This window comes from Celeribacter litoreus (assembly GCF_020165855.1).
Lineage (GTDB): Bacteria > Pseudomonadota > Alphaproteobacteria > Rhodobacterales > Rhodobacteraceae > Celeribacter > Celeribacter litoreus.
The window spans coordinates 170,619-282,432 of record NZ_JAIUFY010000008.1; the positions used below are offsets into that span (position 1 = coordinate 170,619).

At 58.7% G+C, this 111,814-nt stretch carries 111 protein-coding genes, 3 tRNA genes and 1 other RNA gene (1 of these 115 running past the window's edge); 59 read left to right on the top strand and 56 right to left on the bottom strand.

Annotated elements, in window-relative coordinates; translation table 11 throughout:
- The first annotated feature begins 264 nt into the window (after positions 1 to 264).
- The 5 genes from speB to LA304_RS09350 all read left to right on the top strand — a co-directional run bounded on the left by speB (position 265) and on the right by LA304_RS09350 (position 4,603).
- Positions 265 to 1,227 (top strand): agmatinase, encoded by a 963-nt coding sequence (gene speB, locus LA304_RS09330; protein WP_224503088.1) that lies wholly within the window; start codon positions 265 to 267, stop codon positions 1,225 to 1,227.
- Positions 1,224 to 1,652 carry a DUF1499 domain-containing protein gene (locus LA304_RS09335; protein ID WP_224502873.1) on the top strand — a complete coding sequence of 143 codons (429 nt, stop codon included), beginning with the start codon at positions 1,224 to 1,226 and terminating at the stop codon, positions 1,650 to 1,652. Before speB ends, LA304_RS09335 begins: the two co-directional genes overlap by 4 nt.
- A gap of 45 nt (positions 1,653 to 1,697) precedes the next feature.
- Positions 1,698 to 2,747, top strand: coding sequence for a peptide chain release factor 1 (gene prfA, locus LA304_RS09340; RefSeq protein WP_224502874.1), 1,050 nt, complete (start codon positions 1,698 to 1,700; stop codon positions 2,745 to 2,747).
- On the top strand, positions 2,744 to 3,598 hold the full coding sequence (gene prmC / locus LA304_RS09345; RefSeq protein ID WP_224502875.1) for a peptide chain release factor N(5)-glutamine methyltransferase: 855 nt from the start codon (positions 2,744 to 2,746) through the stop codon (positions 3,596 to 3,598). The genes prfA and prmC overlap by 4 nt, the downstream gene beginning before the upstream one ends.
- 330 nt (positions 3,599 to 3,928) lie before the next feature.
- Positions 3,929 to 4,603 carry a DUF4167 domain-containing protein gene (locus LA304_RS09350; protein ID WP_224502876.1) on the top strand — a complete coding sequence of 225 codons (675 nt, stop codon included), beginning with the start codon at positions 3,929 to 3,931 and terminating at the stop codon, positions 4,601 to 4,603.
- Positions 4,604 to 4,729: 126 nt separating this feature from the next.
- On the opposite strand, the gene LA304_RS09355 is transcribed toward LA304_RS09350, so the two are convergent.
- The 7 genes from LA304_RS09355 to LA304_RS09385 form a co-directional block, all read right to left on the bottom strand.
- Positions 4,730 to 5,152 (bottom strand): VOC family protein, encoded by a 423-nt coding sequence (locus LA304_RS09355; RefSeq protein WP_224502877.1) that lies wholly within the window; start codon positions 5,150 to 5,152, stop codon positions 4,730 to 4,732.
- A 2-nt stretch (positions 5,153 to 5,154) separates the two neighbouring features.
- Entirely contained in the window at positions 5,155 to 5,997 is an 843-nt protein-coding gene (rsmA, locus tag LA304_RS09360) for a 16S rRNA (adenine(1518)-N(6)/adenine(1519)-N(6))-dimethyltransferase RsmA (RefSeq protein ID WP_224502878.1), read from the bottom strand.
- On the bottom strand, positions 5,997 to 7,001 hold the full coding sequence (gene pdxA / locus LA304_RS09365) for a 4-hydroxythreonine-4-phosphate dehydrogenase PdxA (protein ID WP_224502879.1): 1,005 nt from the start codon (positions 6,999 to 7,001) through the stop codon (positions 5,997 to 5,999). The genes rsmA and pdxA overlap by 1 nt, the downstream gene beginning before the upstream one ends.
- Positions 7,002 to 7,005: 4 nt before the next feature.
- Positions 7,006 to 8,247, bottom strand: coding sequence for a peptidylprolyl isomerase (locus LA304_RS09370; RefSeq protein ID WP_224502880.1), 1,242 nt, complete (start codon positions 8,245 to 8,247; stop codon positions 7,006 to 7,008).
- 151 nt (positions 8,248 to 8,398) lie between these two features.
- Positions 8,399 to 10,570 carry an LPS-assembly protein LptD gene (locus LA304_RS09375; RefSeq protein WP_224502881.1) on the bottom strand — a complete coding sequence of 724 codons (2,172 nt, stop codon included), beginning with the start codon at positions 10,568 to 10,570 and terminating at the stop codon, positions 8,399 to 8,401.
- A 4-nt stretch (positions 10,571 to 10,574) separates the two neighbouring features.
- On the bottom strand, positions 10,575 to 11,672 hold the full coding sequence (gene lptG, locus LA304_RS09380; protein ID WP_224502882.1) for an LPS export ABC transporter permease LptG: 1,098 nt from the start codon (positions 11,670 to 11,672) through the stop codon (positions 10,575 to 10,577).
- Positions 11,662 to 12,786 carry an LptF/LptG family permease gene (locus LA304_RS09385; RefSeq protein ID WP_224502883.1) on the bottom strand — a complete coding sequence of 375 codons (1,125 nt, stop codon included), beginning with the start codon at positions 12,784 to 12,786 and terminating at the stop codon, positions 11,662 to 11,664. Before LA304_RS09385 ends, lptG begins: the two co-directional genes overlap by 11 nt.
- Positions 12,787 to 12,982: 196 nt before the next feature.
- On the opposite strand from LA304_RS09385, the gene LA304_RS09390 reads away from it, so the two are divergent.
- Together LA304_RS09390 and LA304_RS09395 are read left to right on the top strand one after the other, a co-directional pair.
- The gene (locus LA304_RS09390; RefSeq protein WP_224502884.1) at positions 12,983 to 14,455 is read left to right on the top strand and encodes a leucyl aminopeptidase; all 1,473 of its coding nucleotides are present in this window, start codon (positions 12,983 to 12,985) and stop codon (positions 14,453 to 14,455) included.
- Positions 14,456 to 14,457: 2 nt separating this feature from the next.
- Positions 14,458 to 14,922: a DNA polymerase III subunit chi gene (locus LA304_RS09395; protein WP_224502885.1), complete on the top strand. Its 465-nt coding sequence runs from the start codon at positions 14,458 to 14,460 to the stop codon at positions 14,920 to 14,922.
- 7 nt (positions 14,923 to 14,929) lie between these two features.
- Here the strand turns inward: LA304_RS09395 and LA304_RS09400 are convergent, their stop codons facing one another.
- The 3 genes from LA304_RS09400 to LA304_RS09410 all read right to left on the bottom strand — a co-directional run bounded on the left by LA304_RS09400 (position 14,930) and on the right by LA304_RS09410 (position 18,060).
- Entirely contained in the window at positions 14,930 to 15,505 is a 576-nt protein-coding gene (locus LA304_RS09400) for a retropepsin-like aspartic protease family protein (protein ID WP_224502886.1), read from the bottom strand.
- Between the two features lie 72 nt (positions 15,506 to 15,577).
- Positions 15,578 to 16,204 carry a MarC family protein gene (locus LA304_RS09405; RefSeq protein WP_224502887.1) on the bottom strand — a complete coding sequence of 209 codons (627 nt, stop codon included), beginning with the start codon at positions 16,202 to 16,204 and terminating at the stop codon, positions 15,578 to 15,580.
- Positions 16,204 to 18,060, bottom strand: coding sequence for an ABC-F family ATP-binding cassette domain-containing protein (locus LA304_RS09410; RefSeq protein ID WP_224503089.1), 1,857 nt, complete (start codon positions 18,058 to 18,060; stop codon positions 16,204 to 16,206). Before LA304_RS09410 ends, LA304_RS09405 begins: the two co-directional genes overlap by 1 nt.
- 144 nt (positions 18,061 to 18,204) lie before the next feature.
- Between LA304_RS09410 and ndk the strand changes: the two genes are divergently transcribed.
- Entirely contained in the window at positions 18,205 to 18,627 is a 423-nt protein-coding gene (gene ndk / locus LA304_RS09415) for a nucleoside-diphosphate kinase (protein ID WP_224502888.1), read from the top strand.
- Between the two features lie 84 nt (positions 18,628 to 18,711).
- On the opposite strand, the gene LA304_RS09420 is transcribed toward ndk, so the two are convergent.
- The 3 genes from LA304_RS09420 to kdsA form a co-directional block, all read right to left on the bottom strand.
- Positions 18,712 to 18,885, bottom strand: coding sequence for a YqaE/Pmp3 family membrane protein (locus LA304_RS09420; protein WP_224502889.1), 174 nt, complete (start codon positions 18,883 to 18,885; stop codon positions 18,712 to 18,714).
- Positions 18,886 to 18,950: 65 nt separating this feature from the next.
- Positions 18,951 to 19,292 carry a TfoX/Sxy family DNA transformation protein gene (locus LA304_RS09425; RefSeq protein WP_224502890.1) on the bottom strand — a complete coding sequence of 114 codons (342 nt, stop codon included), beginning with the start codon at positions 19,290 to 19,292 and terminating at the stop codon, positions 18,951 to 18,953.
- Positions 19,293 to 19,442: 150 nt separating this feature from the next.
- Positions 19,443 to 20,264, bottom strand: a complete 822-nt coding sequence (gene kdsA, locus LA304_RS09430) for a 3-deoxy-8-phosphooctulonate synthase (RefSeq protein ID WP_224503090.1) — start codon at positions 20,262 to 20,264, stop codon at positions 19,443 to 19,445.
- A 321-nt stretch (positions 20,265 to 20,585) separates the two neighbouring features.
- On the opposite strand from kdsA, the gene LA304_RS09435 reads away from it, so the two are divergent.
- Positions 20,586 to 20,801 carry a DUF1127 domain-containing protein gene (locus LA304_RS09435; RefSeq protein ID WP_224502891.1) on the top strand — a complete coding sequence of 72 codons (216 nt, stop codon included), beginning with the start codon at positions 20,586 to 20,588 and terminating at the stop codon, positions 20,799 to 20,801.
- A gap of 179 nt (positions 20,802 to 20,980) precedes the next feature.
- Here the strand turns inward: LA304_RS09435 and LA304_RS09440 are convergent, their stop codons facing one another.
- On the bottom strand, positions 20,981 to 22,039 hold the full coding sequence (locus tag LA304_RS09440; RefSeq protein WP_224502892.1) for an AraC family transcriptional regulator: 1,059 nt from the start codon (positions 22,037 to 22,039) through the stop codon (positions 20,981 to 20,983).
- 176 nt (positions 22,040 to 22,215) lie between these two features.
- Here LA304_RS09440 and LA304_RS09445 point away from each other — a divergent pair, with 176 nt between their 5' ends.
- From LA304_RS09445 to LA304_RS09465, 5 genes are all read left to right on the top strand, one after another.
- Complete coding sequence (locus tag LA304_RS09445) at positions 22,216 to 24,576, top strand: beta-glucosidase (protein ID WP_224502893.1); 2,361 nt, start codon at positions 22,216 to 22,218, stop codon at positions 24,574 to 24,576.
- 41 nt (positions 24,577 to 24,617) lie between these two features.
- Entirely contained in the window at positions 24,618 to 25,841 is a 1,224-nt protein-coding gene (locus tag LA304_RS09450) for an ABC transporter substrate-binding protein (protein ID WP_224502894.1), read from the top strand.
- A gap of 72 nt (positions 25,842 to 25,913) precedes the next feature.
- Positions 25,914 to 26,789: a carbohydrate ABC transporter permease gene (locus LA304_RS09455; protein ID WP_224502895.1), complete on the top strand. Its 876-nt coding sequence runs from the start codon at positions 25,914 to 25,916 to the stop codon at positions 26,787 to 26,789.
- On the top strand, positions 26,789 to 27,664 hold the full coding sequence (locus tag LA304_RS09460; RefSeq protein WP_224502896.1) for a carbohydrate ABC transporter permease: 876 nt from the start codon (positions 26,789 to 26,791) through the stop codon (positions 27,662 to 27,664). The genes LA304_RS09455 and LA304_RS09460 overlap by 1 nt, the downstream gene beginning before the upstream one ends.
- A 4-nt stretch (positions 27,665 to 27,668) precedes the next feature.
- Entirely contained in the window at positions 27,669 to 28,739 is a 1,071-nt protein-coding gene (locus LA304_RS09465; RefSeq protein WP_224502897.1) for an ABC transporter ATP-binding protein, read from the top strand.
- 514 nt (positions 28,740 to 29,253) lie between these two features.
- Here LA304_RS09465 and LA304_RS09470 read toward each other — a convergent pair.
- Together LA304_RS09470 and LA304_RS09475 are read right to left on the bottom strand one after the other, a co-directional pair.
- Positions 29,254 to 29,328, bottom strand: a tRNA-Asn gene (locus LA304_RS09470).
- An 82-nt stretch (positions 29,329 to 29,410) separates the two neighbouring features.
- The gene (locus LA304_RS09475) at positions 29,411 to 30,307 is read right to left on the bottom strand and encodes an MBL fold metallo-hydrolase (protein ID WP_224502898.1); all 897 of its coding nucleotides are present in this window, start codon (positions 30,305 to 30,307) and stop codon (positions 29,411 to 29,413) included.
- A 45-nt stretch (positions 30,308 to 30,352) separates the two neighbouring features.
- Here LA304_RS09475 and LA304_RS09480 point away from each other — a divergent pair, with 45 nt between their 5' ends.
- A complete protein-coding gene (locus tag LA304_RS09480; RefSeq protein WP_224502899.1) occupies positions 30,353 to 31,684 on the top strand; it encodes an ATP-binding protein in 1,332 nt (443 codons plus the stop codon).
- A gap of 44 nt (positions 31,685 to 31,728) precedes the next feature.
- Here the strand turns inward: LA304_RS09480 and LA304_RS09485 are convergent.
- A tRNA-Ile gene (locus LA304_RS09485) sits at positions 31,729 to 31,805 on the bottom strand.
- 118 nt (positions 31,806 to 31,923) lie between these two features.
- Here LA304_RS09485 and purM point away from each other — a divergent pair.
- From purM to rnd, 3 genes are all read left to right on the top strand, one after another.
- On the top strand, positions 31,924 to 32,970 hold the full coding sequence (gene purM / locus LA304_RS09490) for a phosphoribosylformylglycinamidine cyclo-ligase (RefSeq protein WP_224502900.1): 1,047 nt from the start codon (positions 31,924 to 31,926) through the stop codon (positions 32,968 to 32,970).
- Positions 32,967 to 33,554 (top strand): phosphoribosylglycinamide formyltransferase, encoded by a 588-nt coding sequence (gene purN / locus LA304_RS09495; RefSeq protein WP_224502901.1) that lies wholly within the window; start codon positions 32,967 to 32,969, stop codon positions 33,552 to 33,554. The genes purM and purN overlap by 4 nt, the downstream gene beginning before the upstream one ends.
- Before the next feature lie 90 nt (positions 33,555 to 33,644).
- Positions 33,645 to 34,802 (top strand): ribonuclease D, encoded by a 1,158-nt coding sequence (gene rnd / locus LA304_RS09500; protein WP_224502902.1) that lies wholly within the window; start codon positions 33,645 to 33,647, stop codon positions 34,800 to 34,802.
- A gap of 29 nt (positions 34,803 to 34,831) precedes the next feature.
- Here the strand turns inward: rnd and LA304_RS09505 are convergent, their stop codons facing one another.
- From LA304_RS09505 to mazG, 4 genes are all read right to left on the bottom strand, one after another.
- Positions 34,832 to 35,335, bottom strand: a complete 504-nt coding sequence (locus LA304_RS09505) for a GNAT family N-acetyltransferase (protein WP_224502903.1) — start codon at positions 35,333 to 35,335, stop codon at positions 34,832 to 34,834.
- A 226-nt stretch (positions 35,336 to 35,561) separates the two neighbouring features.
- A complete protein-coding gene (locus LA304_RS09510; RefSeq protein ID WP_224502904.1) occupies positions 35,562 to 36,035 on the bottom strand; it encodes a GNAT family N-acetyltransferase in 474 nt (157 codons plus the stop codon).
- A gap of 182 nt (positions 36,036 to 36,217) precedes the next feature.
- On the bottom strand, positions 36,218 to 37,216 hold the full coding sequence (locus LA304_RS09515; RefSeq protein WP_224502905.1) for a Fe(3+) ABC transporter substrate-binding protein: 999 nt from the start codon (positions 37,214 to 37,216) through the stop codon (positions 36,218 to 36,220).
- 65 nt (positions 37,217 to 37,281) lie between these two features.
- Entirely contained in the window at positions 37,282 to 38,103 is an 822-nt protein-coding gene (mazG, locus tag LA304_RS09520; protein WP_224502906.1) for a nucleoside triphosphate pyrophosphohydrolase, read from the bottom strand.
- Positions 38,104 to 38,291: 188 nt separating this feature from the next.
- Here mazG and cysS point away from each other — a divergent pair, with 188 nt between their 5' ends.
- Genes cysS through LA304_RS09535 form a run of 3 tightly spaced genes read left to right on the top strand, consistent with a single transcriptional unit; the run spans position 38,292 to position 42,199 of the window.
- Positions 38,292 to 39,776, top strand: a complete 1,485-nt coding sequence (cysS, locus tag LA304_RS09525; protein ID WP_224502907.1) for a cysteine--tRNA ligase — start codon at positions 38,292 to 38,294, stop codon at positions 39,774 to 39,776.
- Positions 39,776 to 41,416 (top strand): citramalate synthase, encoded by a 1,641-nt coding sequence (cimA, locus tag LA304_RS09530; protein WP_224502908.1) that lies wholly within the window; start codon positions 39,776 to 39,778, stop codon positions 41,414 to 41,416. Before cysS ends, cimA begins: the two co-directional genes overlap by 1 nt.
- Positions 41,417 to 41,419: 3 nt before the next feature.
- Positions 41,420 to 42,199 carry a squalene/phytoene synthase family protein gene (locus tag LA304_RS09535; protein WP_224502909.1) on the top strand — a complete coding sequence of 260 codons (780 nt, stop codon included), beginning with the start codon at positions 41,420 to 41,422 and terminating at the stop codon, positions 42,197 to 42,199.
- A 4-nt stretch (positions 42,200 to 42,203) separates the two neighbouring features.
- Here the strand turns inward: LA304_RS09535 and LA304_RS09540 are convergent, their stop codons facing one another.
- The 4 genes from LA304_RS09540 to LA304_RS09555 form a co-directional block, all read right to left on the bottom strand.
- Entirely contained in the window at positions 42,204 to 42,428 is a 225-nt protein-coding gene (locus LA304_RS09540; RefSeq protein ID WP_224502910.1) for a ribbon-helix-helix domain-containing protein, read from the bottom strand.
- Positions 42,425 to 42,604, bottom strand: a complete 180-nt coding sequence (locus LA304_RS09545) for a DUF4169 family protein (protein WP_224502911.1) — start codon at positions 42,602 to 42,604, stop codon at positions 42,425 to 42,427. The genes LA304_RS09540 and LA304_RS09545 overlap by 4 nt, the downstream gene beginning before the upstream one ends.
- A gap of 29 nt (positions 42,605 to 42,633) precedes the next feature.
- Entirely contained in the window at positions 42,634 to 43,623 is a 990-nt protein-coding gene (locus tag LA304_RS09550; protein ID WP_224502912.1) for a serine hydrolase domain-containing protein, read from the bottom strand.
- 103 nt (positions 43,624 to 43,726) lie between these two features.
- Complete coding sequence (locus tag LA304_RS09555; protein WP_224502913.1) at positions 43,727 to 44,470, bottom strand: hypothetical protein; 744 nt, start codon at positions 44,468 to 44,470, stop codon at positions 43,727 to 43,729.
- A 244-nt stretch (positions 44,471 to 44,714) separates the two neighbouring features.
- Here LA304_RS09555 and LA304_RS09560 point away from each other — a divergent pair, with 244 nt between their 5' ends.
- A complete protein-coding gene (locus LA304_RS09560; RefSeq protein ID WP_224502914.1) occupies positions 44,715 to 45,029 on the top strand; it encodes a hypothetical protein in 315 nt (104 codons plus the stop codon).
- A 62-nt stretch (positions 45,030 to 45,091) separates the two neighbouring features.
- Here the strand turns inward: LA304_RS09560 and fumC are convergent, their stop codons facing one another.
- From fumC to ssrA, 3 genes are all read right to left on the bottom strand, one after another.
- Positions 45,092 to 46,486, bottom strand: coding sequence for a class II fumarate hydratase (gene fumC / locus LA304_RS09565; RefSeq protein WP_224502915.1), 1,395 nt, complete (start codon positions 46,484 to 46,486; stop codon positions 45,092 to 45,094).
- A gap of 190 nt (positions 46,487 to 46,676) precedes the next feature.
- The gene (locus LA304_RS09570; RefSeq protein WP_224502916.1) at positions 46,677 to 47,174 is read right to left on the bottom strand and encodes an SspB family protein; all 498 of its coding nucleotides are present in this window, start codon (positions 47,172 to 47,174) and stop codon (positions 46,677 to 46,679) included.
- A 257-nt stretch (positions 47,175 to 47,431) separates the two neighbouring features.
- Positions 47,432 to 47,812: a transfer-messenger RNA gene (gene ssrA, locus LA304_RS09575) on the bottom strand.
- A 62-nt stretch (positions 47,813 to 47,874) separates the two neighbouring features.
- Between ssrA and LA304_RS09580 the strand changes: the two genes are divergently transcribed.
- Positions 47,875 to 48,570, top strand: coding sequence for an SDR family oxidoreductase (locus LA304_RS09580; protein WP_224502917.1), 696 nt, complete (start codon positions 47,875 to 47,877; stop codon positions 48,568 to 48,570).
- 58 nt (positions 48,571 to 48,628) lie between these two features.
- Here LA304_RS09580 and LA304_RS09585 read toward each other — a convergent pair whose 3' ends face one another.
- Together LA304_RS09585 and LA304_RS09590 are read right to left on the bottom strand one after the other, a co-directional pair.
- Entirely contained in the window at positions 48,629 to 49,669 is a 1,041-nt protein-coding gene (locus tag LA304_RS09585; protein ID WP_224502918.1) for an extracellular solute-binding protein, read from the bottom strand.
- A gap of 163 nt (positions 49,670 to 49,832) precedes the next feature.
- Positions 49,833 to 50,546 carry a FadR/GntR family transcriptional regulator gene (locus tag LA304_RS09590; protein ID WP_224502919.1) on the bottom strand — a complete coding sequence of 238 codons (714 nt, stop codon included), beginning with the start codon at positions 50,544 to 50,546 and terminating at the stop codon, positions 49,833 to 49,835.
- 93 nt (positions 50,547 to 50,639) lie between these two features.
- Here LA304_RS09590 and LA304_RS09595 point away from each other — a divergent pair, with 93 nt between their 5' ends.
- Positions 50,640 to 51,614, top strand: a complete 975-nt coding sequence (locus tag LA304_RS09595) for an MDR family oxidoreductase (RefSeq protein ID WP_396022185.1) — start codon at positions 50,640 to 50,642, stop codon at positions 51,612 to 51,614.
- 65 nt (positions 51,615 to 51,679) lie between these two features.
- The gene (locus LA304_RS09600) at positions 51,680 to 52,501 is read left to right on the top strand and encodes a sulfite exporter TauE/SafE family protein (RefSeq protein ID WP_224502921.1); all 822 of its coding nucleotides are present in this window, start codon (positions 51,680 to 51,682) and stop codon (positions 52,499 to 52,501) included.
- Between the two features lies 1 nt (position 52,502).
- Here LA304_RS09600 and LA304_RS09605 read toward each other — a convergent pair whose 3' ends face one another.
- From LA304_RS09605 to ccmI, 3 genes are read right to left on the bottom strand one after another with little or no spacing between them, the layout of a single operon-like run.
- Positions 52,503 to 52,748: a DUF1289 domain-containing protein gene (locus LA304_RS09605; RefSeq protein ID WP_224502922.1), complete on the bottom strand. Its 246-nt coding sequence runs from the start codon at positions 52,746 to 52,748 to the stop codon at positions 52,503 to 52,505.
- 1 nt (position 52,749) lies between these two features.
- The gene (gene ruvX / locus LA304_RS09610) at positions 52,750 to 53,214 is read right to left on the bottom strand and encodes a Holliday junction resolvase RuvX (RefSeq protein ID WP_224503091.1); all 465 of its coding nucleotides are present in this window, start codon (positions 53,212 to 53,214) and stop codon (positions 52,750 to 52,752) included.
- A gap of 5 nt (positions 53,215 to 53,219) precedes the next feature.
- On the bottom strand, positions 53,220 to 54,452 hold the full coding sequence (gene ccmI, locus LA304_RS09615) for a c-type cytochrome biogenesis protein CcmI (RefSeq protein ID WP_224502923.1): 1,233 nt from the start codon (positions 54,450 to 54,452) through the stop codon (positions 53,220 to 53,222).
- Positions 54,453 to 54,752: 300 nt separating this feature from the next.
- Between ccmI and LA304_RS09620 the strand changes: the two genes are divergently transcribed.
- The 5 genes from LA304_RS09620 (at position 54,753) to rarD (ending at position 58,677) form a co-directional block, all read left to right on the top strand.
- Complete coding sequence (locus tag LA304_RS09620; protein WP_224502924.1) at positions 54,753 to 54,917, top strand: hypothetical protein; 165 nt, start codon at positions 54,753 to 54,755, stop codon at positions 54,915 to 54,917.
- 124 nt (positions 54,918 to 55,041) lie between these two features.
- Positions 55,042 to 55,641, top strand: coding sequence for a superoxide dismutase (locus tag LA304_RS09625; RefSeq protein ID WP_224502925.1), 600 nt, complete (start codon positions 55,042 to 55,044; stop codon positions 55,639 to 55,641).
- 92 nt (positions 55,642 to 55,733) lie between these two features.
- The gene (locus LA304_RS09630; RefSeq protein WP_224502926.1) at positions 55,734 to 56,534 is read left to right on the top strand and encodes a metallophosphoesterase; all 801 of its coding nucleotides are present in this window, start codon (positions 55,734 to 55,736) and stop codon (positions 56,532 to 56,534) included.
- A gap of 59 nt (positions 56,535 to 56,593) precedes the next feature.
- Complete coding sequence (locus tag LA304_RS09635) at positions 56,594 to 57,691, top strand: amidohydrolase (protein ID WP_224502927.1); 1,098 nt, start codon at positions 56,594 to 56,596, stop codon at positions 57,689 to 57,691.
- Positions 57,692 to 57,750: 59 nt separating this feature from the next.
- Positions 57,751 to 58,677 carry an EamA family transporter RarD gene (gene rarD, locus LA304_RS09640; RefSeq protein ID WP_224502928.1) on the top strand — a complete coding sequence of 309 codons (927 nt, stop codon included), beginning with the start codon at positions 57,751 to 57,753 and terminating at the stop codon, positions 58,675 to 58,677.
- Here the strand turns inward: rarD and LA304_RS09645 are convergent.
- Positions 58,638 to 59,216 (bottom strand): LOG family protein, encoded by a 579-nt coding sequence (locus LA304_RS09645; protein WP_224502929.1) that lies wholly within the window; start codon positions 59,214 to 59,216, stop codon positions 58,638 to 58,640. The genes rarD and LA304_RS09645 overlap by 40 nt on opposite strands.
- A 245-nt stretch (positions 59,217 to 59,461) precedes the next feature.
- Here LA304_RS09645 and LA304_RS09650 point away from each other — a divergent pair, with 245 nt between their 5' ends.
- The 6 genes from LA304_RS09650 to LA304_RS09675 all read left to right on the top strand — a co-directional run bounded on the left by LA304_RS09650 (position 59,462) and on the right by LA304_RS09675 (position 66,677).
- Positions 59,462 to 60,691, top strand: a complete 1,230-nt coding sequence (locus LA304_RS09650) for a LysM peptidoglycan-binding domain-containing protein (RefSeq protein ID WP_224502930.1) — start codon at positions 59,462 to 59,464, stop codon at positions 60,689 to 60,691.
- 105 nt (positions 60,692 to 60,796) lie between these two features.
- Positions 60,797 to 62,614, top strand: coding sequence for an ABCB family ABC transporter ATP-binding protein/permease (locus tag LA304_RS09655; RefSeq protein WP_224502931.1), 1,818 nt, complete (start codon positions 60,797 to 60,799; stop codon positions 62,612 to 62,614).
- Between the two features lie 66 nt (positions 62,615 to 62,680).
- Complete coding sequence (locus tag LA304_RS09660; protein ID WP_224502932.1) at positions 62,681 to 64,084, top strand: cryptochrome/photolyase family protein; 1,404 nt, start codon at positions 62,681 to 62,683, stop codon at positions 64,082 to 64,084.
- A gap of 43 nt (positions 64,085 to 64,127) precedes the next feature.
- A complete protein-coding gene (locus LA304_RS09665) occupies positions 64,128 to 65,372 on the top strand; it encodes an SAM-dependent methyltransferase (protein ID WP_224502933.1) in 1,245 nt (414 codons plus the stop codon).
- Between the two features lie 4 nt (positions 65,373 to 65,376).
- On the top strand, positions 65,377 to 65,817 hold the full coding sequence (locus tag LA304_RS09670; protein WP_224502934.1) for a TrgA family protein: 441 nt from the start codon (positions 65,377 to 65,379) through the stop codon (positions 65,815 to 65,817).
- A complete protein-coding gene (locus LA304_RS09675; protein ID WP_224502935.1) occupies positions 65,814 to 66,677 on the top strand; it encodes an NUDIX domain-containing protein in 864 nt (287 codons plus the stop codon). Before LA304_RS09670 ends, LA304_RS09675 begins: the two co-directional genes overlap by 4 nt.
- Here the strand turns inward: LA304_RS09675 and LA304_RS09680 are convergent, their stop codons facing one another.
- The 3 genes from LA304_RS09680 to cobA form a co-directional block, all read right to left on the bottom strand.
- Positions 66,678 to 67,898 carry an MFS transporter gene (locus tag LA304_RS09680; protein WP_224502936.1) on the bottom strand — a complete coding sequence of 407 codons (1,221 nt, stop codon included), beginning with the start codon at positions 67,896 to 67,898 and terminating at the stop codon, positions 66,678 to 66,680. It abuts the gene before it with no gap.
- 94 nt (positions 67,899 to 67,992) lie between these two features.
- On the bottom strand, positions 67,993 to 69,270 hold the full coding sequence (locus LA304_RS09685) for a cobyrinate a,c-diamide synthase (RefSeq protein ID WP_224503092.1): 1,278 nt from the start codon (positions 69,268 to 69,270) through the stop codon (positions 67,993 to 67,995).
- Between the two features lies 1 nt (position 69,271).
- Entirely contained in the window at positions 69,272 to 70,129 is an 858-nt protein-coding gene (cobA, locus tag LA304_RS09690; protein WP_224502937.1) for a uroporphyrinogen-III C-methyltransferase, read from the bottom strand.
- 96 nt (positions 70,130 to 70,225) lie between these two features.
- On the opposite strand from cobA, the gene LA304_RS09695 reads away from it, so the two are divergent.
- The 6 genes from LA304_RS09695 to LA304_RS09715 all read left to right on the top strand — a co-directional run bounded on the left by LA304_RS09695 (position 70,226) and on the right by LA304_RS09715 (position 74,433).
- A complete protein-coding gene (locus tag LA304_RS09695) occupies positions 70,226 to 71,278 on the top strand; it encodes a cobalt-precorrin-5B (C(1))-methyltransferase (RefSeq protein WP_224502938.1) in 1,053 nt (350 codons plus the stop codon).
- A gap of 3 nt (positions 71,279 to 71,281) precedes the next feature.
- Complete coding sequence (locus LA304_RS09700) at positions 71,282 to 72,031, top strand: precorrin-6A/cobalt-precorrin-6A reductase (protein ID WP_224502939.1); 750 nt, start codon at positions 71,282 to 71,284, stop codon at positions 72,029 to 72,031.
- Entirely contained in the window at positions 72,031 to 72,654 is a 624-nt protein-coding gene (locus LA304_RS09705; RefSeq protein WP_224502940.1) for a DNA-3-methyladenine glycosylase family protein, read from the top strand. Before LA304_RS09700 ends, LA304_RS09705 begins: the two co-directional genes overlap by 1 nt.
- A 1-nt stretch (position 72,655) precedes the next feature.
- Positions 72,656 to 73,324, top strand: coding sequence for an alpha/beta hydrolase (locus LA304_RS09710; RefSeq protein WP_224502941.1), 669 nt, complete (start codon positions 72,656 to 72,658; stop codon positions 73,322 to 73,324).
- Positions 73,325 to 73,462: 138 nt separating this feature from the next.
- Positions 73,463 to 73,588 (top strand): hypothetical protein, encoded by a 126-nt coding sequence (locus LA304_RS17840; RefSeq protein WP_263491353.1) that lies wholly within the window; start codon positions 73,463 to 73,465, stop codon positions 73,586 to 73,588.
- 260 nt (positions 73,589 to 73,848) lie between these two features.
- On the top strand, positions 73,849 to 74,433 hold the full coding sequence (locus LA304_RS09715) for an HNH endonuclease (protein ID WP_224502942.1): 585 nt from the start codon (positions 73,849 to 73,851) through the stop codon (positions 74,431 to 74,433).
- Between the two features lie 6 nt (positions 74,434 to 74,439).
- Here LA304_RS09715 and LA304_RS09720 read toward each other — a convergent pair whose 3' ends face one another.
- Positions 74,440 to 75,384, bottom strand: coding sequence for a radical SAM protein (locus LA304_RS09720; protein WP_224502943.1), 945 nt, complete (start codon positions 75,382 to 75,384; stop codon positions 74,440 to 74,442).
- 276 nt (positions 75,385 to 75,660) lie between these two features.
- Here LA304_RS09720 and zwf point away from each other — a divergent pair, with 276 nt between their 5' ends.
- The 3 genes from zwf (at position 75,661) to pgi (ending at position 79,531) form a co-directional block, all read left to right on the top strand.
- Positions 75,661 to 77,115: a glucose-6-phosphate dehydrogenase gene (gene zwf / locus LA304_RS09725; RefSeq protein WP_224502944.1), complete on the top strand. Its 1,455-nt coding sequence runs from the start codon at positions 75,661 to 75,663 to the stop codon at positions 77,113 to 77,115.
- Complete coding sequence (gene pgl, locus LA304_RS09730; protein ID WP_224502945.1) at positions 77,112 to 77,783, top strand: 6-phosphogluconolactonase; 672 nt, start codon at positions 77,112 to 77,114, stop codon at positions 77,781 to 77,783. The genes zwf and pgl overlap by 4 nt, the downstream gene beginning before the upstream one ends.
- 131 nt (positions 77,784 to 77,914) lie before the next feature.
- Complete coding sequence (pgi, locus tag LA304_RS09735; protein ID WP_224502946.1) at positions 77,915 to 79,531, top strand: glucose-6-phosphate isomerase; 1,617 nt, start codon at positions 77,915 to 77,917, stop codon at positions 79,529 to 79,531.
- A gap of 23 nt (positions 79,532 to 79,554) precedes the next feature.
- Here the strand turns inward: pgi and LA304_RS09740 are convergent, their stop codons facing one another.
- The gene (locus LA304_RS09740) at positions 79,555 to 80,025 is read right to left on the bottom strand and encodes a hypothetical protein (protein WP_224502947.1); all 471 of its coding nucleotides are present in this window, start codon (positions 80,023 to 80,025) and stop codon (positions 79,555 to 79,557) included.
- Between the two features lie 169 nt (positions 80,026 to 80,194).
- On the opposite strand from LA304_RS09740, the gene LA304_RS09745 reads away from it, so the two are divergent.
- On the top strand, positions 80,195 to 81,730 hold the full coding sequence (locus tag LA304_RS09745) for a winged helix-turn-helix domain-containing tetratricopeptide repeat protein (protein ID WP_224502948.1): 1,536 nt from the start codon (positions 80,195 to 80,197) through the stop codon (positions 81,728 to 81,730).
- A 24-nt stretch (positions 81,731 to 81,754) separates the two neighbouring features.
- On the opposite strand, the gene LA304_RS09750 is transcribed toward LA304_RS09745, so the two are convergent.
- From LA304_RS09750 to LA304_RS09775, 6 genes are all read right to left on the bottom strand, one after another.
- A tRNA-Gly gene (locus LA304_RS09750) sits at positions 81,755 to 81,828 on the bottom strand.
- Positions 81,829 to 81,952: 124 nt separating this feature from the next.
- Positions 81,953 to 82,585: a fasciclin domain-containing protein gene (locus LA304_RS09755; RefSeq protein WP_224502949.1), complete on the bottom strand. Its 633-nt coding sequence runs from the start codon at positions 82,583 to 82,585 to the stop codon at positions 81,953 to 81,955.
- Positions 82,586 to 82,721: 136 nt separating this feature from the next.
- Positions 82,722 to 84,755: an ASKHA domain-containing protein gene (locus tag LA304_RS09760; RefSeq protein WP_224502950.1), complete on the bottom strand. Its 2,034-nt coding sequence runs from the start codon at positions 84,753 to 84,755 to the stop codon at positions 82,722 to 82,724.
- Positions 84,752 to 85,378, bottom strand: coding sequence for a pseudouridine synthase (locus tag LA304_RS09765; RefSeq protein ID WP_224502951.1), 627 nt, complete (start codon positions 85,376 to 85,378; stop codon positions 84,752 to 84,754). The genes LA304_RS09760 and LA304_RS09765 overlap by 4 nt, the downstream gene beginning before the upstream one ends.
- A 33-nt stretch (positions 85,379 to 85,411) precedes the next feature.
- The gene (locus LA304_RS09770; RefSeq protein ID WP_224502952.1) at positions 85,412 to 86,401 is read right to left on the bottom strand and encodes a methyltetrahydrofolate cobalamin methyltransferase; all 990 of its coding nucleotides are present in this window, start codon (positions 86,399 to 86,401) and stop codon (positions 85,412 to 85,414) included.
- 1 nt (position 86,402) lies between these two features.
- Entirely contained in the window at positions 86,403 to 86,726 is a 324-nt protein-coding gene (locus LA304_RS09775) for a virulence factor (protein ID WP_224502953.1), read from the bottom strand.
- Positions 86,727 to 86,957: 231 nt separating this feature from the next.
- On the opposite strand from LA304_RS09775, the gene LA304_RS09780 reads away from it, so the two are divergent.
- Entirely contained in the window at positions 86,958 to 88,070 is a 1,113-nt protein-coding gene (locus LA304_RS09780; protein ID WP_224502954.1) for a Ppx/GppA phosphatase family protein, read from the top strand.
- Between the two features lie 69 nt (positions 88,071 to 88,139).
- Here the strand turns inward: LA304_RS09780 and LA304_RS09785 are convergent, their stop codons facing one another.
- Both LA304_RS09785 and hemB read right to left on the bottom strand, forming a co-directional pair.
- On the bottom strand, positions 88,140 to 88,709 hold the full coding sequence (locus tag LA304_RS09785) for a lipid-binding SYLF domain-containing protein (RefSeq protein ID WP_224502955.1): 570 nt from the start codon (positions 88,707 to 88,709) through the stop codon (positions 88,140 to 88,142).
- Between the two features lie 134 nt (positions 88,710 to 88,843).
- Positions 88,844 to 89,845: a porphobilinogen synthase gene (gene hemB / locus LA304_RS09790; RefSeq protein WP_224502956.1), complete on the bottom strand. Its 1,002-nt coding sequence runs from the start codon at positions 89,843 to 89,845 to the stop codon at positions 88,844 to 88,846.
- 173 nt (positions 89,846 to 90,018) lie between these two features.
- Here hemB and LA304_RS09795 point away from each other — a divergent pair, with 173 nt between their 5' ends.
- On the top strand, positions 90,019 to 90,546 hold the full coding sequence (locus LA304_RS09795; protein ID WP_224502957.1) for a component of SufBCD complex: 528 nt from the start codon (positions 90,019 to 90,021) through the stop codon (positions 90,544 to 90,546).
- A gap of 6 nt (positions 90,547 to 90,552) precedes the next feature.
- Positions 90,553 to 94,029 (top strand): transcription-repair coupling factor, encoded by a 3,477-nt coding sequence (gene mfd, locus LA304_RS09800; RefSeq protein ID WP_224502958.1) that lies wholly within the window; start codon positions 90,553 to 90,555, stop codon positions 94,027 to 94,029.
- A 6-nt stretch (positions 94,030 to 94,035) separates the two neighbouring features.
- Here the strand turns inward: mfd and LA304_RS09805 are convergent, their stop codons facing one another.
- A complete protein-coding gene (locus LA304_RS09805) occupies positions 94,036 to 95,232 on the bottom strand; it encodes a multidrug effflux MFS transporter (protein WP_224502959.1) in 1,197 nt (398 codons plus the stop codon).
- 119 nt (positions 95,233 to 95,351) lie between these two features.
- Positions 95,352 to 95,993, bottom strand: coding sequence for a DsbA family oxidoreductase (locus LA304_RS09810; RefSeq protein ID WP_224502960.1), 642 nt, complete (start codon positions 95,991 to 95,993; stop codon positions 95,352 to 95,354).
- Between the two features lie 305 nt (positions 95,994 to 96,298).
- Between LA304_RS09810 and LA304_RS09815 the strand changes: the two genes are divergently transcribed.
- Both LA304_RS09815 and LA304_RS09820 read left to right on the top strand, forming a co-directional pair.
- On the top strand, positions 96,299 to 96,526 hold the full coding sequence (locus LA304_RS09815; RefSeq protein WP_224502961.1) for a hypothetical protein: 228 nt from the start codon (positions 96,299 to 96,301) through the stop codon (positions 96,524 to 96,526).
- 152 nt (positions 96,527 to 96,678) lie between these two features.
- A complete protein-coding gene (locus tag LA304_RS09820; RefSeq protein WP_224502962.1) occupies positions 96,679 to 97,320 on the top strand; it encodes a helix-turn-helix domain-containing protein in 642 nt (213 codons plus the stop codon).
- A gap of 5 nt (positions 97,321 to 97,325) precedes the next feature.
- Here the strand turns inward: LA304_RS09820 and LA304_RS09825 are convergent, their stop codons facing one another.
- On the bottom strand, positions 97,326 to 97,463 hold the full coding sequence (locus LA304_RS09825) for a hypothetical protein (RefSeq protein WP_224502963.1): 138 nt from the start codon (positions 97,461 to 97,463) through the stop codon (positions 97,326 to 97,328).
- A 148-nt stretch (positions 97,464 to 97,611) separates the two neighbouring features.
- Positions 97,612 to 99,432, bottom strand: coding sequence for an extracellular solute-binding protein (locus LA304_RS09830; RefSeq protein ID WP_224502964.1), 1,821 nt, complete (start codon positions 99,430 to 99,432; stop codon positions 97,612 to 97,614).
- A gap of 385 nt (positions 99,433 to 99,817) precedes the next feature.
- Here LA304_RS09830 and LA304_RS09835 point away from each other — a divergent pair, with 385 nt between their 5' ends.
- Positions 99,818 to 100,591: a 3-hydroxybutyrate dehydrogenase gene (locus LA304_RS09835; protein WP_224502965.1), complete on the top strand. Its 774-nt coding sequence runs from the start codon at positions 99,818 to 99,820 to the stop codon at positions 100,589 to 100,591.
- Between the two features lie 37 nt (positions 100,592 to 100,628).
- Positions 100,629 to 101,672 carry a patatin-like phospholipase family protein gene (locus tag LA304_RS09840; protein ID WP_224502966.1) on the top strand — a complete coding sequence of 348 codons (1,044 nt, stop codon included), beginning with the start codon at positions 100,629 to 100,631 and terminating at the stop codon, positions 101,670 to 101,672.
- Positions 101,673 to 101,684: 12 nt separating this feature from the next.
- Here LA304_RS09840 and LA304_RS09845 read toward each other — a convergent pair whose 3' ends face one another.
- The 3 genes from LA304_RS09845 to LA304_RS09855 all read right to left on the bottom strand — a co-directional run bounded on the left by LA304_RS09845 (position 101,685) and on the right by LA304_RS09855 (position 104,347).
- A complete protein-coding gene (locus LA304_RS09845) occupies positions 101,685 to 102,419 on the bottom strand; it encodes a DUF502 domain-containing protein (protein ID WP_224502967.1) in 735 nt (244 codons plus the stop codon).
- A 135-nt stretch (positions 102,420 to 102,554) separates the two neighbouring features.
- Positions 102,555 to 103,457 (bottom strand): pseudouridine-5'-phosphate glycosidase, encoded by a 903-nt coding sequence (locus LA304_RS09850; RefSeq protein WP_263491356.1) that lies wholly within the window; start codon positions 103,455 to 103,457, stop codon positions 102,555 to 102,557.
- Positions 103,454 to 104,347, bottom strand: coding sequence for a PfkB family carbohydrate kinase (locus LA304_RS09855; RefSeq protein WP_224502968.1), 894 nt, complete (start codon positions 104,345 to 104,347; stop codon positions 103,454 to 103,456). The genes LA304_RS09850 and LA304_RS09855 overlap by 4 nt, the downstream gene beginning before the upstream one ends.
- Before the next feature lie 247 nt (positions 104,348 to 104,594).
- Between LA304_RS09855 and rpsB the strand changes: the two genes are divergently transcribed.
- Positions 104,595 to 105,362 (top strand): 30S ribosomal protein S2, encoded by a 768-nt coding sequence (rpsB, locus tag LA304_RS09860; protein WP_224502969.1) that lies wholly within the window; start codon positions 104,595 to 104,597, stop codon positions 105,360 to 105,362.
- Between the two features lie 109 nt (positions 105,363 to 105,471).
- The gene (tsf, locus tag LA304_RS09865) at positions 105,472 to 106,347 is read left to right on the top strand and encodes a translation elongation factor Ts (RefSeq protein ID WP_224502970.1); all 876 of its coding nucleotides are present in this window, start codon (positions 105,472 to 105,474) and stop codon (positions 106,345 to 106,347) included.
- Positions 106,348 to 106,643: 296 nt separating this feature from the next.
- Here the strand turns inward: tsf and LA304_RS09870 are convergent, their stop codons facing one another.
- Complete coding sequence (locus LA304_RS09870) at positions 106,644 to 107,390, bottom strand: helix-turn-helix transcriptional regulator (RefSeq protein ID WP_224502971.1); 747 nt, start codon at positions 107,388 to 107,390, stop codon at positions 106,644 to 106,646.
- A gap of 91 nt (positions 107,391 to 107,481) precedes the next feature.
- Positions 107,482 to 107,916, bottom strand: a complete 435-nt coding sequence (locus LA304_RS09875; protein ID WP_224503094.1) for an Lrp/AsnC family transcriptional regulator — start codon at positions 107,914 to 107,916, stop codon at positions 107,482 to 107,484.
- Between the two features lie 183 nt (positions 107,917 to 108,099).
- Between LA304_RS09875 and rocF the strand changes: the two genes are divergently transcribed.
- The 4 genes from rocF to LA304_RS09895 form a co-directional block, all read left to right on the top strand.
- Positions 108,100 to 109,029 carry an arginase gene (rocF, locus tag LA304_RS09880; RefSeq protein ID WP_224502972.1) on the top strand — a complete coding sequence of 310 codons (930 nt, stop codon included), beginning with the start codon at positions 108,100 to 108,102 and terminating at the stop codon, positions 109,027 to 109,029.
- 20 nt (positions 109,030 to 109,049) lie between these two features.
- Positions 109,050 to 110,096 (top strand): ornithine cyclodeaminase, encoded by a 1,047-nt coding sequence (locus tag LA304_RS09885; RefSeq protein ID WP_224503095.1) that lies wholly within the window; start codon positions 109,050 to 109,052, stop codon positions 110,094 to 110,096.
- Positions 110,097 to 110,371: 275 nt separating this feature from the next.
- Positions 110,372 to 111,754 carry an aspartate aminotransferase family protein gene (locus LA304_RS09890; protein ID WP_224502973.1) on the top strand — a complete coding sequence of 461 codons (1,383 nt, stop codon included), beginning with the start codon at positions 110,372 to 110,374 and terminating at the stop codon, positions 111,752 to 111,754.
- A gap of 4 nt (positions 111,755 to 111,758) precedes the next feature.
- A protein-coding gene (locus LA304_RS09895) for an NAD(P)/FAD-dependent oxidoreductase (RefSeq protein ID WP_224502974.1) crosses the window boundary here: on the top strand, positions 111,759 to 111,814 show its 5' portion. Its footprint extends 1,255 nt past the window's final position; 56 of the gene's 1,311 nt are visible here — the first part of the coding sequence; the start codon lies at positions 111,759 to 111,761; its stop codon lies beyond the right edge, outside the window.

Here is a 111,814-nt window from a genome sequence, read left to right on the forward strand (position 1 = left end):
GTTGACCCGATTTCGGGTCTGACGAACCGGTCATGAGTCGCGGGGACCGCTTCTGACCCTTCCGGTTTGTTTCACAGGTCCCCGTGGGATGGAGCTTCCATCCCGTTCTCCCCTCACTGGTGCCCCGGTGGGGGGAGTTTTCTTTGATCGGTTTCATCGACACATTCCGCAGCGGCCCGATTGTCATTCGCGATTGCAACGCTACTATGCCGGTAAGACCCGCGCCGCGGAGTGCGGAAATTCCTCATCGAAAAGGCAGTTGAGATGGCGCTCGAAGATGCAAAAACACAGGTGGATCTGGCATTTACGGGCTCAGGCCGCGGCTTGGCCTTTGAGAATGCCTTTGGCGGCGCTCTCTCTGCGTTCCGGCGTCGATACACAAAGGATCTGACGGGTGTTGATCTGGCCATCACGGGGGTTCCGTTCGATCAGGCTGTCACAAACCGCCCGGGCACGCGCCTCGGGCCGCGCGCCATTCGCGAGGCCTCGGCGCTTCAACCTTTCGATGCGCCCTATGGGTGGGATTACTCTCCGCTCGACGAAATGACCGTCGTCGATTACGGCGATCTGCCGTTCGACTACGCGAAGACGTCGGAGTTCCCGAAGGCGCTCACAGATCATATCGCGACCATTCTGGACGCTGGGGCAGGGACCATCACCCTAGGGGGCGACCACTATATTTCGTTCCCGATTCTGCGTGCTCATGCGGAGAAATTTGGCCCTCTGAGCCTCATCCATTTTGACGCTCATTCGGACACTTGGGCCGACGATGATCTTGAGAGGATTGACCACGGGACCATGTTTTACAAGGCCGTGAAGCTCGGCCTCATCGACCCGAAAACGTCGGTTCAGATCGGCATTCGGACCGACAACCCTGACACGATGGGCGTGAACATCATCGATGCCCGCACCGTGCATGAACGCGGCGCAGCGTGGGTCGCCTCTGAGGTCAAACGCATCGTCGGGGACCGTGCCTGTTATCTGACCTTCGACATTGATTGCCTCGATCCTGCCTTCGCGCCAGGGACCGGAACGCCCGTCTGGGGCGGGTTGGCGAGCTGGCAAGCGAGCGCTATTCTGCGTGATCTCGCCGGTGTTCATCTCACAGGTGGCGATGTGGTCGAAGTCTCTCCCCCCTATGACACCACGGGCGCAACAGCCGTGGCGGGCGCACATGTCGCGATGGAACTCATGTGCCTCTACGGATGGACGCGGCGGGCAGCATGACGTTGAAAATAATTCTCTTCCTTCTGATCGCTGCGGTCGCGCTTCTTCAGCTTTTCGTGCGCCTCGCGCCGACAGTTCCGACACGGTGGCACGTTGACCCGTTTGCAGCGGCCGAGCCGGGAACGAACGGCGTGAAACGCGTGTTGAGTGTGCCGCTTGAACCTGACGAAGTCCTGACGCGTTTGGCCGCGATTGCGGAGACTGAGCCCCGCACGCGCCATGTCGTGGGAGGCGTGGAGGATGGGCGTTTGACCTACCGGACGCGCACTGCATTTTGGGGCTTCCCCGATTTCACGACCATCGGTGCGAGGGCAACGGAGGACGGCGCAGAGGTGGTGATTTTGGCGCGCGCGCGGTTCGGTCAATCCGATTTCGGCGTCAATGCGGGCCGCGCTGATGCATGGATTGCAGCAGCCGGACTGTAACGCAAGGCTTGACCCTTCGTCAGTTCACGGGCAACAGATCAGCCCATGATACCTCAAGACCGCCTTCATCAGATTCTCCAGCGTTTCGAATTCCTTGAAGCCTCCATGGCTCAGGGCACGGGCGACATTGTCGCGCTCGGGCGCGAATATGCCGAGTTGAAACCCGTCGTAGAACAAATTCGGGCCTATCAGACCCTCGTCGAGGACATTTCCGAGGCAGAAGCCATGATGGCCGATCCGGAGATGAAAGCACTTGCCGAGGAGGAGCTGCCGGAACTGAAGGCCAAGCTGCCCGCAGCGGAAGAGGCGCTCCAGATTGCGCTCTTGCCAAAGGACGCGGCGGATACGGGGTCGGCGATCGTCGAAATCCGTCCCGGGACGGGCGGGGACGAAGCGTCCCTGTTCGCGGGCGATTTGCTCCGGATGTATCAAAAGTTTGCCGAGGCCAAGGGCTGGGGGTTCGAGATTATCGAACTCGCCGAGACAGAACTCGGAGGCATCAAAGAGGTTGTGGCGAACATCAAAGGCGATGGCGTTTTCGCCCGCATGAAGTTCGAAAGCGGCGTGCACCGCGTGCAGCGGGTGCCGGAAACGGAGTCGGGTGGCCGTATTCATACCTCCGCCGCCACCGTCGCGGTCCTTCCAGAGGCGCAGGACGTCGATATTGAGATCAACGCAAACGACATCCGAATCGACACCATGCGCAGTTCTGGCGCGGGTGGTCAGCACGTGAATACGACGGACTCTGCGGTGCGTATCACCCATATCCCGACGGGCATCGTGGTGACGTCGTCGGAGAAATCGCAGCACCGGAACCGCGAGATCGCGATGAACGTGCTCAAGGCGCGGCTCTATGATGCGGAACGCCAGAAACTCCATGACGAACGCTCCTCCGAGCGGAAGTTGCAGGTGGGCTCTGGCGACCGCTCTGAACGCATCCGCACCTACAATTTCCCGCAGGGGCGTATGACGGATCACCGGATCAACCTGACGCTCTACAAGCTCGACCAGATCATGAACGGCGATCTGGACGAGGTGATCGACGCTCTTATCTCCGATTATCAGTCGAGCCTGCTCGCGGAGATGGAAGGATGACGGTTCAGGCGGCGTTGATTGCGGGGACCAAGGTTCTGGCGGAGGCCGGGATTGACGGCGCTCCACGAGATGCCCGCCTGCTCATGGCGCATGTTTTTGGGATAGAGCCGGGGCGATTGACGCTCGTGATGCCTGATCCGATCTCGGTCGAGAACGTTGGGGCCTTCAACGACGCAATTGCCCGCCGCGCTACGCGGGAACCGGTTTCGCATATTTTGGGCTTTCGCGAGTTCTACGGACGGCGTTTCAAAGTGACCGGCGACGTGCTCGACCCAAGGCCTGAGACCGAGATACTCATCTCAGAGGCTTTAGAACGTCCCTTTAGATCAGTGCTCGACCTCGGAACGGGATCTGGCGCCATTCTTGTGACGCTCCTCGCAGAGCAAGCACTCGCGAAGGGTATGGGCACCGATATTTCCGAAGCAGCGCTCGCCGTTGCTCGGGAGAACGCGGATGCGCTCGGGGTAGGGCCGCGGGCGCGCTTCGTGCCGTCAGACTGGTGGAACGCGATCGAAGGAGAGTTTGACCTGATCGTCTCAAACCCGCCCTATATCGCTCTCTCTGAAATGCCTGATCTCACGCCGGAACTCGGGTATGAGCCGCGCATGGCGCTCACCGATGAGGCGGATGGGTTGACGGCCTATCGTGCGATCGCGGAGAAGGCGCGGCATTTTCTCGCACCGCGTGGACGCCTCATTGTGGAGATCGGCCCGACCCAAGGGGCCGCTGTCGCCGATCTGTTCCTTGAGCAGGGATTGAAAGGGGTGCGTGTCATTTCGGACCTTGATGGGCGTGACCGTGTGGTACGCGCGCAGGTGCCGAATGCGCATCCGAGAAACGACGGGAAATAGGCGTTTTTGCGCGAATTTGCCACCTCTCTGGCGCGATATCGCCACGTTTTACCGGATTTATTTAAAGATACGCAGTTTCGCGAACCCCTGTTGCAAAAACCACTTGTAAACCTCTGCGTGACATGATTACTGGAATAAGCGTCACGCGGATGTTGCCTCCCGGACGCGGTTACCCTGAACAGCATTGATGTTTGGTGCACCCTCGAAGAGGGAGCGCGAGGGCGACACAAGCTAAGTCAAAAAGCCGGTCCAAGAATCTGGCAAGGGCTCTAAGAAAACGCTCGAACACTGGATCGAGAGAACCGAGATATAGGCTCGAAAGAACATCGTATGAGATCTTCTAAAAACCGTTCGCGGTCTAAAAACAACCGCAACCGTTCCGTTGGAAATATCGTGAACCGTGTCTTTGACAGCTCCGGTCCAGAGGGAAAGGTGCGCGGCACGCCGCAGCAAATTATTGAGAAATATAATCAGCTTGCGCGCGATGCCCAGCTGTCCAACGACCGCGTTGCGGCCGAAAACTTCCAACAGCACGCCGAACATTATCTGCGTCTTCTTGGTCAGGCTCAGAAAGAGCAAGAGGCCCAGCGTGAGCAGCAGGAGCGCGAGCAGCAGGAACGCCGCGAGCGTCAGGAAGCAGAGCGTGCAGAGCGCCAGCGCAAGCGGGAAGAGCAGCAATCCAATGCTGCGGCAGGTGAAGGGGATCAGCCGGATCTCGTGTTTGTTGAGGCCAAGGAAGACAGCGGTCTCGTAGAAACACCGGAAGATCAAGCGCCCGCGAAAAAGCCGCGCGCCCCGCGCAAGCCGCGTAAAACCAAAGCGCAGCGAGACGCGGAAACCTCTGAAAATTCAGAAGGCGGCGAGAGCCCGGCAGTAGAGGCTGACGCGCCCGTCGAAAAGAAACCGACGCGCCGCAAGCCGAAGGCAAAAGCTGCGGACGCAGACGACGCATCGGCAGCCGACGGCGAATCCGCCAATGACGGTGCAGAGGCCGTTGCAGAGTAATAACTGCTCGAACTCAGACGTTTTGAAAGCCCTGCATTTCGCGGGGCTTTTTTATGTCTGACGTTCAGGTGAGAGGCTGTTTGAGGTCATTGGTGTGCCGTTGAGGGCGGGCACTAACTCTGTGGGTTATTGTCCGATTTCAAATGATTCGATCAACTCGGCCCGATGTACGACATGGACTTTGTTTCCAAAGGGATCGCGAAGATAGGCGCCGTAATACTCCGGAGCGTAATGCGGGCGCAGGCCGGGCGCGCCTTCACATGTGCCACCTGTTTTCAGGCCGGCTGCATATGCTGCATCGACTGCGGCTCGCGACGGGGCAACGAAGGCGAGCATGGCGCCATTTCCGCCGCAGGCGCGTTTTCCGTCAAACGGTTTATAGACGTAGAAGCGCGGGTATGGTGCCTCGGGCCGGACCCAACAGCGCGCCTCCGGACCTCCGTCCGGTTCGACTTGGCGTCGATGGAGACCGAGAGGCAGCAGAACAGCGTCAAAAAAGCGTTCGGCAACGTCCAGATCATCCGCGCCAAGTGTCACGTGAGAAAACATTCTCAGCCTTTCGCGATTTCACGGGCGAGGGCGCACCATGCCTCGATCTCGACCTGTTCTGCGCGATCTGTCGGTTTGATACCCGCAGCGGTGAGACGGTCCTCGATATCAGGAGCGACGCCTTTTAGAGAGGCGCGGAGCATCTTGCGACGCTGATTGAAACCGGCCGCTACGATCCGTTCGAGCGTCTTGGCATCCGCCTCAAACCGCGGTGCGGGCAGGGCTTCTAGATGCACAACAGCAGAATGGATTTTCGGCGGCGGGCTAAAGGCCTCCGGTGGCAGTTCCATGACGATGCGGGGCGTCGTGCGCCATTGGCTCAGGATCGCGAGACGACCGAACTTCTTGCTCCCAGGCTGGGCGACAATGCGTTCGGCGACCTCCTTCTGGAACATCAGGGTGAGTGAACTCCAGTAGGGCGGCCATGTTGGTGGGGTGAGCCAACGAACCAATAGCTCCGTGCCCACGTTATAGGGCAGGTTCGCGACGACACGCACAGGCGGGGTGAGGCGCTCCAACGGGTCAATTTCGAGCGCGTCTGCGTTGATAACTTCGAGGCGGCCGGGATAGGCGGCCGAGATCTCTGAGAGCGGCCCCATCGCGCGGCTGTCTTTTTCAACCGCAAGAACCTTGCGCGCACCTTCAGCCAAAAGACCACGGGTCAAACCGCCGGGGCCCGGGCCAACCTCCAAGACATCGCATTTTGACAGATCGCCCGCCTGACGCGCGATTTTTGATGTCAGATTGAGATCGAGGAGAAAGTTCTGGCCGAGAGACTTTTTGGCGACGAGGCCGTGCGCCTCAATAACCTCGCGGAGTGGCGGCAGGCCGTCGACCGCCGCCATCAGTCCAAAGCCTCCTGCGTGAATTTGTTTGTCACGCCCATTGCCATTTCTTGTGCGATCCGGAGCGCTGTAATGAGGCTCGTCGGATCTGCTACCTTTTTGCCTGCGATATCGAACGCGGTGCCATGGTCCGGCGACGTCCGGATAAAAGGAAGGCCAAGCGATACGTTCACGCCGCCGGAGAAATCAATGGTCTTGATCGGGATGAGGGCCTGATCGTGGTAGGCGCACATTGCTACGTCGTAGCCCGCACGGGCGCGGTTGTGGAACATGGTGTCGGGCGACATCGGCCCCTTCAGATCAAAGCCTTCTTTGGTCAGGCGTTCAATCAGAGGGATCATCCACTCGAGTTCCTCGGTCCCCATCGTGCCACCTTCGCCCGCATGAGGGTTCAGGCCTGCGATGGCGATGCGCGGTGCCCTCATACCCCAGTATTTTGCGAGGCCTTCAGCGGTGATCCGAATTGTTTCTTCGAGCAGTTCAGGCGTGAAGGCAGCGGGCACATCCTTGATCGGGATGTGAATTGTGACCGGCACAACGCGCAGTTTCGTGCAGGCGAGCATCATGATGACACGATCCACGCCGCCGAGGTGCGCGAGGTATTCGGTATGGCCAGGGAAAGGAAAACCTGCGCCGTCTTTTAGTACTTTTTTATGAATCGGCGCGGTGGTCAGAGCACTCGCCTCACCGCTCTGAACGAGATCAACAGCGCGTTTGATGACGTCAATCACACCCTGCGCGTTCGCGAGGTTCGGCTCACCCGGTTTTACATCGGCCGCGAAATCATGGCGCAGGACGGGTAGGGCGCCCGGTGCTATCTTTGTTGCTTCCGCAGGGGAAGAGATTTCTTCGAATAGCGCGTCCGAAGGCAAATGCCGAGGATCACCAATCCAAAAGAACGGGATTTCACCGGCCACGAGCTTTGCCGCACGGACAGCGAGCTCAGGGCCGACGCCGGCGGGTTCACCACATGTGAGAGCAATCGGGGTAGAGGTCTGTGTCATGAGTTTATGGGATCACAATGTTTGCGTCGGCACGCAGCTGCGCCACAAAGCTATCGGCAAGCGCGCCGATCCGCTGGGACTGTAGTTGCGTGCGGATCGTCTCGCGGTCGGTATCCGCTTGCGCGGCATAGGACCGGCCGCACAGCATGAGGAAGACAAGCGTCTGGTCGTCATTGCGCGTCAGAGCGGTGGAAACTTCGCCAGCGTCGAGTTTGCTCAGTTCGACGGCGATATCTGTCGGTATCTCTCCGGCAGGCACGGTGTCGATGCTGAGAACGCTTTCGGGTTGCCCTTTCGCGACGCCGTAGAGATCGTCACAGGTGTCGACATTTGCCTTGATCTCTGCGGCGCGGGTGAGGGCCTCTGTTGTCCGACCACCTTCGATTGCATAGGTCGCATATTCGATCGCATCGGCAGGCGGCGTGCGCGTATCTGTTTCCGCGAGTCCGCGAAGCTGGAAAATGCCGATAGCGTTGCCGGTGTTAAAGGTTTGCGTCACTTCACCCGGTTTGAGCCCGAGAACGGCGCTCCGCAGCGGCGGAGGAAGATCCCCGATTGCGGCCCACTCCATGCGGCCCGAACGGTCGCGCGAGGGGGCAACGGAATAATCGCGCGCGGCAGCGGCGAAGCTTGCGATCGTTGCATTTGCAGAAATCTGACGCGCGAGCGCTTCTGATTGTGCCGTCTCTTCCGGAGTTCGCGCCGGTAGAAAAATTTCGGACATGGAGACGAGCAGACCGCCGGAAGGCCCGTTGTTTTGCAGTGCGCGGTCGATCTCGTCCTCGTTGATTTGCGCCTTAACGGCAAATCGCGCGCGGGCATATTCGCGCCAGATCACACCGATCCCTACAAAGTCTCTGACGGTTTCTGCCGAGACCCCGTTCTGGGACATAAGGGTCAGAAATTGTTCCGGCTGGAGATCACCGCGGGCGGCGAATTCCGCGATGCCGCTCGCAATTTGCTCATCAGTCATCTCAAGCCCGACGCGCTCTGCGGCAGCTGCCTTAAGACGGTCGTTTATGAGTTCGTCGAGGGTGTTCTCGCGGTCCGGAGCGCCGCCCAAAATCGTGAGCAACCGCATCCTTTGTTCGAGTTCGTAGGTCGTAACGACACTGTCATTCACATAGGCGACGGGCGCAAAAAGGTTCTGCGCGACAGCAGGGGCGCCAATCGTGAAAGCGAGAGAAATCGGAGCGACAACCGCGGCGGTCAAAGTCCGAAGACGCTGAAAAAGTTTCACAGTCATACCCACTCCTTTTGTCTCGCAAGGTGCGATCAGGGTCTTTCTAAGCCGTTTCTGGACCATCGCCAAGCGGATTACTGAGGCGTGGCGGGGATTTGCGTGCCAGGGTAAAGCGCATGGGGTTCATGGATTGCGGCCCCTCGGACGGACATTTCTAAATCGCGCAGCTATTTTTCGATGCGGTCGAGCTTCCATAAGAGCCAAATCCGACCGAGAAAGAAAACCGCGTTGTGGGGTCAAGTGTGCTTGTGTCCCAAAAACGTCGCTCAATACCGAGGCTCACGCGTGCGCATTCGTTCTGATACGTCAGGGTCAAACCGGCGCGCGTTGCTTCGTCAGAGGTGAGATCAAAAAGATACTCCGTCTCCGCGCTCCAGTCGTCTGTGAGTTTGAATGTGCCATCGAAGCCTAGCTCGTTGAGAGACGATGTGCGGTCTTCGAGGGCGTCGGCGACGACATAGTTATAGGTCGTGCCAATTTCGTAGCGGGGACGGATCAGGCTCAAGCGTGTTTCCCACTTTGTAGCCTCTGCGTCGTTGGTGAGCAGTGCACGAGAATTGAGTGAGAGCCCTGAACCGAATTCGACGCCGGCGGCCAGCAGCCAATCCGACTGTGTTTCCGAAAGCCCGGATGCGTTGCTGTAGCTGCCGGTTTCTTCGAGGTACATCACCCGTCCGAGCGTGAACGCGTATTGGGCGCGCTCCCCGTAGTGAGAGAACCGAAGCCCTGCCGCGCTCGTCAGCCCGGTCTCGCGTCGGTCCGCACCAGGGAACTTTGAAAGGCTTAGCAGATTACCCTCATCGAATTCGACGAAGTTCGAGTCGTCGTTCGGGATGTCGCCTCCGGTCGTGCGGGACCAACCGACCTGCACAATCGGTTCCAGAAGTTGGGAAGCTCCGGAGGCCGTTTGGCGTTTCAACGGCCAGCCCAGCCGTGTTTCCGCCTCACCGGTCAGTCTCAGCACAGAGGAGTCGTAAGCCGCATATTGATCGATGACATAGGAGTCGGCGTAGATGGCGGCGCTTCCATCAAGGCGGAGACCGGGACCAAAAATCGTGTTGGCGTCCCAGCGGCTTTCGGCTCCGAGACGAAGGACATCATACCCGTCCGCATCCGCGTCTGACTGACGGTAGGACGTCGAGGCGGTCAGTCCGAAGGTCAGTCGACCAGGCAGGCGTTCTGGTGAGTAGAGGTGTTCGTACCTGAAATCACCCACGAACGACGGCTGTATGTCAGTGATGGTCGCGTTCGTATCGCGCAGGTTGCGCAGATAGATGAGTTCCGCGTCGAATGCTTCGTCCTCTTTGAACCGCGTCAATGTGATGGAAGAGGGCAGGTAGTCTTCCTCGAAAATTCCGTAGTCGGCCAAATAGGCAATATTGGAGGTTGCCCGAAGGTTGATCCCCAAATCGAAATCCTGCCCGACGTCCCATTGGCCCTCGGCAAAAATGTAGGCGCGGGTGCTGTCGTAGGTGTCGTCCCGACTGACGGCCCCCGTGAGCGCGATCTGCCCGTTGGTAAAGGCCTGTCGATACCGCAAGCCAAGGGTTGTTGTTTTCGATGCGATATACGGAGTGACGGTGAGGTCTTTGTCGTCGCCAAGCGTAATGAAATACGGAATCTCAATGCCGATGCCGAGGTTTGAATCCGATCTGATTGACGGGATCAGAAATCCTGTCGCACGGTCCAGCGTCGGGTCGGGGACCCGAAGTTTCGGAAGCCACAGAACCGGGACCCCAGCCACCCGGAGATGCGCATTTGTGAAGTATATCTGACGCTCGACGCTGTCATGAATAACTTCAGAGGCGCGAATTTCCCAAAGCGGCACGGGGTTGTCCGCGCAGACTTCGCAGGTCGAACTCACGGTTTTTTCGAGCCGCAGGTAGCGTCCTTCGACGAGATCGAGCCGCGCTGCTGCGAGCTGCATTTGGCGATCGATGACGAGCCGCGCAGAGGTGAGGAGTCCGTTTCGAAATTCGTCGTCAATTTCCGCCGACGAGGCGAGGATCACTGTGTTTCCTGATGCGGACGCGAGTTCCAGCGGGCCTTCGATGATCAATGCGCCCGTCGTACGATCATAGACAATCCGCGTAGCCTTGAGACGGGTCTCCCCATAGAAGACTTCGACAGAGCCTGACGCGATGAGCTGTGTGCCGTCGAATGTCACACTGTCGGCGAGGAGTGCCGTTGCCGTCTCCGTTTCCTGCGCCAATGACGGTGCGGTTCCGAGCGCGGCACAGATAACTGCACCGAAAACCAGCGTCCTGAAGGGACGGATCGTCCTGTGCGCTTTCGGGCGTGTCGTGAGAAGATGCAGCGGCTTCATTCTCCTATCCATCCTCCAAATGAAGAAGAAGGGCAAGAGCGCCGAAGATGACGGCGAGCGGTGGAGCCCAAGCCGCGAGTTGGATTGGCAAGAGCGCGTTTTGCCCCATGACGATTGCAAAGGATCGCAAGAAATAGAACCCGAACGCGAGGATCACGGCTGTCAGCACTAGCACCGATGTGCGCCCAAGACGCGTGTGACGCATTGTAAAGCCTGCGGCGATCAGAACCATTGCAACAAAAGTGAGCGGTAAAGCGAGTTCGCTCTGAAGCCACATGCGATAGGACTGCGCGGAAAAGCCCGAGTATTCGAGCTTTTCGATATAGCTGACGAGATCCCAGATGCCGATGGCTTCCGGATCGCCAAATCGGTCACGGATTTCATCGTGCGTCAGGCTGGTTGGGACCGTCAGTCTTTCATGGAATGTCGCTGCGGCCTCCGGATTTTGCGCTCCGATCAGTTGCCAGCGTTTTGCATCGGTCAGAACCCATTGAGCGGACTCGATCCTCGCACGCGCGGCTTCGATGCGATAGGTCGGGGTGCCGTCTGTCGTAAAGCCGAGCATCGTCACGTCTTCCAATTCCGAGCCGTCGAAATTGGATCGCGACGCGCGGATCACCATTTGTCCACGATCTGTGCCCTCGCGCAGCCACAGCCCTTCGGCTGAAACGGAGAAAGCTTGGCGCTCACCCTGCTGCAGAACCGTGAGGCGGTGCTCGTAACTCCGCTTGGTCGCCGCGACGAACGGGTTCAAAACGGCGACAGACAACAGGCCAAAGAGGAAGGCAACTGCAATTGGCGGGACCAAAGCGCGCATCGCGGACCGGCCCGCCGCACGGGCGACCACGAGTTCCGAAGATCGTGCGAGGTTGAGAAACATCACGAGCGTTGAAATCATCACGATGATGGGCATGAGATCGTAAAGCGTCCCAGGCACGCGCAGAAGTGACATCTGGAGAACGCCGCTTCCACCCGCATCCGTGCCGTCGAGACGTTTGATTTGTTCGACGCTCTCGATGAGGAGCGTAAGCCCACCGAACCCAGCCATCACGATGAACAGCGCGCGTAGAAACCGACCGCCAAAGTAGAGATCAAGCCGCATCCTGTCTCTCCTTCTGATCCGCAGCGTCACGCATGCCTTTCAGGCGCGGATGAGCCGTCTTCCACAAAAGTCCCCAGGCCATTGCAATCGCCAGCACCGTCGGGGCGTAGCGTAGGGGCCACTGGTCTGGCGCTTTGTTGATGATCGTATCCACTGTGTTGTCGAGCGATTTGACGATCACGAGCAGCACAACTGCCAAGAGGATTTGTTTCCAAAGCCCGAAGCGGGAAAAGCCTCCGACCAGAAGCGCAGCAAATCCGACGAGGCTTATCGCGATCCCCTGAAGGGCTCGGTTCATCCGCTCGTTCACTTCTGCGACGATGGCGCCGGAATTGGTTTGCAGCGTCTGCATCTGTGCGGGCGATGCGCGCAGGAGCTCGAAGGAAGTCGAAGAGCGCACACTCGGGTCGGGGACTGAATCCTCGTTGATGAGGTCGCTTAGGCTATAAACGAAGCTATCAAACCGCGTGACCGACAACCTGTTGCTCTCGATCTGATAGATTTGGGACATCCCGTCGAACATGAGGAGCTTCGGGCCATCCTCATCCTTCACGATGAGCGCCTCGCGGGCCATGAAACTTTGTCGCGCGCCTTCGGAGCGCGTGTTCGAGAAATAGATATTCTCTAGTTCACCGGCTGCGGTGACGGTGCGGACGTAGAATGTCACGCCTTCAATCGGGTGCACGAAGGTGCCTTCGGTGAGGAGGCGGGCCGTCACATCCTGCGCAATCTCATTGCGCCGGAGTTCGAGTTCGCGCTGCGCCATCGGAACGAGGATATGGGACAGAATCCCAACCAACAGCGCGACGAACAGGCCAAACACGATGACGGGGCGCGCAAGACGGTAGGGGGAATATCCTGCGGCCTGCACCACAACCAGTTCTGACTCCGAGGAGAGGCGGTTCGTGACATAGACTGTGGCCGCAAAGGCGGCGATCGGGAGAAGCGTGTTGAGGATCGTTGGCAGCGACAGAAGCGTGAGATGCAGGAACGTGCCCGCAGATTGCCCGTCGCCCATCAGCCAGTCGAGCAATCCGACAGCGCGGTTCACCCAAAAGACCAGAGCGAGGACCAGCGAGAAGAATCCGAACAGCATCAGCAGTTGCTGAAACATGTATTTGTCGAATCTACCCAACGCCTTGCCCTTGCCACACGGTTTCGTCGCGAACCATATCTGCCTGCGCGTCTGTGAGAAAGGCTCAATTCTCCCTTTGTCCGCGCGAGATAGAGGTGCTGTGCGGGAAAGCCTCTGGAAAGGCGGGACTTCGCTCGCTACCTATTGTTCAAACAGTTCCCGAAAAGGATTTTCCATGACCGAGCTCGCCAAACTTTCCGTCACTGACCTCGACCTTGATGCAATCGCAACGCACGAAGGCCGTGTCGTTGTTTGCATCAGCCCCGATGGCAAGTTGAACCCGGGCGCGCGCCGGATCAACCGTCTGACCAAAGGCGCACTCGCGCGGTTCGTGGAAAGCGAGGGGTTCGAACGGCTGAAGGAAGCAGACGCAAAGGACATGGCCTATCCCGCAGGCATGGCCGCTGAAGCTGTGCAGGTGGTGAAACTCTCCAATCAAGCTTCGGTTGCAGTGGCGCGCAAAGCGGGTGTTGCGATTGGTGCGGCTCTCGGTGAAGCGGGCGCGCTTGTCCTGCCAGGGAGCCTGAAACGCGTTGAAGAACTCGCGCTCGGCATGGCTCTGCGTCACTATTCCTTTACGGCACATAAGACTGCGGACGCGAAAGACTTGCCCGAGGTCGCGATTGCTGTGTCCAAGCCGGAGGCCGTCGATCTCTCTAACGTGCTCGCCCTCGCAGAAGGCGTTTTCTTCACCCGTGATCTCGTGTCCGAGCCGTCGAATGTGCTCACAACGACTGAATTCGCGAACCGCCTGAAAGACCTTGAGGCACTCGGCGTCGAGGTGGAAGTGCTTGAGGAAAACAAGCTCGAAGAGCTCGGAATGCGTACGCTTCTCGCCGTCGGGCAGGGATCCACCAGCCCGTCGAAAGTTGTTGTGATGAAATGGCTGAAAGGCGCGGATGCGACGAAAGACGCGCCGATCGCGCTCGTGGGGAAGGGCGTTGTGTTCGACACCGGCGGCATCTCCATCAAACCGGCGGCTGGCATGGAAGATATGACCATGGATATGGGCGGCGCGGGCACTGTCTCCGGCGTGATGAAATCCCTCGCTCTGCGTAATGCGTCTGCAAACGTTGTGGGCCTTGTCGGTCTCGTGGAAAACATGCCCGACGGCAATGCGACACGCCCGGGCGATGTTGTGAAGTCGATGAAGGGTGACTCCGTCGAAATCATCAACACCGATGCTGAGGGCCGTCTCGTTCTCGCCGATGTGCTCTGGTATGCGCAGGAGCGTTTCACGCCGACCGCAATGGTCGATCTCGCGACCCTCACAGGCGCCTGTATCGTGGCGCTCGGCCATGAAAACAGTGGCGTCTTTTCGAACGACGATGCGTTCTGCAATACCTTCCTCAAAGCGGCCGAGGCCGAGGGCGAAGGCGCATGGCGTCTGCCGCTCGGTCAGGGTTATGACGATATGCTGAAATCAGACGTAGCCGACATGCAGAACGTCGGTCCGCGTTGGGGTGGCGCGATTACTGCGGCTCAGTTCCTGCAGCGATTTGTCAAAGATGAGACCCCGTGGATCCACCTCGACATCGCGGGCACGGCTCTATTGAAAACGCCGGGCACCTACTCGCCGAAAGGCGCGACTGGGTGGGGTGTTCTTGCGCTCAACCGGATGATCGACGAGATGAGCAAAGAGGCCTGATCTTGGGCGCGGTTTATTTCTACCATCTGACGAGAAACCCTCTCGACGTGACGCTCGGCGTGCTCGTCGAGAAATCTCTCGCGGCCGGATGGCGGGTCGAGGTGCGCGGGCGCTCGGATGCGATGCTCCAACACCTCGACCAGGCGCTCTGGATGCGGGAGGGGTTTCTGCCGCATGGCATGGCGGGCGGGCCTCATGACGGGGCGCAGCGTGTGTTGCTCACGTCCGCGCAGGGCGGGAATGCCGCGTCCTGTGTGATGAGTGTCGGCGGCGCGGATGTGTCCGCCGAAGAGATCGCCGCGCTTGATCGCACCTGTATCCTGTTTGATGGCCACGACCATGAGGCGCTGCAACACGCGCGAAGCCAGTGGAAGGCGCTCACCGGTGCAGGCGCGGAGGCGCAGTATTGGTCCGAAGAAAGCGGGCGGTGGGAGAAGAAGGCGGAGAGCAAAAAGCCAGACGCCTGAGCGCGGCTTACCGCGTCAAGATCAACCTATCCTGTTTAATCTCAATCGACTCGTAGCGGCGCAGGTAATCCATACCGAGGAGCGAGCCGAACATGTCGCCGTCCGTGACATAGGCCTTCACGCGTTCGTCCTGAATGCCGGAGAGGGAGAGCGTGTCGATCCGAACGGGTGCGGTGCGCACGGTGCCGTTTGCGGTCTGGGCGCGGCCCGTAAAGGCAAGTTCGTCTACATTGATCCCCGCGCGTTCTGCGTCCTCTGTGGAAAGCACGACGTTCGACGCGCCCGTGTCGACGAGGAATTCGATCGGGGTGCCGTTGACCTGTGCAATCACCGAGAAATGGCCGGAGAAATCTCGTTCAACGGTGAGCACGCCGTTTCCCGCGATCTGCGTCGGGGCGAGGCGGGGGCGGACATCTTGCCACAAGCCGACCGCTGCCAACCCGCCAATAAAGATCAGTGCCCAGAGTGCGGCATGGCGCAGCATCTGACCCATGTTCCGGCGATTGGCGACGATGTAATAGAACCCCACCGCTCCGAGGAGCAGGGACAGATAGAGAATGCGGGCTGTATCCATTGAACTCATGGATTAAAGATAGGATGCCGAAGGGCGTTTGTCAGCGTGGCGATCTGTGCCTGACGGAAATGTCAGGGCCTGTTACGCGCCGAAAAACAGCGCTTTGATCCCGTCGGCTACGAATTGCACGGAAAGCGCGGCCAAGAGCATGCCCATCAGGCGTGTGACGACATTGATACCCGTTGCGCCCAAAAGCTTCTCCATCGCTGTCGACATGACGAAGAAAAACAGAACGAGACCGAGCACCGCAATCAAAACGCCGAACATCATCGCCATACCGGCAACGCCCTCGGACTGGTCGATGAGCAGGATCATCGAGGTGATTGCGCCGGGACCGGCCAGCAAAGGCGTGGCCAAAGGAAAGACCGAAGGATCTTCCACCGGTTGATGTTCCGGGTGTTCCGCATGTTCGCCGCGCCGTTTGGTGCGTTTTTCAAAGAGCATTTCGAGTGCCGTGAGAAACAGCAACAGCCCGCCCGCGATGCGAAAGGCGGGCATGGAAATGCCGACAAAGGACAGGACCTGATCGCCCACGAGACCGAAGAGCGTGAGAATGCCCAAGGCAATCAGAACCGCGCGAATGCCGATAGAGCGGCGTTGTTTGGCGGTCGCTCCCTGCGTCAGAGCCACGAACAGTGGCGCGAGGCCGATCGGATCAATGATCACAAACAGCGTCATGAACGCGGGGATGAGAACCGACCAATCCATTACGTTTGTAGCCCTTCCAGTTTCTCCAACGCGGCCATCCAAAGCCCCTCGGCGCGATCAATCGCCTCGGACACTTCGGCGTATTTCTTCTGCCAAACGACCGCGGCTTCCTTGTCTTCGTAAAGCTCGGGATTGGCGAGTTTGACCTGAAGTTTCTCGCTCATCTCAGTAAGCTTGCCGACACGTTCCTCACATTTGCGCACCTCGGCGCGCGCGGCAAGGATGTCGTCGCGGCTCGCCTTCTTTTTCGGGGCGGGTTTCGCCTTTTCCTCTTTCTTGGAGGATTTCGGCTTTTCATCACCTTGGAGCAGGAGTTTACGATAGGCGTCGAGGTCTTCCTCATATGGCGCGACCCGCCCGTCTTTGACGAGCCAGAGACGATCCGCCACGAGCGACAGCAGGTGCATGTCGTGCGAGACGAGCACCACGGCGCCAGTATAGGCGGTCAACGCCTCGACGAGCGCCTCACGGCTCTCGATATCGAGGTGGTTGGTCGGTTCGTCGAGGATGAGAAGGTGCGGCGCGTCGAGTGTTGCAAGGAGCAGCGACAGACGCGCCTTTTGACCACCGGACAGACGACCGACTTCTGTGTCGGCCTGATCCGCCCCGAGGCCAAAGCCCGCGAGTTTTGCGCGGAGTTTCGGCGGCAGGAAGTCGGGCAGGGCGCGCTGCAAATGCTGGATCGGTGTTTCGTCGAGGTGCAACTCGTCCACCTGGTGCTGCGCAAAGAAGCCGATGCGCAGTTTGTTGTGGCGCACGATCCGGCCGCCCATCGTGTCCAGACGGTCTGACAGGAGTTTGGACAGAGTGGATTTGCCCTCACCGTTGCGCCCAAGGAGCGCGATGCGGTCGTCCTGATCGATGCGCAGGTTCAGGTTCTTCAAGATCGCCTTGCCATCATAGCCGACGGCCGCGTCTTCGAGGTTGATTATCGGCGGAGAGAGTTCTTCCGGTTCCGGGAAGGAGAACACCACACGCGCCGCATCCTCGGGCGCTGTGATTTTCTCCATCTTTTCGAGCATCTTCACACGGGACTGCGCCTGTTTCGCCTTGGACGCCTTGGCTTTGAATCGGTCCACAAAGCTCTGAAGGTGCGCGCGTTGGAGATCCTGTTTCTTCGCGGCAGCGGCCTGAACCGCACGTTGGGCGGCTCGGGTTTTGGCGAAGTCGTCATAACCACCCGCGTAGAGCGTGAGCTTCTTGCTCTCCAGATGCAGGATGGAACCGACGGCGCGGTTCAGGAGCGCGCGGTCGTGCGAGATCAGGAGTACGGTGTGCGGATATTTGGCGAGATAGGTCTCTAGCCAAAGCGCGCCTTCGAGGTCTAGGTAGTTGGTCGGTTCGTCGAGGAGGAGGAAATCGGGTTGCGAGAACAGCACGCCTGCGAGCGCAACACGCATCCGCCAACCGCCGGAGAAGGCCGAACAGGGCATCGCGATCTCTTCGTCGGTGAACCCGAGACCTTTGAGAATGCTGGAGGCGCGGCCCTCGGCGCTCCATGCGTCAATGTCGGCGAGACGGGTCTGGATGTCCGCGATGCGATGCGGATCGGTTGCTGTCTCCGACTCTGCCATCAGTGCGGCGCGTTCTTTGTCCTCTGCCAGAACCGTGTCGAGCAGGGAGACCTCATTGCCGGGAACCTCCTGTGCGACGCCGCCGATGCGGGCGCGCTTCGGGATTTCGATGGAGCCACCTTCGAGGACCAATTCGCCTTTGATGATCCGGAACAGCGTGGTCTTGCCCGCACCGTTGCGGCCCACGATGCCGACCTTGTGGCCGGTGGGAATAGTGACGGTCGCGTTCTCAATGAGCGTGCGGCCTTCGACGGAATAGGTGATATCGTGGATTTTCAACATGAGGCTCACATGCATGAGGTTTCGAACAAGGTCAATCACCGCTTTTCAAACGGCTTTGCCCATGTTATCCGGCGCGCAATCTTTGGGCAGAGCCAATGGGCTTTGTCCGCTACCTTTGACACTTCGATCCAAGAGGCTTCTCCCATGGCGATCCAGCGTACTTTCTCCATCATCAAACCGGACGCAACCAAGCGCAACCTGACCGGCAAAATCGTTGCTAAATTCGAAGAAGCAGGACTTCGCGTTGTCGCTTCCAAGCGCATCCAGATGACCCTCGCTCAGGCTCAGGCGTTCTACGCTGTGCACGCCGAGCGTCCGTTCTACGATGAACTGTGCGAATTCATGATCTCCGAGCCGGTTGTTGTTCAGGTTCTCGAAGGTGAAGACGCCATCGCGAAAAACCGCGAAGTCATGGGCGCAACCAACCCGGCTGATGCGGCTGAAGGCACCATCCGTAAAGAGTTCGCTCTGTCCGTTGGTGAGAACTCCGTGCACGGTTCCGACGCTCCGGAAACTGCTGCTGAAGAGATTGCATTCTTCTTCTCCGGTCTCGAACTCGTCGGCTAAGGCCCGCGTTTCAGAGCCGCAGACATTCGAAAGGCCGCCCCTGTTGGGCGGCCTTTTTGAGTATTTGGGTCACGAAAAAGATGGTTAGCGGCTGTATTCCGGTGTGCGTGCGATGATCCAGACAGCGTGGACGATGCCGGGGATGTAGCCCAGAAGCGTCAGCAGGATGTTGAGCCAAAAGTGCTTGCCCAAGCCCACCTGGAAGAACACGCCAAGGGGCGGGAGGATGACGGCGAGGATAATGCGGATCAGGTCCATGTGTGTCTCCATGCGGTTTGTGTCGCGTTGGAGAGGTAACGGCTGAATGGCCGAAAAGTTCCGGTTTAGTCGCGTTTCAGGCCTGTTCCGATCTTGTCGAGGTCGGCCTCGATGCCGGTGATTGTGGCTGTTTTGTCCTGTCGTACGTTGGCGACGAGGGCGTCGAAACGGGTGCGGAGTTCGGTTTTTTCAGCGCCTTGGCAGTCATTCCAGGGGCGGCCCTGAAGGCCCATGACCAGCGCATAATACCCGATGAAATGCGGGCGGGTGCCGTTGCGCAAAAGGAGTGTGTAGGCGGCGTCTGCGCCGAGATCGCGGAGTTGTTCGGCGCTCTCGATACCGGCGCGTGCGAAGCTCTCGTCGGAGGCGGGGCCGAGGTTTCTGATGGACGAGACCGGTGAGGACATGGGGGCTCCGTAGGGCGCAGGTGTCGTCGAGTTTGGCCACAGATGCGGCGCGGTCAAGGGCTGTCAGAGGGGCCGATTTTGCCGGTCAGCCTCCTGTCGGATAGCTGTCGGACTTTTGTCGGACCCCTCGCGCGGTGCTTTAACGGTTTATCAGGCGGGTTTCACGACCGTGTCGATCGCATGGAGCGTCGCGAGCAGCGGCGCGAGGTCTTCGATCTTGAGCATGTTCGGACCGTCAGACGGCGCGTTGTCGGGGTCTTCGTGGGTCTCGATGAAGAGACCTGCCACACCAACGGCAACAGCAGCACGCGCGAGCACCGGCACCATAGTGCGGTCGCCGCCTGTGGAGGTGCCTTGTCCGCCCGGTTGCTGGACAGAGTGGGTCGCGTCCATGATCACCGGATAGCCAGTCTGGGCCATACGCGGCAGGCCGCGGAAATCGCTCACGAGGGTGTTGTAGCCAAAGGATGTCCCGCGTTCGCAGAGCATGATTTTATCATTGCCGGTAGAGGCGAGTTTCGCCGCGACGTTGTCCATGTCCCACGGGGCGAGGAACTGACCCTTTTTCACGTTGATCGCTTTGCCGGTCTCGCCCGCAGCCAAAAGGAGATCGGTCTGGCGGCAGAGGAAGGCCGGAATTTGCAGGATGTCGACGGCCTCAGCGGCCACGGCACATTGGGCGGCCTCGTGCACGTCGGTGATCACGGGACAGCCGAACTCCTCACGGATTTTGGAGAGGATGGTGAGGCCCTTTTCTGCACCAAGACCGCGTTTGCCCGAGAGCGAGCTGCGGTTGGCTTTGTCATAGGAGCCTTTGAACACGAACTGCGTATTGGTCGGCGCACAGGCCTCTGCAATCCTTTCCGCGAGCATGCGGGCGTGGTCGAGGCTCTCCAACTGACACGGACCGACGATCAGGCCGAAGGGCAGGGCGTTCGAGAAACGGACAGACTCAATGTCGACGGTTTTCATTTCGACGGGTGCAACTGTGGACATGGTGTTTCCTCACATGGCGACGCAGGGCATTTAGCGTGCCTCATAGATCATGAAGCGGGTGATAGAGGCAAGGGGCGGGGCATTTTGCTGCGATGCAGCAATTTTATTCCGCAAACCGAGGGTGTCTGCGCAAGTTATGATTTTACCGGCGTGGGTATGCATTTTGCGCATGTCAGGAGTTCCGATCTGTCAGTTGTGATTGGGCGCTAACAGACGCAAATAGAGGGCATCCGAAGGGGCCGAGACGGTTTGGAGAGAACCCGACCTCAGACGTACTCACAGAGAAGGAAAAGTGACATGGCCTATCAACAACAACACCTCGTCCACGGCGGCGTATTCGCAAACTTCTTTCACGGTCTGCGTTCGCGCATTGAACACCGTCTCGCACAGCGCGCTGAAACTGCACGCGTCTACCGCGAGCTGGCTTCGATGTCTGATCGTGAGCTGAAAGATATCGGCATTGCACCGGGTTCCATCGGTGACATCGCCCGCGAAGCAGGTGCTGCGATCTAAGACCGTCTGGCCCGACGTTGAACAGGGCAAAGATTTCCTCCCGCGTCTCCACTCCTCCTCCCTAGGAGACGCTTTAGAAAGCCCGCAGGATCCTCCCCCTGCGGGTTTTTCTTTTGCGAAGTGTTTGGTGATATGGGCGACCACGGGTTTCGCCATCTCCCATAGCGTCACTGGACTTTTTACCTGAAAGCGTCTCGTAGCGCGCTCGCCTCGTGTGGGCCGCTCATCAACGCACGGCGTCCGGAGAAGGACGTGGGGAAAAGGATGCGTTCCACACCTTCTTTCAGTTGCGGGAAGCGGTCCGACAGGATGCGGCGAATGTCGCGCATGTCTGCCTCTGTCATCATGTGATCAGACCGGTATTCAGTCCGTTGCTTGCGATATTCTGCGGGGCTGCAGCCGAAGCGCTCTTTGAACTTGCGATAGAATGCGGTCGGATTGCCGAACTGGAGGCGTTCGGCAATTTCCGACACAGTTGCGTCAGACCGGCTCAGGTCTTCGGCCGCTTGGTCGAGCATCAGGTTCAGAGAATAGGTCTTATAGCCCATCCCGAGGTGTTGCTTGAATTGTCGCGATAGATAACTCAGCGACACGTTTTCACGCTCGGCGATATCACCAAGCGAATCCATGCCGCTCGCGGGGTCGAGTTCGTCGAGCACGCGCAAGATCCGTGCGCGTCCAGCGCGACGGCCTGCATCTTCGACGGCATCGCGGGATTCTTCGTACGGGATATTCGAGTAGATAAAGAGCGCAAGCATATCGGCGCAGATCGCCCGTGACATAGCCTCCTCCGGCTGCCCCGGAATGCCGACGATGAGGCGCGCGATCAACGATTTCATCGGCGCGATTTTCTCTGAAAACGAGCGGCCATGCAGAAAGCTCCGACACAAATATTGCCGCGTGCTGAACCCGGGGAGGCCTGCGCGTTCGAAGTGGTGCGGGTCAAGATGCACACCGCAGACCAAGGTGTCGCGCGTTTGGGACATCGAATTGTGCGGCACATCCGAGTTGATGATGATCAGATCACCAGGCTCCATCTCGCACACCTGTCCCTCCACCATGAGCCGCAATCCACCGCGAAGAACGTAGAGCACCTCCATCGCGCGGTGCCAGTGATACGGAACATCCGCCCAGCCGTGTGTGAAGGAGCGACAGTAGGGGCGCTCGGCCAGTCCCGCTGATCCGGTCGGGGTCGGGGATTCGTACGGATAGGCCCATTTGTCAGCGTCTGCCTTCACGACTTCTGTCCTCCATTGCGTATTAAGGTCAAAATTTGTCAGTCACAAAGTGCAAATTTCGTCGATAGATGAGATGACAAACCTGTGACACTCTTGTTGATAACGCAACACGGATGTGTGCAACAACAACTATAGTTGGGCTTTTGGAAGTCCGCGCCAACTTTGAGGGCCGATTCATGGCATGGAACATCTCCGACAAGGAAATTGATGCGCTGGTCGCAAAATTAACCTTGAGGGAAAAGATTGATATGGTCAGCGGGAACGGGCTCTGGCGCACGGCGGCCAATTACACGCACAATATTCCCGAAACCCTTATGACCGACGGCACCTATGGCGTGCGCTATTCTGTCGAGCAAATCGATGGCCCGCAGGATCGTAGCGAACAGCTTTCGGCCTTTCTGAGTGTGGTCAACGCCGACCTGTCCCGTGGCGTCGAAGGTGCGTTCGGCACGTCGCGTCCGGCGACCTGCTTCCCCAACGGCTGCTGTTACGCGTGCTCGTGGGATCCGTCGCTGGCCTATGATCTCGGCGCTGCGCTCGCGGCGGAGTGTCAGTATTTCGGCGTTAATATCCTGCTCGGGCCGGGCATTAACATTCGCCGTATGCCTCTGGGCGGGCGGAGCTACGAATACTTCTCCGAAGACCCGTTCCTGACGGGCGACTTGGCCGCCGAACTGATCCGCGGCATGCAGGACAATGGTGTCGGCGCATCGCTCAAGCACCTCGCCTGCAACAACTCCGAAGTCCACCGCACCACAATGAGTTCCGAGGTCGAGGAGCGTGCGCTGCGCGAGATCTACCTCGCTGGTTTTGAGCGCGCGATCCGTAAGGTCGAGCCGTGGACGGTCATGAGTTCCTACAACCTTATCAATGGGGTGCAAGCGGCTGAAAACGAATGGCTTTTGAACGACGTCTTGCGCGGCGAATGGGGCTATGACGGGCTTGTGGTTTCCGACTGGCACGGGATTAAAGACCGTCCCGCGTCGCTCCGCGCGGGCAACGATCTCGACATGCCCGAAAGTGCCGCCCGAAAAGAAGACCTGCGCCTCGCCGTCGAGGCGGGTGACGTTTCGATGGAGACGCTCGACGCCTCCTGTCGCCGCGTTCTCGAACTCGTGCGCAAGGCCCGCGCCGGTATGGTGTCGAACCCCGAGATCGATTTCGACGCGCATCACGAACTGTCGCGCAAGGTCGCGGCTCAGAGCATCGTTCTGCTCAAGAATGACGGCAACCTGTTGCCTCTGGATCTGACCGCGCAGACCAAAATCGCGATCGTGGGCGACACAGCCCGCGCCCCCATTTTCCAAGGTTCGGGATGTGCCACGACCTGTCCAACTTTCGAGGACATCCCGTTCGCCGAAATCCAGCGCATCGCCCCCGAGGCAGAGGTCGCGTTCTACGACATCCCCTCTGTTTTGGGCGACGACGCGGAGCAAGTGCTCGATGCTCTGGCTCAGGCGGATGTCGTTCTGTTCTTCGGCAACACAGAAGTCGGTATCGATGGCGAGGGCGCCGACCGCGAACACCTCAACCTGCTCGACGGTCAGGACGAGGCCATCGCCCTCATCGCTGCGCGCAACCCCAAGACCGTCGCCATCATCGCGACCCCCGATGCCGTCGTTATGCCGTGGATTGATAGTGTCGCCTCCGTGCTGATGCCGTTCTACGGCGGGCAGGGGGTCGGTCACGCGATTGCCGATGTGATCTCCGGTCGTCAGAACCCCTGCGGTAAGCTCACTGTCACCTTCCCGCAAAAGCTTGAGGATGTTCCGGGCTATCTCTCTTATCCGGGCGAGAGTAACAAACACATCTACTCCGAAGGTATCCACGTCGGCTATCGCGCATACGACAAGCGCAAAATGGAGCCACTGTTCCCCTTCGGGTTCGGGCTCAGCTACACCTCTTTCGCGTATGACAACCTGTCCTGCGACACCGACAGGATTGATGCAGGAACGACCTTTACAGTCAGCCTTGATGTCACAAACACCGGCGCGCTTGCGGGCAAAGAGATCGTTCAGCTTTACGCCCGCCCTCACGCGCCGCGTCTCATCCGGCCTCTGCGCGAACTCAAGGGCTTTACAAAAGTGGCGCTCGAACCGGGAGAGACCAAACGCGTTTCGATCACCGTCGAGGCCCGCGACCTGCGCTATTTCGATCCTGACTACAAACTCTGGCTGCTTGATGCAGGGACGCTCTCGATTGATATCGGTGCCTCCTCCCGCGACATCCGCCTGACGACAGACCTGACAGTCGATGCGCCGTCGCTGCCGACGAGCCGCCTGCACATCGACAATGAAGCCTCGCAAATCGCTGAAAACGAATCCGTTCGAGCAGCCTTTGGCGAATTCCTCCAGACGCGTCTGGAACTCAATGACGACGAAACCGAACGCATGCTCGACTATTGCGGCGGCTCTTTCCTCAACCTCTACGACACCGTGTCGTGGGTGGCTGGCGAAAAAATCACGAAGGCCGAAATGGCCGACTTCCTCGAGACCATGAACAACGAGTTCGGGACAGCAGCGGTCTCCGCAGGCTGAATCCGATCCGACATAATCCCCAACACACAAGGGAGACTCCCATGAATACGTGCAAACTTCTACTGACCTCCGCGATGGCTCTGATCGCCACGCAAGCCTCGGCCCAGACCGTTGATGTTCAACAATACTGGACGAGCGCCAGTGAATCCAAAGCGATGAACGTGATCGCCGACGCCTATAAGGCCCAAGGCGGCACCTGGATCGACAGCCCCTCCGCCGATTACGACAGCACGATTGCGGCCGCCACGAGCCGGATCGTCGGCGGTGAAGCACCGTCCGCAGTGCTCATGACGCCGAATGGCGCGATGCTTGATCTGGCAGACGCGGGTCTTCTGCGGTCTCTCAACGAACTGCGTGATGCCGAAGGCTGGACCGAAACGCTCGCACCGCTGATCCTTGATCGCGTGACGGTTGATGGTGACATGGTTGCTCTTCCCCTCGGTGTTCATGCGGACAACTGGATCTGGTACAACACCGCGATCTTCGAAGAAGTTGGCATTGAGGAACCGACCTCCATCGACGAACTGTTCGCAGCCGCCGATGCGATCAAAGCCGCCGGTTACACCGCCTTCGCCGTTGGCGGCGAACCGTGGCAGGAAGTCTACATTCTCACCGACATGATTCTGTCTCTGGGTGGCCCCGACTACTGGAACAAAATCATGGTTGAGCGGAGCGACGAAGCGCTCCAAGATCCGCTGCTGGTCGAAGCTTTCGAATTGTTCCGCAAGGTAGCTGACTACACCGATGCGGGGAGCCCCGGCCGCTCCTGGAACGCGACGACCAACATGGTCATCACTGGCGAAGCCGGCATGCAGTTCATGGGTGACTGGGCGAAAGGGGAATTCCTCGCCGCGGGTCAAACCCCGGGCGAAGAGTTCGGCTGCTTCATCATGCCGTCCGAGACACCGGCCTACGCCGCAGTGACTGATGTCTTTGTCTTCCCGGAAACGGGTGAGGACGAACAGGTGGCGGGTCAGGATCTCCTTGCCCTCACCGTGATGGACCCGGAGATCGAGGTGAAAGTCGCCGCTGTCAAAGGTTCCGTACCTGCACGGACCGACGTTGATCTCTCCGGTCTGGATATGTGTGCCGCCAAGGGCGCACAAGCTCTGGGCACTCCGGGTGTTGCAGTCGCGTCGACCTATGACGCGCTGCCGGGCGACCTGAACGGCCAGCTGATCGACATGGCGACCCAGTTCTGGACCGATCCGGACATGACCGCCGAAGAAGGTGCAGCCGCGCTCCGCGACGTGCTCGCCGACTAAACAAACTGATCTGCGGGCGGCGCAGAGCGCGCCGTCCGCTCCGTTTTTTGTCATGCCGCCTCAGGAGGAGCTATGACACACTGGTTCAAAAGGCAGATGTTCCGGCCGGTCTTCACGGTCGTCGCGTTCTTTGCCGTCATCGCGATCTTTTTCTACGGATCGATCGGCTGGACGTTCATCATGTCGCTGACAAAGTCCACCCTGATCCCGCGCTACGATTTCGTCGGGTTCGACCAGTATGTCGAACTGATGGACAACAAACGCTGGATCGTGTCCTGCATCAACATGGTTGTCTTCGGGCTGCTCTTCATCATCGGCTCGCTGATCCTCGGTTCGATCCTCGCGATCCTGCTTGATCGCGGCATTGCCGGCGAAGGCGCGTTCCGGACGATCTTTCTCTACCCGCTCGCGATTTCCCTCATTGTCACCGGCCTCGGGTGGCGGTGGCTGCTCGACCCGAGTATCGGCATCCAAGCGATGGTCCGCGATATGGGCTGGGATAACTTTGTGTTCGACTGGCTCACACAGCCCGACAGGGCGATCTACACGCTCGTCATCGCGAGCATCTGGCGCTCCGCGGGCCTTGTGATGATCATCGTTCTGGCCGGTCTGCGCAGTGTCGATGGCGATTTGTGGAAAGCGATCCGGATGGAAAATGTCCCCGTCTGGCGTGCCTATGTTCAGGTCATCTTCCCCGGCATGCGTCCGGTTTTTGCCTCCTGCATCGTGCTTTTAATGTCAGAAGTGATCCGTGGCTATGATCTCATCGTCGCAATGACCAACGGCGGTCCTGGTATTTCGACCGAAATGCCCGCCAAGTTCGCCGTCGACTTTTTCTTCGCCCGCATGAACCTGTCTCTCGCATCGGCGGCCTCGATCCTGATGTTGCTGCTCTCTCTCCTGATGCTTGCGCCGTATCTCTATAGTGAATTCCGGAGGCGCGACTGATGTCTTCCCCCTCGAATACCACCACAATGCCGCTTGCGGCCAAGATCGGGCTCTACGCGTTCCTAATTGCGTCCGCCCTGTTCTTCCTCGCGCCGCTTATCGTCATCGTCATCAACTCCGTCAAACCGATGGCCGATATCCGGAGCGGAAGCCTCCTGTCGCTGCCGAGCGAAATCACCTTCGAACCATGGCGCATCGCGTGGAGCAGCGCCTGCACGGGTCTCGACTGTTCGGGCATCCGTCCGGGTCTGATGAACTCCATCCTCATCACAGTGCCCTCCGTCATCATCTCGGTGCTCGCAGGCGCGCTCAATGGCTACGCTCTGGCTCAATGGCGCGCGCGTTTCGCTGACTGGCTGATGCTCCTCATCCTGATCGGTCTCTTCGTGCCCTATCAGGCGATGCTCTATCCGACGGTGAAAATGCTCTCGGGCATGGGCATTTTCCGGAGCTATTGGGGCATCATCTTCGTTCACGTGGTCTACGGGCTTCCGTACACGACGCTCCTGTTCCGCAACTTCTATGTGGGTGTGCCTGACGAGATCAGCCGCGCCGCACGGATGGAGGGCGCGACGTTCCTCCGGACCTTCTGGTCGGTGATCCTGCCCATCTCGACAAACATCATCGTTGTGGTCGCCATTCTCCAGTTTACGGGGATCTGGAACGACTACCTGCTCGGGCTGATCTTTGCGGGCAACGACAACATGCCGATGACGGTGCAGCTCACCAATATCGTTAACAACTCCCGAGGCGCTGCCGAGCCCAACGTCAACATGGCGGCTGCACTGCTCGCCGCAATCCCGACGCTCGTCGTCTACTTCATATCAGGTCGCTACTTCGTCAGAGGTATCGCAACCGGTGCCGTCAAAGGATGAAGACATGTACAATATCTCTCTAAGCAAAATCAAAAAGTCCTACGGCGATCTGACCATTCTGCACTCTGTGGATATGGAAATCGAAGAGGGCGAATTTATCGTCATCCTCGGCTCCTCCGGATGCGGCAAGTCTACGCTTCTGAACATCGTTGCAGGCCTCGATACCTGCGACACGGGCCGCATCATGATCGGGGAAAAGGACGTCACAGACCTCGAACCCAGTGATCGGGATTTGTCGATGGTGTTTCAGAGCTACGCGCTTTTCCCGTCGATGACCGTCAAACGCAACCTGTCCTTCGGCATGGAAATCGCGCGGGTCCCCAAGGCAGAGCGCGAGGCCAAAGTCGCGCACGTGGCCAAGCTTCTTCAGATCGACAACCTGCTTGACCGCAAACCGTCGCAACTGTCGGGCGGACAACGCCAGCGTGTCGCGATCGGACGGGCTCTGGTGCGATCGACGGGCGTCTGCCTTTTCGACGAACCGCTCTCCAACCTCGACGCCAAGCTCCGCACAGAGACGCGGGTCGAGCTCAAAAAGCTCCACAGCGATCTGGGCTTCACCATGCTCTACGTGACCCACGATCAGGTCGAAGCCATGACCATGGCAGACCGTGTGGCGGTGATGAACAAGGGACGTGTCGAACAGTTCGCTCCGCCGCAGGACATCTACGAGAAACCCGCCAACCTATTTGTCGCGAGCTTCGTCGGTTCTCCGGTCATCAACCAGATCGAAGGCACGCTCGGTGCGGACGGTGTGTTCGACACCGGTGAGACCCGCATTGACCTCGGCGGCTATGACTTCGACCACGGAAAGCCGGAAGCCCAGGACGCGGTGCTCGCGGTTCGTTGCGAGGACATCGACATCGTTTCACCAGAAGAGGGGCACATCACTGCCGACCTCGACTTCGTGGAGTTGTTGGGCGCGGATGCGCTTGCCTGGGTCGTCTATCATGGCAAGCGCCTGAGCGTGCGCATGTCGGTCGACGCCGCGCGCGCGCTGCCGAAGCACGTCGGCCTGCGCTTCGTCCTTCCGAAGGCGTCGGTGTTCTCGGCCAAAACCGAACAGCGCCTCTGACCGCAAAAGTGCCACTGCCGTATGTGGTCGTCATGCGCATCTGCGCGCCGGTCGAAGCGTGGCCGCGCGCGGCAGTGGTAGGTCATTCACCAGCGAGTGGGTGATGCGCGCGGCCGTGTCCGTCATTGCGAATGCGCTGCGCCTGAGAGGGATCAAACTCTAACACTGTCTTGGTCGGCGCTCTCGTTTAGATAAGGGCGCCGGCTGAAACAGGATCCTCGTAGAAGCCGTCAGAAATTCTGCACCTCGTCTGTGTGAGGGCGCTGATCCTGAATGGACAAGACAGAAATCAAATGTTTCGGAAAACGTCTGCGCCAGACATATCCTTGGGAGCGCAGTGCGAGATACAGGATGGGTAAAAGGTCTTATCCAGATTTGGACGCCGGCTCTGACGTCTTTGGCGCTCTGCCGTGAGCGGAAAGTGTAAGACGGTGTGTCGACAGGACCCAAAAACGCGAAAAGCGCCCCGCGAGGGAGCGCTTTTTCGTTTAAATCCAAACCCTTGTGGGGGATTTGGCTCCGGCGGTAGGGATCGAACCTACGACCAATTGATTAACAGTCAACTGCTCTACCGCTGAGCTACGCCGGAACATGTGGGGGTGTATAGCTATGTGATTTGGGGTCTGCAATAGGGTTTTGTCGCAAAAAATAAAAAATTGGGAAAAAACATTTTAAGGTATTGAGAAATATGCGGAATCCGAAATCTCGGGGGTGGCATTTACCTCGTTTCGGGTCACGAGATCGATCAAATGGGCCAATGTATTTCGGGCCGCAGCGGGCAGGTGACTCTCGGGGAGGTCGTGATAGACGCGGCGTGTGAGGGCTTCGAGCGTTTGCGGCGTTTGGGAGAGGGCCGCGAGGATTTGGGCTTCGCGATTTGCACGGTGGGTGAGGAGGAAGCGGATGCGCTCTTCCGGTGTGTCGATGGCGTCGCCATGGGCAGGCAGGAGGCGGGCGGGGGCGCGGGCGATCAGTTTCTCACAGCTCTCACGGAAGGCGGCGGCATCTCCGTCCGGCGGGGAGATGAGCGAAGAGGACCATGCCATCACGAGGTCTCCAACAAAGATCGTATCGCCCCACTGGAAGCTCAGGTGATTGCCCATGTGTCCGGGCGTGTGGAGCGCGGTGATGGGGCCTGCGGGCGTCTCCAAGGTCTCCATGTCGGCGAGCAGAATGTCCGGCGCGAAGGACGGATCGACGCCTTCGCCGCCGCCGAGTGTGCCGCTCTCATGGAGGGTCTGCATGATGGCACTGCGGCCGGCGTGGGCGTCGCCGAAGGCGTAAACCTCGGCGCCCGTTCGGGACTTGAGGGCGTCGGTTCCGGCGGTGTGGTCCAGATGTGCGTGGGTGACGAGGATATGGGAAATGCGCGTGCCGGAGTGCAGGGCCGCCATGATCGCGTCGAGATGGGACGGAAGGTCGGGGCCGGGATCGATCAGAACACGCTCCGACCCATCGCCCAGCAGAAAGGTGTTCGTCCCCCAATAGGTCATGGGGGAAGGGTTCTGCGCGAGAATCCTGTGCAGATCGGGAGCGAGTGTCGTGAGAGTGTCCGGACGGTCTTGCACGCGATTTTCCTTTCTTAGCCCCAGCAGCACGGCTACCAATAGCGCATGTTCTTTGCTTGGCTCAAAAAATATATGCCACGGGGCCTCTACGGTCGGGCGGCGCTCATTCTGCTGGTGCCGATTGTTGTGCTCCAGCTCGTGGTGATGATCGCCTTTTCCCAGAGGTATTTCGAAGACATCACGCGACAATTGATGTCGGGGGTGGTGGCCGAACTCAAACTGTATGTCGTTTCGGTCGAGGAATTGCCAGCCGAGCAGGTGCCAATCGCGCTCGAAGAGCTTGATACGCGTCTCGGGTTTGTCTCTGAACTCGGGGCCTCTCAGGCTGTGCTGGATCGTCGTGACTGGCTCGATGTGTCTGGTCGTGTGATTATGTCGGAGCTCAGAGACGGGGTGCCAGGGGTTGAGGGGGTCGATCTCGTCGAAGATTCGGGACGGGTGTCGCTGTCTCTCATGACCGACGCCGGACGGCTGCGCGTTGACTTCCGTCGTAATCGTGCCTCGGCGTCGAACCCGCACCAGTTGCTCGTCTGGACTGTGTTTACCGGCATTGTGATGACGATCATCGCAGCGATCTTTTTGCGCAATCAGATGCGCCCGATCCGTCAGTTGGCGCGCGCGGCGGAGGCCTTCGGGCGCGGGCAAAACCGTCCCTACAGACCCGCTGGTGCGACGGAAGTGCGTTCGGCCGGCACGGCCTTTCTCAACATGCGCGCGCGGATCGAACGGCAGATCGAACAGAGGACGATGATGCTTTCTGGCGTGTCACACGACCTGCGCACGCCGCTCACGCGGATGCGGCTGAGCTTGTCCATGCTGGACGCGAATGAGACGGACGCCGACGAGATCGCGGAGATGGTGCGCGATCTCGATGATATGGAGCGGCTGATTGATGCCTTCCTCGAATTCGCGCGTGGCGATTCGACCGAAGACGTCGAAGAGATCGACCTGCGGGATTTTGTGCTGGAGGCCAAAGACCGCGCAGAGCGTGGCGGGCGCGAGGTCGAGATCGGGGAGTTGCCGGAGGAGGCGATTACCTTGCGATGTCGGCCTGTGTCGCTCGCCCGCGCGTTGGACAACCTTTTGAGCAATGCACAGCGCTATGGGACCAACACCCGCCTGAGCCTTAAGGGGTTCGAGCGCTCCGCTGTGATTTCCGTGGAGGACGATGGGCCCGGGATTGCCGCAGAGGCACGCGACCGTGCGCTCCAGCCCTTCGTACGTCTCGATCAGGCCCGCAATCAGGATAAAGGGTCCGGCGTCGGCCTCGGCCTCGCCATCGCCCACGACATCATGCGCCGCCACGGCGGCACGCTCCGGTTGGGTGAAAGCGAGGTTATGGGCGGGCTGAAGGCCGATTTGGTGGTGCCGAGGTGACGCAGCTGTGGCGTACGATTCACTCGCTCAAACTGGCAGGATTTTGGTAGGCCCGGCAGGACTTGAACCCGCAACCAAAGCGTTATGAGCGCTCTGCTCTAACCAATTGAGCTACAGGCCCGCCTGACGCATTGATTATTGTGCGTCTGCGGGAGGGTCAAGCGGGAACGCAGGTCTTTTCAAGTGGGATCAAACCGCGTAAACGGGCGGCAACTTTGGTTCGCGCGAGGAGCTCCGCCATGACGCAGGATAAAAAAGGTCTCACCTACGCAGACGCGGGTGTCGATATTGACGCAGGCAATGAGCTTGTTGAACGCATCAAACCGGCGGCGAAAAAGACGACGCGCTCTGGCGTGATGGCTGGCCTCGGAGGCTTTGGGGCTCTGTTTGACCTGAAAGCGGCCGGATATGACGATCCGATCCTCGTGGCGGCGACCGATGGTGTGGGCACGAAGCTCCGCATCGCGATTGACACGGACAACGTGCGCTCCGTTGGCATCGATCTCGTGGCGATGTGTGTGAACGATCTCGTGTGTCAGGGCGCAGAGCCGCTCTTCTTCCTCGACTATTTCGCGACGGGTAAACTCAAGCTCGACAACGCGGCGGCTGTCATTGAGGGCATTGCAGAGGGCTGTGAGCGTTCTGGCTGTGCGCTGATCGGTGGCGAAACTGCCGAGATGCCGGGCATGTATGAGGACGGCGATTTCGATCTCGCAGGGTTTGCTGTGGGCGCGATGGAGCGTGGCGCTGATCTGCCGGCAGGCGTGGCGCAGGGCGATGTCCTGCTCGGTCTGGCGTCTGACGGTGTGCACTCCAACGGCTACTCGCTCGTGCGCAAGACGGTTGAAGTCTCCGGTTACAAATGGTCCGACATTTCGCCGTTCTCCGACCAAACCCTTGGCGAAGACCTGCTCGCGCCGACGCGCCTTTATGTGAAGCCGGTGCTCAAAGCGATCCGTGCGGGTGGCGTTCACGCGCTCGCCCACATCACGGGCGGTGGTCTGACAGAGAATCTCCCGCGCGTTCTGCCGGAAGGTCTCGGCGCGGACATCGATCTGAACGCATGGACCCTGCCGCCGGTCTTCAAATGGCTGGTGGATCAGGCTGGCCTGTCGCAGTCCGAACTGCTCAAAACCTATAACGCCGGCATTGGCATGGTGGTCGTCGTGGCCGCTGACAAAGCCGACGAGATCGCAGCGCTTCTAACCGGAGAGGGCGAGACGGTCACGAAAATCGGCACGGTCACGACCGGCGGTGGCGTCACCTACGAGGGCACGCTCGCGTGAAACGGGTTGCGATCCTGATCTCCGGCGGCGGGTCCAACATGGTCTCGCTCGCCAAGTCCATGACGGGCGATCACCCGGGGCGTCCGTGCCTTGTGTTGTCGAATGTTCCGTCCGCGGGCGGTCTGCAAAAGGCCGCCGACATGGGCATTCCGACGGAGGTCGTGGATCACCGCGACTTTAAAGGGGATCGGGAAGCCTTTGAATCGGCTTTGATTTCGGTGATTGATACCTATGAACCCGACGCCATTGCCATGGCCGGATTTATGCGCATCCTGACGCCGCATTTCATCTCGCACTATGCGGGCAAGATGCTCAACATTCATCCGTCGCTTCTCCCGAAATACAAAGGTCTTCACACCCATCAGCGCGCCATCGAGGCGGGTGATGCGGAGGCGGGCTGTTCAGTGCATGAAGTCACCGCGGAACTCGACGGTGGTCCTGTCCTCGGTCAGGCCCGCGTGCCGATCGTTGAAGGCGACACGGAGGATGCGCTGGCGTCCCGTGTTCTTGTGAAAGAACACCTGCTGTATCCGGCGGTGTTGGAGCGTTTTCTGAACGGTGAAAAGGGGCTGCTCACACTCTGAGCGGCCTTAGTTCTTTTCTTTCTCCGGAATCCTGCGTATCAAAGTTGAATGTCGGGATGACCCCGCACCGTAGGTATAAAGAACATACATATGATCACGATTAAAACGACCGAAGGCCTCGCGGCCTTCTGCGAGCGCGCCAAGACCAAACCCTATGTGACGGTCGATACGGAATTCCTCAGAGAGCGCACTTACTATTCCAAGCTTTGCCTCGTTCAGTTGGCGGTTCCCGGCGATGCCGAGGAAGACGCTGTTCTGGTCGATCCGCTTGTGAAGGGCATCGATCTGGCTCCGCTCTATGATCTGTTCCGCGATGAAAACGTGGTGAAAGTGTTCCATGCGGCGCGTCAGGATCTCGAGATTTTCTACATTCAGGGCAGGGTGATCCCGACGCCGCTGTTCGATACGCAGATCGCGGCGATGGTGTGCGGCTTTGGCGAGCAGGTGGGTTATGAGACCCTCGTGAAAAAGATTGCCAAGCAGAGCCTCGACAAGACCTCGCGGTTCACTGACTGGTCCCGACGTCCGCTGACGCCTGCGCAGGAAAACTATGCGCTCGCCGACGTGACGCATCTGCGGGTGATTTACGAATATCTGTCGGCGGAGATCAAACGCGAGCAGCGTGAGAAATGGGTTGAGGAAGAGCTTGAAATCCTCATGACGCCGGGCACCTATGTGATTGAACCGGACGAGGCGTGGCGCCGAGTGAAAACGCGGACGACCTCCGGCAAATTCCTCGCGGCGGTCAAAGAGCTCGCGGCGTTCCGTGAGTTCTATGCCCAAAGTCGCGATATCCCGCGCAACCGTGTCTACAAAGATGACGCGATGCTGGAGCTCGCTTCGACCAAGCCGAAAACGCCGCAGGATCTGTCGCGGTCGCGGCTCCTATTGCGTGAGGCGCGCAAGGGCGAGATTGCGGACGGTATTCTGCAAGCCATTGAAAAGGCGTCGAACTATGCCGCCGCCGAGATGCCGAAGCTCGACACCTCGCGTGACAAGCTGCAGGTTAATCCGGCGCTGGCGGATATGCTGCGGGTGCTGCTGAAGGCGAAATCCGACAAGTTCAACGTGGCGACCAAGATGATCGCGACGACGTCCGATCTCGACCTGATCGCGGCTGGCCAGCGTGATTTGCAGGTGTTCAAAGGTTGGCGCCGTGAGGTCTTCGGCGAGGACGCGCTGCGGCTCTGCAATGGCGAGATTGGTCTGGCCGTCAAAGGGCAGCGCGTCGAGGTGTTGGCCGTCTGAGTGAGGCGGATGGCGCCAATCGCCATCCGTTAGCCGATCTCCATCGCAAAGGTTTTCCCGCGTGCGGGAAGCGCCTCGAACCCACAGGCGAGGTAAGTTTTCTGCGCAGCCGTGTTTTCGTGATGCGTGCTGACGGTGAGGCGTTTGCAGCCCATCTCTGCTGCGATGACTTTGCTTTCTTCAATAAGAGCACGACCGATGCCAAGGCCACGGGCGTCGTCGCGCACGTAGAGATGATGCAGGTCCAAGACTTTCATCCCGTGTTGAAGGCGGACACCCGGAACGAGACCCGCGTATCCGACGAGGACCCCGTCGCGCTCTGCGACGATCAACTTGAGCCACGGTGCATCGGCACTCATGAGGTCGATCAGGGATAAGATATCGATCTCCGGAGTGTCACCGTTGAACTCCGCTAAAGCGCGGATCATTTCCAACAGCGCTTCTTTATCGCCCCAACGGGCGGGGCGAATCTCGCAGGCTGTGGTGCTCTGTATCGCTCGCGCGGGTTCCGAGAGTTTGAAGTTTAGTGTCATGGTTTGTCCTCTGCGTTTGCTGCCGCCATGCAGGGACCTGTCCATTAAAAAACCGCCCTGCGGCGGCTTTCCAATGGTCAACACTGATGGGCCGCGCGCTATGTGAGCTCGGTCCAATAAAATACGGTGGTGTTCAGTGTCATGTTCATGGCGGTGAGACTGCGGCCTGAGGCACGGTGTGTCAATCGCTTTCTTTCGTCTACCCGACAGGTGCGGGCAGGGCGGATCAGGCGGCAGCGATTTCGAGGCGCGGTTGGGCGCGGGTGTTGAATTCGAATCCGTATGCGCGGAACGCGGGCGCATAGTCCACCTTGCCAGAGAATCGCGGCGCGCTCAGATGATCGAAGCCAAGTTCACGGGCTGTCTTGCGGCAGTCATTGATGATTGCGCGTCCGATCCCTTTGTGGCGCCAGTCCGGATCGACATAGATCTGCCAGAGCTCAAGCCCATTGGTTTGCAGGCTCATGCCATACTCACCGGACAGGCAGGCATACCCGACAATCTCGGCGCCCTGAACGGCAACAATCAGGCGCATCCACGGAGCGGGCGCAAGCAACAGGTCAACGAGTTCGGCCTTTGTCAAAGACCGACCCTGAGCGCCAACCTCGGCGTTCATATCGCTCATCATCGCGTGCAGCCTGTCCATATCGGACAGCTCCGCAGGGCGGATCATGAAAAACAAAAGGGCGTCGTCAGCCATCTTTGCGTCCTCCTGCGGTATCTTTCCTCCGAAAAGATTGCAGGTTCCTTACCGTTGAGTGACAAATCCGCGTCACAGATAGATTAGCTGTGCGCGGATAATATCGAGGTTTAAATTGTGTCGTCTGTGCCGTGGTTTCGGAAAGCGCGGTAAGGCGCTTTCCGAGGCCGCCATTATAGACTTTATCCGTCGTAGTCTACAGCTTCTGTCAAGCGCACAGCCTCTGCGCGATTTGCAGCGATATCGGCGAGCGAGATGTCATCCGGCGTGAAGCTGCCCCAGGAGGCGACGAGTTCGGAAATCTCCACGCCCGGTTTGATCGGGTATTCGGAGTTGGCTTCTGCGTAGATCGACTGGGCTTTCGGAGAGGAGAGGAATTCGATGAACTGGATCGCCTCTTCTTTGTTCTTGGAGGCTTTCGTCAGGGAGACGCCGGAGATGTTCACGTGGGTGCCGTGGCCTTCGAACACAGGGAAGTCGAGACGGACGCTATTTGCCCATTCGCGCTGTTCCTCGTCGGCGAGCATTTCACCCATGTAGTAGGTGTTGCCAAGCGAGATATCGCATTCGCCTGCCCAGATTGCTTTGACCTGCGCGCGGTCGTTGCCCTGCGGTTTGCGGGCGAGGTTCGACTTGAGCCCTTCGAGCCAAGCCGTTGCTTCTTCGGGCGTATGGTGCGTCAGGTAGGCAGACGTCAGGCCGATCATATAGGTGTGGAGGCCAGAGCGGGTGCAGATGCGGCCTTCCCATTTCGGGTCGGCGAGATCTTCGTAGGTGGTGACTTCGCCTTCGGCCACGCGCTCTTTGGAGGCGTAGACGATACGGGCGCGGGTGGTGAGGCCCCACCAGTGGCCTTCGGGCTCGTGGAACTCCGCCGGAATGTTTTCTTTCAGGGTGTCGGTCATGATCGGCTGGGTCACACCGGCTTCAAAGGCTTCGGTCACGCGGGCGATGTCGACGGTGAGGATCACGTCTGCGGGGGAGCGGTCCCCCTCGGCCTTCAGGCGTTCGGTCATGCCTTTTTCCAGATAGGCGACGTTCACATTAATGCCGGTTTCGGCGGTGAAGGCCTCGGTCAGCGGGGCGATCAGTTCCGGTTGGCGGTAGGAGTAGACGTTCACGTCCGCAGCGGCTGTGGTTGCGAGCAGAGTGAGCGGCAGGGCGAGTCGGAGAGTAGACATGTGTGTATCCTCTGTAGAATTTGCGCCGCTTAAACCCGACAAAAAAACTCAGGTCAAGAGTTCACTCACGGCCTCACCGGTTTTTGAGCAACTTTCGCCTCATCCCAGAGCGCATCCATTTCCTCGAGATTGCTCTCGGACGGCGTTTTGCCGCGCTCGGCGAGTGCGTCTTCGATGTAGTCAAAGCGGCGGGTGAATTTCGCGTTGCAGGCACGGAGGGCTTCTTCGGCATCTACACCGAGGTGACGGCCCAGATTGACGACCACAAAGAGCAGGTCTCCGAACTCTTCGAACACTTCTTCTTTGGTGAGGGTGTCGCGGGCTTCTTCGAGCTCCGCCGCCTCTTCGCGGATTTTGTCGAGCACATGGGACGCATCGGGCCAGTCGAAACCCACCCGCGCCGCGCGTTTCTGTAGCTTTTGCGCGCGCATCAGGGCAGGCAGGCCCATGGCGACGCCGTCAAGCGTCCGATGCTCGCCACGCCGCTCGCGTTCCTTGGCTTTTTCGACCTCCCAGTCGCGGGTTTGCTGTTCAGGCGACTTCTGATTGCTCTCGTCGCCAAACACATGTGGATGGCGGGAAATCATTTTGGACGCAATGGTTTGCGCGACGTCGTGAAAGTCGAACAACCCCTTGTCCGCCGCGATTTGCGCCTGAAAGACGGACTGGAACAACAGATCGCCCAACTCGCTCTTCAGATCCTCCATATCACCCCGCGCAATCGCGTCGTCGACTTCGTAAGCTTCCTCAATCGTGTAGGGCGAGATTGTCGAGAAATCCTGTTCGATATCCCACGGGCAGCCGCCCTCCGGATCGCGCAGTCGGCGCATGATTTCGAGGAGCTGGTCAATGCCTGCGGGGACGGTGTGAATGGGGTCTTGTGTCATGCCCGAAAGGTGGCCTGCGCGAGAGGGGTTTGCAAGCGTGAAAGCCACCGTTATAAGCGTTCCATGACCAACCGTTGCACCATCATTATTTGCTGCATTATTCGCTAACGAAAGTTACGCGGGTTCGGTCTCTTTTCTCTCAAAAGGTAAGCTGATAAAGCCCGCGGGGACGACCCGAGGGAAGAGCTATGACCGATATTTGGCTGACGAATACAAAAACGCGTCAAAAAGAGAAATTCGCGCCGATCGATCCCGACAATGTGCGAATGTATGTGTGCGGCCCGACGGTCTATGACCGCGCCCATATCGGCAACGCGCGGCCCGTGATCGTGTTCGATGTGCTCTACCGCTTGCTCCGCCATGTCTACGGGCCCGATCACGTGACCTACGTGCGCAACTTCACCGACGTGGATGACAAGATCAACGCGCGCGCCGCAGAGAGCGGGCGGTCGATCAAGGAGATCACCAACGAGACGACGCAGTGGTATCTCGACGACATGCGCGAAGTGGGGGCGATGGACCCTGACCAGATGCCGCGCGCGACGGATTATATCGGTGCGATGATCACGATGATTGAGGGCCTGATCGCGAACGGACACGCTTATGCCGCCGAGGGGCACGTGCTCTTCGCGGTCGAGAGCTACAAAGACTATGGCGCGCTCTCCGGTCGCTCCATCGACGACATGATCGCGGGCGCCCGTGTGGAAGTCGCTCCGTATAAACGCAACCCGATGGACTTCGTCCTCTGGAAACCGTCCACCGATGATCTGCCCGGTTGGGACAGCCCGTGGGGCCGTGGGCGTCCGGGGTGGCACATTGAATGCTCCGCCATGTCCTATGAACTGTTGGGCGAGACGTTCGACATCCACGGCGGCGGCAACGACCTCATGTTCCCGCACCACGAAAACGAGATCGCCCAAAGCTGCTGCGCCCACGAGGGGGCGGGGTTCGCGAAAGTCTGGCTCCACAACGAGATGCTACAGGTCGAGGGCAAGAAGATGTCCAAGTCACTGGGCAACTTCTTTACGGTCCGAGACCTGCTCGACGGCCACGACGGACTGCCGGGCGTGCCGGGCGAAGTGATCCGCTTTGTCTTCCTCTCGACGCATTACCGCAAGCCGATGGACTGGACCGCGGAGAAGGCGGAGCAGGCGAAAGCGACGTTGAAGAAGTGGCGCAAGACGACGGACGGTGTTGAAGCAGGTGAACCTGCGCCGGAAGTTATCTCTGCATTGGCTGACGACTTGAACACGGCTGGTGCAATCGCTGAGCTTCACAAGCTCTATGAAGCTTTGCGAAATGTCTCTGCGAACGATGACTTGTCACTAAACATATTGAACGTTCCTGATCGAATTCTGCAACGTTTTGCAGACGTGCCGCCTTCAAAGTTTTTAGTCGCATTGAAGGCTGAGGTCCTCGCTTCCGCGAACCTCCTCGGCCTTCTGACGCCGGAACTCGGTGGTTGGGAAGCGACAGGCGTGGACCTTACAGCCTACGCCGACCAACTCTTCGCCCTCCGCCAGTCCGCCATGGAGACAAAAGACTTCTCCTCTGTCGATGCAATGAAAACCGCGCTTCTTGACGCGGGTGTCGAGGTGCGGATGTCGAAGACGGGTGTGGAGCTTGAACCGGGGCCGAAGTTTGATGCCGCGAAGCTTGAGGGGTTGCTGTGATGACCGCCGACACCACCAAAGACCGCCTCTATCTCTACGACACGACGCTCCGTGACGGGCAGCAGACGCAAGGCGTGCAGTTTTCGACCGAGGAGAAGCACCAGATCGCGGAGGCGCTCGATCATCTCGGTGTCGATTACATCGAAGGCGGCTGGCCGGGGGCGAACCCGACGGACAGTGAGTTCTTCGCAGAAGCTCCTGAGACCAAAGCAACATTCACAGCTTTCGGGATGACCAAACGTGCAGGGCGGTCCGCCGAGAATGACGAAGTGCTGGCCGGTGTGCTCAATGCGGGGACGGGCAGCGTGTGCCTCGTCGGCAAGACGCATGACTTCCACGTCACGACCGCGCTCGGCATCACGCTTGAGGAAAATCTCGACAACATCTCCAAATCCGTCGCGCATCTGATCGCGCAGGGGCGGGAGGCGCTGTTTGACGCGGAGCATTTCTTTGACGGTTTCAAGGCCAACCCCGACTACGCGATTGCCTGTTGCAAGGCGGCGTATGAGGCGGGCGCGCGGTGGGTTGTTCTGTGCGACACCAACGGCGGCGCGCTGCCGGGTGAGGTATATCAGATCACGCTCAAGGTCATTGAAGCGGGCATTCCGGGTGATCGCCTCGGCATCCATACCCATGACGATACCGGCAACGCGGTCGCGAATAGTCTCGCCGCCGTCAACGCCGGTGCGCGGCAGGTGCAGGGGACGCTCAATGGTCTCGGCGAGCGCTGCGGCAATGCGAACCTGACGACGCTCATCCCGACGTTCAAACTCAAGGAACCGTATCGTTCCATGCTCGACATCGGTGTGACGGATGAGGTGCTGCAGGACCTCGTAAAGACCTCGCGGATGCTCGACGACATTCTGAACCGCGTGCCGCTGCGCTCTGCGCCCTATGTCGGCGCGTCGGCGTTTGCGCATAAGGCGGGGCTTCATGCTTCGGCCATTCTCAAAGACCCGACGACCTATGAACACATCCCGCCGGAGACCGTGGGCAATGCGCGGATCGTGCCGATGTCAAATCAGGCGGGCCAGTCGAACCTGCGCAAGCGTCTCTCTGATATGGGTATGGATGTCTCCGAGAAGGCCGATCTGGGCCGCATCCTCGACCGGATCAAGGCGCGGGAATCCGAAGGCTATTCCTACGACACCGCGCAGGCGTCTTTCGAGCTGGAAGCCCGCCGTGAATTGGGTGTCATGCCGAAGTTCTTCGAGGTGGAGCGCTACCGCGCCACGGTCGAACGTCGCAAGGACGCAAAGGGCCGCGAAATTCATCTCTCCGAGGTGACGGTCGTCGTGAACATTGCGGGCGAGCGGCATTTGTCGGTGTCCGAGGGGATCATGGCGGACGGCAATGACGGGGGTCCGGTGAACGCGCTGTCCAAGGCGTTGGTGAAAGATCTCGGGCCCTATTCCGACATGATCACCGACATGGAACTCGTTGATTTTAAAGTGCGTATCACGAACGGCGGGACCGAGGCGCGCACGCGCGTCATCATCGACCACGAGGACAGTCTCGGGCGGCGTTGGTCTACGGTGGGCGTGTCGTCGAACATAATCGACGCGTCTTTTGAGGCGCTTCTCGATGCGGTGCTGTGGAAGCTGACGCGCGACGGCGCGCAGGCATTGGGCGCGGAGTAAGACATGAGCATTCAGGCCTGCGCAGAGATCGTTCACAAGGGAGATGAGGCACGGTTTCGTGCGACGATGGCGGCCCCTGTGGCGGCGCGGGAAGTGTTGTTCCCGATCCATGCGTTTTGTCTCGAGGTTGCGAAAGCGCCGTGGGTCACGAAAGAGGCTATGATCGCGGAAATGCGGCTCCAGTTCTGGCGCGATGTGTTGCAGGAGAAGATCGACGGCAAACCGGCGCGTGCACATGAGGTGGCGGCGCCGCTGGTGGCGGTTCTGGACGAGGCATCGGCGGAGGCGCTTGATGCCTCGGTGACGGCGCGGCAGTGGGACATTTACCGCGACCCGCATGAGGATGCGGAGGCGTTTCAGCGCTATCTTCATGCGTCTTATGTGATCCCGATGCATGTCGCGGCCCGTAAATTGGGCGCACCAGAGAGCGCATCAAAGGCGCTCAATCGTCTCGGCTATGCAGGGGCGCTCGCAAGGTATCTGATGGCGATCCCGGGTTTGCAGTCGGCGGGGCGTATTCCGCTGGTTGATGGCCGTCCGGAGGCAGTGGCGGCGCTGGCGAAAGAGGCGCTTGAACAGGGGCGTTGGGGGGCTCAGGCGCTCAGCAAACTGTCCAAAACCGCACGCGCCCCGATGCTCGATGCAGTGATGCATTTGCCGGTGTTGAAACAGGCGGCAAAAACTCCGGAGGTCGTGATCGACGGGCAGCTCGGGATGGGGCCGCTCAAAACCGCGCTGCGCCTCACGTGGGCGTCGCAAGGACCGACGTGGAAGTTTTTCTGAACCGTCAGGCCTTGGGTTTCTGAACTTCAGCCAAGATGAACACGCGGATCGCTGAGGCGAGGCCCGTTTCCACGTCCCGCGTTGCGTCGATCTCTGCAGCCAACTCGTTGATGGCGATCCCGCGGGCCTTGGCGATGTTGCGAAAGGCGGTCCAGAAGGCGTCTTCGAGGGACACAGACGTGCGGTGCCCGCGCAGCGTCAGGGACCGTTTGACAGGGCGACCGCTCATTTCGGGTCCCGCTCATGCCCGTCGAGATCGGATTTGGCCTTGTCTGCACGCGCCTTTTCCAGATCACGCTCCGCTTTTGTGCGTCCGAATTTTACAGCGTTTTCATCAGCCCGCGTGCGTTTGGCATCGCGGGCTTTTTGTTTGCGAAAACGGTTGAGGTTCGTGACGTTGCTCATGGGGTGTATGAATACCGCAAGAGCGCGTCTCACGCCAGTTCCAAAACGGGCCCGTTCAGGAGATCCATAATATCGTCGAAATATCCGCCGGAGCGGGCAGGGCGCAGCGGGTCGGAGGTCAGCGCAACGGCGAGGTTCAGATCCGGATGCGCGGCGATGATCTGGCCGCCGTAACCACGGGCGAGGATGTAGCCGCGATCTGTCAGGAACCAGCCGTAGCCATAGGACATGCCTGACCACGGAGAGCGCGTGCGCGGTCTCGTTGAGGCGCTGATCCAGCTTTGCGGCAGGACCGTGGTGCCCTCATAGGTGCCGCCGTCGCGCATCATGACAGCGATTTTGAGCATCGCACGTGGAGTGAGGGCCATTTCATTGCCACCCATGTAGTAGCCCTGCGGATCGCGGGTCCACGGCGGAATGTCGATGCCAAGGGTCTGCCCGAGGACACGGCGGGCTTGGGACAGGAGGCTTTCGCCTGTCGCCTCAGTGAGCGCCGCGCCGAGGATATGTGTGGAGCCAGTCGAATAGATCATCCGTCCGCCGGGGGCGGCGACCATCTCGCGCGAGAGCGCGTTTGCGACCCAATTGTTGGAGGCGACCCATCCGCCGTAATTCGCGCCGGACGTGGCCTCGAGACCGGCGCGGAGGCTCACGAGATCTTCCATCGTGATGTCTGGCACGCGCGGGTCGGTGTCAGACGGAATGAGGCGCGGGGCGACAGTCGAAAGCGGGGCGTCTACAGATGCGATTACGCCCGAGGCAATCGCGTCCCCGAGCAGGAGGCCCACGAGGCTCTTGGAACAGCTTTTGATATTCGCCAAACGATCTAGCCCGCTGCCTCGCGGCGCTTCGGCAAAAACGATCTCATCCCCTCGCTGAACCTGTAGGGAGTGGAGTTGATCCAGACTGGCGATACGTGTGGAGAGGTCAGTGAGCGTGCCCTGCGCCCGCAGGGTCGCGGGGGAGGAGAGCAGGGCGGATGCAGCGGCTGCACGGGCGAGGAAGTGACGGCGTTTCATAGTGCGGGAGATAGCCCATGCGACGGGATTGACCAGTGAGACGCGACGTAAAGAGAATGCGCCCCGAAGGGCGCATCCTTTTCTCCCCCCAAAGACGGGAGTGTCAGCCGTGACCTGCCAGAATGGCGAGACGGATTTCTTCAGCATCCGCCGCGATGGTTTCCATTTCAGCGTCTGTCATTTCAACTTCGAAGATGACCGTGAGGGCTTCGACGGTCTCAACGGTGATCAGAACCGTTTTATCCGATGCTGCCCCGAGGAAGGCCGCGAGAAGCGTAGCGACGTCGTTGTCTACGCCGAGAGCATCGAGCGGGTCTTCACCGTTCAGATATGCGTCGTAAAGCGCAAGGTTCTGAAGCGGGCTGTCCACAAACGGCACTTTGTCGAAATAGGTTTTCAGGACGTAGACCATCTGGTCGTGGGTCAGGTTGTAGAAGTCCGCACCGTCTGCGAGTTCGGTGAGGCTTTCTGCCAGCGCCTGTTCCAGAACGTGATCAGGAGACCGCGCCACGTTCAGACGTCCAAGTTCGATTTCCGGAATGCCTTCGGAAGCCCACGTCGGTGCGCCATCGCCTGCGGTTTCGTCGCCTTGACCTGCGCGCGGGCCGTCGCCGTCGCTGTCATCACCCGGTCCGCCCTGACCGGCGCCATTGGAGCCGTCAGTGCGATCATCGTCCGGACCGCCGTGACCTGCGCCGGATCCGCTACCGTCCTCCAAAGCATAGGCTGGAGTGACGAAATCAAAATCCGTCACATAGCCAACATAGCCGAGCACAAGCGCCCCAAGCGCGATTGCGGTCAGCGGGGTGAGCAACAGGGTATCGTTGAGTTTGAAAGCGTGTCTCATTTGAACCTCCCCTCCAAATTTTGACCACGCTTTATTGTGACTCCGAAATGAGGGTTTGTCCTTGATCTGGAGGGGTGCGTTTCTGCGGAGTGGTGCGCGGCGATGCGGAAAGCGCGGCTGCTCGCCAATTGGCGCGGTAGGTAGAAAACGGGTTTTGGTGTATGGTTGGGGCAGGGGTAGGGACCGCATGGCGGACAAGTTGTCCAACCGAGCATGAGAAAATCGATCTAGGGAGGACGATCTCATGATGGTTGCGCATTGGCATATCCAGGCCAAATTTGGATACAAACAGACAGTGATTGATCTGCTCAAGGAGTGGATGGCTGAAATTGGACCGCAAACGGGTCTTGATGTCTCGAAAGAGCGGATTTTGACGGGTTCGGTCGGGGCCTGTGAATCCGAGATCGTGAGTGAAATCCACGTTGCCAATCTCACTGAACTCGACGGGATGTTCGCGAAACTTGCGGGGATCAAAATGCACGCCGATTGGGGCCGCAAGATGAGCGACCATGTCGTCTCGGGGACCAATTACTGGCATGTCTATCGTGTTGTAGACTAACAAAAAAGGGCGACCCGAGGGCCGCCCTTTCAAAGCACTGTGCTGAGTGCTTAAATTCTGTATCAGGCTTTCGGGCCGATCATGTCTTCAGGGCGAACAACGGCCTCGAAGGTTTCTTCGTCCACAAAGCCGAGCGCGATGGCCTCTTCTTTCAGAGTAGTGCCGTTCTTGTGCGCTGTCTTCGCCACTTTTGTCGCATTGTCGTAACCGATGGTCGGCGCCAGCGCGGTCACAAGCATCAGGCTCTCTTTCATGAGCTTTTCGATGCGCGCTTCGTTGGCTTTGATGCCGAGGAGCATACGCTCCGTGAAGCTGTCCGCAACGTCGCCCAGAAGCTGCATGGACTGCAGCAGGTTGTAGGACATCATCGGGTTGTAGACGTTCAGCTCGAAGTGACCTTGGGAACCGGCGAATTTCATCGCGGCGTCGTTGCCCATGACGTGTGCAGCGACCTGAGTCATGGCCTCTGCCTGCGTCGGGTTCACTTTGCCCGGCATGATGGAGGAGCCAGGCTCGTTCTCCGGCAGGATCAGTTCGCCGAGACCAGAGCGCGGGCCGGAGCCGAGGAAGCGGATGTCGTTGGCGATTTTGTACATGGAGCCGGCAACCGTCGCGAGCGCGCCGGACATGAACACCATGGCGTCGTGTGCGGAGAGCGCTTCGAATTTGTTCGGCGCGGTCACGAAGGGCAGGCCGGTGATTTCAGCCATGTTCGCAGCAACTTTCTCGCCCCAGCCTTCTTTGGTGTTGAGACCCGTGCCGACGGCGGTGCCGCCCTGAGCGAGTTCGTAGATGCCCGGAAGAGCAAGCTCGATACGCTTGATGCCCTGACGGATCATCTGGGCGTAACCGGAGAATTCCTGACCGAGGGTCAGCGGCGTCGCATCCTGGGTGTGGGTGCGGCCGATTTTGATGATGTCTTTGAACTCTTCCTGTTTCTGCTCAAGACCTGCGAGCAGTTTTTTCAGACCCGGAAGCAGAACGTCGCGTGCGGTGGTCGCTGCGGCGATGTGCATGGCGGTCGGGAAGGTGTCGTTGGAGGACTGACCCATGTTGCAGTGGTCGTTCGGGTGCACCGGATCTTTGGAACCGATTACGCCGCCGAGGATTTCGATCGCGCGGTTCGCGATGACCTCGTTGGAGTTCATGTTGGACTGCGTGCCGGAGCCGGTCTGCCAGACGACGAGCGGGAAGTTGTCGTCGAATTTGCCTTCGATCACTTCACCAGCGGCTTCGATGATCGCGTCTGCGATTTTCGGATCAAGAGAGCCGCTCTCTTTGTTGGCCATGGCGCAGGCTTGTTTGATCACGCCGAGGGCGCGCACGATGGCGACAGGCTGTTTTTCCCAGCCGATCGGGAAGTTCATAATCGAACGCTGGGTCTGAGCGCCCCAGTACTTGTCGGAGGGAACTTCAAGCGGGCCGAAGCTGTCGGTTTCGGTACGGGTGGTGGTCATCGAGACATTCTCCCTGATGTGGGCCAAACTTTCGACGTAGGCTATACGCGGACCAAAGCATAGATGCAATGTATACGGACGTATACAGGGGGTTGTTTGCGCTAAAATCAAGGAAAATTGCGCCGATTGCCACAAGGCGCTTTATCGCGCCGAGGCTCTGCCAACAAAAAAGGCCCCTGAGGGCCATTTCTTATTTGCGGAATTTGTCGAGAGAGACGATTTCGGCCTCTTTCGGACCGCTGTCTTTCGCCGCCGGTTCGTCGTCTTTCGGCTCAAAACTCGCGACCTCGGCGTCGTGCGGGATGTCGTCCTCGTCCATCTCGTCCGCGTCGTAATCCTGCGTCTCAAACCGCAGGCCGAATTCGACAGAGGGATCCACAAAGGTGCGCACCGCGTCATAAGGAATGTAAAGAGGCTCCGGATTGTCGCCGAAATTCAGGGTGATAGAGAATCCGTCCTCGGTGACGTCGAGGTTGTCGAACCAGTGCTGGATCACAATGGTCATCTCTTCGGGGTAGCGATCCGACAACCAATCCGCCAGTTCGACATCCGGATGCATGGTGTCGAAGGTGATAAAGAAATGATGATCCCCGGGCAGGCCGTCAGCAGCCACGCCTTCGAGCACTTTACGGATCAGGCCGCGCATGGCGCTGTGCATGAGGTTTCCGTAGTCGATTGAGTCCGACATCCGTGCGTCCTTTCTGTCACCGGACCTCTCGAAGTCCGTTCACCTCAGCATAAGAGATTCTGTGGCAGAGGGAAGGGCCGAAGTGATCGTCCGTCGGGCGTCGGCAGTGTCGGTCCGGTGCGTGACGACGAAAGTCCATGTTTCTTGGATTTCAGGATTTCTTGGGCGCCACTCGCGACAGGAAAGGCACGGGTTTGCACACGCGTCCAACACAGTCGGAGCGTGAGAATCGGGACGATGATAATTGTAGGAAAGGAAATGCAGGTTTCTGTTGCCAGGTACCTGCGAACCCCGCCTTACGCTGCTAGGCATAAGGGCTTAGATTTCGATATTTCGCACAGCTTACGCTGCGAGAGCCATCGGAGCTTTGTTGTCGTTTGCAACTAGCTTAAGTGAACCGATAACGGTGGTATCTCACCGAGACAAAGCAAACCCCTTTAGACGTCCGTCGATCCTATTTCGTCCCCATGATCCAACTCGTCAGGGCCTCAAACGAAGGCGCAGGGCGAGGGGTATTTGGTGGAGACGCCGGGTACCGCCCCCGGGTCCGATCCGCTTATTACGAGCGCGTTTATGTCCATAGTCGGGTTGCCCCGACAACCGGAGAGGTAAGCCTTTCGGCCGCGTCTTTCAAGAGGAGGCGTGAAATCTGTTCTCTCTCTTTTTGTGATAAGCTGGGGGTGGAGAGGGAGGGTTTGACATGAAAACTGTTCTGATTACCGGAAGTTCAAGCGGCATTGGCCGAGGCTGTGCGCTGCGCTTTGCGAAAGCAGGCTACCGCATCATTGCGCATGGTCGCGACATAGACCGTCTGCGGGCTGTGGCAGAGAAGATCGAGGCCGCAGGTGGCACCGCAAAGACCGTCACCGCCGAAATGGGGGATATGGATGACATTGCCCGACTTGCGGATGAGGCCACAGAATTCGGGCCGCTCTCGGCGGTCATTCATTGCGCGGCGAAGTTCACCTATGGTCCCGTCGACGTGGCGCGCTTTGAGGATTGGGACAAGAGCATCGATAGCGTTTTACGCGCGACGATCCGGCTTACGGCCCATACGCTTGAGGCAGTAAAACAGGCGGAAGGGGCGTATGTTTACATTTGCGGGCCAACGGCTTGGCTTGGTTGGAAAAATCATGCGATCCACAGCGCCCTCCGGCACGCGCAGGCGGGGTTCGCACGCGCGCTCTTCGAAGACGTCCGCGAGGACGGAGTGCGCGTGACGCTCATTCATCCGGGATTCGTGAACACACCTGCGAGCAGCCCTGAGGGGAAAGACCGAACCAAAATGATTCAGGTGGAGGATATCGCGGAGATGATCTTTCAGTCCGTCACCCTGCCAAACACAGCCTGCGTCTCGGAATTGCACCTGCGCCCGCAGCGGTCGCCATACCTCTAAAAAAGCGCCACCCGAAACCGGATGGCGCCAAATCATATCTCTAATTTAAATCAGAGCCTTAGAAGCCTGCTTTGATCTTCTCGAACTCTTCGGACTGCTTTTCGCGCAGTTCGACGGACATCGGAAGCTGGGCGAGGATCGGGGCGTCGATCGGCTCGAGACCGCCTGCGATCAGAGCTTCGTCACCAAGGGTTGCGAGACCTTCGGTGTTGGAGATGCCGTAGCCTGCGTCCATGAGGACAGCGGCGTTGGAGGCGTCGAGGAAGCCGTTGATGTAGTCATAGGCTTTGTCTTCGGAACCCGGGCCGTCTTTGAGGTTCACGTAGCCACAGAGCCAGAGGGAGGACCCTTCGGTCGCTTCGCGTTCGAACCCGATCGGGAACCCTTCGTCGGCGAGTGTCGGGTAGGTTTCGTTCCATGCCCAAGCGACGAGAACTTCACCCGTGGCCATCAGCTGAGCGAGCTCGGCCGGATCGGTCCAGTAGGTGCGGAGGTTCGGGTGCACTTCGCGCAGCCATGCAGAGGCGGCTTCGAATTGCTCGTCGGTTGCAGAGGTCCAGTCGGTCGTACCGGTGGCGAGGTAGGCGAGGGCGTAAGCGTCGTCCACGTTGTCCGGCAGGGTCATGCGGCCTGCGTATTTCGGGTCTTTGTAGACCTGAAGGGTTTTCACGTCTTCAACCGGCACTTCGTCCGCGTTGTAGGCGGTCGCGGTGGAGCCAAAGTCGGTCGGGATGAAATACGCGCTTGCAGCAGCCACGTCGTTGCCGAGCAGGTTGCTGTCGAGTTTGGCGTATTCAGTGATTTTCGCGGTGTCCCACGGCTCCAGAATGCCGCTTTCTTCCCATTTCATCACGGAGCCGGCGCAGACGTGGCTCACGTCGGCTTTGAAGCCGGACACGAGTTTCTGAAGGGCTTCGTCTTCTTCACCGAAGAACGCAAACGACGGCACATCACCGTTCTTTTCAGCGTATTTGGTGTGGAATGCCGGATCTTCGAAGCCGGAATAATCGAAGACCAGAAGGTCTGCATCTTCGGCGAATGCAACGCTTGCGATCATGGAAAGAGCGGTGGCGCCGAGCAGCGGTTTAAGAACGTTCATGTCAACTCCCTGAAATGGACCTGTTCGGGAAAGACGCTAGCAGGCGTTTTGTCCTTTGCAAGCAAGATCAGAGGGGTGACGCGCGGAAAAAGTATTTGGTTAAAAAATTTGATCAAATTATGGGCAGGCCATACACGCTGTCGTCCGCAGTGCCTCGAAAGAATTAGCTGAGGGCGGTGCGAAGCGTCTGATCGCGCAGGTAATCCATGAGGGTCTCAAGGCGTGAACCGACACGCGACCCGAGGGCCTCAAGCATGGCTTCGTGGAGCGACACGACCGCATCGCGGTCCCGTTGGCGATAGGTGATCATGTTCATGAGCGGCTCAATGCCCTCAACTGCTGCGGCCAGTTGCCATGAGAGCACCGGATTGCCCGCCGCATCGACGAGGGCGCGATGAAAGGCCACGTCCGAGGCACAGAAATCTTCGTCGGACAGGTCCGGATCCTTCTGTCGTGCGATCTCGCGGCGCATGATGTCGAGATGAATGTCCTGCCGGTTTTGCGCCGCCAGACGGACGCAGCCACGCTCCAGCGCGAACCGCGCTTCGCAGGCGGTGGCGATATCTACCTCGTTCAGGGTGATGAGGAGGGAGGCGGTGGAGGCCATCTGTGGATAGGCATCGTGGAAGGTCAGGCGGTTCACAAAGGCCCCGCCGGTTGCGCCGCGCTTGGTGCGAATAAGGCTTTGAGCCGCGAGGCGTTTCAGGGCCTCGCGAACGGTGGCGCGGGAAACGCCGTGGGCCTCAGAAAGCTCCGACTCAGAGGGCAGGCGGTCGTCCGCAACGAGGGTGCCGGTGAGAATGTCCTCACGGATTTTCTCTGCGATGAACGTCGATAAATCCGTGTGTTTCTTTGCGTTTGACAAATTGTCAGACATTTAACTTGCCTCATCACTCAATTGTCTGACATTTATGAGTGCAGAGACATTGAATTGCAAGTTGGAAGGGAGAACGACATGCGCGCCTTGATCATGGAACAGGATAGCGAAGGGCTTGCCGCGCCGCATATTCGGGACATCTCCGAGGCGGATCTGCCGGAAGGTGATGTGCTTGTGCATGTCGAGTATTCGACCCTCAACTACAAGGACGGGCTTTGTCTCTCTGCGAAGGGTGGCGGTCTTGTCCGGAACTACCCGCACGTGCCGGGCATCGACTTTGCGGGCACGGTCGAGGCTTCTGATAGCCCTGATTTCAAACCGGGGGATAAAGTGGTTCTGACGGGCTGGCGCGTCGGAGAGGTGCGCTGGGGCGGATATGCGGAAAAGGCCCGTGTGAAGTCTGAATGGCTCGTCCCTCTGCCCGAAGGTCTCACCACGCGGCAAGCGATGGCCGTCGGGACCGCTGGGTTTACAGCGATGCTTGCCATCATGGCGCTCGAAGATCACGGGCTGAAACACGGCACTGGTCCCGTCCTTGTGACGGGGGCCTCCGGTGGGGTCGGGTCCGTGGCTACGGCGGCGCTTGCCAATATTGGGTACGAGGTTGCAGCCGTGACGGGGCGTCCGGAAGGGGGCGACTATCTCAAATCGCTCGGCGCGACCCAGATTGTTGCGCGTGAGGAGATCAACGAGACGGTCAAACGCCCGCTCGAGAGTGAGACATGGGCTGGCTGTATCGACGCCGTGGGTGGCCCAATGCTGGCGCGTGTTCTTGGACAGATGGCCTATGGTGGCTCAGTGGCGGCGGTGGGGCTCGCCGGTGGCGCGGCACTTCCTGCGACGGTTATTCCCTTCCTTTTGCGTGGTGTGAACCTCCTCGGGATCGATTCCGTGATGCAGCCGAAGGAGAAACGCATCCGGTGCTGGGAACGCGTGGCGAAGGATGTGCCGATGGACAAACTCGAGGCGATGATCCAGCCCGCGACGCTCGAAGACCTACCGGACCTCGGAGCCGCGATCCTCAAAGGCGGGGTCAAAGGCCGCGTTGTGGTTGATCTCTCGGCATAATTGCATGGCTCCATTTTGAAAAACGCGCTCTTCTCAAGGGCGCGTTTTGTCGTTAATGCCGCCGTATGGATATTTCGACGCTACTTCCCTTCGCTGCCCTGATCGCAATTATTGGTGCGTTTGCGGGTATTCTTGCTGGTCTTCTCGGTGTGGGGGGCGGGATCGTCCTCGTGCCTGCGTTCTACTACGCATTTGCGGGCCTCGGATATGAGAGTGCGCAGCTCATGCAGATCTGTCTCGCGACCTCACTTGCCACGATTATTGTCACCTCGTTCCGGTCTGTGTCCTCGCATCACAAAAAAGGCGCGGTGGAATGGCCGATCCTCAAGAGCTTTGCGCCGGGGATCGTCATCGGTGCTGTGATTGGTGTGCTCGTGGCATCGTCGCTGCGTTCTGCGACGCTTCAGATGATTTTTGGCGGGGTTGCGACCTTTATCGGTCTCTACATGGCTTTCGGAAACTCCGCGTGGCGCCTCGGGGATGAAATGCCGAAAGGCATCATGCGGGCGGTCGTATCGCCTCTGATCGGGTTTCTGTCGGTCCTCATGGGTATCGGCGGCGGTTCGTTCGGTGTGCCGACCATGACGCTCTACGGCGTACCGATCCACCGCGCTGTCGCCACGGCAGCGGGTTTCGGTGCGATCATTGCGATCCCGTCGGTGATCGGGTTCCTGTTTGTGGACCTTCCGCCGGAGGTCACGCCGCCGTTCACCATCGGTGCGGTTAACATCGCAGCGTTTCTCGTGGTGATTTCGATGACGCTCATCACGGCCCCGCTCGGCGCGAAGCTCGCCCATGCGCTTGACCCGAAAAAACTCAAACGTGTGTTCGGTGGCTTCCTGATCCTCGTCGCGCTCAACATGCTGCGCAAGGCGCTGATGGGCTAACTCAGGCTTCGCGTGTCGCCCGTTTGAGACGGGCTGCACGCCCGCCGCGACGTCCCGTCGGGGCAGGGGCGCGGTTTGGCAAGTCGGCCATAATCGTGCGGCGCTGATCTGGGGTCATGCGGGACCAGTCTCCGATTTCCTCAATCGACCGCGCACAGCCCAAGCAGAGGCGTGTCTCCGGATGGATTTGACACACCTTCGTGCAGGGGCTTTCGATTTCATTCCGTTTCCAGATGTCGTCGGTCATCTCAAAGGTTCCTCAGACGATCAAGCGCCCCCTGAAGAATAACACCAGCTGCGACCTGATCAATTTTCTCGGACCGTTTGGCGCGGGACATGTCGGCCTCAAGCATCGCACGGTCGGCCATGACGGAGGAAAGTCGCTCGTCCCAGAAGGTGATTGGAAGCTCGGTGAGTTGACCGAGGTTGCGCGCGAAGGCACGGGTTTTCTGACAGCGTGGTCCCTCGGAGCCATCCATATTGCGCGGCAGTCCGAGGACGATCCCGCCCACTTCGCGCTGCGTCAGAAGCGCCAAAAGCTTTTCCGCATCCACGCCGAATTTCTTGCGCCGGATCGTGTCCGTCGGTGAGGCGACAGAGCGCAGGCGGTCGGAGATTGCGATCCCGATCGTCTTGTCCCCGAAGTCGAGACCCGCGAGCGGCGCCATCGGCGGGAGGGTCGCCACGAATTCGGACAGATCGTCTGTGATCAGCGCGCTCACTCGATCAACCCCGCACGTTGTGCGCCGTCTTTGACGATGGCGAGGGCTTCAGGCGTTGGGCCGAAGATGACCTGCGCCTCGTTCCAGATGTCTTTTGCACGCTGGGTTTCGCCGAGCATGGCGAGCGACGAAATCAGTCGGCTCCATTCTTCGGGCGATCCGCCTTCGTTCGCGAGGCGGGCGGAAAGGCCGTCAACCATGCCACGGATCATCTCCATCCGCTCTTCCGGCGTCATATCGGCTGCGTTTTCGATGTCGGCTGCGGTCGGGCCTGCGAGCGGCGAGGTGGACAGCGGCGGGAGCGTATAGCGGATGCCGGCGGCCTGAGCGACCATTTCAATCTGGGCACGGATCGGCGGCACCCACGGATCGGTCGGCTCGGACCCTGCCAGAAGCGGCTGCCAGAGTTTAAAGGTCATGTCGGGGCGACCTGTCTGGGCGAACATCAGGCCGGAATAGTAGATTGAGGTCGCATTGTTCGGATCACGGCGCAGAGCATTGGTAAGCGCCTGCTCGGCCTCCGGCGACACATAGCCGTTCGCGGCCATGATCATCAGATCGGCATATTCGGCGTAATCACTCGCGGTTGCTGCGTCCCCTTTGATCCGAAGAACATCGGCTTGCGCCTCATAGGCGGCTTTGAAGTTCCCGAGACCGGCCTCGTTCCGGACCAAAAGAACGTGTCCTTGAAGGTCGTCTGGGCGGGTTTCAAGGGCCTTTCTGAGTTCCAACAGGAGATTGTTGAGCCGCTCGTCCGGTGCCTCCAGCGACGGTGTGGCAGGAATTTGCGCTTCCATTTCGGCTTGCGTCGGACGTGTCGCACGGTTTTCCGCGGCAAGCTCGATCCGGCGCTGGAGCGGCAGGTCCTGATACATCGGGAGGCCAAGCTCACTATAGAGCCAAACACCTCCGCCCAAGAGAACCACGACAAGCGCTCCTGCGGCCCAGATCGGCGTGCGCTTGCGCTGAGCGTGTCCACCCGCGCGGGCTTTGTCGGCCTCCAAGAGGCGGCGAGAAATCTCAAGTCGCGTGCGTTTCGCGTCCTCCGCCGACAGCACACCTCGGGCCTCATCCCGATCCACCTCGGACAGTTGGTCTTTATAGAGTTTGACCTCGATATCCGCGCGGCTTTCGTCCGTTCCGCTCAATCCGCGTGCACGTCGCATTGCCACGGCAAGCGGTGCGAGAGACAGAAGCGCGAGGGCGATCGCAATGATCCAGAATGTCATATCGGCATCCATGAAAGTGACGTGTGAAGGACAGCTTTAACGACACGGGGGCCGCCGTGGAACCCCCAATGACGGAGGTGTGACCGAATGGCACGAGCGACTTTCGTCTGCGCGCGAAGCCCTTTTGCTCTGCGGGGCAATGCGCGGCTGTAAAAAGAAACATCTATTTCACAAGTTTTTCGAATTTTCCCGATTTTTGATGGAACTTTCACCCCCGCGCCGCGCGTTGTTTCCCCAAAGCACTTGGAAAATCAGGTGCGCGCATTGAGGCGTGACTGCAAAACGAGAAGGAGAAGACACATGACTGGCCCTAAAAACGAAGGGTCCGGCAACGTCGTGCTTGGCGTCGTTGTTGGTGCTCTGATTGTGATTGTTGCAGGGTTTTCGGCATACGCACTGGCGGGTGGCGACATCCCGGGTTTGACGGACGAGCCGGAAATCCAGATCGATCTGCCGGGCAATTAAGGTGCGAACACCCCCTGTTCGGGAATTTTGGAATGATTCCAAAGTTTCGCACTTGACCCCGGGCGACCATAGGCTCAGGTATAACCCGACAGAAACGCACAACTTCTGAAAAATGGAGGCCCCAATGGCTTTTGAACTTCCCGATCTTCCCTACGCCCACGATGCTCTTGCCGATCTTGGCATGTCCAAAGAGACCCTCGAGTATCACCATGACCTGCACCACAACGCCTATGTGACGACCGGCAACACGCTGATCGCGGGCACCGAGTGGGAAGGCAAATCGGTCGAAGAGATCATCAAAGGCACCTATGATGCTGGCGCTGTCGCTCAGTCCGGCATCTTCAACAACGCGTCCCAGCACTGGAACCACACCCAATTCTGGGAAATGATGGGTCCGGGCGAGAAGAAAATGCCGGGCGAGCTCGAGAAAGCTCTCGTTGAGTCCTTCGGCTCCGTTGACGAGTTCAAGAAACAGTTTGCTGCTGCTGGCGCTGGTCAGTTCGGTTCCGGCTGGGCGTGGCTCGTGAAAGACACCGACGGCGGCCTCAAAGTGACCAAGACTGAGAACGGCGTGAACCCGCTCTGCTTCGGCCAGACCGCGCTTCTCGGCTGTGACGTTTGGGAACACTCCTACTACATCGACTTCCGCAACAAACGTCCGGTTTACCTGTCGAACTTCCTCGACAAACTGGTCAACTGGGAAAACGTTGCGTCCCGCATGTAAGGACCTCTGTTTTGGGATATGTTATCCTTATCGGGCTAGGGGGTATCCTCCTGGCCCTTTTTTATGGGTTTTGGATTGAACCCGCATGGCGCTTGCGCATCAAACGCTACCGTGTCGAACACCCAGCGTGGGGTGCGCGCGACCCACTGCGCATTGTCATCATCTCCGATTTGCACGCCGGTGCGCCACAGATCCCACTTCGCCGTGTTCGCCGGATTGCAGCGAAGGCCAATCGACTCAATCCTGATCTCGCTGTCCTCCTCGGGGACTTCAGTGCAGCGCATCGGTGGACCTGGGGTGGCACCGGGAAGTTCGAGATCATCGACGCCCTGAAACATTTTTCGGGTCGACACGGGACTTTCGCGGTTTTGGGCAATCATGATTGGTGGCAAGATTTCGACGCCGCGAAAGAGCGCGCGCCCTGCGAAGCACAGACTGCGCTCGCACATCACAGAATTCCATTGTTGGACAATGAGGCGACACTCCTGCGCCATGACGGTGGAGATGTTTGGTTGGTGGGCCTTGCCGACCAACGGCCGTTCGATGCCGGTCCCGAGGGTGAGGGATTCGACGATCTTGATGCCGCGATGGAACTCGTGACATCGGAGGCGCCCGCTATTGTGTTGGCTCACGAGCCCGACCTGTTTCCCAATGTGCCGGAGCAATGTATTCTTACCTTGTCGGGGCATACTCATGGCGGTCAAATCCGGATTGGCAACCGCTCACCGATCATCATGGCCTCTGAGAATGAAACCTACTCCTACGGTCGCTACGATGCGGACGGAAGAATCCTGATCATTTCTGGTGGGATCGGCTGTTCCGAAGTTCCGGTTCGTGTGAATATGCCGCCTGAGATTACTGTCGTAACACTTTGTGACGTAGAGGGAAAATGACGTTAGATCCCGTTTCAAATGCGTGGGCTGTTAGTGCTGATACACTGGAAGAGGCCGTCATGCTTCGACATGAACTTCACCGCTTTCCCGAAGTGTCCGGTGCAGAAGTCGAGACGGCCAAACGCATCGCAACGCGGATGAGGTTGTTTGGCGCTCATGTGGTTGAGGGGCTCGGAGGGACGGGCGTTGCGGCGGTGTTTGGGCGCGGTGATAGAACTCTGATGATCCGTGCGGAGCTTGATGCCTTACCGATCCTTGAGGATATCGGGCCGGAATATCGTTCGCAGAATGAAGGGGTGGGGCATCTGTGCGGGCATGACGGTCATATGGCGACGCTCTATGCGGTCGCCACGGCGCTCTCGAAACGCGCGCCGGACTGTCGTGTCGTGCTCCTGTTCCAACCGGCTGAAGAGACGGGCGCGGGGGCGCGGGCGGTGATGGCCGATCCAAAGTTCGAAGCGCTCAAGCCTGATCTGGCGATTTCGCTCCACAACCTGCCAAAACTGCCGCTCGGGGCGGTGGCGTTGCAGGAGGGGCCCGTGGCCTGCGCGTCACGGGGACTACATGTGCGCCTGACCGGACAGACATCTCACGCGGCGCGGCCCGAAAATGGCAGATCCCCGGGATTGGCTCTCTCGGAGCTTATTCCAGCGCTGGGTGCGCTCTCGCGGGACGTGCCGACAGACGATCCGACATTTCGTCTTTGCACAGTGACGCATGCGCGCTTGGGGGTGCCGTCCTTCGGCATCAGCCCCGGGGAGGCGGAACTGCAAGTGACGCTGCGCACGCTCCTCAATTCGGAAATGTCCGCGCTAGAGGCCGAAGCCCGCGCGTTGATCGAGACCTCCGCAGTGGGTTTTGAGCCGGAGATCACGATCCATGATGCGTTCAGTCATTCGGTGAACGCGCCCGAGGCCACCGCACTGCTTGAGCAAGCAACTCAGGGATTGCCCCGTGTCGAGGGCGCTCTCCCAATGCGTCCCTCAGAAGATTTCGGTCTCTTTGGCACAGAAATTCCCGCCGCCATGCTTTTTCTCGGCGCAGGAGAAGACCTGCCGGAGATTCACAACTCTGACTACGATTTTCCGGACGCCCTTATTCCCATCGGCGCAGAGATATTCCTCCGTGCGATAGCTCAGTTCAGTGCGCAGTCCTGAGACTACCTGTGCGATTTCTTCGCTTGCCAATTTGCTTATGAACAGCGCTTTCTAGAACGATGACTGAAACACAGAAGGGCTTCATCGCCCTCTTCATTGCGCAAAGCTCTTGGGGTCTTGCGCCGTTCTATTACAAAGCCGCTGCACATGTGCCGGCTTTCGAAATTCTTGCGCACCGCACGCTGTGGACCTTTCTCCTCTTCGGGGGATGGATTCTTTTTCAGGGCCGATCAGGAGAACTGAAGTGGCTTTTGAGTGGACGGAACCTGCGTCAGTTGATCCCGACGGCTTGTCTCGTTTCGGTCAACTGGGGGCTGTTCATTTACGCAGTCCAGTCGGGTCATACGCTTGATGCGTCTCTGGGGTATTACATTTTACCTCTGGTCTCGACGGCGATCGGGATCATCGTGTTTCGCGAGCGATTGAGGCTCCTTCAATATGTAGCACTCGCGATCGCGACCCTTGCCGTCGCAATTCTGGGTGTGGGTCTTGGTGCTCTTCCCTGGATTCCGCTCGCGATGGCCATGAGCTTTTCGATCTATAGTGCGTTGAAGAAAACGCTTGATGCGGGGCCCGTGATCTCTGTCACCGCAGAGGTTGCTGTCCTGACACCGATTGCGCTCCTTTACCTTTTGGGCGTGGAGATTTGGGGATGGGGCACACTCGAGGGGCAGCCTGGCGGCGTGTTCGGGCGCACTTTTTTAGACAGCGTTCTGTTGATCTCCTCAGGGCTTGTGACCGGTGTTCCGTTGATCTTTTTCGCAGCAGCAGCGCGGCGCTTGCCTCTATCCATCGTTGGAATGGGGCAATACTGGAACTCGTCGATCCAATTCGCGCTGGCCGTGTTTGTGTTTGTGGAACCGTTCACTCGATGGCATGCGATTGCGATGCCGATGATCTGGCTCGCGTTGGTGCTGTATTCAGTGGAGGTGTTCCGGCAGGACCGTCAGTCGCGCAGGGTCGCCAATTCAGTGGCGAGTTCCTGAACGCTTTTGACCGTGCGATACAACTGCCCCGAAGATTTCGGCGCAAATCCCTGATCGATGATGTGCGTCATCAAATCTTCAAGCGGTTTCCAGTAGTCATCAATCGAAAGCAGGTAGATCGGTTTGTCGTGCAGGCCGATCTGACGCCATGTGAGGACTTCGAAAAATTCGTCGAGCGATCCAGCGCCGCCCGGGAGGACGACGATGGCATCGGAGTTCATAAACATCACCTTTTTGCGCTCGTGCATGTTCTCTGTGATGATGAAGCGGGTGAGGTCGCGCTTGCCGACTTCTTTCGGGAGAAGGTGCGTCGGGATGACCCCGAAGGTTTCAGCGCCCTTGGCCTGTGCCGCACGGGCGACGGCACCCATGAGCCCCACATCTCCGGCGCCGTATACAAGGCGATAGCGTTTGTGTGCGAGCATTTCCCCGACGGCCGTCGCGGTTTCCTCATAGGCCGGATTGATACCCGTGCGAGAGCCGCAAAAGACGCATACGGAAAGGGCAGAAACGGGGGAAGTCGTGGAAGCGTCGGTCATATGTAACTCTCGAAAAAGGAAGTCTTTGACCCTTGTTAGACCCCTTGCTAGGTTGCCTCAAGCCTCGATCCGGTTCGCGTAGATAAACCTGCGGGCAGGGCACGATTGGCAGGCACTTTTGGGGATGGACGAGACATATGAAGAAGTCGACTGGGATCAATATCCCTAAGACCGTTGGGATTGCTGTGGTGGTTGTGATTGGAATCATAACCGCATTTTTTTGGCCTAAACCCGAAGACGAGGTGATGGCCACAGCGCCCGCCGAGGTAACAGAGGCAACAGAGGTCGCGACCGAGTCTGATGAAACGGCTGTTGCGGACACTGAGGCGGCGCCTGCTGAAGAAACAGCGGCCGCAGTGGCTACGCCGGAGGCAGAGACCGAGGTTGCAGAGACAGGTACTCCGGCGGAAAACGCTCAGGAAGATGTCGCCACCGAGACCGCGATGGCAGAGGTTGAGTCTGTAGCCGCTTCTGACGCGACACCAGCCCCGAGTTTCGATCTCGTTCGGATTCCTCCGGAAGGCGTGACGACAGTCGCCGGACGTGCAGCACCCGGTGCGAATGTTCGTGTTCTCGTGGACGGCGAAACGATCGCGGAAACCAACGCCAACGTGATGGGAGAGTTCGTTATGCTGTTCGATCTCCCGTCCGATCCGGTTCCGCGCGAAATGCAGCTTGAGACCGAGATTGACGGCGAAACTCAGGTGAGCGAGCAGACGGTGATTATTGCAGCCGTTGATCCGGCCTTGATGCCGGAGGAGACTGATACTGCAGAGGCGTCTAGTGATGCCGACGTCGCGATGGCCCTTGAGGGTGAAGTGTCCGAAGAGGTCGAGGCTGCACCGGCGCCGACGGTTCTCATGGCGGATGACGAGGGGCTGAAAGTCCTGCAACAGGACGGCACATCGCCGACCCAGCTGAGAATTGACGCCGTGACCTACGATCCAGAGGGCGGTGTGTTTGTATCTGGGCGCGCTGCACCGGAAACGACGCTTCGCTTCTATCTCGATGACGCGTTTTTGGGTGAGACCGAAGTGGCTGTGTCGGGGCAGTGGCGCGAGGAACTCGTGGATATTGCGGCTGGCCGCTATCTGCTCCGCGTTGATCAGGTCGATGAAGACGGCACTGTGATTACGCGCGCCGAGATTCCATTCCAGCGCGAAGAAATTGCTGATCTTGTGGCGATTGCCGAAGGTGAGGATGCATCAGAGGCCTCGTCAGAGGATGAGGTCGCAGAGATGCCGGAGACCGCTACGACCGAGACGGCGGAGGCGGAAACCTCTGAGGCGCCCGATCAGAAACCGCAAAAGCGCATTGCCTCTGTGACTGTGCAGCCGGGCAACACGCTTTGGGGAATTGCGTCGGCGAACTACGGCGACGGCAACCTCTATGTGCGTGTGTTCAATGCCAACCGGGACCAGATCCGCAATCCTGACCTGATCTATCCGGGCCAGATTTTCCAACTTCCGGAATAACACTATAACGGACCCCTGTGCGCATTTGTCCTGCGGGGGTCCGCCTTGCACCTTCGGGGTGTTTCAGCGACTGTGTGCCACCTTTAGCGACCGAGAGGCAGCCCTATGCGCGGCAGAGTATCAGTGACCACCACCGAAAAGCCGAAAAACGGGATGCGAGTGATCCGCAGGGTCATTCCGTATTTCTGGCCAAAGGATGATGCCTCCGTTCGCGTCCGTGTGGTGATTGCCCTGATCGTTCTGGCCCTGTCGAAGGCGATGCTCGCCTCCGCGCCGCTGGTCTACGGCTGGGCGGTGGATGCGCTCTCCGACGCTCCAACAGCACCGACCTTCATGCTCGCAATCGGGTCTCTCGGTCTCGTCGTGGCCTACGGGATCGCGCGGATTTCGGCGAGCGGGTTCCAGCAGCTACGCAACGTGGTCTTTGCGCCCGTATCGAACGCCGCGCTGCGGGCGCTCGCGCTTGAGACCTTCAACCACATTCATGCGCTGTCGATGCGCTATCATATCACGCGCAAAACGGGCGGGCTGAGCCGGATCATGGAACGCGGGGTGAAGGGTGTTTCGTTCCTTCTCGAGTTCCTCGTGTTCTCCATCGGGCCGCTGTTTCTCGAACTCGCGATTGTTCTGATCATCGTCGGTTCGAAACTCGGGTGGCCCTATCTCGTCGTCCTTCTGGCGACCTTTGTGTCCTACATCGTCTTCACGCTCAAAGTGACCGAATGGCGCGTGAAAATCCGTAAGGAGATGAACGATCTCGACACGGATGCGAACCAGAAAGCCGTGGACAGCCTTCTTAACTTTGAGACAGTGAAATACTTCGTCGCCGAAAAGCGCGAAGCGGCGCGCTATGACAAGGCGATGGAGGGGTATGAGAAAGCGTCAGTGAAAACAGAGACTTCTCTCGCGTTCCTCAACTTTGGTCAGACGGTGATCATCACGCTCGGGCTTGTGGGCTCCATGCTTCTCGCGGCTTGGGGCGTTGAGAATGGCACGGTGACGGTCGGTGAGTTTGTGATGGTCAACGCCTTTATGATCCAGATCACGATGCCGCTCAATTTCCTCGGGTCGATGTATCGCAACATCCGTCAGGCGCTTGTTGATATGGAAGAGATGTTTGACCTCCTGCACCAACCTGCCGAAATCACAGATAAGCCGAACGCGCCGGACCTGAACGTGACGGAGGGTGAAGTCGCGCTCCAAGCGCTCGAGTTCGCCTATGATCCGTCCCGCCCGATCCTCAAAGGGATCGATCTGACGGTGCCAGCAGGCAAGACGCTCGCCATCGTCGGGCATTCCGGTTCCGGCAAATCGACCATCGGGCGGCTGTTGTTCCGGTTTTACGATGTGACGGGCGGGAGCCTCAAAATCGACGGTCAGGACATTCGCGGTGTGACGCAGGAAAGCCTGCACAAATCCATCGGCGTCGTGCCGCAGGATACCGTCCTCTTCAACGACACCATCCGCTACAACATCGGCTACGGCCGAGATGGCGCGACCTATGACGAGATTGTCGCCGCCGCGAAGAAAGCCCGCATCCACGACTTTATCGAGGGGCTGCCGGACGGCTACGAGACACAGGTTGGCGAACGTGGTCTGAAGCTCTCGGGCGGTGAAAAGCAGCGCGTCGGTATTGCGCGGACCCTTCTTAAAGACCCGCCGATCCTTCTGCTTGATGAGGCGACATCTGCCCTTGATACTCAGACCGAGCGCAACATCCTCGGCGCGCTCAAGATCGCGGGTGAGGGGCGGACGGTGATCACCATCGCGCACCGCCTGTCCACGATTGCGGACTCCGATGAGATTGTCGTACTTGAGAAAGGCGAGATTGTTGAACGCGGGACGCATGAAGAGCTGCTGTCGCGGCGTGCAAAATACGCCGCCATGTGGGCTGCGCAGGCCGAGGATCGCGACGCGGCCTAGTGAGGCGATTTTCTTTGATCTGATTGCGCGTCACGTGCGTAGATGTTGAAAAGACAAGGAAAAGACATGACCGCAATCTGGTGGATCCGCCGCGATTTTCGTCTCTCTGACAATCCCGCCCTCGTGAAGGCGTCGGAATGCGGGGACGTTATTCCGGTCTTTATTCGGGACAGTTCCGTCGATGATCTTGGGGCCGCACCGAAATGGCGAATGGGGCTGGGTCTCGAGCATTTGGCAGAGCGGATCGAAGCCCTCGGAGGGCGGATTGTTTTCCGCTCTGGGGATGCTCGTGAGGTGCTCAAGGAACTGGTCGAAGAGACGGGCGCGGAGCATGTGTTTTGGAACCGTCTCTACGACAAGGACGCGATCGAGAGGGACACAAACGTCAAATCTGCGCTCAAAGACGCAGGTGTCGAGGCGCAGTCCTGCAATTCCCATCTTTTGTTTGAGCCGTGGACGGTCGAGACGAAGCAGGGCGGGTATTACAAAGTCTACTCCCCATTCTGGCGCGCGGTGAAGGATACGGGTGTTTCGACGCCTCTGAAAAAACCTGATCTTTCGTGGCCGGATGCATGGCCTGAAAGTGAAACCCTCTCGGATTGGTCACTTGACATGGCGATGCGGCGTGGTGCGGAGGTGGTCCGGGAACATTGCCACATCGGCGAAGAGGCCGCCTCCGGTCGCCTGTCCGCCTTCATCCAACATCACGCCGACGACTACAAAGCCCGCCGAGATTTTCCGTCGGAACCTGTGTGTTCCGGGCTTTCGGAAAACCTCACCTACGGAGAGATTTCGCCGCGCGTGATCTGGCACGCTGGCTATCGCGCCATGGAAGAGGGTGCAAAGGGGGCGGAGCATTTCCTCAAGGAACTTGTCTGGCGGGAGTTTGCCTATCATCTGCTGTATCACGAACCGGACCTGCCGACAGAGAACCACCGCGAGGGCTGGGATGCGTTTCCGTGGAGTGAAAACGAGGACCGTTCCGATGTTGTGGCGTGGAAACAGGGGCGCACGGGGGTGAAATTCGTCGATGCGGCGATGCGGGAGATGTATGTCACCGGCACAATGCACAACCGTGCACGCATGATTGTGGCCTCCTATCTCACCAAACACCTGCTCACCCATTGGCGCGTCGGCTTGGCGTGGTTTGAGGACTGTCTGATCGACTGGGACCCTGCGTCCAACGCGATGGGGTGGCAGTGGGTTGCGGGCTGCGGACCCGATGCCGCACCGTATTTCCGGATTTTCAATCCTGATGGGCAGGCGGAAAAGTTCGATGAGGATGGAACCTATCTGCGGCGTTGGATCGCGGAGGGTGAGGTCAAGCCGACGAAGACGGCCTTGTCCTATTTCGATGCTGTGCCGAAATCGTGGGCGCTTTCCCCCGATGACGCCTACCCGAAGCCGGTTATGGGTTTGAAAGAAGGGCGAGAACGGGCTCTCGCGGCCTATGAAACTCAAAAGGGGTGACTGAGATCATTTTTGCGCTAACCTGTGATCAAAGGGGTGAGCCATGAGTGAAATTCAGCACGCGACCGCACATGCGGACATTCACACAAGCACCGAAGGCCAGGACAACCTGCCGCGGTATTTCTCCAATGTTTTTGCCGTTGCATCCGAGATGGCGCGCGGGCGGCTCGATTTCGTGTTGCCGGACGGTCGGGTGTTTCGGGCCGTTGGCAAGGAGCCGGGACCTGTCGCGGAACTTCATATCCAATCGCAAGATGTCTTCGCGCGCCTGATCCGCGAGGGCGATCTGGGGTTCTGTGAAGATTATCTGGACGGGGGCTGGACCACGCCGGACCTTCAGGCGTTCATGGATCTGCTGCACGCGGGCAACGATGATCTTTATGACGGGTTTCCGGGCATGGCCTTTGTTCGGGCCTATGAGCGGATGCGCCATTGGCTCAATTCGAACACGAAGAAACAGGCCAAAAAGAACATCTCGCATCACTACGATCTCGGTAATGATTTCTATGGTCTCTGGCTCGATGACACGATGACCTATTCCTCGGCGCTGTTCGAGACGGGGCAAGAGAGCCTCGAGGCCGCGCAAATTGCCAAATACAAGTCCATGGTTGATCAGATGGGCGTCAAAGAGGGCGATCATGTCCTCGAAATCGGCTGTGGCTGGGGTGGGTTCGCGGAATACGCGGCGGGTGAACGGGGGCTAAAGGTCACTGGGCTCACGATCTCCGAGGAGCAGTTCAAATATGCCTCCGAGCGGATGGAGCGTGCGGGGCTGTCGGATCGCGTTGAGCTAAAGCTACAGGATTACCGCGATGAAAAGGCGTCCTACGACGGGATCGCGTCTATCGAGATGTTCGAAGCTGTCGGCGAGAAATACTGGCCTGTCTATTTCGGGAAGGTGAGAGACTGTCTGAAACCCGGCGGCCACGCGACGCTTCAGATCATCACGCTTCAGGATGCGCGGTTTGAGACTTACCGGAAATCTGTTGATTTCATTCAGAAATACATTTTTCCGGGAGGTATGTTGCCAAGTCCGACAGCGCTCAAACAACAGATCGACGCAGCGGGTCTCCAATTCGTTCAAAGCCGCGAGTTTGGCGAAAGCTATAGCATGACCCTGCGGCGCTGGTATGAGACCTTTAACGATAAATGGGATGCAGTTGCGTCACACGGGTTCGATGATCGGTTCCGCAAAATGTGGAATTTCTACCTCACCTCTTGCGCAGCGACCTTCCACGGTGGAAACTGCGACGTAACACAAATTACAATGCAAAATCCGAGCAGTTAATCAAATGCCCACAGCTTCTAAACTTGTTGCTGGTATCTATTTTGCGGTTCTCGCGTGGTTCGCGGCTGAGTTGGTGAAACACTATCTCCCTGACGGGACACAATTCGGGTTCTTCTCCTATATCGCTGGCGTGATTGGATTGCTCACGGGCTGGTTGTTCATGGGCAAGCGCGCGGGCGACACGATGGCGTTTGCGATGAGCTACGGGTTTTCCGCGTCGGTGATCCTGTCTTTCTGGAACGTCTTTTATTTCGCCTTCGAGGAAATGATTCACCGGTCGATGAATAACCGGTATCGCGGGCCGACTGAGGCGTTGATGGCGATGGTCGATTTGATGCGGGAATACGGCGCATTTATTTTCCGTCCGGACGTATTGTTCATACTCGTCGTCGGTGGGATTTTCGGTGGTTGGCTAACGGAGCATGCGGGGCGCAGATGGGCGTGACGGATTGTTTTGCGCAGCTGTCGGTGGATTATGCGCCGGATGAGGTTGAGTTTCTGCGCGATGCGTTGTCTGGAGACGAGCCTTATCTCTCCCCTGATTTGATATCTGCGGCGTCTGAAGAGGCGCTTTTGTATCGTGGGAAGAGATCAGTGCAGGAGGTGCGTGCGCTGCGGCCCGCTATTTTCATTCGCGCTTGGGCACGTGTTACTGCGCGCGCTGGTGGTCGTCCGCGCGCGGAGGGGCGAGCCGATCTTAAGCGGGAAGATGTTACTCTGCTGAGCCGCGAGTTGCCCTACAGTGCGTTTTTTGCGCTCGAAGATACCGTGCTCAAGCACCGCCAGTTCGACGGCGCCGAGTCCCGTGAGATGCACCGAGCGGGTTTTTTGATGGCCGATGCCGTGACGGTCCTTCCCTACGATCCTGTGCGCGATCGTGTGCTCCTGATCGAACAGTTTCGCGTGGGCGCGTTTTCACGCGGAGATGTGCGCCCTTGGATGCTAGAACCGATTGCCGGTCGGGTTGATCCGGGTGAGGGGACTGAGGCGACCGCGCGCCGTGAGGCTGTCGAGGAAGCGGAGATTACGCTCGGGATCCTCCACAAGATTGCAGAATACTACCCGTCCTCGGGCGCGGTTACAGAATACGTGACGTCTTATATCGGTATCGCTGATCTGCCTGACAGCTGTGTGAGCACAGGCGGTGGCGTGGATCACGAGCATGAGGACATCGCATCGACGCTCTGGTCTTTCGATCAGCTCATGGAAATGTGCGACGCGGGCCAGCTTGACGTCGGCCCGCTCTACATGTCTGCGCTTTGGCTCGACCGTCACCGTGATCGGATCAGGGCGGACTATCTCTGATTAGATTTTGGTTTTCGGCTGCATCCAGAGCCAGATGAGCGCCCCACCTGCCAGCGTCAAGAGCGGGATCATGGCGAGGTTCACGGCCTGCCATCCGTCTTGCGCCGACCCGCCGGAGCAGTTCATGAGGCCACCGGACGCGAGCGAGGCCACCGTCACGCCACCAAAGACGATCAGGTCGTTCATGCCCTGAACGCGCCCACGCTCGGACGGTTCGTGTGCGGAAGTCAGCATCGCGGTTGCGCCGATAAAGCCGAAGTTCCAGCCAATGCCCAAAAGGACGAGCGCGATAAAGAAGTTCTCAAGATCGACGCCCATGAGGCCCGTGACCCCAGCGGCGCCGAGGATCACGAGACCCGTGGCCATAACCCGTTCAACCCCAAATTTCGAGATGAAGAAACCGGTGAAGAAGGACGGCACAAACATCGCGAGGACGTGCGCGGACACGACGTCGGCGGCAGTGCTCGTTTCATAGCCACAGCCCACAACGGCGAGCGGCGTCGAGGTCATGACGAGGTTCATGAGTGCGTAGGACACCATCGCCACGATGATTGCGACGGCCACGCGCGGGGTTTTCAGGAGTTCCAGACGCGAACGACCGATAAGATGGTCATGGGACGAGACCGGCGGGGGCGGGATGGACAGGAAGAGGAAGAGCGACGACCCGATCAGGTTGATCAGGATAACGGCGATATAGGTCCCCAGAAACGGTACGACGAGGGCCTGTGACGTCGCCTTGACGAGTTGCGGTCCAATAATGGCTGATATCAGACCGCCCGCCAGGACGTAGGAAATCGCTTTCGGCTTGAACGCTTCGTCCGCCACATCGGTCGCGGCAAAGCGGAAGAAGCCCTGAGACGACTGATAGACGCCTGTAAACAACGCGCCGAGCACGAAGAGCCAGAAGTTTTGCTGTGTCAGGGCATAGGCCCCGATCGCTGCGCCAATCGCGCCGCTCGTCGTGCCTACCCAGAACCCCGCGCGTCGCCCGTGTTTCTGCATGAAGGCAGAGAGCGGAGTTGCCGTGAGCATGGAGCCGAGCACAGTTGCCGAGATTGGCAGCGTCGCAAAACACAGGTTATCGGCCATGGACTGACCGGCGAGACCCGCAATTGTGAAAATCATCGGCATCTGCGCACCCAGAAAGGCCTGAGCAATCACGAGGATCAGGACATTGCGACGGGCTTTGGACTGCACGAGGGAGGCGCTGGCGTCGGTCATATAGAACTCTTGAAATATGTGTTTCCGCAGCATTTACCGGACGAAGGCCCGTCTGAGAACCCATGAAACAGGGCACCGCCTGTGCAAAAACGTCTCACGTCTCGGGAAGACGGTCGATCAGATGGAGAAATGACCCGGATGCACCCCCTTGGCGGAGGCCCTGTGGGCCAAGGTCTGTGCCCTCGGCATCCCGCGCCGAAAAGAGCGGCTCACCCTCTGCTTTGAGTGTCGTGGCGTAGTGGAATTCATGCGTGGACCAATTGCCCTCGAAGGGGCCCTTGGACGCCGTGGCCGTCCGATACCCGAGGTGCAGTTTGCGTTTCGCAAACGAGGTTTCAAGCCCGAGAAGCCCAGCCATCTTGTGCCGTTTGCCGTCGCGATCAATCAGCCCAGCGCCGAGGACCATGTAGCCCCCGCATTCGCCGTAAACCTGACGTCGCGCGGCGGCCTCATGGAGGCTCTGGAGAAAACGATGATTGGCAGCGAGGCGTCCTGCGTGAAGCTCGGGATAGCCGCCTGGCAGGTAGACCAGATCACTGCGGGGCGCGGGTTCGTCTGCCAGTGGCGAAAAGAACGAAATCTCCGCACCCGCCGCGCGCCAGTCACCGAGGATATGCGGATAGGCAAAAGCAAAGGCCGCATCCTGCGCGATGGCGATGGTTTGGGCGGGCGGCGTCAGGCGCGGGGCGGAGCCTCCGGTTTCAATCGGTTCGGCGAGGGCCTGCAACGTGTCGAGATCAATTGCGGCCTCAATCGCGTCCGCTGCGGCTTCCAAGAAAGCTTCGAGATCGGGGCGCTCCTCGGCCTGCACGAGGCCGAGGTGACGCGACGGGTGCGTGAGCGCAGCGGTGCGGGGCAGGGCGCCGAGAACGGGAATGCCGACGGGCGCAAGTGCGGCCCGCAACATGCGTTCATGCCGCTCAGACCCGACTTGGTTCAGGATGATCCCCGTAATGCGCGTTTTCGGGTCATGGGTCGCAAATCCTTTGACCAGCGGCGCAACAGACCCAGCCATCCGCGCGGCATCGACCACGAGCACGACGGGCATGTCGAACAGGCGGGCGAGATCGGCACAGGCGCCTTTTCCGTCCGGCGGCGCACCATCAAAGAGCCCAACAGCCCCTTCGACGATCAAGAGGTCGTTCGCTGAGGCAAGGGATTTCAACCGCGCCTCGGACATGGCCCACGCATCGAGGTTCGGGCAGGGACGCCCGCTGGCGGCTTCGTGAAAGCGCGGATCAATGTAGTCGGGACCGGATTTCGCGCCACTCACCGTGACGCCACGCCGGGCTAAGGCGCGCAAGAGGCCGAGCGTGATTGTCGTCTTGCCCGAGCCAGAGCTAGGGGCCGCAATCAGGACGCCTTTGGTCATCTTAGCGTTCTTCGGCGGGTTTGCCGCGTCCGAGCGGATCGAGATTGCGCGGTTCTTCGCCACGCAGCATGGCTTGCCAATCGAGCACCTGCCGCATCAAAACGGAGCGACCAATACAGATGATCGCAGGCGGTTCCATCGCGGCTTCTGCAATATCTTCGACCATATCGCCGAGGGTCGTCTCCAAAACCTTCTGATCCGGCGTCGTGGCTTGGGAGACCACCGCAACCGGTTCATCCAGTGGGCGGCCCGCATCAAGCAGACCTTTCTGGATATGCGGGGCGTGTTTCATACCCATGTAGATTACGAGAACCCCGGACGCACGGGAGAGAGCATCCCAGTCGAGGCTCTTTGTTGGAGCCCCTGTCTGGTCGTGGCCGGTGACAAAGGTCACGGCTTGGTTCACGTCGCGATGAGTCACCGGAATGCCCGCATAGGCCAAGCCACCGATCCCCGCCGAAATACCCGGAACAATGCGCACCGGCACCCCATGTTGCACGAGCGTTTGCGCCTCTTCACCACCGCGTCCGAAAACAAACGGATCGCCGCCTTTGAGACGCAGCACACGCTTGCCCTCTTTGGAGAGGTCAACGAGTTGCAGAGAAATATCGGCCTGCTTCGCAGAGGGTTTGCCACCGCGTTTGCCTGCATAAATGAGCTCGGCACCTTCTCCGGCCCATGACAGAATATGCTCAGACACGAGCGCATCATAGACAATCACATCTGCCTGACGCAGCGCATTGATCGCGTGGAGCGTCAACAGCCCAGGATCACCGGGGCCTGCGCCACAGAGCCAGACCCAACCGGGCAAAATCTCGGGCCAGTCGCCCGTCGGCAAAGTGAGTGTCGATTCTGTCATGACGACTTTATGACGGAGGCGCGGTTTCTGTGGAAGTCCTAGATCGAGGCATTTCGCGTCTGGCATCAGGTGACGCGCTCGCCTATCGTCACGCCCATGACGGAGACAACGCCCTCTCAGACCAAAGAATTGCGCCGTGGTTGGACCACAGGTGCCTGCGCCACCGCAGCAACGCGGGCGGCGCTAATGGGGCTTTGGGGCGAAGGGTTTCCGGACAAGGTGCGCATTACCCTGCCACGCGGCGAACGGCCCGAGTTCGAATTGTCTCATCGTGCTGAAGGTGACGGATGGGCCGAGGCGGGTGTCATCAAAGACGCGGGCGATGATCCGGACGTGACCCACGGTTCTGAAATCCGCGCGCGGGTGTCGATGTCCTCTGGCGGCGTGGTCTTTAAGGCGGGCGAAGGCGTCGGGATGATCACCAAAGCCGGCCTGCCAATCCCGCCGGGAGAACCAGCGATCAACCCCGTCCCTAGAGAGATGATGACGGCGCAGGTCGAAGAGATGGCGAAACGGCTCGGGAAGATGCCAAACGTCGAAATCACGATATCCATTCCGGGTGGAGAAGAGATTGCGCAGAAGACGTGGAACCCGCGTTTAGGGATCAAGGGCGGTTTGTCTGTTCTCGGCACGACCGGCATCGTGCGGCCTTTCTCCTGCGCGGCGTGGATTGCCTCCATCCATCGCGGGATTGATGTGGCGCGCGCAGAGGGCCTCACCCATGTGGCGGGCTGCACCGGCGCGACGTCGGAGCGGGTCGTGCGAGACCTCTATGATTTGCCGGAGGCAGCAATGCTCGACATGGGGGATTTTGTCGGCGGGATGCTCAAATACCTGCGGACCCATCCGGTCGAGCACGTCACCATCGGTGGCGGGATCGGGAAGATTACGAAGCTCGCCCAAGGCGCCGTTGATCTCCATTCGAAACGCTCTCAGGTCGATTTTGAACAATTGGCGGACTGGGCCGGAGATCCGCGCGTCGCGGAGGCGAATACCGCGCTCGAAGCCGCGCAAATCGCGCCTCAGATTGCGCAAATTGTGGCGGATAAAGCCGCTGAACAGGCGCGGGTAATCCTTCGCAGTGAAACTCCTGTGTCGCTGGACGTGGTCGTGATCGACCGTGCGGGCACTATTTTGGCGAGAACTTAGACGATGATACTCCTCCTTGCAGGCACGACCGAGGCCCGAAATCTGGCTGGCCATCTGGCACAATCCGGTCTGCGGACCATCGCCTCTCTGGCGGGTGTCACGCAAAACCCGATCGACTATCCGGTTGAGACGCGCATCGGCGGGTTCGGCGGCGAGGTGGGGTTTCTCGATTACGTGCGGTCCGCCGGTGTGACGGCGGTGATCGACGCTACCCACCCATTTGCCACACGGATCACAGAGCGGACAGCGCGGCTTTGCCAAGAACATGACATTCCCTATCTGCGCTATGAGCGTGCACCGTGGAGATCGCGGCAGGGAGACACATGGCATGATGCAACATCCTATGAGGCGCTCTCGGATATGATCCCCGAGGGGGCCACTGTGTTTCTCGCAACGGGGCGGCAGAGCCTTGAGGATATTGGTCCGCTTCTGAGTGGGCGTCGTCTGATTTGCCGCGTGGTCGATGAGCCATCAGAGCCTTTTCCCTATGAGGGCGAATGGTTGGTCGGGCGTCCGCCGTTCTCGGAGGCCGAGGAGATGAAAATTCTTGAAGCGTTTCGTCCAGATTGGCTCGTGGTCAAAAACGCGGGTGGCGGCGGTCGCGGGAAACTCGACGCTGCGCGAAATCTTGGGATTTCCGTCGCCATGATCGCCCGCCCGCCTGCGCCGGACGGTGTGGATCGACGGGAGCAGCTTTTGGACGCGCTGGAGTGGGCCGAAATGCAGGGCATGAAAACAGGAGCCATGATCTGATGCGGATCATCACCTGTGCGGAGGATGTGCTGGAAGGCGCGGATCATCTCCGGCGGGTGGAGCCGCGTTTTGAGCATGCGCTCAAGCTGACGGGGCCACTGCCGCTCCGGCGCAAGAAAGACGGGTTCGAAGAACTCCTCGCTGCGATAGTGAGCCAGCAGATTTCGGTCGCGGCGGCAAACGGCATTTGGAAACGACTCAAGGCCGCAAAGCTGACAGGTCCGCGCAAGGTTCTTTGGGCGTCTGAGGAGGATTTGCGCGCGGCGGGCCTGTCGCGACAGAAGGTGCGATATGCGAAGGCGCTCGCGGAAGCGCGGATTGATTATGCGGGATTGAGAGACGCGCAGACGAAAGTGGTGGTCGAGACATTGACTGCCGTTCCGGGCATCGGCGTCTGGACAGCTGAAATCTACGCGATGTTCTCGCTCGGGCATGCCGATGTCTTTGCGCCGGGTGATTTGGCGTTGCAGGAAGCTGCCCGAATTTTGTTCGACTTGCCCGAGCGTCCGCGGGAAAGAGAGCTCCGGCGCATGTCCGAGGCATGGGCCCCGTGGCGAGCAGTTGCGGCGCGTGCGCTTTGGGCCTACTACCGTGTGGAGAAACAACGCGAAGGGGTGCGCTAGGATGGGCGAACTGACGAACCACAAACGGGAAAGTGTGTCCGGTCGGACAAGCTCTGCGGTTATTTTTCTGCATGGCTACGGGGCCGACGCAAAAGATCTTCTGAATCTTGCCGATCCCCTCGGAGAACATCTCCCCGACACGATGTTCTTTGCGCCCGATGCGCCGGAGCGTTGCACGGGCAACCCGATGGGCTATCAGTGGTTCCCGATCCCGTGGATCGACGGATCGTCCGAAGAAGAACAGCGCAACGGCATGATGCGCGCTGTGGATGACCTCAACGACTATCTCGACTCGATCATGGTGGATTACGGGTTTGAGGCGGATCAGATCGCGCTCTTGGGGTTCTCTCAGGGCACGATGATGTCGCTCCATGTCGCCCCGCGCCGCGAAGAGCCGTTTGCGGCTGTCGTCGGGTTCTCCGGACGTTTGATGGAGCCAGAGATGCTCGAAGAGGAAGCGCGCGTTAAAATGCCCGTTCTACTGCTGCACGGCGATCAGGACGAAGTTGTCCCGCCGCAATCTTTGCCCGCGGCTGGTCAGGCACTTCAGGATGCAGGTTTTGAAACCTACGCCCACATTATGCGCGGCACAGGCCACGGCATTTCGCCCGATGGATTGTCCGTAAGCCTCGCTTTTCTACGTGAAAAACTGGGCTATGAACGCGACTGAGGCAGCTTTTTCGCAACTGCGGAAAAAAGAGGCGGTTTATGAGCGGATTTTCACTTTTTCTGAGCGTAAATCGGTCGGCATCTTGACCATCCGCTAACGAGTGTTACGTTTTTAATAACAAGCGAAGGAGGCACCACCATGGACATGATCATGATGACAGCAATTGTAGTCGCAGCAGCGGGTGCGATGGTGCTTCTTTCTGTACGCCCTCGTGAAGAGCGTCTCCCCGTGCGTGTGCGGGTGGAGAAACGCCGCAAGTTCTGAGATAATTGTTTAGTTTCAGAACATTGCTGACCGACACATCGGCGCAACGTCAAGATTTCAGAAGGCCCGCATGATCGATGCGGGCCTTTTTCTCTTGTCACGGTTCCGTTACGCGCCCCTGTTAGCGTTTTCACAGATCAGGCGCATATATCGGGGGCTTGATGGAATGAAACCGCGATATATAGTGATAGTATCAGAGAGGGACGGGGTGTCCCGTCCCGCGAGCAGTTAGCTGAGCAGGACGAGGCCGGAGTCACACTATGGACGGAGATTTCAGGACACATTTTGTCAGAGAGCCGAGCGCGATGAAAAATCATCCCGCGCTTGTATTGAATGCGGATTACAGGCCTCTGTCCTATTATCCGCTTTCGCTTTGGCCGTGGCAGGAAGCGGTGAAAGCGGTTTTCCTCGATCGGGTAGACATTGTCGCGGAGTATGACGACTACGTTCGCTCCCCGAGTTGCCGGATCAAAATTCCGTCTGTCGTCGTTCTCAAAGATTACGTCAAACCTCAAAAGCGCGTGGCCTTCACGCGCTTTAATTTATTTTTGAGGGACGAATTCTGTTGCCAGTATTGTGGCTCACGCGGCGAGTTGACCTTTGACCACGTGATCCCGCGGGCACGGGGCGGCATTACGAGTTGGGAAAACATCGTGGCGGCCTGCGTGCCGTGTAATCTCAAGAAGGGCTCCAAATCCCTGCGTCGGGCGAACATGTCGCTTCGCAAGCCACCGAAAGCGCCGCTCGCTGAAGAGCTCAAGAATACGGGCCGGAAATTCCCGCCGAACTATCTGCACGATAGCTGGATGGATTTTCTTTACTGGGATACCGAACTGGAGCGCTGAACCCGCTCAGGCGGAACAAGATGCGCCGCCGAGCACGCAGAACTTTGCGCAGTGTGGGTGGTTCAGGGCCACGTCGCCCATCGCCTCACCAAGAGTTGCGCCAAGTTCGAATTCCGTATCGTAGGGCAGGAGAGTGCAGGCAATGATGCTCGGGTCCGCGCCTTTGCGTTTGACCACCATCCGCGAGGTCGCGCACATCACGTCAGACGGCGATTTTCCGAGAATTCCCCAACAGGCGGTGGTGATTTCCGGCACTTCCGCGGTCATATCCATTTCTGGGAAGATAACGGTCTTTCCAGGATGAGATGCGTCTATCTCATACCCTTTCTCCGCAAAGAGCGCTGCAAAGCCCGCCCGCGTTGCTGTGTCTGTTTCATGCCAAAGTGAGCGGGCGGCGACGGCGAGCGACGCACCGGCGTCACGCAGCCAATCCATCCCTTCGAGCGTGATCCCAAAGCTGCCCATGCCCCGCATCTCATCGTGATGTGTCTCTGAGAAATGATCGAGCGAGACGCGGAAGGTCAATTTTTCAGGATACACCTCAATCAGTGGCAGCAGGCGGGCTTTGATCAAGGGCCGCTGCATCGGGCGCATCGCGTTGGTGAGGACGAGCACCTCATAGCCGCGCGCCAGTGCGGCTTTGAGCATGTCGGGAAAATCGGGATTCATAAACGGTTCGCCGCCTGTAAATCCGATTTCTCGCACCGTCAGACCCAAGTCCGCGATCTCGTCAAGGTAGCTCTCCATCTCCGCGAGCGTGAGGTAAGCGAGGGCATCATTTGTCGGGGAGCTGTCGATATAACAGTTCACGCAGGTGATGTTGCAGAGCGTGCCGGTGTTGAACCAGAGTGTATCAAGTCGCTCGAGCGAAACTTTCGCGCGGGCCTCACCTTTGGCGGTGATGTCGGGGGCTTGAAACTTGCCAATATTGGCGGGTCCGGTGTCCTTCATGCGTTTTCGCTCCGCTCTTCTGTGCAGTTAGAAGAAGCTAACCCCTTGGGGAATGTAGGGAAAGGGGGCGATTGCCACTATAACGGGCTTTTGAGTGACCATTGTGCAATGATATGGTGCGGGGACTTGAGAGCCTGCGTGCGAGTGCTAGACTTTTCCGCGACACGAGGGTATCTGAAGCTAAGTTAGCGCTAACCTTGGATTGGGTGAGTGGCGATCAAAGTGTGTACCCGGCGGTCAGGACCCCCGTTTCGGGACAGCTCGAAGGAGACAGTCATGGTTTCGCGTGTGATTCCGGTCGATGAATTCGACCTCGTGATTTTTGGGGGCACAGGTGACCTTGCACGACGCAAGATTTTGCCGGGCCTTTATCGCAGGTTCTGTGCGGGCCAGATGCCTGAGACGGCACGCATTATCGGGGCGGCTCGATCCGAACATGACGCGGAAGAGTTCAAATCCATCGTCCGTGCCGCCATTCACGAATTTGCGGCAAACCATGCCTGTGACGAACAGCAGATCGGTGCCTTCCTGGACCGTCTTGATTACGTTCAAATCGACGCGCGGGGCGAAGGCGGTTGGAAAGAATTGAAGGGCATGATGCGCGAGGGCGTCGTCAAAGCCTTCTATTTCTCCGTCGCCCCTGCGCTTTTTGGTGACATTGCAGAACGTCTTCAGAGCAACGGGATTGCGGATGCGGAGTCGCGCATCGTGGTCGAGAAGCCTTTCGGTCGCGATCTCCAAAGCGCCAAGAAACTCAACGCCGATCTCGCCAAACATTTCCATGAGACGCAGATTTACCGCATCGACCACTATCTCGGCAAAGAGACGGTGCAAAACCTCATGGCGGTCCGTTTCGGCAATATTCTGTTCGAACCGCTCTGGAATTCGCAATACGTCGATCACATTCAGATCACGGTGGCGGAGACGGTCGGTGTCGGCGGTCGTGGCGAGTATTACGACAAATCCGGTGCAATGCGGGACATGGTGCAAAATCACCTGATGCAACTTTTGTGCCTCATTGCGATGGAACCACCGTCGAGATTTGATCCCGACGCTGTTCGCGACGAGAAACTTAAAGTCATCCGTGCGCTTGAACCGATCGACCATCACCACATCGTCCGCGGTCAGTATGATGCGTATGAAGGGGAGCCGTCCTACCGTGAGGACGCTGGCGATCTGCGGTCGCGCACCGAGAGCTTCATCGCGATGCGCTGTATGATTTCCAACTGGCGGTGGGCCGGCACGCCGTTCTATCTGCGTACGGGTAAAAAGCTCAAAGCGCGCAACTCCGAAATTGCCGTGGTCTTCAAAGACGCGCCGCACTCGATTTTCGGAGAAGAGGCCGGTCGTCATGCCAACGTGCTGTCGATCCGCTTGCAGCCGAATGAGGGTATGACCCTCAAGGTGACGATCAAAGAGCCTGGGCCGGGCGGGATGCGTCTCATTGATGTTCCGCTGGACATGTCCTTTGCAGAGGCTTTGGGCGACGATGCAGAAGAGATTACAGATGCGTACGAGCGTCTGATCATGGATGTGATCCGCGGCAACCAGACACTCTTTATGCGCGGCGACGAAGTTGAAGCCGCGTGGGCCTGGACCGATCCACTGATCGAAGGATGGGAAGCGCGGGCCGATGTGCCGAAGCCTTATGAGCCGGGATCCTCCGGTCCGGAAGATTCTATGATGATGCTGCACCGTGAGGGCCGTCGCTGGCGGGAGATCAAAGGATGAACCTGATCGAATACCCTGACCGCGAGGTGATGTTGCTTGATCTGGCCAACCGGATTGCAGGAGAACTTCGCTCAGCATTGGAACAGAACGAGCGCGCGAGCTTTTGTGTGCCGGGTGGGACAACACCCGGACCTGTGTTCGACACGCTATCCGGCGTCTCACTTGATTGGGAGCGTGTTGACGTGCTCCTCAACGATGAACGCTGGGTGCCGGAAAGTTCTGAGCGCTCGAACACAGCTTTGCTCAAACGCCGTCTTCTGGTGAATGAGGCTGCATCTGCAAATTTGATTCCGCTGCATAAAGATGTGCCGACGCCGGAAGAGGGTCTTGATGACCTGATGCCAGCGATCGACGCTGTTTTGCCGCTCACCGTGCTCCTTTTGGGCATGGGTGCAGATATGCATACCGCGAGCCTGTTTCCCGGAGCGGATCAGCTTGAACTTGGTCTCTCGAATGAGGCACCGACCCTGTTGGCCATGCGTGCACCAGGAGCGCCCGAACCACGGATCACGCTGTCGGCAAAGGCGCTCAAGACGGCGATGACCACGCACATCCTGATCACCGGCGAGGAAAAGAAAGCTGCGCTGGAGAAAGCACAGGGGCTCTCGGAGATGGACGCCCCGATCAGTGCGTTTCTCTCGAATGCGACTGTGCATTGGGCACCCTGAGTGCATCTGCATCATCAGGTGATGAAAAGAGTGATGAGTTGCTGGAGCCCTTGATCTGTTTGTAACACGATCGGGCTACAGCGCATGATTAAGACCGGCTTCACGTGAGGCCGCGCCAAAGAGGAGATGATATGAGCGTTAACTTTTCCGGCCTGAAGGCCCTCCATGCGGCCCACGGAGAACGTCATATTCTTGAGCTTTTCGACCAAAACCCTGAGCGCGCGACGGAGTTTTCGGCGGAGGCTGACGGTCTTCTCTTCGACTATTCAAAGACGCAAATTGATGCGGGCGTGCGTGCTGAGCTGATCGCTCTTTTGTCAGCCGCCGGTGTCGCGGAAAAGCGGACGGCGATGTTCGAAGGGGAGAAAATCAACGACACTGAGGGCCGCGCCGTGCTCCACACCGCGTTGCGCAACCTCGACGGTGGGCCGGTCTATGTGGATGGGCTGGACGTGATTGCCGGTGTGCGCCAGACGCTCGCGCGGATGGATGACTTCGCGGACCGTGTGCGTCGTGGCGACATCGTATCTTTCTCGGGCGCAGCATTCGAGGATGTCGTGAACATCGGCATCGGCGGCTCCGATCTCGGGCCGGTGATGGCCTATGAGTCAATGAAACCTTATGTGGACGGCCCGCGCTGCCACTTCGTATCCAACGTGGACGGGGCGCATATCCATGACGTTTTGAACGGGCTGAATCCGCAGACGACGCTCGTGATTGTGGCGTCCAAAACCTTCACCACGATTGAGACCATGACCAACGCGAAAACCGCGCGGGACTGGCTTGTCGCGGCTGTGGGCGAAGAGGGCGTGTCGAAACATTTCGCAGCGCTTTCCACGGCAAAAGACAAAACGGCGGACTTCGGCATTGATCCCGATCTGGTGTTCGGGTTCGAAGATTGGGTTGGGGGTCGTTATTCCATGTGGGGACCAATCGGTCTCTCCGTAATGCTCGCCATCGGGCCGCAACGATTTGCCGAATTCCTGCGTGGCGCTCAGGCGATGGACAACCATTTTCGCTCCGCTCCGTGGGAAGACAACCTACCTGCCATGCTCGCCCTCGTCGGGATTTGGCATAATCAGATCTGCGGCCACGCCACCCGCGCGGTTCTGCCCTATGAGCAGCGTCTCCTGCGTCTGCCGGCCTATTTGCAACAGCTCGAAATGGAATCGAACGGCAAACGGGTCTCTATGGACGGCACCGATCTGCCGTTTGACAGCGGTCCGGTCGTCTGGGGCGAACCTGGGACCAATGGTCAGCACGCCTTCTACCAGCTGATCCATCAGGGCACCCGCGTCATTCCATGTGAGTTCATGGTCGGCAAATACGGCCACGAACCCGACCTCGCGCATCAGCACGAATTGCTTGTGTCCAACTGCCTTGCCCAATCGGAGGCACTCCTGCGTGGTCGGTCTCTTGAGGAAGCGACTGAGATCATGGCGAAGAAAGGGTTCGAGGGAGCCGAGCTTGAGCGTCAGGCCCGTCATCGCGTGTTCCCGGGCAACCGTCCGACGACGACGCTGGTCTACGAGAAACTCACACCGTTCGTGCTCGGTCAGATCGTGGCGCTCTATGAGCACCGTGTGTTCGTGGAGGGCGTCGTGCTCGGCATCAACTCTTACGACCAGTGGGGTGTTGAACTGGGCAAAGAACTCGCGCTCGCGCTTCAGCCGGTTCTTGCAGGCGAGGCAGACGGAGCAGGCAAAGACGGCTCCACGCTCAATCTCGTCAAATATTTGCGCACCTAATGCTTGTCACGCGTGGTGCTCCATCAGCACCGCGCGTACATCGCGCCCCAGAAGTTCCGGTTCGGCAATGGATCGGCTGTGAATGTCTGCTTCAGATAGGTGCCGCCGAGGGCGTAGGCCTCTTTTTCTCCCATCGACAGACATTGCCAACTCTCGGACGCGCCGCTTTGAAACTGCACGTGGTGCACCAATTCGTGCAGCAGGATTTCTCGAAAGAGCGGGTTGTCCGACGGCTCTTCAAAATACTCCGCATCATCCACCTCTGACGCCTGCAGAATATAAATCGTTCCATGAGGACCGTCCTCCGGCGCGTAGAGCGCGTTGAGGCGTTCATCAACGCCATCGTCCGGCGAGAGGTGCTCAACCCCGCTGTAAAACTCTCGTGTTAATTCGGACGGCGAGAGTTCCAGAACAATGGGCGCAGGTAAATCAATAGTCCTATAGTCGGTGTTGTGAGCGATCCAATCGAGGAGCGCCGCAAGCAGCTGGTCCATGACGTGAGTCTCCTTTGCTCCTTTCAGAGTGTGGAGTTCCTTGGAAAATGTCCTGATTCCCGGCCTGAAATTTCCTGAAATCGCGCGCGCTGCCTGTGTTATAGTCGCTTATGGCTCGTGAGGAGGCGAACCAGTGCAAATCGCGCGCATAGATATTGCCGATTCGGTGGTGCGTGATCCGCAGGGCAGGGAGACTGTTTTGCGGCCTACCTCCGCACGCGTGCTTAAAAAGCTCTTCGAAGCCGTAGATCAGACGGTGACGAAAGAGGACTTGCTCGCGGCTGGATGGCCCGAACTGACAGTCACAGACAATTCGCTTCAACAATGTATTCATGAAATTCGTGTCGGGCTCGGTGATGATGGAGCGCGGATCGTGCGCACCGTCCCGAGACGGGGATACCGCCTCATTCCGCCGGTTGAGAGGGTTCAGCTTCCACCACCACGTGGCGACCGTCGCGTTGCTCTGAGCCTTTCTGCGGTTTTCGTGATTGTCCTCATCCTCGGTGTGCTCGCGGTCTCCAAAGTCATCTTGTCCGCCGGCAGCGCCACGCCACAAGATCGCTCGGTTTCCGTTCTCCCATTCGACAATCTCGGCGGGGATCAGCGTTGGTCGCTGATTGCGGAAGGGCTGACGCAGGATACCGTCGCAGATCTCGCAAAGAGTGACTTCATTCGGGTTTCTGCCGGAGTGCCCGACGCAAGCGAGCCGCGTCGTGACTTCGAGCTACAAGGTTCGCTGCAGTATGACGGTAATATCGTACGGGTTCGTTCTTGGCTAACACGAACCGAAAATGAGGAGATTGTCTGGTCACATCGTTGGTCGGGCCCTGCGGAGAACATTTTCGCGCTACAGGATGCGGTGGTCGATGGTGTTTCGGCGGCGCTCACGAGCCCGTGGTCAGGGGCGATTGCAGCGGATGATCTGCGGCTCGCGCGAGCACGCGATACCGACAATTTTGAAGCCTACGAACTCTATCTACTCGGTGCCTATCACAAACATCGCTTCACGCCTGATGATTACCGGATTGCAGAAGGATATCTGCGCCGCGCCACCGCACTCGACCCCTCTTATGCAAAAGCTTTTTCGACGCTTGCCGTTGTTTATGCGCTGATGGGGAGCACACTTTCAGATCCGGAGGCGCTCTCGCAGGTTCAGGAAAAGAGAGTCGTGGCCATTGAACAGGCCGCACGCCTAGCGCCGGATGATCCGCAAACATTGGTCCAGATGAACTGGCTCTATGGCTATCGCGGGGATTTCGAGGCGGCGGATAATGTTCTCCGGCGGGCTGTGGACCTCGCGCCGAACAATGCGGATGTGCTGGCAGAGGCCGGATGGATCGGGAACTGGCGGAGTGTCGTCGGGCCGGATTCAGTCGCTTGGGTCGAACGTGCGAAGGAACTAAACACGACTTGGCCCGATTGGTATGCGGTCGGGGCGGGGCTGTCGCGGTTCAATATGGGGGACTACGCGGCGGCGGTTGAGGCACTCACCGAAGCCCCGGATTTCATCGAGCGCTATCTCTACACGGCGAGCGCTCAAGCGTTACTGGGGGACATGGAGGCCGCGCAGCGTGCCTCCGATCGCCTGCTCGAAATCGCGCCGCACTTTCGTCTGGAAACCTATCTCATGGCCCGCGTCATTGTTCAGGATGAGGTGCGCGGACCGCTCGTTGAAGGAGCACGCTTGGCCGGCGTGCCGTTCTGAACAGGTCAAATGTGAGGGAGTTTTTGGAGCGGGTAGCGGGAATCGAACCCGCGCCAAGAGCTTGGGAAGCTCGTGTGATACCATTTCACCATACCCGCATCGCGTGTCCTGAGAGGTAGTCAAAGCGCGGAAGAGCGTCAAGCGGATTTGGAATATGTCGATGAAAAAGGGCCGCACCAAATGGTACGGCCCTGTGTCGTGATCACGAGGATCAGCTGTGTCTTAGGACACCGGCATCAGCACGCCGTCGATGAAGTACATCACACCGTTTTCCTGCACGATGTCTTTCGCGAGGGTGGTTGCAAGGTTCGACTGCGCGTCACGAATGATCAGCTGGGAACCCGGACCTTTCTCAATGGTGATCGGGTCACCGGAAATGGTGTAGACGGTCAGCGTGTCATTTGCAGCGTCGACGTCATATTCAAAGCCGAGAGGCGCGAATTCAGAGTCGGCCCAGTCATCGCTCAGCATGTCGTTCACCATCTGCGGCGTCAGTTCACCTGCAACAACGTGGGTGCTCAGCACAGCTTGCAGCGCCTCACGGTTTTCCGGTTTCATCAGATCGTCAAGCGCTTCGGCCGGAATTTTGGAGAAGGCTTCGTTGGTCGGTGCAAACACGGTGTACGGACCTTCACCCATCAGATCGTCGGCAAGACCAGCTTCCTGCAGAGCCGCGACGAGCGTGGTGAGGTTCTGGATTTTCATTGCGTTGGCTGCAATGGTCGCGTCTTCGGTCAGAAGCTCTTCGTTAATGATCTTCGCGCCGTTAACGGGTGCAGCGGCAAAACCGGCAAACGGTGCAGCAGCGATCATAGCAGCGGTGGACAGGGTCATCAGTTTCGAACGGGTTTTCATAAGACTCTCCGTTGTTTGTGTCATAGCCAGCGGCGTTCCCGCCGGCCTTCTGATCACTCAACCGCGCCACCCGCCAAAGAGTTTCGAGTTTTCCGTTCACATGTATTTTATGGGGGTCAATGGAACCTTTTCGCGATTAGCCGCGTCGCCGTCTCCGCCGTGACCCGCCTGCGTCGCCGCTGTTGAAGGACGGCTCGGGCAGTGGAACAATCGCGCGCAGGCCCGTGAACGGGTCTGTTGCATGCGGGATCGCGTTGGCGGCGACAAAATGTTCCTGAAAACGTGGTTCGATCGCCGTCTCGACCTTTGTGATGTCGTGGACGAGCGCTTCGATCTTGCGCCGAGACTGCACGTTGAGGAGCGCAATCTGCGCGCCTGTGCCCGCTGCGTTCCCTGCGCTCGTGACATGTTCGAGGGGGCAATCAGGGATCATCCCGAGGACCATTGCGTGTTTCGGCGAAATATGCGCGCCAAACGCGCCAGCGAGGACCACACGGTCCACTGTGTCAGTTCCGAACTCATCCATGAGCAGTCGCGCACCCGCATAGAGCGCGGATTTGGCGAGCTGGATCGCGCGAATGTCGCCCTGCGTGACGGTAATGGTCGGCCCGCCGTTTTCAGATCCGTCGTAGATCACATATTCATGGGTTCGTCCGGTGGCACGACAACGTTCAGTGCCGGCGGCTTCTGCCGAGCCAATGAGACCCGCCGCGTCGAGGATGCCAGCCATCCGCATTTCAGCGACGGCCTCGATGATGCCAGAGCCACAGATGCCGGTGATGCCGGTGCGGCCAATCTTTTTGTCGAACCCTTTTTCGTCGGACCATTGTTTGATGCCAATGACACGGAACCGCGGTTCTTTGGTGACGGGATCAATCTCGATCCGCTCGATCGCGCCATTGGCGGCACGTTGACCGGAGGAGATTTGTGCCCCTTCAAAGGCTGGACCTGTTGGCGACGAACAGGCGAGTACGCGGGTTTTGTTGCCGAGTAGGATCTCTGCATTGGTGCCCACGTCGACGATGAGAGTGAGCGGGTCTTTCTCTTGCGGCGCTTCCGAGAGCGCAACAGCCGCCGCATCCGCGCCGACATGGCCCGCTATGAGCGGCAGGATATAGGCCTGCGCCTGATCCGCGAGAGTGAGGCCGATGTCGGATGCGTTGAGATCAAGGGACGACGCGGTGGCGAGCGCAAATGGCGCCTGTCCGAGCGGCACGGGATCAAGCCCCATCAGGATGTGGTGCATCACGGGGTTCATCACGATCACGATGTCGTAGATCTCCGAACGGCTCACATCAGCCTCGTGCGCGAGATCACCCGCGAGTTGGTTGAGCGCCTCACGCACGGCCTTTGTCATCTCTGCCGCGCCACCCGGGTTCATCATGGCGTAGGACACACGGGACATGAGGTCTTCGCCATATCGGATTTGCGGGTTCATCACGCCGCCGGAGGCCTTCACCTCACCGGATTTCAGATCGGTCAGGTGCGCCGCGATGGTTGTGGACCCGAGATCAACCGCGAGGCCATAGAGTGGCGGTTCCTCGAACCCGCCCCAGACGTCGAGCACGCGGGTTTGGCCTTCGTGGGCGGTATGGAGTGCGAGCGTCACTTTGTAGTCGTTCTTCGCCAGTGTCGCTTGGAGTTTCGTCAGAACGGTCAGGGACGGGGGTAGGGCGATGAGGTCCCACTGCTCTTTAAGTGCGGTCGCGACACGTTCCCAGTCGCCCGTCGGCGTGTGCATGTCGGGAACTTCGACCTCGATATAGAGCGCGCGCGTCGCGGGATCCATTTCGATCACGCGGGTCGTTGCGGCCTTGCGCACGACTTGCTTGTGGACCTGACTTTCGGCGGGCACGTCGATGACGATATCGCCGAGGATTTGCGTCTGACACCCCATCCGACGATCCGGATTGATGCCTTTCTTTTTGACATAGGCGCGTTCGACGGAGTTCACCTCAGAGAGCGCCTCCGGTTTTGCGGTGATCCCGTGTTTGTCATGTGTCCCGAAAGACGGGCGCACCATGCATTTCGAACAAATCCCGTGCCCGCCGCAGACGGAGTCAACGTCCACGCCCAGATCGCGCGCAGCCTGAAGCACAGACGTGCCCGCCGCAACACGCCCGCGTTTGCCGGAGGGGGTGAAGATTACCAGAGGGTCTTGTTCGCTCATCTGTCGTCTTTCTTTCTCGGTGGGCGTGGCTGTTTTCGCGGGCGGTGTGTCGGAGCAGGGCGCCCCTTCTTAGGGTCTTCTTCGCGCCACGTCCCGGTCTCGAGGCCCTCAATCGACCACGGACCAATCGACAGGCGAATAAGACGCAGCGTCGGAAAGCCCACAGCCGCCGTCATGCGCCGCACTTGACGGTTGCGGCCCTCAGTGATGGTCAGCTCCAACCAGCTCTCCGGTACGCTCTTGCGATAGCGGACCGGCGGAGTGCGGGGCCAGAGCCAGTCCGGCTCCTCGACCCGCCGCGCCTTCGCCCGTTTCGTGGCGCCATCCTTGAGCACCACGCCGTTCCGCAAGGCTTCGAGCGCGTCTTCTGTCAGATCACCCTCAACCTGCGCGAGGTAGGTTTTCGGCATCTTGTGGCGGGGATTGGAAATCTGCGCCTGTAGTTTTCCGTCATCAGTGAGGAGCATGAGCCCCTCACTGTCCCGATCAAGCCGCCCTGCCGGATAGACCCCCGGCAGGGTGATATAGTCGGATAGGGTCTGGCGCGGAGTGCCTTCTGTGCCCTTGTCTGTGAACTGGGACAGCACGTCGAAGGGTTTGTTGAAGGCGATCAGCTTGGCCATGTCGCTCCATCCTTGTCAGATCAAACTGCGGGGTCAGCCGCGACGACGACGGCCTCCACCGCGACGACCACCCCCGGCACCACCTGCGGCAGCGGCTTTGGAAGCGTCGGCAAATGTAGCACCTTCAGCCACGGCATCCGCGATGCGGGAGAAGCCAATCCACTTGGTGCCATCTGCATCATGGTTCATCAGCAGATTGGCGGCACGGATGGCTTCCATTTCCTGAACGCGGACAGGGTTCATAATCGCGCTGGTCATGCCTGCACCAATCGCCATCGGCAGGAAGGCGGCGTTGATGCCGTGACGGTGCGGAAGGCCGAAGGAGATATTGGACGCACCACAGGTTGTGTTCACACCAAGCTCATCGCGCAGACGGCGGACGAGGGCGAAGACCTGCTGGCCGGCGGTCGCCATGGCGCCGATCGGCATGACGAGCGGGTCAACCACGATGTCATGGGCCGGAATGCCAAAATCGGCGGCGCGTTCCACGATCTTCTTGGCGACGGCAAAGCGCACGTCGGGATCTTCGGAAATGCCTGTGTCGTCGTTTGCAATGGCGACAACCGGCACGTTGTATTTCTTCACGAGCGGCAGAACGCGTTCGAGGCGTTCTTCTTCACCGGTGACGGAGTTCAGGAGCGGGCGGCCCTCTGCGCTCTCAAGACCGGCTTCGAGCGCATCCGGCACAGAGCTGTCGATGCAGAGCGGCACGTCGACCACGGCCTGCACACGGGCCACGAGTTCACGCATCAGCGGCGGCTCGACAAAGTTGTTGTCGGCGTAACGCGGGTCTTCGGCCATTTTGTTGGAGAACACAGCACCGGAGTTGATGTCGAGCACGTTGGCGCCACAGGCAACCTGCTCAATCGCGTCGCGCTCCACGGTCGAGAAATCGCCAAGCTCGAGTTCGGCGGCGAGTTTCTTGCGTCCGGTCGGGTTGATCCGTTCGCCGATCACGCAAAAGGGTTCGTCGAACCCGATCACAACGGTCTTGGTTTTGCTCTCGATCACAGTGCGGGTCATGTCAGTTATCCTCATGGGCGGGCTCACGGCCCTCATTGTTCACAAGCGCGATCAGGCGCTCTTTATCATACTCTGCGTCGAGCGCGGCGGCACGCGCGTCTGCGGCCTCTTGCGGTGCACCTTCGCAGGTTTCAATCACATCGCGCCATTCGGCCATATAGGCATCTCCATCGGTGGCGCCGATTTTCATCGCCACGCGGTCAATAGCCTGTTCGAACCGTTCCGGCAGAACGGCTCGTGCGGCACGGCGTCCACGACCGACGCGGACCTGCGCGGGGATGTCGCGCCAGTAGATAACAGTCAGGTCAGAAGTCGCAGCAGGCATGGATGTGTCTTTCGTCGGAATGCGTTTCACATTCGCATAAAGAAAAGGCAGGCCTCGGAAAAGGGCGTAGGATCGGAAAAATTCTCAACAAGATCATGAGTGGCACCTAAAACGCGCGGGGTCGGTGCAGCGATGCACCGAAAGGTGAGCATCAGGGCGCCGCACAACGCTTGCCCGGCGCGCGGGAATTCGCTTATGATTAGGGTAACTTGAAATGGAGGGCGTGTAGTCATGACGCCCAAGCGTCCCAATGGTGCGGGCGCGTTCCCGAAAGCGGTTGAGACCCCCGCACCCAAACCCGCTGATCCAGCCGAGCTGTATGCCGCGCTGGATCTTGGCACCAACTCGTGTCGCATGCTGATTGCCCAACCAAAGGGCAGTCAGTTTCATGTGGTAGACAGTTTTTCAAAGTCCGTGCAGCTTGGCATGGGCCTGGAGAGTTCTGGCCGTTTGTGTCGGTCCTCGATTTCGCGGACGATCCAGGCGCTTCGTGTCTGCCGCAAAAAGCTCGAAAAGCACGACGTAAAGCATATGCGCCTCGTCGCAACCGAGGCCTGTCGTCGTGCGCGCAATTCCCGTGACTTCTTGCGGCGTGTGTCGCGTGAGACGGGATTGAGCCTCGAAATCATCAAGCCGGAGGAAGAAGCACGTCTTGCCGTGATCTCCTGCGCGCCTTTGGTGTCCACGAAAACCGAGCAACTCTTGGTCGTCGACATTGGTGGAGGGTCCACTGAACTTGTCTGGATCGATCTGTCCAACGTGCCGCGCCATGAGCGTCCGCGCGCGATCATGCGCCTCCATACGGGGTTTAAGAACGCCGATAGCCCGTTCCCGCGCGCCAAGGTCGTGGACTGGATTTCCGTGCCGCTCGGTGTCGCAACGCTCATGGAGCAGTTTTCCGATGTGGACGATGACTCTGCTCGGTTCGCACTGATGTCGTGGTTCTTTGAGGAAAAGCTCGCGGATTTCACGCCCTATGCGAATGAGCAAAACCGCGAAGGATTTCAGATCATCGGCACATCCGGGACGGTGACGACGGTTGCGGCATCGCACCTCGGGCTGAAACGCTACGACCGGAACAAAGTCGACGGGCTCCGAATGACGTCCGAGCAAATCGACAGTGTTATCCGCGACTATCTCGCGCTCGGGCCGGAAGGGCGCAAGCGCGATCCCCGGATCGGGCGGGACCGTCAGGAGTTGATCATGTCGGGCGCTGCGATCTTGCAGGCGCTTTTGCGCGTCTGGCCGACGGATCGATTGTCTGTGGCGGATCGCGGTTTGCGGGAGGGGCTACTCTATGCCCAGATGTCTGCGGACGGTGTTCTGGAAGACGTCTTGTCCTGACATATATTGAAGAAACAAATAAAAAGCGGCACTTAAGCCGCTTTTTTCATGTTCTTTCCGTTGAGTGGATCAGGGAATGATCCGCGTGTATTTCGTGCCTTCGATGCTCGCGCCCGCGATCAGTCCGGCCTGACCGAACACCACCGCAATCACCGGCGACATGGATGTCGTGGTCTCTGCAGAGAGGTTTTCCCCGCGGTTCGAGATCGCGTACTCGATATCTGCACCAGCCGCCCAACCTGGAGAATTGCGGAAGGACGACAGCGCTTCTTCGGTCATGAAGAACAGCACATGGGCATATTGCTGCGCACCGATCTGCAGCCCGAAGGAGGCCTGCGTCGAAGAATAGTAATCCACGGTGACGCCGCCGACACGCAGGGCGCCGCGACCGTAGGACCCACCGATCCCAAAGCCTGCTTCCGTCATGAGTGGCATCACGAGCATGCCGACCGATTTGTCGCGAAGCGTCGTTGTTCCGGGGTATTCAGAATAGAGGTGCTGAAGCGTGCTGTCTGTCCGTGCGTCAATTGTTGCGGCACCATTTCCGCGCAGGCTGTTGTCACAGGCGGTCAAAAGACCGACGCTGCCCAACCCCATGATAAAGGTGCGTCGATTGGCGCGCGTGGTGGAAACTGTCATCAGGGTATGCCCTTTTCTGCTCTGTGCCCGTCTACGGGCGTGTGGACCTCAATATCAGGCTCTTCTGGCCTGTCTGCGCATACTATAGCCGGATTGTTTCACGCCTGTCACGGCGAAACCGGGCGGGCGTTTTCTCAGGCGGATTTCAGCAGTTTTGCGACCGCCGGTGCGAAATAGGTGAGAATGCCGTTACAGCCGGCGCGTTTGAAGCACATGAGGCTTTCGACCATGGTTTTCTCATAGTCGAGCCAACCGTTCTGCACGGCGGCCATGATCATCGCGTATTCGCCGGAGACCTGATAGGCGAAGGTCGGCGCGCCGAATGTGTCACGGACCTGACGACAGATGTCGAGGTAGGGCATGCCGGGTTTCACCATGACCATATCCGCGCCTTCGAGCAGATCACGCTCCACAAGGCGCAGCGCCTCTTCGGAATTGGCGGGATCCATTTGATAGGTTTTCTTATCGCCCTTGAGTGCACCGGACGCGCCGACCGCATCACGGAACGGCCCGTAGAAAGCGGAGGCATACTTGGCGGCGTAGGACATGATGGACACTTTGTCGAAGCCGTCGGCCTCCAGCGCGCTACGAATTGCGCCGATCCGGCCGTCCATCATATCGGAGGGTCCGATGATGTCCGCGCCTGCATGTGCTTGTGCAACCGACATTTTTACGAGGGCTTCGACGGTCTTGTCGTTCACAATTTCGCCATCGACCACATACCCGTCGTGGCCGTTGATGTTGTACGGATCGAGCGCCACATCTGTCATGATCGCAAGCTCGGGCACCTCGGCTTTGATGGCGCGGATCGCGCGATTCACGAGGTTGTTCTCGTCCCAGGCTCCGGCGCAATCTTCGGTCTTCAGGTCCTGTTCGATGTAGGGAAAGAGGCAAATCGCCGGAATTCCAAGTTCATAGGCCTCTACAGCAGCTTTGACGAGGCGGTCGATGGCCAGGCGTTCGACGCCCGGCATAGACGCAATCGGCGTGCTCTCATTCACTCCTTCTCTGACAAAAACCGGCCAGATCAGGTCTTCTGTGGAAAGATGGTTTTCACGCACGAGACCGCGCAGGGCCTCCATCTTTCGCGTCCGGCGCAGGCGGGTGTGCGGGAAGGGGGCAGTTGTGCGAGTCATGAGGGCCTCGTTTTTAAAAATTTCCTTTGGGGTGGCATGGATTTCCCGCATCTTCAAGGGTAGGAATCATGAACCGGAGCGTTGCACCCTCCGAATACCTCACTGTAACGCGCTCTCATCCGATGACAAAAGACGAGACTGTGTTCGCCACCTGAGAACGAAGAGCGAGACCTTTGGACATTTACGCGCGCATATTCGAAGTGATCGATACGCGGTCTTTCTCGAATCTCTGGTATTGGATCGGTCTTGCCGTGCTCTGGTCCACTGCGTCGCATTTCGTTCTGGGTGTACCCTTCGATGTCGCGCTCAAAGCACAGCGTAGCGGCGGCGAGCAGATGGCAGACTTCGAAGAGCTCGTGCGCATCAACGTCAGGCGTTTGCTCAACATCGCAGAGGTTTCGGGACTGTTGCTCACTGCGATCATTGCGGCGCTCAACACCATTCTCGCGCTGACCGGCTTTGTCTACTGGATTGAATTCTCGCAAGCTCTCTTCCTCTTCGTCTTTCCGATCACATTCGTTGGCATCCTGAACGTGCGCACCGCGCATAAGATCGCCGCGACAAACCCGCTCGGAGCCGACCTTTTCTCGGTCTTGCGGCGGCACCGTTTCTTTGTCCAACTCATCGGCATGATTTCGATCTTCGTGACGGCGATGTGGGGCATGTTCTTCAATATCATGACCGTTCCGCTCGGGGGATAAGTACCGATGAGCAAAACCCAGCATCTCACCGTCGGCGGCGCGCCGGAGGGGGTCGACGCCCATTTGCTTGCGCGTGAGGTCGCGCGTCAGGACGGACCCGTCATCCATGTTGCCCGTGATGACAAACGCCTCGCAGCCCTACGCGATGGCCTTCGGTTCTTTGCGCCCGATTTGCCGGTGATCGAATTTCCCGCTTGGGACTGTCTGCCGTTTGACCGTGTGTCGCCGAATGCCGATTTGTCGGCGAAACGGATGGCGGCTCTGGCCGCGCTCGCGCATGGCGTTTTGCCGAAGCGATTTGTCCTCCTGACGACCCTCTCCGCCGCGACCCAACGCGTGCCAGCGAAAGAGACGGTGGCCTCAAGCGCCTTCACGCTCGTGAAAGGGCAGCGGGTCAATGAAGCGGACCTGAAGGCCTTCTTCGTCCGCATGGGCTTTACGCAGGCACCAACGGTTGTGGAGCACGGGGATTACGCCATTCGCGGCGGGATCATCGATGTGTTCCCTCCGGGGCAAATCCTGCCCGTGCGTCTCGATTTCTTCGGCGATGAACTCGACGGGCTGCGCCGTTTCGATCCGGCGACACAAAAGACCGTCGACAGCCTGAACGACGTGAGCTTTACGCCCGTCTCAGAGGTGATCCTCGACGAGCCGTCGATCACGAGATTCCGCCAGAATTACCGCGTGGAGTTCGGTGCGGCTGGCACGGATGATCCGCTCTATGAGGCCGTCTCTGCCGGTCGCAAACACGCGGGGATGGAGCATTGGCTCCCGTATTTCCATGATCACCTCGATACGATCTTTGATTACCTGCCGAATGCTGCGGTGACGCTCGATGATCAGTCCTCTGCCGCGCGTTTGTCGCGCTGGGAGGCGATCGAGGATCAATATGGGGCCCGCGCAGAGGCGCTTAAGGCGAAGGGGCGCATGGACAGCGTTTATAAACCCTGTCCACCTGATCTTCTCTATCTCAACGACGCCGCATGGGATTCAGCTATTTCGGGTCGTCGCGTGATCCATTTCCACCCGCTGCCACAAGCCTCCGGTCCGGGTGTGATCGATGCGGGCGGACGCGTCGGGCGCAACTTTGCGCCGGAGCGACAGATGGAGGGCCTGAACCTCTTCGAAGAACTCGCGTCCCACATCACGAAGCGCCGTGAACAAGGGCAGGTGGTTCTTGCCTCATGGTCCGAAGGCGCGCGGGATCGCCTCAAGACATTGCTCGAAGACGAAGACCTCAAGGGCCTGACCGAGATTTCCGATTGGCGTGATGTGCCGGAGGGTGTTGGCGGGATCTTTCTTTCTGTCTGGACGTTGGAGCAGGGGTTCGAGGCCCCTGTCGGTGAGGGACAGTCCGTCACAGTGATTTCGGAGCAGGACGTGCTCGGGGATCGCCTCATCCGCCGCCCGTCACGCCGCAAGCGAGCCGAAAACTTCCTGACCGAACACTCGAGCCTGAGCGCGGGCGATCTGATCGTTCACGTCGAACACGGCGTCGGGATTTTCCGCGGGCTGGAGGTCGTCACCGCCGCCGGCGCCGCGCACGAATGTCTGTTGCTCGAATATGCGGGCGGAGACAGGCTCTATCTCCCTGTTGAGAACATCGAACTGCTGAGCCGTTACGGCCACGAAGAGGGGCTGCTCGACAAGCTGGGCGGTGGCGCATGGCAGGCTAAGAAGGCGCGGATGAAAGAGCGCATCCGCGAAGTGGCGGAGCGGTTGATCCGCATTGCCGCGGAACGTCATCTCCGCAAAGCACCGATCATGGATCCGCCCGACGACATGTGGGAGGCCTTCTGCGCCCGCTTCCCGTATTCCGAGACCGAGGATCAGCTCAGCGCCATCGAGGATGTGCTTGATGATCTCGATGCAGGACGCCCGATGGATCGTCTGATTTGCGGAGATGTGGGCTTTGGCAAAACAGAGGTCGCGATGCGTGCGGCCTTTGTCGCGGCGCTCTCCGGTGCGCAGGTGGCTGTCATCGCGCCGACGACGCTTCTTGCCCGTCAACACTTCCGCAGCTTTGCCGAGCGGTTCCGCGGATTTCCGATTAATATCAGACCGATGTCACGTTTTGTTTCAGCAAAAGACATGGCGAAGACGCGTGAGGAACTGGCCGAGGGCACCGTCGATATCGTTGTGGGCACGCACGCCATTCTCGCCAAACAGGTGAAGTTCGCGAACCTCGGGCTGCTGATCGTCGATGAAGAACAACGCTTTGGTGTCGGTCACAAAGAGCGGCTGAAGTCGCTCAAGTCGAACATCCACGTTCTGACCCTCTCCGCGACGCCGATCCCGCGCACGCTGCAAATGTCGCTGACGGGGGTCCGCGACCTGTCCATCATCGGCACGCCGCCCGTCGACCGGCTGTCGATCCGCACCTATGTGAGCGAGTTCGATACGGTCACGATCCGCGAGGCGCTCTTGCGGGAACACTATCGCGGCGGGCAAAGCTTTTTCGTCGTGCCGCGCGTGAAGGATATCCCTGAAATCGAAGAGTTCCTGACCGCTCAGGTGCCGGAGCTGAGTTTCGTCGTTGCGCATGGGCAGATGGCGGCGGGCGAACTCGATGATCGCATGAACGCCTTCTATGACGGGAAATATGACGTGCTGCTCGCGACCACCATCGTGGAAAGCGGCATCGACATTCCGTCTGCCAACACGATGGTGGTGCACCGCGCCGACATGTTCGGTCTCGCGCAGCTTTATCAGATCAGGGGTCGTGTGGGCCGCGCCAAAACTCGCGCCTATGCCTATCTGACGACGAAACCCCGCGCGCCACTAACGCCGCAGGCGGAGAAACGTCTGCGCGTGCTCGGGTCTCTCGATACGCTCGGGGCAGGGTTCACGCTCGCATCTCAGGATCTCGACATTCGTGGGGCAGGGAACCTTGTGGGTGAGGAACAGTCCGGACAAGTCAGGGAGGTCGGGTTCGAGCTTTACCAATCCATGCTAGAAGAGGCGATTGCGAAGATTAAGTCGGGCGAGGAGAATGTGACGCTCGACGACGGGCAATGGGCGCCGCAGATCAACCTCGGTGTGCCTGTGCTCATTCCTGAGGACTATGTGCCTGATCTCGACGTGCGTCTGGGCCTTTATCGCCGTCTCTCCACGCTCCACACCAAAGTGGAGCTAGAGGGCTTTGCCGCCGAATTGATCGACCGTTTCGGGAAGCTACCCAAAGAGGTCAACACGCTGCTCTTGGTGGTGCGGATCAAAGAGAAATGCCGTGCCGCTGGGATCGCGCGTCTTGATGGCGGGCCGAAGGGCGCGACTCTCATGTTCCATAACGACAAATTCGCTAACCCGGCTGGCCTCGTGGAGTTCATCCACCAGCAAAAGGGGCAGGCGAAGGTCAAGGACAACAAGATCATCATTCGTCGCGACTGGAAGAAAGACAGCGACAAGATCAAAGGCGCTTACGCGATTGCACAGGACCTTGCGAAATACGCGAAGGTCGCTGCGCAACCGCCTAAGAAGTAGTGGAAATTACGCTTCCTTGCGCTCCATCTTGAAGAGGAGGAGCGCAAGGCCGGAACAGATCAGCGCCGCGAGGATGACCGGAACCGGCGTGCCGTTGAAGGCAAGGCCGACCGGTGCTGCGATAATCACCGACCCCATCGTAAACAGCGCGCCTATGACAGAGTTCGCGAGACCTGCGAGTTTGCCAAGCGGGACAAGCGCCAATGCGTTCAGGTTGCCGAAGGTGAACGCGTTGATGAAAAACACCGATGCTGTCCAGATGAAGAACAGGCCAAACCCGGCGGCCCCTGTTTTCAGACCCGCAAAATAGAGCACAATGGTGATCGCGGAGCTGATGAGGGAAATCGAGAAACCCATGCGGATCATGAAGTGCATCCCGAGGCGGGTCACGAGCAGGCCGTTGATGACAGTGGAGGTCGCGGCGATCAAAGCAGTGCCGCCGAACCAATACGGGAAAGATTCTGCGAGGCCGTAGGTTTCATCGTAAAGCTGTTGGACAGAAGAGAGCACTGCGAACATCTGGCCGAAGCCGAGCATGAGCATCAGCGTGTAGATGCGGACATTATAGTTGCCGAGAATGATCTTGGTGCCACCGACGATGTCGGTCCAGTTCAAATGGCGACGGTTTTCAGGTTCCAAGGTTTCGCCCTGACGCAAGGTTACCCATGCGGCCCCGATCAGAGCGATAAGGACGAAGGCGCCAAACACGCCATGCCAACCGAAGCCTTCAATAATGACCGAACCAATCAGCGGTGCTGCCGCGGGCGCGAGCATGAAGATTGTCATGACGAACGATGTGATCTTCGCCATTTCGCGGCCTTCATAGAGGTCACGCACCATGGCGAGGCCGACGGTGCGCGGGAAGGCGGCGCCAAAACCCTGAACCGCGCGGCCGAGGAGCATGACCTCCATGCTCGAAGACAGGCCGCCGATGATGGCGCCGACGATATAGAGGCCGAGACCAAAGAGGATGAGCGGTTTGCGCCCGAAGTGGTCCGAAATCGGACCGGAGATGAGTGTCCCGAGGCCCATGCCAAAGACAAATGCAGTCAGAACAAGCTGCGCGCGGTTCGGATCATTCGGCGACAATTGTGCGGCAATCTGGGGCAGGCCGGGCAGCATGGCGTCGATCGAGAAAGCGACCGTCGCGAAGAGCAACGCGAGAAGGAACGTAAATTCGACTTGGGGGAGGCGACGAGGCATAGACGGATACTCAATGACAGGGAGAAATGTTAGCGCGACCCTAGAGGCGCGCGCGACATTTGACCATTCGGCGGGAGTGCCGTTGGGGTGTGCGAAAATGTGAGAGGGTTATGGTGCGGTTACGCGTCGTGTTCCTGTGCGAGCAACTCATCAATCACCTGCTGCCAAAGTTCTGGCGGCTGCGCGCCTTCGACGGCGTGGCGGTTTCCGACGATGAAGAGTGGCACCGCATTGACGCCACGGTCGCGTGCGTGCTGGTCGCGCTTTTGAATTTCTTCGAGATCGGCGTCGGAGGTGAGGAGGCGGCGGACGAGCGCTCCGTCCATTTCAACACCTTCCGCGAGATCGACGAGCGTGTCGATGTCGCCGATGTCCCGGCCTTCCTGGAAATAGGCGCGGTAGAGCGAAGAGACCATCGGCGTTTGGCGGCCTTCCAAGCCGGCCCAATGGATAAGCCGGTGGGCATTGAGTGTGTTCGGCGTGCGCTGAATGGCGAGGAGATCGGTCTTCGGCATTTCCTTAAGCATGATTTCAACGACAGGGGCGTAGGCTTTGCGGGCACTCTCGGCGCCACCAAACTTGGCCTCGAGATAAGCGCGGCGGTCCATCCCGTCTTTCGGCATGGTCGGGTTCAGTTGGAACGGATGCCATGCAATCGCGAAAGGGTGGTCGGGGCGACTCTCAAGGGCACGCTCCAAACGGGCCTTGCCGATGTGGCACCACGGGCAAATCGGATCATGGAAAATGTCGAGCGTGATCATAGCGGCCAGTCCTGTCTCAGTCGGGGAATTGCGCTGTTCTATCGCATCGCGTTTCGCTTCGGGAGGAGAAAAGGAAAATATTCTCCCACATCACAAAACGTGCCCCGCCTGGGTGTTCTCGTTGACCTATATGTTGTGTTTTGTCGAGTTTGCAACTTTGCAAAGTCAGCATGTTCCCGAGGGGTTCATGCTGTGTTCGCGCGTGCTCTGGGTGATTTTGTTTCAGTTGAGCATCTGTGACAGATGGGCGGAATCGTGCTTAAATAATTGTAACGTTTCGCTTTTTACGTTCACGGGAGGTTGCCATGATCACTGTCGAGGCCCAAAAGAGTTTCTCTACCTTTCAGGGGCGGATGCGGTCTGCTGAGCCCGCAGGAGCCATGCGTCGACGCCTGCGGTTGCCGGTTGCGACACTCGTTCTCGGCTTTGTCGCCGCGCTCGCCATTGCTGGCGGCGCCTTGGACCGGATCATCTTCAATGATCTCTCGAGCGAACTTCGCGACGTCTATTTCATCACGGGAGAGATCGACTGATACCCCCCTGGCTCCACCGAAGATGAATGCTACAGGGCAGGCAAAGACCATATGAGCAGTTCAAAATGAGGCACCTGTCCGAAGAACCCCCGAAGATGCGGTAACAGCATCCGGGGGTTTTCTTTTGTCAGTTGTGCGCTGTAGAAGAAGGCATGACTGAAGAACGCAATCCCGAAACAGTGCCAAGCCTGATCCGTCTCGCGCGTGAGTCCGGTGAAACTCCGATCGAGGAGGCACGACCGCTTGATCTCGGGGCGCGTGTTCGGGATTTACGCAAAGAGCGCGGGTGGACGTTGGAACAGGCTGCGACGCATGCGGGTCTCGCGCGCTCTACGCTCTCCAAAATCGAAAACGGTCAGATGAGTCCGACCTACGAGGCGCTGAAAAAGCTCGCAGTCGGCTTGGACATCTCCGTGCCGCAGCTCTTCACAGAGCCGCGAAAGGCGCAGATTTCGGGCCGTATGGCGGTGACCAAAACCGGAGAGGGCGCGGCACATCCCACGGCGACCTATGAGCATGAGATGCTCGCCGGGGCGCTGACGAAAAAATCGATGTTGCCCTACCGCGCGACGATCCGTGCGCGCAGTTTTGAGGAATTCGACGGTTGGGTGCGTCATGACGGCGAGGAGTTTCTCTACGTCCTCACGGGTGTGATCAAACTCATCACCGAGTTCTACGAACCCGTTGAGATGCGCCGCGGGGATAGCGCCTATTATGACGCCTCCATGGGCCATAATGTGATCTCTGTCAGTCCAGAGGACGCGACGATCCTCTGGGTGACGTCTCTTACATAGAGCGCCTAGAACACGACGTCGGCCGTCGTTCCGACGACAGTCGTCGTCGCTTTGACGCCTGTTTTGACGCCCGTATATGCGACGCCGCACCCGCTGAGCCCGCAAGCCAGCAGGAGCGGCACACCCCAGCGCAAAAGCGCCATCTCAGAACCAGCCCTGAACCGTGCGCGACGCGCCAGTGATGTCTTCGCCGACGCCTGCAATGGTGCCGCAAGCGGACAGGGAAAGGGTGAGGAGGAGGGCGCAAACTGCTCTTTTCATGATCTTTTCTCTTCTGCTCGATGTTGTCTATTAGTCTTGGTCTTCCCAATACCACGTCATTTCCCGCCACATAATCCAGTCGCCGTAGAGTGGCAGTGTTTCGGGATATCGGAGTTCTTTGACATGGGCATTGAAACTTTCGTTCCACGCGTAAAGCGGAATGGCATAGCGCCCCGCCATGAGCAAGCGGTCAAGCGCACGGGTGGCGGCGAGACTGTCCTCTCGGCTTTCGGCGTTCAGCATTTTTTCGATCATTGCGTCAATTGCAGGATCAGAAATGCCGGCAATATTGCGGGAGCCTTCCTGATCGGCGGAGACCTGTCCAAAATAGGCGTATTGCTCGTTGCCGGGGCTGAGCGACAGGCCATAGCGCACCGGTGTCATCCCGAAATCGAAGGTCGCCATGCGCTGTGTATACTGGGCTTTGTCGACGACAGAGATTTTGGGTGTGATCCCGAGATGGATCAACATCTGCGTGTAAGTGTCTATAATGGATTGATTTTCATCGTCACCAACACGCAGCAGGATTTCAAAGGTGAAGATCTCGCCCGCGGCGTTCTTCATGATTCCGTCTTGAATCGTCCATCCGGCCTCTTCCATGAGCGCAAGTGCACGACGCACCGCGCCGCGGTCCATTTCACGTCCCGAGGTTTCCGGCAGTGTGTAGCCCTCGAGAGTGCCGGGGAGCAGGTCTGCCTCGAATGGTGTCAGCAGGTCCAGAACACGGCCCTCTGCGGGACCGGGGCGCATTCCGAGCGGGGAGTTGGAGAAGTAGGACGTAATCCGCGTCTGCTTGTTCTCCGTCTGCACCTCGTTGATGTAGTCGAAGTTGAAGGCCTCGATCATTGCCTGCCGCACGCGCCAGTCGGAGAATTGCGGAAGACGGGTGTTCATCGCAAAGCCGGTCATACCGGTCGGACGCTGATGCGGGATCACAGACTTGATTACGTCGCCGCGTTCGACGGCGGGGAAGTCATACTGCTCTTCCCAGGTCTGCACGTTGAACTCACGGTGCGCATTGAGCTCTCCGGCTTTGAAGGCCTCGATCACTAGCGATGCATCCGCAAAATATTCAAAGCGGATCGTGTCGAAGTTCGCACGTCCGCGCATGAGAGGGAGGTCTTTCGCCCAGTAGTCCTCATTGCGGGACATCTCGACGAACATACCCGGTTCGGCATCTGTCACGACATACGGCGCGGATGTCACCGGAATGTTCTCCACGCCCGAAACCGTGAAGTCTTTGTCGTCCCAATAAGCTTTCTTGAGGATCGGGCGCATCGCGACGAGGAGAGCGAGCTCTCTGTTTTCTGTGTTGAAGGTAAATTTGACGCTGTTGTCGCCTGTTTGTTCAAGGCTTTCGATTTGGGTCCACAGGCTCGCGTAGCGGCCATGGCCGTCTGTGCCGAGGGTTTCAAAGGACCAGATCACATCTTCGACTGTCACGGGTGTGCCGTCGGAAAATTTCGCCTCGGGGCGCAGCGTAAATTCCACCCAGCTCCGGGCCTCATCGGTTTCGACGGTTTCGCAGAGGAGGCAATAGAGGGAAAATGGTTCCGAGAAGGCACGGCCCATAAGGCCCTCCGCCATTAGAAAGCGGAGCTGCCACGGTGCGCGCCCCTTCGCGATAAACGGATTGAGACTATCAAAACTCCCGCCTTCGCCCGTCACGATTTTCCCGCCTTTCGGCGCATCGGGACGCACAAAGGGCAGGGCTGTGAAATCAGCCGGCAGGTCGGGTGCCCCATACATCGCAATCCCATGCGTCGGCTCAGCGGCGAGGCTCCCCGCCGTGCAAAGCAAGGTTGCAGCCACTGAAGTTTGCTTCATCCATTGGAAAAACTGCGATGCCATATTGTGAACAATGCCTCCGGAACGTGTTCTTATTGAGTGGTAAGCTACGTCGGCACAAAGGGGTTTTCAAACTTTTAGCTTGGAGAGAGGCGGAGAACGGCGTATAAAGTAATCACTGCTCGATAGGTTTCTTGCCTGTATGAAACCTGCCTCAATAACTCAGCGCCCGCCTTGTGCGGGCGTTTTTTTTGCTTGAAAAAGTGGCGAAAAGCAAAGCCTGCATGGCCGATACGCGGCCCTGTTGATGTGAGTTCGGGGCACCTGGAAGTTGCCATTACGTCACCTTGCAGACCTATGGAACCGATTCTCGGAACCTTTAGGCCGATTCTCGCTTTGCATTAGTGAGCCAACGGATAAGTTGGTCCCAATTCAAAGGGAGAAACCAATGACTTTAACGGGTAAAACGGCTGTAATTACGGGCTCGAATTCCGGGATTGGCCTCGGCGTGGCACGCGAACTGGCCAAAGCGGGCGCGAACGTCGTTCTCAATTCATTCACAGATCGCGACGAGGACCATGCTCTGGCCGAAGAGATCGGCAAAGAGTTTGGCGTCACCGCGCGTTACATCAAGGCAGACATGTCCAAAGGCGACGAATGCCGCGCACTCGTCGAAAAGGCAGGCGCCTGTGATATCCTCGTGAACAACGCAGGCATTCAACACGTCGCGCCGCTTGATGAGTTTCCGGTCGACAAATGGGACGCGATCATCGCGATCAACATGTCTTCGGCCTTTCACACCACCGCCGCCGCGCTTCCCATGATGCGCAAGGCCGGCTGGGGCCGCGTCGTCAATGTGGCGTCCGCGCACGGTCTTACGGCGTCGCCATACAAATCGGCCTATGTCTCTGCAAAACACGGTGTCGTGGGCATGACGAAGGTCGTCGCACTTGAGACCGCGAAGGAGCCGATCACCGCAAACGCGATTTGTCCGGGCTACGTGCACACGCCGCTGGTCGATGCACAAATTCCGGATACGGCAAAGAAATATGGCATGACCGAAGAGGAAGCGATCGAGAAAGTCATCCTCGAACGTCAACCATCCAAGCAATTCGCAACGGTCGAACAGATTGGCGGCACGGCCGTCTTCCTTTGTTCTGATGCAGCCGCCCAGATCACCGGCACGACGATTTCCGTCGATGGTGGCTGGACCGCTCTGTGATCCAAACATTTTTGAAAACCTCTTTTGGGGGACACGCATGAAGAAATCCCCCAAAAGAATTAACCTCGCCCTTCAGGGAGGGGGTGCACATGGCGCGTTTACGTGGGGTGTGCTCGACCGTCTTTTGGATCGCGAGGATATCGAGATTGCCGGCGTGTCGGGAACGTCCGCTGGCGCGCTCAATGCGGCTGCTTTGAAGTCAGGTCTCGTTCAGTGTGGTCGGGACGGCGCCAAAGCCGCACTTGAGCGTGTGTGGACACAGATGGGTGGCATTTCTGACATGCGCCTCAATGACTGGATGGCGGAGTTCGGGCCTACGACGACGATTATGGCGCATGTTTTCCGTAACAGCCTGCCATTTGCCTTTTTTGATGCGCTGGCAACGGTGTCGAGCCCCTATGCCTATGGCCCCTTTTACCAGAACCCGCTGACGCCAGTGGTTGACGAGTTGGAACTTGAACTGCTCTGTGAAGGCGAGGGGCCTGAGCTCTTTATTTCGACCACGAATGTGCGGACGGGTAAGATCAGGGTCTTTTCTGGTTCGGAAGTGACGACGGATGTCATCCTTGCCTCCGCCTGTTTGCCGGAATTGTTTCAGGCGATTGAGATTACCGATCCTGTCACGGGTGAAACCGATCCTTATTGGGATGGCGGCTTTACCGGCAACCCCGCGCTTTTCCCGCTCTTCGAGCCGCATCTCCCGCAGGACGTGGTCATCGTGAACATCAACCCGCTTGAACGACCCGGCACACCCAAAACGCCAGAAGAAATCCAGAACCGCATCAACGAAATTTCGTTCAACTCATCGCTCCTGCGTGAGTTGCGCGCAATTCAGTTCGTCCGCGACCTGATTGCGGAAAAACGGATGCCTGATGGAATGATGAAAGATGTCCTCGTGCACATGGTGGCTGATGACGACCTGATGCAGGATTTGTCAGCGCGGACCAAACTCGCGCCCACGCCGCTCTTGTTGGCGCGATTGAGAAAGGCCGGGCAGGCGGCCTGTGACCGCTTTCTCGATGCCCATTTCGACGACCTCGGAGAGCGCGCGAGTGTTGATCTGCGCGCGATGTTCTCTTGATCTGACGGGCTGTTACTTGGTGTCTTTCGCGGGTTTGCTCGGGTCTTTCGGGTTCGGATAGACGAGCCCTGCGGAGATCACGAGTTTCGCTGCATCCTCGACCGACATGTCGAGCATGATTACGTCGTGTTCTGGAAAGAACAGCAGGAAGCCGGACGTCGGGTTTGGCGTGGTTGGCACGAACACGGAGAGAAACTTTTCGTCTTCAGGCGTGCGACGGGCAACTTCGCCCTTTGCCGTTGTGGACACAAACCCGATAGCCCAAATCCCGCGCCGCGGGTATTCGATGAGGCAGGCCTTATCGAACGTGGTTTCCGACTGGGCAAAGACGGTTTCCGCGATTTGCTTCACACCATTGTAGATGGAGCGCACGATTGGAGTCCGGTCCACAAGACTCTCGGCCCAACGGATGAGCGAGCGCCCGACGAGACCCTTCGCAATCCACCCCACAATGATGGTGAAAATCAGGAAGATAATCACACCCGCGCCGCGCAGGTTGATGTGGATTTGCCTGTCCGGCAGTTCGTAGCCGAGCCACCGGTTGATCAGCTCATCCGGATGATAGGCCTGCGGGACAAAAGTGAGCACCCAGCCATCGACCCAGCCGATCACGGTCCAGATCACATAAGCCGTCAAACCAATCGGCGCGACGACCACGAGCCCCGTCAAGAACGCAGCCCGCAAATGCCCGAAAAGGCGTTTTTTAGGCTGAGGTGGATGTGTCTCTTCTTCGAAGGGGTTGGTCATGTGTGCTCTGACTGCAAATTTTGGTGGCTAGGCCGTTCGCTGGAACTTAGGCATGAACGATCCTAAGGACAATAAGCGTCTGATGCCTTTAGATGACGAGACTGTGAAATTGCACAGGATTTATGCCACTTGGTCTCAACTTAATGCAGCGGCGATCTGTGCGGCGAGTTTCGCGTTGTTCCGGACAAGCGCAATGTTCGATGTCAGTGAACGCCCCTCGGTCAGTTCGAAGATACGCTGCAACAGGAATGGCGTGACCTCTTTCGCTGTGATGCCCTGTGCTTCCGCTTCTGCAAGTGCCGTTTCAATGAACGGCATGATCACGTCGGAGGGGATTTCGTCTTCCGCGGGGATTGGATTCGCCACCAATTGACCGCCTTTGAGACCCATCGCGGCACGGGTTTCCATCGCGCGGGCGATGTCCTCGGCGCTGTCCATACGCAGGGGCGCTTTGAGACCGCTGGAGCGGGACCAGAAGGCAGGAATTTCGTCTTGACCATAGGCAATCACAGGCACACCGTGGGTTTCGAGCACCTCGAGCGTTTTCGGAATGTCGAGAATTGCTTTCGGCCCCGCCGCCACAACCGTGACCGCCGTCTCGCCTAGCTCGAGAAGATCGGCCGAAATATCGAACGTCTCCTCCGCGCCGCGATGCACACCGCCAATACCGCCGGTGGCAAAAACGCGGATGCCGGCGATGTCCGCCGCGATCATCGTTGCCGCCACCGTGGTCGCACCCGTAGCGCCACGGGCAATACACACTGGCAAATCGGCGCGGGACACTTTCATGACATGTGTCGCCTGCGCGAGAGCTGTCAGTTGTGTCTCCGTCAGGCCAATATGCAGAACCCCATCGAGCACCGCGATCGTTGCAGGAACGGCGCCAGCGTCACGCACATCTTGCTCCACGATCTGCGCGGTTTCGAGGTTCTGAGGGTAGGGCATCCCATGGGTGATGATCGTGGATTCAAGCGCCACAATCGGCTGACCATTTTCCAAGGCCGCTTCGACTTCGGGAGAGAACATTTTCGGGATCATAGGGGTGTATCTCCTGATACATATTTCGCAGCGGCATCAAGCGCGTCAGACAGGGCTGCCTGATCGTCTCGGCCGCGTAGTTCTGCGGCGATGTGTGCCGCCATAAAGGTATCTCCCGCGCCCGTGACGCGTGCCACGAGGACCGGAGGGGGTGTTTGGGTGAGAACCACGTCAGCCGTCGCAAGGCTCGCGTCCTCACCGCCGTTCGTGACAAGCGCACGATGCGCGCCTTTCGCGATCAAAGCTTTTGCTGCTTCGGCGGAACTCTCATAACTTCCGAGCGTGAGAAGGTTCGCTTCCTCAAGATTTACATAGAGCGTCGCGTTCGGGTGCCCTAGGAGCGGCAACAACCGCTCGGCTTTCCCCGGAGACGCTGGAGCAATCCTCAGATCCGCACGGCTGAAAAACGGCGACACAGCAATCTCGCGAAGCAGCTCTACCGTTAAATTCCCATCGAGCGCGACCGGCCCGTCATAGGGCGCATCCGCGTGCCCGAGGCGACCATCTTTCAGCGGCCGGAGAATCTTGTCGCCCGCTTGCTCAAGTGAGTGCGCATCGGCAATCGCCGCAATCAAACCATTCGCGCCCTCGACTGCCATATAGGAATCAGTCGGCAGGTCCTCGGACCGATAAACATGATCCGTGCCGATCCCACGCACCTGCGCTGCGGCAATCAGCTCTTCTCCGGAGGGATCGCGCCCGACAGCCGTCAACAAATCCGGCTTGAGCCCGAACCGCGCGAGCGCCATTGCAATATTCATCGCAACACCGCCAGGCACACGAACAATCCGGCCAGGCACATCGGATCCGACACGCATCGCGCGGTCGGATCGTCCGATCACGTCCCAAAGAACAGACCCGATACAGATGATATCTTTCTTTTCACTCATATTCCCTATTGCGCCTGATTTTGACCAAATGGCAAGAGATGGCATGCGTTTCCCCCGCGCACCGTCTTTTTCGTGATGAAAATACTCAAAAACGGTGCAGGGGTTGCCAAGCCGGACAAACCTCTCTATACGCGCGATCACTTCACAGACGGAGGCGGGCCCTCGGGGGAGACATCCCTGAACGGTCCACCGGTTGGGCATCTGCCTGAAACCCTCCGTCAAGGCGTTAAACCGGAAAGGAAACACGATGGCGCTTCCCGATTTCACTATGCGTCAGCTGCTCGAAGCTGGCGTTCACTTTGGTCACCAAACCCAACGTTGGAACCCGCGTATGCAGGAGTTCATCTACGGTGACCGCAACGGCATCCACATCTTCGACCTCACCCAGACCCTCCCGATGCTGGAGCAGGCTCTGCAGGTCGTGCGTGACACCGCTGCAAAAGGCGGCCGCATTCTCTTCGTTGGTACCAAGCGTCAGGCCGCTGGCCCGGTTGCTGAAGCTGCAGAGAGATGCGCCCAGTACTACATGAACCACCGCTGGCTCGGCGGCACGCTGACCAACTGGAAAACCGTGTCCCAGTCCATCCAGCGTCTGAACACCATTGATGAGACCCTCGCTTCCGGCGCAGAAGGCCTCACCAAGAAAGAGCGCCTCAACATGGAGCGCGACCAAGCCAAGCTTCAGGCATCCCTCGGCGGTATCCGCGAGATGGGCGGCGTTCCGGATCTTCTCTTCGTCATCGACGTGAAAAAAGAAGACCTCGCAATCCTCGAAGCGAAAAAGCTCGGCATCCCGGTTGTGGCTGTGGTTGACTCCAACTGCTCCCCGGAAGGCGTAGACTACATCGTTCCGGGCAACGACGACGCTTCCCGCGCGATCTCCCTCTACACCGATCTCGTCGCACGCGCTGCTCTCGACGGCATGACCGCTCAGATGGACGCTGCTGGCGTTGACATGGGTGCCTTCGAAGAAGCTCCGATCGAAGAGATCGTTGAAGAAGTCGCAGGCGAGTAATCGCTTTTCGGTTTGCGCCTGAGAAAGCGCGCAAGCCGTTACAAAATTGATACGGGGGCAGGGTAAGCCCGCCCCCGAACCCAATCTCAAGATTCCGAGGAGAGCCAACATGGCAATCACTGCTGCAATGGTGAAAGAACTGCGCGAAGCTACCGCCGCAGGCATGATGGACGCGAAAAAAGCGCTGACCGAAACCAATGGCGATTTTGACGCTGCTGTTGACTGGCTGCGCACCAAAGGTCTGGCGAAAGCCGCAAAGAAATCCGGCCGTACCGCTGCTGAAGGCCTCGTTGCTGTTGCAATCGAAGCTGGCAAAGGCGTTGCTGTCGAGGTGAACTCCGAGACCGACTTCGTTGCGAAAAACGCTGAATTCCAAGGCATGGTTTCTTCCATCGCGACCGCCGCTCTCGGCGTGTCCGACGTTGAAGGCCTCGCTGCTGCCGAAGTGAACGGCAAGCCGGTGTCTGAGCTGATCACCGACAAAATCGCAACCATCGGTGAGAACATGGGCCTGCGTCGCATGGCTGTTCTCGAAGGTGAGACTGTTGTGTCCTACGTGCACAACGCGGCTGCTGAAGGCCTCGGCAAAATCGGTGTTCTCGTTGCTCTCAAAGGCGGCGACGAAGCATTCGGCAAACAGGTCGCAATGCACATCGCAGCTGTGAACCCGCAGGGCCTCGACGAAGCTTCTCTTGATCCGGCAATCGTCGAGAAAGAAAAGCAGATCCAGATCGAGATCGCTCGTGAGTCCGGCAAACCGGAAAACATCATCGAGAACATGATCAAAGGCCGCATGAAGAAATTCATCGCTGAGTCCACGCTGCTTGGTCAGGCATTCGTTGTGAACCCGGATCTGACTGTTGAAGCTGCTGCCAAAGAAGCTGGTGCAGAGATCACCGGTTTCGTTCGTCTCGAAGTTGGCGAAGGCATCGAGAAAGCCGAAGAAGACTTTGCTGCTGAAGTTGCGAAAGTAGCTCAGGGCTAATCTGCTCTTCATAAAATTTGCGAAGGACCATCCTCGGGGGGTGGTCCTTTTCTTTTGAGGGATCGAAATTGTTGATGGCATAAAAAAGGGCCACATGGCCGACTATAAGCCTGTGACCCCCTTATAGGTCTAGGTGAGCAGAATAATGCGATCCCTTGACCCGCATCCCTAAGGCTAAGCCCCGTAAAGCAGAGATGTACGGATCATTACTCTATAAAAAAATCGATGTAAGTAAGGTTTCCCTTACTAAAACGACTTTTTCCTGTTCTTTAACGCAAAGCGGCTGATAGAAACAATCAGAACGTAAACATCTGATTGTGGAAAGAGGCTTTGAGAACCGCCTGAGCCGTGGTTTCGACACCGAGTGCCTCTCGCGCAAGCCGAAGATGCTTTTCTACCGTCGCCTTGTTCAATCCAAGGATTTCAGCAGTATCGGCGACGGTCTTCCCATCTCCGATCCACTCAAGCACCTCTCGCTGACGATTGGTCAAAAGGCGTTTGGGAAGCGGCATGGATAGCAATTTGAGGTGCGCTACTCCGGCGATGAGTTCGATCCTCGCGCCATACTTCTCCCAGATTTCATTCGCCTGTTCCTGAGTGCTCCCGGGTGCCATGGCCATCCCGAGCGCGCCTTTCGTCCTTTTGATCGCGTGGGGAAAGGCGAGGGTAAAACCTGCGGTCACGCCCATCTTCTGATTGAACGCGATGACGTCCAGTTCCTTCTGGGACATGCTGTCCATGTTTTCTTCGATCCAAGACCAAGGGCAGGCGCCAGAGTTCTCAACAGACCAGCGCACCATAGGCGCATGTTTCCAACGCCCCTCATCGAGATACCCATTTAGGTAATCGGCGTCGAAATTGGTTAAAATGAGATGGTCGTTCTCATTGCCGAAACCAGAGGGGGTGTGGAAACGAGTGAAGCCGTAAAGTGCGTTCTTGAACCCTGCAGCATTGATCCTGTCGAGCACATGCTCCCATACCTCTTCTACGGTCGTTGCCGCGAGAATCCGATGGATTGACTGTTCAAGGCTAAATCTGTCCATGTGCCACGGTATAAAGAACGGCTGCACCTATGCAATATGTGCACGACTGAGCCTGATAAAAATTAAGAAATTTGATGCGCCCTAAGTAGAGTTAAGGCGTCGCATGCGCAAGCAATATGCAGCTTTCGGAGTTAACAACGCCTGGCACTTCTCGGATGTCACGCAGAATGCGGTCAAACCGGACGAGACTATCTGTTCGAATGTCGACCACGAGATCCCACGCGCCATTCGTGGACCAGACTGTTGTGACACCGGCGATGCGCGAAAGCGCTTGAATGACCTGTCGCGACATACGTCCCTGAAGTTCCACAAGTGTGATCGCACGCACCTCTCCCTCGACGTCGACATCGGTCTCGATGGTAAAGCGGCGGATGCGTCCTGAGGCCTTCAGCGCATCGAGACGGGCCTTCACGGTCGTGCGGGATAGGCCGGTTTCCTGCGCGAGTTCGGTCACGGATTTTCGGGAATCATTGCGGAGCGCTGCAATGAGGGCGCGGTCACTGGCGGAAAGCGAGCTTGCGTTCATATTGATCACTTATTTTGTCATTATGATTAAATATAGTTTCTATATGATCACATTGGTTGTCAATTCTGGCATCTCTTTCGGGCATGATAGGCTCAACTGAGATCGTGACCCGTATATTGAAATGGCGCGATCCAAACGCACCTTAAGACCCTCACAAAACGCATCATCCACAGGACGATACTTATGAGCAAATCTTGCGCGCTTCTCGGAGCGCAAATCGAAACCGGAGCCTCACAACGCGGATGCCAGATGGGGCCCGCAAGCCTGCGCACGGCTGGTCTGCTAGAGACACTGAACGCTCTGGAGTGGTCTGCAGAGGACTTTGGCGACGTGACAATCGGTACGACCAAAGAGATGCCGCATGAAAACGCGGCTGTGCATAACCTTGCTGAAACTGTTGCATGGATCGAAGTGCTCAATGAGGCGGCGTTCAAGGCGGCGCAAGAGGTCGATGTGCCGATCTTCATGGGCGGAGATCACTCCATCGCGGCTGGCACTGTGCCTGCGATGGCGAAACGCGCCGCGGGGCAGGGACGACCACTCTTTGTTTTGTGGCTCGACGCGCATCCCGATCTGCACACGCTCGACACTACTGAAAGCGGCAACCTCCACGGCACGCCGGTGGCGTATTTCACAGGTCAGGCGGGCTGTGAAGCCTATCCTGTGCTCAGCCATGCCGTTGATATTTCGAACATATGCATGATGGGTATTCGGTCTGTGGATCGTGCGGAAGAGCGCCGCATCATTGATCTGGGTGTCGAAGTCCATGATATGCGGTCAATCGACGAGACGGGTGTCCTCGCACCGTTGCGCGCTTTCCTCGAACGCGTGAGAGAAGCGGACGGAATGCTCCATGTGAGCTTTGATGTCGATTTCCTTGATCCCGGCATTGCACCCGCCGTTGGAACGACTGTGCCGGGCGGCGCGACTTTCCGTGAGGCGCATCTGATCATGGAAACGCTCTGTGACAGCGGGCTTGTGACTTCGCTCGATCTGGTGGAACTCAACCCGTTTCTCGATGAGCGTGGACGCACCGCGAAACTCATGTGCGATCTGACGGCGAGCCTGTTTGGGCGTCGCGTGCTCGACCGTATGACGCGTAGCTTTGGCTGAGGAAGAAACTGATGAACGCTATGACACCATCCCATCTCGCCTATGTCCCATTTGTTTCCGTCGCCAACATGATGAAACTTGTGCATCATATTGGTCTGGAACGGTTTTTGATTGATCTTTCAGGCGATATTGAAGCCGATTTCAAACGATGGCCCGAGTTCGACAAGGTCGCGCGTGTCGCGTCCCATTCTCCGGGTGGTGTCATTGAACTGATGCCTACGGCGGATCGTGCGCTCTACGGGTTCAAATATGTGAACGGCCATCCGAAGAACACGCGGACAGGTCATCAGACAGTCACGGCGTTCGGCGTATTATCTGATGTGGCAACGGGTTATCCGGTGTTGTTCACGGAAATGACGCTACTGACGGCGCTGCGGACGGCGGCGATGTCTGCGCTCGTGGGACGTTACCTCGCGCCGAAAGATGCGGACGTCATGGCGCTCATCGGGAACGGTGCTCAGTGTGAATTCCAAGCCTTCGCGTTCCGTGCGATTTGCGGGATCAATCGTCTCAAGCTCTTCGATATTGATCCGAAGGCATCCGAGAAAGCCGCGACAAATCTGCGCGCTCACGGATTTGACGTGCGCATCTGTCAGAGTGCGCAAGATGCGGTCGAAGGTGCCCAGATCATCACGACGTGCACGGCGGACAAACAATACGCGACAATCCTCACTGACAACATGGTTGGCGCTGGGGTGCATGTGAACGCGATCGGCGGCGATTGTCCGGGCAAAACTGAGCTGCACCGCGACATTCTTTTGAGGGCGGACATTTTCGTCGAATATCCGGAGCAGACGCGTGTTGAGGGTGAAATTCAGCAACTCAACGAAGATCATCCTGTGACCGAGCTTTGGCAGGTGATGCGTGGTGATGTGCCTGGACGCCGCGATGCGCGACAGATCACGCTCTTTGACAGCGTCGGGTTTGCGACAGAGGATTTCTCCGCGCTGCGCTATGTGAAGCGCATGGTGGAAGACACGGGGTTTGCAGTGCCGCTCGATTTATTGGCTGATCCGGATGATCCGCGGGATTTGTTTGGGATGCTGGAGCGGGCAAAGCCAGTTTGATAAAATGGCGTGCGCTCAATGGATTATTGGGCACACGTGATCCAAAATTGCCAAAGCTCACCATCAGTAGATAATACATAATACTGATTATAGGAACTTTGTATCAGCTGTGTCCGATCAATCCCGCGCACCCCATCTGCATGGCCTCACGTGTTTCTGCCGCGTGCTTTCTTGACGGCAAAATAATTTGATCATATTTTTCCTCAGACTCGAAACTCCCCCTGCGATCAGGCCGTCCATCACGGCCAGTGCGCTTTTGACTGAGGACTCTCACAATGAGTGACAACCACCTGCCGACGGCAGAGCTGCAGATGCTTGATGCGGCCCACCACATGCACCCGTTCACGAATGGCGACGAGCTTGAGAAAAAAGGCGCGCGGATCATTACGAAGTCATCTGGCGTCTGGTTGACCGACAGCGAAGGCGAAGAAATCCTCGACGCGATGGCGGGTCTTTGGTGCGTGAATATCGGCTATGGCCGTGACGAGCTTGCGGACGCCGCCGCGCGTCAGATGAAGCAACTCCCCTTCTACAACACGTTCTTCCAGACTTCGCATGTTCCTGCGATCATGTTGGCGAAGAAACTCGCCGAAATTGCGCCGGGCGACCTGAACCACGTCTTCTTCAACGGCTCCGGCTCTGATTCAAACGACACGAACCTGCGTATGGTCCGCCATTACTGGGAAGCCAAAGGTGAACCGGAGCGCTTCAACGTCATTTCCCGTTGGAACGGCTATCACGGCTCCACCATGGGGGGCGGCTCTCTCGGCGGGATGAAAGGTATCCACGCTCAAGGCGGCCTGCCGATCCCTGGCATTCACCACATCGACCAGCCTGATTGGTGGTCCGAAGGCGGTGACATGACGCCTGAAGAGTTCGGCATTGCCCGTGCGCAACTTCTCGAAGAGAAGATACTCGAACTCGGTCCGGAAACCGTCGCGGCCTTTATTGCCGAACCTGTTCAGGGTGCAGGTGGTGTGATCGTGGCCCCCGACAGCTACTGGCCGGAAATCCAACGTATTGTAAAGAAATACGGAATTCTGCTCATCGTGGATGAAGTCATCACCGGATTCGGTCGGACGGGCAACTGGTTCGGCTGTGAAACACTCGATATTCAACCCGACATCATGACCTGCGCAAAGGGCATCACCTCGGGTTATATCCCACTCGGGGCGTCTCTGTTGTCTGACGAGATCGCCAGCGTGATCAACGGCGATGAGTTCGCGCATGGGTACACCTATTCCGGCCATCCGGTGGCCTGTGCTGTGGCTCTCGAAAACATCCGCATTCTCGAAGAGGAAGGCATCGTCGACCGCGTGGGGTCCGAAATTGCGCCCTATCTTAAAGAAAAATGGGAAACGCTCGCCGATCACCCGCTCGTTGGTGAGGCAAAGATCGTCGGGATGATGGCCTCCGTGGCGCTCACGCCCAATAAAGAAACCCGCGCGAAATTCGCTGCGAGCGCAGGCACCGTGGGCTACATCTGTCGCGAGCGCTGTTTTAAGAACAACCTCATCATGCGTCACGTGGGCGACCGTATGGTCATCTCCCCGCCTCTGACCATCACCAAAGAGGAAATCGACATCCTGATCGAACGTGCGCGTCTCTCTCTCGACGAAGCCTTCGAGCAGATCAAAGCCGAAGGCCTATACGAGTGATCTGATGGATATTCTGACCATCAACGACAAACCGGGCACACATCCGGCGTCTTGGTATGC

Excerpts from the sequence above, each read along its gene's own strand:
- LA304_RS09650 (WP_224502930.1), top strand. The coding sequence starts at position 59,462 with ATGGCCACAGCGCCCGCCGAGGTAACAGAGGCAACAGAGGTCGCGACC.
- LA304_RS09590 (WP_224502919.1), bottom strand. The coding sequence starts at position 50,546 with ATGTCTGACAATTTGTCAAACGCAAAGAAACACACGGATTTATCGACG.
- purM (WP_224502900.1), top strand. The coding sequence starts at position 31,924 with ATGACGCAGGATAAAAAAGGTCTCACCTACGCAGACGCGGGTGTCGAT.
- LA304_RS09850 (WP_263491356.1), bottom strand. The coding sequence starts at position 103,457 with ATGATCCCGAAAATGTTCTCTCCCGAAGTCGAAGCGGCCTTGGAAAAT.
- LA304_RS09545 (WP_224502911.1), bottom strand. The coding sequence starts at position 42,604 with ATGAGCAACGTCACGAACCTCAACCGTTTTCGCAAACAAAAAGCCCGC.
- mfd (WP_224502958.1), top strand. The coding sequence starts at position 90,553 with ATGAGCAAAACCCAGCATCTCACCGTCGGCGGCGCGCCGGAGGGGGTC.
- cysS (WP_224502907.1), top strand. The coding sequence starts at position 38,292 with ATGACCGATATTTGGCTGACGAATACAAAAACGCGTCAAAAAGAGAAA.
- LA304_RS09805 (WP_224502959.1), bottom strand. The coding sequence starts at position 95,232 with ATGCCTCGTCGCCTCCCCCAAGTCGAATTTACGTTCCTTCTCGCGTTG.
- pdxA (WP_224502879.1), bottom strand. The coding sequence starts at position 7,001 with ATGACACAGACCTCTACCCCGATTGCTCTCACATGTGGTGAACCCGCC.
- LA304_RS09585 (WP_224502918.1), bottom strand. The coding sequence starts at position 49,669 with ATGAACGTTCTTAAACCGCTGCTCGGCGCCACCGCTCTTTCCATGATC.
- LA304_RS17840 (WP_263491353.1), top strand. The coding sequence starts at position 73,463 with ATGGACATGATCATGATGACAGCAATTGTAGTCGCAGCAGCGGGTGCG.
- LA304_RS09695 (WP_224502938.1), top strand. The coding sequence starts at position 70,226 with ATGACGGAGACAACGCCCTCTCAGACCAAAGAATTGCGCCGTGGTTGG.
- LA304_RS09685 (WP_224503092.1), bottom strand. The coding sequence starts at position 69,270 with ATGACCAAAGGCGTCCTGATTGCGGCCCCTAGCTCTGGCTCGGGCAAG.
- LA304_RS09665 (WP_224502933.1), top strand. The coding sequence starts at position 64,128 with ATGAGTGAAATTCAGCACGCGACCGCACATGCGGACATTCACACAAGC.
- LA304_RS09405 (WP_224502887.1), bottom strand. The coding sequence starts at position 16,204 with ATGGATTGGTCGGTTCTCATCCCCGCGTTCATGACGCTGTTTGTGATC.
- LA304_RS09885 (WP_224503095.1), top strand. The coding sequence starts at position 109,050 with ATGACACCATCCCATCTCGCCTATGTCCCATTTGTTTCCGTCGCCAAC.
- LA304_RS09660 (WP_224502932.1), top strand. The coding sequence starts at position 62,681 with ATGACCGCAATCTGGTGGATCCGCCGCGATTTTCGTCTCTCTGACAAT.
- rpsB (WP_224502969.1), top strand. The coding sequence starts at position 104,595 with ATGGCGCTTCCCGATTTCACTATGCGTCAGCTGCTCGAAGCTGGCGTT.
- LA304_RS09515 (WP_224502905.1), bottom strand. The coding sequence starts at position 37,216 with ATGTCTACTCTCCGACTCGCCCTGCCGCTCACTCTGCTCGCAACCACA.
- speB (WP_224503088.1), top strand. The coding sequence starts at position 265 with ATGGCGCTCGAAGATGCAAAAACACAGGTGGATCTGGCATTTACGGGC.
- LA304_RS09875 (WP_224503094.1), bottom strand. The coding sequence starts at position 107,916 with ATGAACGCAAGCTCGCTTTCCGCCAGTGACCGCGCCCTCATTGCAGCG.
- LA304_RS09815 (WP_224502961.1), top strand. The coding sequence starts at position 96,299 with ATGATCACTGTCGAGGCCCAAAAGAGTTTCTCTACCTTTCAGGGGCGG.
- LA304_RS09595 (WP_396022185.1), top strand. The coding sequence starts at position 50,640 with ATGGAACAGGATAGCGAAGGGCTTGCCGCGCCGCATATTCGGGACATC.
- LA304_RS09510 (WP_224502904.1), bottom strand. The coding sequence starts at position 36,035 with ATGGCTGACGACGCCCTTTTGTTTTTCATGATCCGCCCTGCGGAGCTG.
- LA304_RS09655 (WP_224502931.1), top strand. The coding sequence starts at position 60,797 with ATGCGCGGCAGAGTATCAGTGACCACCACCGAAAAGCCGAAAAACGGG.
- LA304_RS09445 (WP_224502893.1), top strand. The coding sequence starts at position 22,216 with ATGGCATGGAACATCTCCGACAAGGAAATTGATGCGCTGGTCGCAAAA.
- rocF (WP_224502972.1), top strand. The coding sequence starts at position 108,100 with ATGAGCAAATCTTGCGCGCTTCTCGGAGCGCAAATCGAAACCGGAGCC.
- LA304_RS09600 (WP_224502921.1), top strand. The coding sequence starts at position 51,680 with ATGGATATTTCGACGCTACTTCCCTTCGCTGCCCTGATCGCAATTATT.
- LA304_RS09705 (WP_224502940.1), top strand. The coding sequence starts at position 72,031 with ATGCGGATCATCACCTGTGCGGAGGATGTGCTGGAAGGCGCGGATCAT.
- LA304_RS09350 (WP_224502876.1), top strand. The coding sequence starts at position 3,929 with ATGAGATCTTCTAAAAACCGTTCGCGGTCTAAAAACAACCGCAACCGT.
- LA304_RS09835 (WP_224502965.1), top strand. The coding sequence starts at position 99,818 with ATGACTTTAACGGGTAAAACGGCTGTAATTACGGGCTCGAATTCCGGG.
- cimA (WP_224502908.1), top strand. The coding sequence starts at position 39,776 with ATGACCGCCGACACCACCAAAGACCGCCTCTATCTCTACGACACGACG.
- LA304_RS09680 (WP_224502936.1), bottom strand. The coding sequence starts at position 67,898 with ATGACCGACGCCAGCGCCTCCCTCGTGCAGTCCAAAGCCCGTCGCAAT.
- LA304_RS09780 (WP_224502954.1), top strand. The coding sequence starts at position 86,958 with ATGACGCCCAAGCGTCCCAATGGTGCGGGCGCGTTCCCGAAAGCGGTT.
- LA304_RS09820 (WP_224502962.1), top strand. The coding sequence starts at position 96,679 with ATGACTGAAGAACGCAATCCCGAAACAGTGCCAAGCCTGATCCGTCTC.
- LA304_RS09505 (WP_224502903.1), bottom strand. The coding sequence starts at position 35,335 with ATGACACTAAACTTCAAACTCTCGGAACCCGCGCGAGCGATACAGAGC.
- LA304_RS09540 (WP_224502910.1), bottom strand. The coding sequence starts at position 42,428 with ATGAGCGGTCGCCCTGTCAAACGGTCCCTGACGCTGCGCGGGCACCGC.
- LA304_RS09775 (WP_224502953.1), bottom strand. The coding sequence starts at position 86,726 with ATGCCTGCTGCGACTTCTGACCTGACTGTTATCTACTGGCGCGACATC.
- LA304_RS09480 (WP_224502899.1), top strand. The coding sequence starts at position 30,353 with ATGTTCTTTGCTTGGCTCAAAAAATATATGCCACGGGGCCTCTACGGT.
- LA304_RS09605 (WP_224502922.1), bottom strand. The coding sequence starts at position 52,748 with ATGACCGACGACATCTGGAAACGGAATGAAATCGAAAGCCCCTGCACG.
- LA304_RS09390 (WP_224502884.1), top strand. The coding sequence starts at position 12,983 with ATGACCGAGCTCGCCAAACTTTCCGTCACTGACCTCGACCTTGATGCA.
- LA304_RS09855 (WP_224502968.1), bottom strand. The coding sequence starts at position 104,347 with ATGAGTGAAAAGAAAGATATCATCTGTATCGGGTCTGTTCTTTGGGAC.
- LA304_RS09720 (WP_224502943.1), bottom strand. The coding sequence starts at position 75,384 with ATGAAGGACACCGGACCCGCCAATATTGGCAAGTTTCAAGCCCCCGAC.
- LA304_RS09810 (WP_224502960.1), bottom strand. The coding sequence starts at position 95,993 with ATGATCACGCTCGACATTTTCCATGATCCGATTTGCCCGTGGTGCCAC.
- LA304_RS09450 (WP_224502894.1), top strand. The coding sequence starts at position 24,618 with ATGAATACGTGCAAACTTCTACTGACCTCCGCGATGGCTCTGATCGCC.
- ccmI (WP_224502923.1), bottom strand. The coding sequence starts at position 54,452 with ATGACATTCTGGATCATTGCGATCGCCCTCGCGCTTCTGTCTCTCGCA.
- kdsA (WP_224503090.1), bottom strand. The coding sequence starts at position 20,264 with ATGAAAACCGTCGACATTGAGTCTGTCCGTTTCTCGAACGCCCTGCCC.
- LA304_RS09550 (WP_224502912.1), bottom strand. The coding sequence starts at position 43,623 with ATGAAACGCCGTCACTTCCTCGCCCGTGCAGCCGCTGCATCCGCCCTG.
- pgl (WP_224502945.1), top strand. The coding sequence starts at position 77,112 with ATGAACCTGATCGAATACCCTGACCGCGAGGTGATGTTGCTTGATCTG.
- LA304_RS09460 (WP_224502896.1), top strand. The coding sequence starts at position 26,789 with ATGTCTTCCCCCTCGAATACCACCACAATGCCGCTTGCGGCCAAGATC.
- LA304_RS09710 (WP_224502941.1), top strand. The coding sequence starts at position 72,656 with ATGGGCGAACTGACGAACCACAAACGGGAAAGTGTGTCCGGTCGGACA.
- LA304_RS09740 (WP_224502947.1), bottom strand. The coding sequence starts at position 80,025 with ATGGACCAGCTGCTTGCGGCGCTCCTCGATTGGATCGCTCACAACACC.
- rarD (WP_224502928.1), top strand. The coding sequence starts at position 57,751 with ATGACTGAAACACAGAAGGGCTTCATCGCCCTCTTCATTGCGCAAAGC.
- LA304_RS09840 (WP_224502966.1), top strand. The coding sequence starts at position 100,629 with ATGAAGAAATCCCCCAAAAGAATTAACCTCGCCCTTCAGGGAGGGGGT.
- LA304_RS09455 (WP_224502895.1), top strand. The coding sequence starts at position 25,914 with ATGACACACTGGTTCAAAAGGCAGATGTTCCGGCCGGTCTTCACGGTC.
- LA304_RS09785 (WP_224502955.1), bottom strand. The coding sequence starts at position 88,709 with ATGACAGTTTCCACCACGCGCGCCAATCGACGCACCTTTATCATGGGG.
- LA304_RS09555 (WP_224502913.1), bottom strand. The coding sequence starts at position 44,470 with ATGAGACACGCTTTCAAACTCAACGATACCCTGTTGCTCACCCCGCTG.
- LA304_RS09645 (WP_224502929.1), bottom strand. The coding sequence starts at position 59,216 with ATGACCGACGCTTCCACGACTTCCCCCGTTTCTGCCCTTTCCGTATGC.
- LA304_RS09870 (WP_224502971.1), bottom strand. The coding sequence starts at position 107,390 with ATGGACAGATTTAGCCTTGAACAGTCAATCCATCGGATTCTCGCGGCA.
- LA304_RS09830 (WP_224502964.1), bottom strand. The coding sequence starts at position 99,432 with ATGGCATCGCAGTTTTTCCAATGGATGAAGCAAACTTCAGTGGCTGCA.
- lptG (WP_224502882.1), bottom strand. The coding sequence starts at position 11,672 with ATGCGGCTTGATCTCTACTTTGGCGGTCGGTTTCTACGCGCGCTGTTC.
- LA304_RS09560 (WP_224502914.1), top strand. The coding sequence starts at position 44,715 with ATGATGGTTGCGCATTGGCATATCCAGGCCAAATTTGGATACAAACAG.
- LA304_RS09760 (WP_224502950.1), bottom strand. The coding sequence starts at position 84,755 with ATGAGCGAACAAGACCCTCTGGTAATCTTCACCCCCTCCGGCAAACGC.
- mazG (WP_224502906.1), bottom strand. The coding sequence starts at position 38,103 with ATGACACAAGACCCCATTCACACCGTCCCCGCAGGCATTGACCAGCTC.
- prmC (WP_224502875.1), top strand. The coding sequence starts at position 2,744 with ATGACGGTTCAGGCGGCGTTGATTGCGGGGACCAAGGTTCTGGCGGAG.
- zwf (WP_224502944.1), top strand. The coding sequence starts at position 75,661 with ATGGTTTCGCGTGTGATTCCGGTCGATGAATTCGACCTCGTGATTTTT.
- LA304_RS09435 (WP_224502891.1), top strand. The coding sequence starts at position 20,586 with ATGGCCTATCAACAACAACACCTCGTCCACGGCGGCGTATTCGCAAAC.
- LA304_RS09770 (WP_224502952.1), bottom strand. The coding sequence starts at position 86,401 with ATGACCCGCACTGTGATCGAGAGCAAAACCAAGACCGTTGTGATCGGG.
- LA304_RS09385 (WP_224502883.1), bottom strand. The coding sequence starts at position 12,786 with ATGTTTCAGCAACTGCTGATGCTGTTCGGATTCTTCTCGCTGGTCCTC.
- LA304_RS09425 (WP_224502890.1), bottom strand. The coding sequence starts at position 19,292 with ATGTCCTCACCGGTCTCGTCCATCAGAAACCTCGGCCCCGCCTCCGAC.
- LA304_RS09580 (WP_224502917.1), top strand. The coding sequence starts at position 47,875 with ATGAAAACTGTTCTGATTACCGGAAGTTCAAGCGGCATTGGCCGAGGC.
- rnd (WP_224502902.1), top strand. The coding sequence starts at position 33,645 with ATGATCACGATTAAAACGACCGAAGGCCTCGCGGCCTTCTGCGAGCGC.
- fumC (WP_224502915.1), bottom strand. The coding sequence starts at position 46,486 with ATGACCACCACCCGTACCGAAACCGACAGCTTCGGCCCGCTTGAAGTT.
- LA304_RS09620 (WP_224502924.1), top strand. The coding sequence starts at position 54,753 with ATGACTGGCCCTAAAAACGAAGGGTCCGGCAACGTCGTGCTTGGCGTC.
- hemB (WP_224502956.1), bottom strand. The coding sequence starts at position 89,845 with ATGACTCGCACAACTGCCCCCTTCCCGCACACCCGCCTGCGCCGGACG.
- LA304_RS09355 (WP_224502877.1), bottom strand. The coding sequence starts at position 5,152 with ATGTTTTCTCACGTGACACTTGGCGCGGATGATCTGGACGTTGCCGAA.
- LA304_RS09845 (WP_224502967.1), bottom strand. The coding sequence starts at position 102,419 with ATGACCAACCCCTTCGAAGAAGAGACACATCCACCTCAGCCTAAAAAA.
- LA304_RS09410 (WP_224503089.1), bottom strand. The coding sequence starts at position 18,060 with ATGTTGAAAATCCACGATATCACCTATTCCGTCGAAGGCCGCACGCTC.
- prfA (WP_224502874.1), top strand. The coding sequence starts at position 1,698 with ATGATACCTCAAGACCGCCTTCATCAGATTCTCCAGCGTTTCGAATTC.
- rsmA (WP_224502878.1), bottom strand. The coding sequence starts at position 5,997 with ATGGCGGCGGTCGACGGCCTGCCGCCACTCCGCGAGGTTATTGAGGCG.
- LA304_RS09535 (WP_224502909.1), top strand. The coding sequence starts at position 41,420 with ATGAGCATTCAGGCCTGCGCAGAGATCGTTCACAAGGGAGATGAGGCA.
- LA304_RS09570 (WP_224502916.1), bottom strand. The coding sequence starts at position 47,174 with ATGTCGGACTCAATCGACTACGGAAACCTCATGCACAGCGCCATGCGC.
- LA304_RS09670 (WP_224502934.1), top strand. The coding sequence starts at position 65,377 with ATGCCCACAGCTTCTAAACTTGTTGCTGGTATCTATTTTGCGGTTCTC.
- LA304_RS09765 (WP_224502951.1), bottom strand. The coding sequence starts at position 85,378 with ATGGCCAAGCTGATCGCCTTCAACAAACCCTTCGACGTGCTGTCCCAG.
- LA304_RS09400 (WP_224502886.1), bottom strand. The coding sequence starts at position 15,505 with ATGAGTTCAATGGATACAGCCCGCATTCTCTATCTGTCCCTGCTCCTC.
- LA304_RS09890 (WP_224502973.1), top strand. The coding sequence starts at position 110,372 with ATGAGTGACAACCACCTGCCGACGGCAGAGCTGCAGATGCTTGATGCG.
- cobA (WP_224502937.1), bottom strand. The coding sequence starts at position 70,129 with ATGACAGAATCGACACTCACTTTGCCGACGGGCGACTGGCCCGAGATT.
- tsf (WP_224502970.1), top strand. The coding sequence starts at position 105,472 with ATGGCAATCACTGCTGCAATGGTGAAAGAACTGCGCGAAGCTACCGCC.
- LA304_RS09755 (WP_224502949.1), bottom strand. The coding sequence starts at position 82,585 with ATGAAAACCCGTTCGAAACTGATGACCCTGTCCACCGCTGCTATGATC.
- LA304_RS09335 (WP_224502873.1), top strand. The coding sequence starts at position 1,224 with ATGACGTTGAAAATAATTCTCTTCCTTCTGATCGCTGCGGTCGCGCTT.
- pgi (WP_224502946.1), top strand. The coding sequence starts at position 77,915 with ATGAGCGTTAACTTTTCCGGCCTGAAGGCCCTCCATGCGGCCCACGGA.
- LA304_RS09825 (WP_224502963.1), bottom strand. The coding sequence starts at position 97,463 with ATGGCGCTTTTGCGCTGGGGTGTGCCGCTCCTGCTGGCTTGCGGGCTC.
- LA304_RS09715 (WP_224502942.1), top strand. The coding sequence starts at position 73,849 with ATGGACGGAGATTTCAGGACACATTTTGTCAGAGAGCCGAGCGCGATG.
- LA304_RS09375 (WP_224502881.1), bottom strand. The coding sequence starts at position 10,570 with ATGAAGCCGCTGCATCTTCTCACGACACGCCCGAAAGCGCACAGGACG.
- LA304_RS09465 (WP_224502897.1), top strand. The coding sequence starts at position 27,669 with ATGTACAATATCTCTCTAAGCAAAATCAAAAAGTCCTACGGCGATCTG.
- LA304_RS09625 (WP_224502925.1), top strand. The coding sequence starts at position 55,042 with ATGGCTTTTGAACTTCCCGATCTTCCCTACGCCCACGATGCTCTTGCC.
- ndk (WP_224502888.1), top strand. The coding sequence starts at position 18,205 with ATGGCGATCCAGCGTACTTTCTCCATCATCAAACCGGACGCAACCAAG.
- LA304_RS09420 (WP_224502889.1), bottom strand. The coding sequence starts at position 18,885 with ATGGACCTGATCCGCATTATCCTCGCCGTCATCCTCCCGCCCCTTGGC.
- LA304_RS09700 (WP_224502939.1), top strand. The coding sequence starts at position 71,282 with ATGATACTCCTCCTTGCAGGCACGACCGAGGCCCGAAATCTGGCTGGC.
- LA304_RS09635 (WP_224502927.1), top strand. The coding sequence starts at position 56,594 with ATGCTTCGACATGAACTTCACCGCTTTCCCGAAGTGTCCGGTGCAGAA.
- LA304_RS09370 (WP_224502880.1), bottom strand. The coding sequence starts at position 8,247 with ATGACTGTGAAACTTTTTCAGCGTCTTCGGACTTTGACCGCCGCGGTT.